The 115,343-nt window shown below is 70.6% G+C and carries 84 protein-coding genes and 2 pseudogenes (1 of these 86 running past the window's edge); 35 read left to right on the forward strand and 51 right to left on the reverse strand.

The features are described 5' to 3' along the window. The 3 genes and pseudogenes from ACIGXP_RS26165 to ACIGXP_RS26175 form a co-directional block, all read right to left on the reverse strand. Window positions 1-200 (reverse strand): annotated as a pseudogene (locus ACIGXP_RS26165) (poly-gamma-glutamate synthase PgsB); the annotation flags it as partial. Window positions 201-206: 6 nt separating this feature from the next. Next, complete coding sequence (locus tag ACIGXP_RS26170; RefSeq protein ID WP_399772134.1) at window positions 207-2,570, reverse strand: HAMP domain-containing protein; 2,364 nt, start codon at window positions 2,568-2,570, stop codon at window positions 207-209. Between the two features lie 263 nt (window positions 2,571-2,833). Then, a complete protein-coding gene (locus ACIGXP_RS26175) occupies window positions 2,834-4,051 on the reverse strand; it encodes a CapA family protein (RefSeq protein ID WP_399772136.1) in 1,218 nt (405 codons plus the stop codon). Window positions 4,052-4,071: 20 nt separating this feature from the next. Between ACIGXP_RS26175 and ACIGXP_RS26180 the strand changes: the two genes are divergently transcribed. Together ACIGXP_RS26180 and ACIGXP_RS26185 are read left to right on the forward strand one after the other, a co-directional pair. After that, on the forward strand, window positions 4,072-5,046 hold the full coding sequence (locus ACIGXP_RS26180; protein ID WP_399772139.1) for a hypothetical protein: 975 nt from the start codon (window positions 4,072-4,074) through the stop codon (window positions 5,044-5,046). Window positions 5,047-5,084: 38 nt separating this feature from the next. Further along, a complete protein-coding gene (locus ACIGXP_RS26185) occupies window positions 5,085-5,501 on the forward strand; it encodes an NTP pyrophosphohydrolase (protein WP_399772141.1) in 417 nt (138 codons plus the stop codon). Window positions 5,502-5,534: 33 nt separating this feature from the next. On the opposite strand, the gene ACIGXP_RS26190 is transcribed toward ACIGXP_RS26185, so the two are convergent. From ACIGXP_RS26190 to ngcE, 10 genes are all read right to left on the reverse strand, one after another. Continuing rightward, complete coding sequence (locus tag ACIGXP_RS26190) at window positions 5,535-6,995, reverse strand: glycosyltransferase family 39 protein (protein ID WP_399772143.1); 1,461 nt, start codon at window positions 6,993-6,995, stop codon at window positions 5,535-5,537. A 73-nt stretch (window positions 6,996-7,068) separates the two neighbouring features. Beyond that, window positions 7,069-8,577 carry an amino acid permease gene (locus ACIGXP_RS26195; RefSeq protein WP_363214673.1) on the reverse strand — a complete coding sequence of 503 codons (1,509 nt, stop codon included), beginning with the start codon at window positions 8,575-8,577 and terminating at the stop codon, window positions 7,069-7,071. A 155-nt stretch (window positions 8,578-8,732) separates the two neighbouring features. Continuing rightward, entirely contained in the window at window positions 8,733-10,661 is a 1,929-nt protein-coding gene (gene dxs / locus ACIGXP_RS26200; RefSeq protein ID WP_399772146.1) for a 1-deoxy-D-xylulose-5-phosphate synthase, read from the reverse strand. Between the two features lie 130 nt (window positions 10,662-10,791). Next, window positions 10,792-12,084, reverse strand: coding sequence for a sugar ABC transporter permease (locus tag ACIGXP_RS26205; protein WP_399772150.1), 1,293 nt, complete (start codon window positions 12,082-12,084; stop codon window positions 10,792-10,794). Continuing rightward, on the reverse strand, window positions 12,081-12,872 hold the full coding sequence (locus ACIGXP_RS26210; protein WP_363214676.1) for an ATP-binding cassette domain-containing protein: 792 nt from the start codon (window positions 12,870-12,872) through the stop codon (window positions 12,081-12,083). Before ACIGXP_RS26210 ends, ACIGXP_RS26205 begins: the two co-directional genes overlap by 4 nt. 182 nt (window positions 12,873-13,054) lie before the next feature. Then, window positions 13,055-14,155, reverse strand: coding sequence for a substrate-binding domain-containing protein (locus ACIGXP_RS26215; RefSeq protein ID WP_399772580.1), 1,101 nt, complete (start codon window positions 14,153-14,155; stop codon window positions 13,055-13,057). 133 nt (window positions 14,156-14,288) lie between these two features. Beyond that, window positions 14,289-15,500 (reverse strand): ROK family transcriptional regulator, encoded by a 1,212-nt coding sequence (locus tag ACIGXP_RS26220; protein WP_363214677.1) that lies wholly within the window; start codon window positions 15,498-15,500, stop codon window positions 14,289-14,291. 225 nt (window positions 15,501-15,725) lie between these two features. After that, window positions 15,726-16,649 carry a carbohydrate ABC transporter permease gene (locus ACIGXP_RS26225; RefSeq protein ID WP_399772154.1) on the reverse strand — a complete coding sequence of 308 codons (924 nt, stop codon included), beginning with the start codon at window positions 16,647-16,649 and terminating at the stop codon, window positions 15,726-15,728. A 5-nt stretch (window positions 16,650-16,654) separates the two neighbouring features. Continuing rightward, window positions 16,655-17,581 carry a sugar ABC transporter permease gene (locus tag ACIGXP_RS26230; RefSeq protein WP_363214679.1) on the reverse strand — a complete coding sequence of 309 codons (927 nt, stop codon included), beginning with the start codon at window positions 17,579-17,581 and terminating at the stop codon, window positions 16,655-16,657. 30 nt (window positions 17,582-17,611) lie between these two features. After that, window positions 17,612-19,057, reverse strand: coding sequence for an N-acetylglucosamine/diacetylchitobiose ABC transporter substrate-binding protein (gene ngcE, locus ACIGXP_RS26235; RefSeq protein ID WP_399772158.1), 1,446 nt, complete (start codon window positions 19,055-19,057; stop codon window positions 17,612-17,614). Between the two features lie 368 nt (window positions 19,058-19,425). Between ngcE and ACIGXP_RS26240 the strand changes: the two genes are divergently transcribed. After that, window positions 19,426-23,229, forward strand: coding sequence for a GH92 family glycosyl hydrolase (locus ACIGXP_RS26240; RefSeq protein ID WP_399772160.1), 3,804 nt, complete (start codon window positions 19,426-19,428; stop codon window positions 23,227-23,229). Between the two features lie 59 nt (window positions 23,230-23,288). Here the strand turns inward: ACIGXP_RS26240 and ACIGXP_RS26245 are convergent, their stop codons facing one another. Continuing rightward, on the reverse strand, window positions 23,289-26,579 hold the full coding sequence (locus tag ACIGXP_RS26245) for a GH92 family glycosyl hydrolase (protein WP_399772162.1): 3,291 nt from the start codon (window positions 26,577-26,579) through the stop codon (window positions 23,289-23,291). A 457-nt stretch (window positions 26,580-27,036) separates the two neighbouring features. Between ACIGXP_RS26245 and ACIGXP_RS26250 the strand changes: the two genes are divergently transcribed. Further along, a complete protein-coding gene (locus tag ACIGXP_RS26250; RefSeq protein WP_399772164.1) occupies window positions 27,037-29,757 on the forward strand; it encodes a SpoIIE family protein phosphatase in 2,721 nt (906 codons plus the stop codon). Window positions 29,758-29,958: 201 nt separating this feature from the next. On the opposite strand, the gene ACIGXP_RS26255 is transcribed toward ACIGXP_RS26250, so the two are convergent. Then, window positions 29,959-32,754, reverse strand: a complete 2,796-nt coding sequence (locus ACIGXP_RS26255; RefSeq protein WP_399772166.1) for an aconitate hydratase — start codon at window positions 32,752-32,754, stop codon at window positions 29,959-29,961. Between the two features lie 279 nt (window positions 32,755-33,033). On the opposite strand from ACIGXP_RS26255, the gene ACIGXP_RS26260 reads away from it, so the two are divergent. Further along, window positions 33,034-33,690, forward strand: a complete 657-nt coding sequence (locus tag ACIGXP_RS26260; protein WP_399772168.1) for a class I SAM-dependent methyltransferase — start codon at window positions 33,034-33,036, stop codon at window positions 33,688-33,690. Window positions 33,691-33,746: 56 nt separating this feature from the next. Here the strand turns inward: ACIGXP_RS26260 and ACIGXP_RS26265 are convergent, their stop codons facing one another. Further along, window positions 33,747-34,442 (reverse strand): hypothetical protein, encoded by a 696-nt coding sequence (locus ACIGXP_RS26265; RefSeq protein ID WP_399772170.1) that lies wholly within the window; start codon window positions 34,440-34,442, stop codon window positions 33,747-33,749. A gap of 206 nt (window positions 34,443-34,648) precedes the next feature. Between ACIGXP_RS26265 and ACIGXP_RS26270 the strand changes: the two genes are divergently transcribed. From ACIGXP_RS26270 to sbnA, 6 genes are all read left to right on the forward strand, one after another. After that, entirely contained in the window at window positions 34,649-36,178 is a 1,530-nt protein-coding gene (locus ACIGXP_RS26270) for a UDP-N-acetylglucosamine 1-carboxyvinyltransferase (RefSeq protein WP_363214688.1), read from the forward strand. 267 nt (window positions 36,179-36,445) lie between these two features. Continuing rightward, window positions 36,446-39,034 carry a Pls/PosA family non-ribosomal peptide synthetase gene (locus ACIGXP_RS26275; protein ID WP_399772173.1) on the forward strand — a complete coding sequence of 863 codons (2,589 nt, stop codon included), beginning with the start codon at window positions 36,446-36,448 and terminating at the stop codon, window positions 39,032-39,034. Window positions 39,035-39,047: 13 nt separating this feature from the next. Next, complete coding sequence (locus tag ACIGXP_RS26280) at window positions 39,048-42,311, forward strand: amino acid adenylation domain-containing protein (RefSeq protein ID WP_399772176.1); 3,264 nt, start codon at window positions 39,048-39,050, stop codon at window positions 42,309-42,311. A 113-nt stretch (window positions 42,312-42,424) separates the two neighbouring features. Continuing rightward, window positions 42,425-43,429, forward strand: a complete 1,005-nt coding sequence (locus ACIGXP_RS26285) for a TauD/TfdA family dioxygenase (RefSeq protein WP_399772179.1) — start codon at window positions 42,425-42,427, stop codon at window positions 43,427-43,429. Beyond that, window positions 43,426-44,496 (forward strand): 2,3-diaminopropionate biosynthesis protein SbnB, encoded by a 1,071-nt coding sequence (gene sbnB, locus ACIGXP_RS26290; RefSeq protein ID WP_399772182.1) that lies wholly within the window; start codon window positions 43,426-43,428, stop codon window positions 44,494-44,496. The genes ACIGXP_RS26285 and sbnB overlap by 4 nt, the downstream gene beginning before the upstream one ends. Before the next feature lie 35 nt (window positions 44,497-44,531). Beyond that, the gene (gene sbnA / locus ACIGXP_RS26295; RefSeq protein ID WP_363214694.1) at window positions 44,532-45,569 is read left to right on the forward strand and encodes a 2,3-diaminopropionate biosynthesis protein SbnA; all 1,038 of its coding nucleotides are present in this window, start codon (window positions 44,532-44,534) and stop codon (window positions 45,567-45,569) included. A gap of 34 nt (window positions 45,570-45,603) precedes the next feature. On the opposite strand, the gene ACIGXP_RS26300 is transcribed toward sbnA, so the two are convergent. From ACIGXP_RS26300 to ACIGXP_RS26315, 4 genes are all read right to left on the reverse strand, one after another. After that, window positions 45,604-47,115 carry a glycoside hydrolase family 3 protein gene (locus tag ACIGXP_RS26300; RefSeq protein ID WP_399772185.1) on the reverse strand — a complete coding sequence of 504 codons (1,512 nt, stop codon included), beginning with the start codon at window positions 47,113-47,115 and terminating at the stop codon, window positions 45,604-45,606. Between the two features lie 8 nt (window positions 47,116-47,123). Then, window positions 47,124-47,954 (reverse strand): carbohydrate ABC transporter permease, encoded by an 831-nt coding sequence (locus ACIGXP_RS26305; protein WP_399772189.1) that lies wholly within the window; start codon window positions 47,952-47,954, stop codon window positions 47,124-47,126. Continuing rightward, entirely contained in the window at window positions 47,951-48,949 is a 999-nt protein-coding gene (locus ACIGXP_RS26310; RefSeq protein ID WP_363214697.1) for a sugar ABC transporter permease, read from the reverse strand. Before ACIGXP_RS26310 ends, ACIGXP_RS26305 begins: the two co-directional genes overlap by 4 nt. A gap of 99 nt (window positions 48,950-49,048) precedes the next feature. Continuing rightward, the gene (locus ACIGXP_RS26315) at window positions 49,049-50,329 is read right to left on the reverse strand and encodes an extracellular solute-binding protein (protein ID WP_399772193.1); all 1,281 of its coding nucleotides are present in this window, start codon (window positions 50,327-50,329) and stop codon (window positions 49,049-49,051) included. Between the two features lie 263 nt (window positions 50,330-50,592). Here ACIGXP_RS26315 and ACIGXP_RS26320 point away from each other — a divergent pair, with 263 nt between their 5' ends. Next, the gene (locus ACIGXP_RS26320) at window positions 50,593-51,384 is read left to right on the forward strand and encodes a GntR family transcriptional regulator (protein ID WP_399772196.1); all 792 of its coding nucleotides are present in this window, start codon (window positions 50,593-50,595) and stop codon (window positions 51,382-51,384) included. 101 nt (window positions 51,385-51,485) lie between these two features. On the opposite strand, the gene ACIGXP_RS26325 is transcribed toward ACIGXP_RS26320, so the two are convergent. Continuing rightward, entirely contained in the window at window positions 51,486-51,920 is a 435-nt protein-coding gene (locus ACIGXP_RS26325; RefSeq protein ID WP_399772199.1) for a DUF6299 family protein, read from the reverse strand. Window positions 51,921-52,152: 232 nt separating this feature from the next. On the opposite strand from ACIGXP_RS26325, the gene ACIGXP_RS26330 reads away from it, so the two are divergent. Beyond that, window positions 52,153-52,353: a DUF5999 family protein gene (locus ACIGXP_RS26330; RefSeq protein ID WP_363214701.1), complete on the forward strand. Its 201-nt coding sequence runs from the start codon at window positions 52,153-52,155 to the stop codon at window positions 52,351-52,353. Between the two features lie 52 nt (window positions 52,354-52,405). Here ACIGXP_RS26330 and ACIGXP_RS26335 read toward each other — a convergent pair whose 3' ends face one another. Both ACIGXP_RS26335 and ACIGXP_RS26340 read right to left on the reverse strand, forming a co-directional pair. Then, on the reverse strand, window positions 52,406-52,804 hold the full coding sequence (locus ACIGXP_RS26335) for a RidA family protein (protein WP_363214702.1): 399 nt from the start codon (window positions 52,802-52,804) through the stop codon (window positions 52,406-52,408). Beyond that, window positions 52,801-53,994 (reverse strand): acyl-CoA dehydrogenase family protein, encoded by a 1,194-nt coding sequence (locus ACIGXP_RS26340; RefSeq protein WP_399772202.1) that lies wholly within the window; start codon window positions 53,992-53,994, stop codon window positions 52,801-52,803. Before ACIGXP_RS26340 ends, ACIGXP_RS26335 begins: the two co-directional genes overlap by 4 nt. A gap of 189 nt (window positions 53,995-54,183) precedes the next feature. Here ACIGXP_RS26340 and ACIGXP_RS26345 point away from each other — a divergent pair, with 189 nt between their 5' ends. Together ACIGXP_RS26345 and ACIGXP_RS26350 are read left to right on the forward strand one after the other, a co-directional pair. Next, window positions 54,184-55,776, forward strand: coding sequence for an AMP-binding protein (locus ACIGXP_RS26345; RefSeq protein WP_399772204.1), 1,593 nt, complete (start codon window positions 54,184-54,186; stop codon window positions 55,774-55,776). Window positions 55,777-55,791: 15 nt separating this feature from the next. Further along, window positions 55,792-56,604, forward strand: a complete 813-nt coding sequence (locus ACIGXP_RS26350) for a PaaX family transcriptional regulator C-terminal domain-containing protein (protein WP_399772206.1) — start codon at window positions 55,792-55,794, stop codon at window positions 56,602-56,604. Between the two features lie 13 nt (window positions 56,605-56,617). On the opposite strand, the gene ACIGXP_RS26355 is transcribed toward ACIGXP_RS26350, so the two are convergent. From ACIGXP_RS26355 to ACIGXP_RS26365, 3 genes are all read right to left on the reverse strand, one after another. After that, a complete protein-coding gene (locus ACIGXP_RS26355; RefSeq protein ID WP_399772209.1) occupies window positions 56,618-57,016 on the reverse strand; it encodes a hypothetical protein in 399 nt (132 codons plus the stop codon). 135 nt (window positions 57,017-57,151) lie between these two features. Beyond that, window positions 57,152-59,416 (reverse strand): bifunctional salicylyl-CoA 5-hydroxylase/oxidoreductase, encoded by a 2,265-nt coding sequence (locus ACIGXP_RS26360; RefSeq protein ID WP_399772211.1) that lies wholly within the window; start codon window positions 59,414-59,416, stop codon window positions 57,152-57,154. Between the two features lie 6 nt (window positions 59,417-59,422). After that, on the reverse strand, window positions 59,423-60,250 hold the full coding sequence (locus tag ACIGXP_RS26365) for an enoyl-CoA hydratase family protein (protein ID WP_363214708.1): 828 nt from the start codon (window positions 60,248-60,250) through the stop codon (window positions 59,423-59,425). A gap of 296 nt (window positions 60,251-60,546) precedes the next feature. Here ACIGXP_RS26365 and ACIGXP_RS26370 point away from each other — a divergent pair, with 296 nt between their 5' ends. Then, on the forward strand, window positions 60,547-61,002 hold the full coding sequence (locus tag ACIGXP_RS26370) for an ATP-binding protein (protein WP_363214709.1): 456 nt from the start codon (window positions 60,547-60,549) through the stop codon (window positions 61,000-61,002). Here the strand turns inward: ACIGXP_RS26370 and ACIGXP_RS26375 are convergent. The 7 genes from ACIGXP_RS26375 to ACIGXP_RS26405 all read right to left on the reverse strand — a co-directional run bounded on the left by ACIGXP_RS26375 (window position 60,959) and on the right by ACIGXP_RS26405 (window position 71,156). Further along, window positions 60,959-62,407, reverse strand: a complete 1,449-nt coding sequence (locus ACIGXP_RS26375) for an amino acid permease (RefSeq protein WP_363214710.1) — start codon at window positions 62,405-62,407, stop codon at window positions 60,959-60,961. The genes ACIGXP_RS26370 and ACIGXP_RS26375 overlap by 44 nt on opposite strands. A gap of 119 nt (window positions 62,408-62,526) precedes the next feature. Next, window positions 62,527-63,537: an ornithine carbamoyltransferase gene (gene argF, locus ACIGXP_RS26380; RefSeq protein ID WP_399772215.1), complete on the reverse strand. Its 1,011-nt coding sequence runs from the start codon at window positions 63,535-63,537 to the stop codon at window positions 62,527-62,529. 61 nt (window positions 63,538-63,598) lie between these two features. Further along, on the reverse strand, window positions 63,599-64,822 hold the full coding sequence (locus ACIGXP_RS26385; RefSeq protein ID WP_363214712.1) for an arginine deiminase: 1,224 nt from the start codon (window positions 64,820-64,822) through the stop codon (window positions 63,599-63,601). Window positions 64,823-64,955: 133 nt separating this feature from the next. After that, on the reverse strand, window positions 64,956-67,502 hold the full coding sequence (locus ACIGXP_RS26390; protein WP_399772218.1) for a polynucleotide kinase-phosphatase: 2,547 nt from the start codon (window positions 67,500-67,502) through the stop codon (window positions 64,956-64,958). Beyond that, window positions 67,499-68,962: a 3' terminal RNA ribose 2'-O-methyltransferase Hen1 gene (locus ACIGXP_RS26395; RefSeq protein ID WP_399772221.1), complete on the reverse strand. Its 1,464-nt coding sequence runs from the start codon at window positions 68,960-68,962 to the stop codon at window positions 67,499-67,501. The genes ACIGXP_RS26390 and ACIGXP_RS26395 overlap by 4 nt, the downstream gene beginning before the upstream one ends. A gap of 105 nt (window positions 68,963-69,067) precedes the next feature. Beyond that, a complete protein-coding gene (locus ACIGXP_RS26400) occupies window positions 69,068-70,075 on the reverse strand; it encodes a DUF6215 domain-containing protein (protein ID WP_399772224.1) in 1,008 nt (335 codons plus the stop codon). A gap of 85 nt (window positions 70,076-70,160) precedes the next feature. Then, on the reverse strand, window positions 70,161-71,156 hold the full coding sequence (locus ACIGXP_RS26405) for a hypothetical protein (RefSeq protein ID WP_399772226.1): 996 nt from the start codon (window positions 71,154-71,156) through the stop codon (window positions 70,161-70,163). Window positions 71,157-71,220: 64 nt separating this feature from the next. On the opposite strand from ACIGXP_RS26405, the gene ACIGXP_RS26410 reads away from it, so the two are divergent. Beyond that, the gene (locus tag ACIGXP_RS26410; RefSeq protein WP_399772229.1) at window positions 71,221-72,138 is read left to right on the forward strand and encodes a D-alanyl-D-alanine carboxypeptidase family protein; all 918 of its coding nucleotides are present in this window, start codon (window positions 71,221-71,223) and stop codon (window positions 72,136-72,138) included. Window positions 72,139-72,192: 54 nt separating this feature from the next. Here ACIGXP_RS26410 and ACIGXP_RS26415 read toward each other — a convergent pair whose 3' ends face one another. From ACIGXP_RS26415 to ACIGXP_RS26435, 5 genes are all read right to left on the reverse strand, one after another. Beyond that, window positions 72,193-73,116 (reverse strand): LLM class F420-dependent oxidoreductase, encoded by a 924-nt coding sequence (locus tag ACIGXP_RS26415; RefSeq protein WP_363214720.1) that lies wholly within the window; start codon window positions 73,114-73,116, stop codon window positions 72,193-72,195. Window positions 73,117-73,217: 101 nt separating this feature from the next. Then, window positions 73,218-73,706 (reverse strand): DUF6099 family protein, encoded by a 489-nt coding sequence (locus tag ACIGXP_RS26420; protein WP_363214721.1) that lies wholly within the window; start codon window positions 73,704-73,706, stop codon window positions 73,218-73,220. Between the two features lie 166 nt (window positions 73,707-73,872). Further along, a complete protein-coding gene (locus ACIGXP_RS26425; RefSeq protein ID WP_399772232.1) occupies window positions 73,873-74,241 on the reverse strand; it encodes a nucleotide pyrophosphohydrolase in 369 nt (122 codons plus the stop codon). Next, window positions 74,238-75,452, reverse strand: coding sequence for an ATP-binding protein (locus ACIGXP_RS26430; RefSeq protein WP_399772235.1), 1,215 nt, complete (start codon window positions 75,450-75,452; stop codon window positions 74,238-74,240). Before ACIGXP_RS26430 ends, ACIGXP_RS26425 begins: the two co-directional genes overlap by 4 nt. A 607-nt stretch (window positions 75,453-76,059) precedes the next feature. Beyond that, on the reverse strand, window positions 76,060-76,449 hold the full coding sequence (locus ACIGXP_RS26435) for a cell division protein SepF (protein WP_055706353.1): 390 nt from the start codon (window positions 76,447-76,449) through the stop codon (window positions 76,060-76,062). A gap of 224 nt (window positions 76,450-76,673) precedes the next feature. Between ACIGXP_RS26435 and ACIGXP_RS26440 the strand changes: the two genes are divergently transcribed. After that, on the forward strand, window positions 76,674-78,437 hold the full coding sequence (locus ACIGXP_RS26440) for a hypothetical protein (protein WP_399772237.1): 1,764 nt from the start codon (window positions 76,674-76,676) through the stop codon (window positions 78,435-78,437). Between the two features lie 2 nt (window positions 78,438-78,439). On the opposite strand, the gene ACIGXP_RS26445 is transcribed toward ACIGXP_RS26440, so the two are convergent. Further along, window positions 78,440-78,955 (reverse strand): YceI family protein, encoded by a 516-nt coding sequence (locus ACIGXP_RS26445; protein WP_399772240.1) that lies wholly within the window; start codon window positions 78,953-78,955, stop codon window positions 78,440-78,442. A 116-nt stretch (window positions 78,956-79,071) separates the two neighbouring features. On the opposite strand from ACIGXP_RS26445, the gene ACIGXP_RS26450 reads away from it, so the two are divergent. The 6 genes from ACIGXP_RS26450 (at window position 79,072) to ACIGXP_RS26475 (ending at window position 86,466) form a co-directional block, all read left to right on the forward strand. Further along, window positions 79,072-79,581: a MarR family winged helix-turn-helix transcriptional regulator gene (locus tag ACIGXP_RS26450; protein WP_399772243.1), complete on the forward strand. Its 510-nt coding sequence runs from the start codon at window positions 79,072-79,074 to the stop codon at window positions 79,579-79,581. Between the two features lie 85 nt (window positions 79,582-79,666). Next, the gene (locus ACIGXP_RS26455) at window positions 79,667-81,469 is read left to right on the forward strand and encodes a methylmalonyl-CoA mutase family protein (RefSeq protein WP_399772245.1); all 1,803 of its coding nucleotides are present in this window, start codon (window positions 79,667-79,669) and stop codon (window positions 81,467-81,469) included. Then, the gene (gene scpA / locus ACIGXP_RS26460; RefSeq protein ID WP_399772248.1) at window positions 81,469-83,631 is read left to right on the forward strand and encodes a methylmalonyl-CoA mutase; all 2,163 of its coding nucleotides are present in this window, start codon (window positions 81,469-81,471) and stop codon (window positions 83,629-83,631) included. Before ACIGXP_RS26455 ends, scpA begins: the two co-directional genes overlap by 1 nt. Before the next feature lie 7 nt (window positions 83,632-83,638). After that, window positions 83,639-84,643 carry a methylmalonyl Co-A mutase-associated GTPase MeaB gene (meaB, locus tag ACIGXP_RS26465; RefSeq protein WP_399772250.1) on the forward strand — a complete coding sequence of 335 codons (1,005 nt, stop codon included), beginning with the start codon at window positions 83,639-83,641 and terminating at the stop codon, window positions 84,641-84,643. A 148-nt stretch (window positions 84,644-84,791) separates the two neighbouring features. Continuing rightward, a complete protein-coding gene (locus ACIGXP_RS26470; protein ID WP_363214729.1) occupies window positions 84,792-85,319 on the forward strand; it encodes a regulator component in 528 nt (175 codons plus the stop codon). After that, window positions 85,306-86,466 (forward strand): MAB_1171c family putative transporter, encoded by a 1,161-nt coding sequence (locus tag ACIGXP_RS26475; RefSeq protein WP_399772254.1) that lies wholly within the window; start codon window positions 85,306-85,308, stop codon window positions 86,464-86,466. The genes ACIGXP_RS26470 and ACIGXP_RS26475 overlap by 14 nt, the downstream gene beginning before the upstream one ends. A 48-nt stretch (window positions 86,467-86,514) precedes the next feature. Here ACIGXP_RS26475 and ACIGXP_RS26480 read toward each other — a convergent pair whose 3' ends face one another. From ACIGXP_RS26480 to ACIGXP_RS26490, 3 genes are all read right to left on the reverse strand, one after another. After that, window positions 86,515-87,336 carry an SDR family NAD(P)-dependent oxidoreductase gene (locus tag ACIGXP_RS26480; protein ID WP_399772257.1) on the reverse strand — a complete coding sequence of 274 codons (822 nt, stop codon included), beginning with the start codon at window positions 87,334-87,336 and terminating at the stop codon, window positions 86,515-86,517. A gap of 111 nt (window positions 87,337-87,447) precedes the next feature. Beyond that, window positions 87,448-88,746, reverse strand: coding sequence for a phosphatase PAP2 family protein (locus ACIGXP_RS26485; protein ID WP_363214739.1), 1,299 nt, complete (start codon window positions 88,744-88,746; stop codon window positions 87,448-87,450). Between the two features lie 44 nt (window positions 88,747-88,790). Further along, the gene (locus ACIGXP_RS26490) at window positions 88,791-92,675 is read right to left on the reverse strand and encodes a hypothetical protein (protein ID WP_399772260.1); all 3,885 of its coding nucleotides are present in this window, start codon (window positions 92,673-92,675) and stop codon (window positions 88,791-88,793) included. Between the two features lie 152 nt (window positions 92,676-92,827). Here ACIGXP_RS26490 and ACIGXP_RS26495 point away from each other — a divergent pair, with 152 nt between their 5' ends. Beyond that, entirely contained in the window at window positions 92,828-93,295 is a 468-nt protein-coding gene (locus tag ACIGXP_RS26495; RefSeq protein WP_399772263.1) for an RICIN domain-containing protein, read from the forward strand. Between the two features lie 597 nt (window positions 93,296-93,892). Then, window positions 93,893-94,096: pseudogene (locus ACIGXP_RS26500) on the forward strand (SsgA family sporulation/cell division regulator); the annotation flags it as partial. A 361-nt stretch (window positions 94,097-94,457) separates the two neighbouring features. Here the strand turns inward: ACIGXP_RS26500 and ACIGXP_RS26505 are convergent. Then, the gene (locus ACIGXP_RS26505; protein ID WP_399772265.1) at window positions 94,458-95,069 is read right to left on the reverse strand and encodes a TetR/AcrR family transcriptional regulator; all 612 of its coding nucleotides are present in this window, start codon (window positions 95,067-95,069) and stop codon (window positions 94,458-94,460) included. A 252-nt stretch (window positions 95,070-95,321) separates the two neighbouring features. Here ACIGXP_RS26505 and ACIGXP_RS26510 point away from each other — a divergent pair, with 252 nt between their 5' ends. The 3 genes from ACIGXP_RS26510 (at window position 95,322) to ACIGXP_RS26520 (ending at window position 100,512) form a co-directional block, all read left to right on the forward strand. Beyond that, on the forward strand, window positions 95,322-98,543 hold the full coding sequence (locus ACIGXP_RS26510; protein ID WP_399772268.1) for a bifunctional cytochrome P450/NADPH--P450 reductase: 3,222 nt from the start codon (window positions 95,322-95,324) through the stop codon (window positions 98,541-98,543). A gap of 163 nt (window positions 98,544-98,706) precedes the next feature. After that, window positions 98,707-99,753 (forward strand): zinc-binding dehydrogenase, encoded by a 1,047-nt coding sequence (locus ACIGXP_RS26515; protein WP_399772271.1) that lies wholly within the window; start codon window positions 98,707-98,709, stop codon window positions 99,751-99,753. 108 nt (window positions 99,754-99,861) lie between these two features. Then, complete coding sequence (locus ACIGXP_RS26520; RefSeq protein ID WP_399772273.1) at window positions 99,862-100,512, forward strand: TetR/AcrR family transcriptional regulator; 651 nt, start codon at window positions 99,862-99,864, stop codon at window positions 100,510-100,512. Here ACIGXP_RS26520 and ACIGXP_RS26525 read toward each other — a convergent pair. Beyond that, a complete protein-coding gene (locus ACIGXP_RS26525; protein WP_399772276.1) occupies window positions 100,478-101,116 on the reverse strand; it encodes a TetR/AcrR family transcriptional regulator in 639 nt (212 codons plus the stop codon). The genes ACIGXP_RS26520 and ACIGXP_RS26525 overlap by 35 nt on opposite strands. Before the next feature lie 138 nt (window positions 101,117-101,254). On the opposite strand from ACIGXP_RS26525, the gene ACIGXP_RS26530 reads away from it, so the two are divergent. From ACIGXP_RS26530 to ACIGXP_RS26555, 6 genes are all read left to right on the forward strand, one after another. After that, window positions 101,255-102,400, forward strand: coding sequence for a VOC family protein (locus tag ACIGXP_RS26530; RefSeq protein ID WP_399772279.1), 1,146 nt, complete (start codon window positions 101,255-101,257; stop codon window positions 102,398-102,400). Next, window positions 102,397-103,335, forward strand: a complete 939-nt coding sequence (locus ACIGXP_RS26535; protein WP_399772282.1) for a fumarylacetoacetate hydrolase family protein — start codon at window positions 102,397-102,399, stop codon at window positions 103,333-103,335. Before ACIGXP_RS26530 ends, ACIGXP_RS26535 begins: the two co-directional genes overlap by 4 nt. Beyond that, complete coding sequence (locus ACIGXP_RS26540; protein ID WP_399772285.1) at window positions 103,332-104,957, forward strand: bifunctional 3-(3-hydroxy-phenyl)propionate/3-hydroxycinnamic acid hydroxylase; 1,626 nt, start codon at window positions 103,332-103,334, stop codon at window positions 104,955-104,957. Before ACIGXP_RS26535 ends, ACIGXP_RS26540 begins: the two co-directional genes overlap by 4 nt. Then, window positions 104,954-106,987 (forward strand): acetoacetate--CoA ligase, encoded by a 2,034-nt coding sequence (locus tag ACIGXP_RS26545; RefSeq protein ID WP_399772288.1) that lies wholly within the window; start codon window positions 104,954-104,956, stop codon window positions 106,985-106,987. Before ACIGXP_RS26540 ends, ACIGXP_RS26545 begins: the two co-directional genes overlap by 4 nt. After that, on the forward strand, window positions 106,984-107,331 hold the full coding sequence (locus tag ACIGXP_RS26550; protein WP_399772290.1) for a DoxX family protein: 348 nt from the start codon (window positions 106,984-106,986) through the stop codon (window positions 107,329-107,331). The genes ACIGXP_RS26545 and ACIGXP_RS26550 overlap by 4 nt, the downstream gene beginning before the upstream one ends. A gap of 72 nt (window positions 107,332-107,403) precedes the next feature. Then, complete coding sequence (locus tag ACIGXP_RS26555) at window positions 107,404-108,105, forward strand: hypothetical protein (RefSeq protein ID WP_399772292.1); 702 nt, start codon at window positions 107,404-107,406, stop codon at window positions 108,103-108,105. A 122-nt stretch (window positions 108,106-108,227) separates the two neighbouring features. Here the strand turns inward: ACIGXP_RS26555 and ACIGXP_RS26560 are convergent, their stop codons facing one another. The 7 genes from ACIGXP_RS26560 to ACIGXP_RS26590 all read right to left on the reverse strand — a co-directional run. Then, a complete protein-coding gene (locus tag ACIGXP_RS26560; protein WP_399772295.1) occupies window positions 108,228-108,788 on the reverse strand; it encodes a hypothetical protein in 561 nt (186 codons plus the stop codon). A 279-nt stretch (window positions 108,789-109,067) separates the two neighbouring features. Next, window positions 109,068-109,394, reverse strand: a complete 327-nt coding sequence (locus tag ACIGXP_RS26565) for an SCO5918 family protein (RefSeq protein ID WP_399772297.1) — start codon at window positions 109,392-109,394, stop codon at window positions 109,068-109,070. 50 nt (window positions 109,395-109,444) lie between these two features. Then, on the reverse strand, window positions 109,445-109,849 hold the full coding sequence (locus ACIGXP_RS26570; RefSeq protein ID WP_399772299.1) for a CBS domain-containing protein: 405 nt from the start codon (window positions 109,847-109,849) through the stop codon (window positions 109,445-109,447). 45 nt (window positions 109,850-109,894) lie between these two features. Beyond that, a complete protein-coding gene (locus ACIGXP_RS26575) occupies window positions 109,895-111,391 on the reverse strand; it encodes a DEAD/DEAH box helicase (RefSeq protein WP_399772301.1) in 1,497 nt (498 codons plus the stop codon). Window positions 111,392-111,739: 348 nt separating this feature from the next. Continuing rightward, complete coding sequence (locus ACIGXP_RS26580; protein WP_014145516.1) at window positions 111,740-111,943, reverse strand: cold-shock protein; 204 nt, start codon at window positions 111,941-111,943, stop codon at window positions 111,740-111,742. A 951-nt stretch (window positions 111,944-112,894) separates the two neighbouring features. Further along, entirely contained in the window at window positions 112,895-114,223 is a 1,329-nt protein-coding gene (locus ACIGXP_RS26585; RefSeq protein ID WP_399772305.1) for a class I SAM-dependent RNA methyltransferase, read from the reverse strand. A gap of 100 nt (window positions 114,224-114,323) precedes the next feature. After that, window positions 114,324-115,343, reverse strand: the 3' portion of a protein-coding gene (locus ACIGXP_RS26590; RefSeq protein WP_363215098.1) for an APC family permease. It continues 1,032 nt past the right edge of the window; only the last 1,020 of its 2,052 coding nucleotides appear in the window; the start codon falls outside the window, past its right edge; it ends in the stop codon at window positions 114,324-114,326.

A 115,343-nucleotide genomic window follows, 5' to 3' on the forward strand; every position in this document is an offset into this window, starting at 1 on the left:
GTCTTGGCGACGGTGACCAGGTCGCCGCCGCGCAGCGCGCCCGCACACAGCCGGGTGATGGAGGACTTGCCGCGGATGCCGTTGACCAGCACCCGGGTGGGGATGTTCTCCAGGTTGGCGAAATGCCGCCGCTGCTCCACGACGCCCGCGGCGAGCAGAATCGCGCAGCAGACCAGCAGCACGGTGTAGAGGAAGAGCACGGGTGATCAGTTCCTTGTGTACTGCTGGGGCGGGTACGGCTGCGGCGGGTACGGCTCGGGCGCGGGGTGCCGGGGCGGGTCCTGGCGCGGGCCGTGCTGCTCGGGCAGGTCCTGGCGCGGCGCGGACTGCTGCCGGGCGGACGGCGGGGGCGGGGTGCGGTGGGGCTGCTGCCGGCGCTGGTCCTGCAGTTGCTGCCGGATGAGCTCCAGGGAGCGGGTGACGGCGCCTACCTCGTCGTGGTGCTGCGGGAAGAGCACGGTCTTGCGGTCGCCCCCGGCCAGCGCCTCGGCCCGGTCGGCCAGGCTGCGCAGTGGACGGGCCACCACGATGTGCAGCCAGCCCAGGCAGGCGACGGCCGCGGCGGCACCGAGCAGGCCGGCGAGGACGGTGCGGTTCTGGGCGTCGTACTGCGGGATGGCGAGCCGGTCGACGGGCTGCCAGCTGACCACGCTCCAGTGCAGCGACTCGGCCGTGCCGCTGCCGGAGAACGGCGCGGCGGCCGCGATCCGCACCCCGTGCTCGCGGTAGAGCACGCCGTTCGGCTGGGGCTTCTTGCCCAGCCGCTGGGCGCTGGCCGCGACGAGGTCCTTCAGGTGGTCGTCGGGCAGCGACTGGAAGGCGAGGAAGCCGGTGTTACCGGCGATGATCTTGTGCTGGTCGTCCACGAGCCGGACCACGCCGAGGCCGGGCCGGGTCAGCAGGGCGTTGAAGAACTCCACCCGGAACTCGCCGATCAGCTGGGCTCCGCCCCGGCCGGGTATCTCGGCGGCGGCGACGACCACGGGCTCCTTGCCGCCGCGGCCCAGCAGCCGGACGGGCTTGCCGGAGACCCGGTCGGACTGGTCCACCTTGGGGGTCTTTCCCTCGCGGGCCTGGATGGCGCCGTGGGAGTCGACGACGTAGAGGGAGCGGTAGCGCCGGTTCTCGTTGTAGGTGTGCTCCAGCACCGTCTCCATGGCCTCGGGTGAGGTCTTGTCGCCGATCAGCGAGGCGACCGACTGCAGGTCGGCGTCGCCCTCGTTGACCGCGCGGCGCACCCGGTCACTGAGCGTGTCGGTGCGTTCGCGCTGGTCGTTGACGAGCTGCCGGGGGACGTCGGCCGTGTTGTCCGCGCGGTTGAACAGCAGCATCAGCGGTGCCGACCAGGCCAGCAGCAGCACCGCACAGACAGCGAGGAAGGCGCGGGTGTCCACCCGGCGCAGCCCGCGCTGGCTCTCGGCCGGGCCGGTGGCCTCGGCGCTCTCGCCGAGCAGCTGGCGGCGCAGCCGTTCCAGGGCGCCTCCGATGCGGTGCGCCTCGCCGTAGCCGGGGACCGTGACCGGCCGGGTCAGATCGCCGCGGGTGAGCCGGCGGGACTCCAGGAACAGCCGGATGAGCGGGCGCTGCACGGTGCCCAGCAGCACCGCCACGGCCAGGGCGCCGACGACGAGCAGCGCGCCGGCCGCCAGCACTCCGAACACCGGGGAGCCGGCCGGGGCGGACTCCTCGGTCACCTTGACCATGGCGACCACGGACAGGCCGAGCCCGCTGGCGGTGGTTCTCTCGCCGGGCTCGGCCGCGGCGAGGGTGGCGTATCCGGCGACGGACCGGTCGCCGAGCAGCTTGCCGCCGAGCAGGCTGCCGCTGACGCCCTGGTAGCCGCCGCTGCCGGGTTCCTTGCTGCTGCGCGGGTCCTGCTGTGCCCGTCGGGCCGCCGCCTGGGCGAAGTCCTTCAGCTGCTTGCGGGAGTCCGTGAGGTCCTTGCGGTCGATGCTGTTGCGGGCCGACTCGGGGTCGGCGATGCCGTCGCTGCTGAGGATCGCGCCGCCGGCGTCCACCACGGCGATGGAGCGGAACTGACCGAGGCTGATGCCGGGGAACTTCAGGTTCCTGGAGGCCACCAGCAGCAGCTGCGGCCTGCCCGGCCAGGTCAGCAGGCCGAAGGAGAGCAGGCGCACCTCGCCGTTCTTCAGCCGGACCATGCGCGGGGCCAGTCCGTCGTCGCCGCTGAGGCTGGAGAGGTCCACGTCGGTCAGCGGCACCGTCTCGCCGCGGGCCGCGACCAGCTTGCCGGTGCGGATCTCGACGACGGCGGTGCCCATCCACTTCTGGTAGGTGCTGCCGAGCTTGTCGAGGACGGCGTCGCCGGAGACCGGCTGCCCGGCGCTGAACAGCGCGGCGGAGCGGGTGACGTCGGTGACGGACTCGTCGATGGAGGCGCGCAGCGCGATGGCGCCGTCCTCGGCGAAGTGCTGCTGGGACGTCAGCACCGCCTTCGGCACTCCGGCGTCGTCGACGCGGCCCAGCACCAGTGCCGTGATCGCGGCGAGCGTCAGCAGGAGTGCCGAAAGGACCGCGATCGGCGGGCGGATGCCTCCGATCAGCGACATGTCGGCTCGGCGGCGGGCTCGGTGCTGCCGCGCCGGGGGCGATGACGCCACAGAACGTCCTCTCAGGAAATACGGTCCGGGCGCGTGGATGGTAAGACCGCGCCCGGAAAGCTCAGACATGTAAGTGGTGGGTTAAGTTGCAGTAAGTCGCACGTGATCTAGGCAACATCACGCAACCCACAACCAAGAACGGACAAGAAAGGACAAATGAGGCTCCCATGCGGTGGCGGTTCAGGCCGTGCGCACATCCCGTCCGGCCCCCGCTAGGGCAGCGGCGTCAGCGGCTTCAGGCCGTCCTTGGCGGCGCCGCGGTTGAGCAGGGTGCCCTCGGTGCGCTCGAACGCCAGCCGCAGCCGCGCCTTCTGGCTGTCCGTCAGGCCGTGGTCGTCGCGGAGCGCGGCCGGCACGTCCAGCAGGCGGTAGTCCCGCGCCTCGTCGTCGGAGTAGTCGGCGGTGCCGCCGTCCCGGACGTTCTCGGCGTCCGGCGGGATCGTCAGCAGCGTCGGCTCGAAGCGCGGCTGGACGTCCCAGTGACCCTTGTCCCGCTCGGTGAACGTGAACCAGGCGATCACGCCCTCCTCGGTCAGCCCCGTCGGCACCTCGTGCCGGGCGATCTGGTTGCCCAGGCCGTAGCTGATCCAGGTGCCGTCGACCTTCTCCATCGGCTCGACGACGTGCGCGTGGTGGCCGATGACCAGGTTGATGCCGGTGTGCCGGGCGATCTGCCGGGCGAAGGAGAGCTGCCCGGCGGACGGTTCCGGATGGTGCTCGTGGCCCCAGTGCAGGGACAGGATCACCACCTCGGCCCCGGCCTTGCGGGCGCGCCGCTCGGCGGCCTTGATCCGGCCCAGGTCCTGCTCGTTGGCCAGCCATGGCTTGCCCTTCGGCAGCGTGTGCGGCTCGTTGAAGCCGTAGGCGAAGGATATCTGCGCGACCTTGACGCCCTTGACGTCCATGATCAGCGGGGTGTTCGCCTCCTTCGCGGTGCGGGCGGAGCCGGTGTGCTTCAGACCGGCGGCGTCCAGCGCGTCCAGGGTGCGCTTCACGCCCTCGTAGCCGTGGTCGAGGGTGTGGTTGGAGGCGGTGGAGCAGGTGTCGTAACCGATGTCCTTGATCGTCTTCGCCTGCTGCGGCGGCACCTGGAAGTCCGGGAAGCCCTCGAAGGGGCCCTTCGCCGGGCCCATCACCGGCTCGAAGTGGCAGATCGCCAGGTCCGCCTTGCTGATCAGCGGCTTGATGCCGGCCATCATCGGCCCGAAGTCCAGGCCGTCCACCCCCTTGCCGGTGCGCTTGGCGTCCTTGCGTGCCTGGTCGACCAGCTCGGGGTGCATCAGGATGTCCCCGGCGGCGGCGACGGTGAAGGAGCGCCCGCCGCCCTGGGCACCGGCGTCGTCCGAGAGGAGACCGCAGCCGGAGGCGGCCGCGAGGAGGGAGAGCGGGGTCAGCAGGGACAGCAGGGTCCGGCTACGGCGTCTGTTCACCAAGATATCTTGATACAACCATGAGAGCCCATCGCTCACGCGTCATAACGATCGCAACACTTCTGCTCGTCATCGCCGGTCTCGCCGGCGGTCTCACCGCCCTGCTCCGCACCACGGGCGGCGGCGCCGGCCAGTCCGACCGGCCCGCCCCCAAGGGCGCCGAGCAGATCGACCTGGCGCGCGAGGTGGCGGACTACACCAGCCGCTTCGGCCCCGACCGGGGCTATCTGCATCCCGGCAAGGCCGACCGCGAGGACATCGCCGCGGCGCTCGGCCTGTTGCTCGACGGCCATCGCGACCAAGCGGAACAGCGTCTTTCGCAAAGGGACTTCACGGTGCGCACGGTCTTCGACCGGCCCTCCGGGCACCGGTACACCGAGGTGGCCGACCGCACCGACTCCGCCGTGACACCGCGCGGCTGGGGCAGGGTCTACCTCGATCTGGACCACCGCCCGAGCTGGTCGGCCCAGGTTCCGCACCCGGGCTTCGATCTGGGCACCGAGCAGCTGGGCGTCCGGGTGCTGCGCGGCTCACCCGGCGGGATCCTGGTCATCGCAGGTGCACATCGCAAAGCTGGAGTCGGTAATTCGGCGGACGTGGCGCACCGCCAGGACACCGTCTTCCACGCCATCTGCGCGGAGCTGGCCCGCCGCGGGATGCCCGGGATCCAGCTGCACGGCTTCGCCGCCTCCGCCGCGCCCGGCTACGACGTGATCGCCTCCACCGGCGCCGGGTCGGCGGGCCGACAGGAGGGCCGCGACCTGGCCGACGCCCTGCGCGGGCACGGCTTCCAGGTGTGCCGGGCCTGGGTGCGGTCCTGTCCGCTGGAGGGCCGCACGAACATGCAGGGCCGGGTGGCCGACGACGACCATGTGCCGTTCCTGCACGTCGAGTTCTCCCCCGAGATACGCGCGGGCGGACGGCCCGCCGAGCGGGCCGCCGCCGCGGTCGCCGAGATCACACGCCGGTGGGCCGGTAAACCCGTGACACACTGAGCCTCCCACGCATGCGACAGAGCAAGGCTGTTAGCGACATGGCAGACATCTCGGGCACGACGAACGAGACGGACGAGGCCGGCGGGCCCCTGCCCCTGCTCATCGTCGACGGTGCGAACGTCGTCGGATCGGTGCCCGACGGCTGGTGGCGCGACCGTCGCGGGGCCGCCGAGCGCCTGCGCGACCGTCTGGTGCCCTTCGCGCGGTCCGGCGTGGCCGGACTGCCCGGCCCGCTGGAGCTGGTCCTGGTGGTCGAGGGCGCGGCCCGGGGCGTGGCCCCGGTGCCCGGGGTGCGCATCGAGGAGGCGTCCGGCAGCGGGGACGACCGCATCGTGGACCTCGCGGCGGCGGCCGGCGACCGCCCGTGCCTGGTCGTCACGGCCGACCGCGAGCTGCGCCGCCGCGTCCGCGAACACGGCGCCGAGGTCACCGGCCCCCGCACACTCCTGAACTGAACCTGCCAGGGGCGGACCCCGGTCCGGCTCTTCTCACTGGCCCGGTACCCGGGCGTACAGCACCGCTCCGTCCACGGTGCCCGTCTTCTCGTAGCGGGCGGCCAGCAGGCGGCGTAGGGGTGGTACCCGGTCGGGGGCGTACGGCTTGCCGCGGGAGTCGTCGACGACCAGGGGTGGGGCGTAGGCGTCCAGCTCCCGACGGAAGACCGGCCAGGCACCCGCCACGGCGTACTTCTCGCCGACCTCGGACCCGTCCCGGCCGCCGCTGTAGTTGGTGAGCAGACCGGCGGTCAGATAGCGGGTGGCGGGAGTGCGGCCGGCCAGCCAGTACGTCTCCGGGTGCATGCCCCAGACCAGAACCCGGTCGGCGGGGGTGGTGCGCTGTTCGAGGGCGGCCGCGAGCCGCTGGGCGTGGGCGAGTTCCGGGCGCGGAGCGAGCAGGCCCCAGGCGAGGAAGAGGGCACAGGCACCGGCCCAGGTGCGGACGGCGGCCACGCCCCGTTCCGCGGGCAGGCCGTGCAGCGCCGCGGTGGCCAACAGGGCGATCGGCGGAGTGAGTTGCAGGTAGTAGTGGCCGAAGAAGTGGAAGCCGGCGGTCACCGCGACCGCCGAGCCGGCCAGCCACAGCCACAGGTCCACCGCTTCGGTACGGGCGCTGCGCAGGGCCCGTACGACCGGCGGGAGCAGCCCCGCCGAGGCCACGGCGAGGAGCGCGGTGTTGGCCAGGGCGCGCGCCAGGACATGGAGTTCGGAGCCGGTGAAGGAGACGTAGGCGGCGGAGCCGGTCACCGTCCAGAACAGGAACCGGGCCGGGTCCGTCAGCAGGGCCGCGCCCAGCACCGGCAGCGCGCAGCCGGCCGCGAGCCGCAGCACGCCCGCGCGCGGGGCGCCCCGGCGGTCGAGCAGCCAGGCCACCGGCAGCAGCACCGCGCCGCCGGTCTGCTTGGCGAGGAACGCGGCGGCGACGGCGGCCCCGGCCGCGCCCCAGCGCCCGCGGTCGGCGCACCACAGGGCGGCGGCCGTGCCGGGCAGTATGAACACCTCGAAGCCGGCGGCCTGCGCGTCCTCGGGGTTGAGCCCGACCGAGACCAGCAGATACAGCACCCCGGCGGTCCGGCCCGCGCGGTCGCCCCAGCGGCGCCGGGCGAGCGAGGCCAGGGCCGCGGCGGTGAGCAGCTGGGCGAGGACCGCCAGCACCCGCAGCGGAATCAGGGAGCCGGAGCCGCAGACCGCGAACGCCGCCTCGTACAGCCAGGGCAGCAGCGGCGGCTTGCGGTCCACGACGGTGTCGTACAGCTGCCCGCCCTGGGCCAGCAGCCGCGCCTGTACGGCGAGGTAGCCCTCGTCCGGGTTCCACAGCGGCCGGACGAAGGACGGCAGCCGGGTGACGCAGGCCAGCGTGGCGAGGAGGGGCAGCAGCCGCATCCAGTACGCCGCCCGGGTGACGGTCCTCGTGTCTGCGGTCCGTGCGCGGGCGAGCGGGGCGGCGAGCATGGGCAGCACGCTATCCGGCCCCGCCGTCCTGGCCGAAGCGGGACATACGGGGCCGGTGGGGCGAAGGAAACGGTTACGGAGTGCGGCCCGCGGCCTGCTGGGCACCCTTGTCCCGCAGGGCCAGCCGGCTGTGGGTGCGGCCGTAGAGGAAGTAGACGACGAAGCCGATCACCATCCAGATGGCGAACCGGATCCAGGTCTCGGCGGGCAGGTTGAGCATCAGCCACAGGGTGGCGCACACGGACAGGACGGGGACGAAGGGGACCCACGGGGTGCGGAAGGCGCGCGGCAGGTCGGGGCGGGTCCGGCGCAGGATGATCACGCTGATCGCGACGACGACGAACGCGAAGAGCGTGCCGATGTTCACCAGTTCGGCCAGCTCGCTCAGGCTGGTGAAGCCGGCGACGATCGCGATGACCACGCCGAGCAGGATGGTCGGCCGGTGCGGGGTCTTGAAGCGCGGGTGGACCCGCGAGAAGAAGCGCGGCAGCAGTCCGTCCCTGCTCATCGCGAAGAACACCCGGGTCTGGCCGAGGAGGAGGATCATGCAGACCGTGGTCAGGCCCACCGCCGCGCCGAAGCTGATCACGCCCGCGTACCAGGGGTGTCCGATGGCCTTGAAGGCGTCGGCGAGCGGGGCGTCCACGGACAGCTTGGTGTACTTCTGCATACCGGTGACGACGATGGAGACGGCGACGTAGAGCACGGTGCAGATGAACAGGGAGCCGAGGATGCCGCGCGGCATGTCCCGCTGCGGGTTGCGGGTCTCCTCGGCGGCCGTGGCCACGATGTCGAAGCCGATGAAGGCGAAGAACACGACCGAGGCGGCCGTGAAGATGCCCATCACGCCGAAGTTGGCGGGTGCCCAGCCGAACATCAGCTGGATGAGCGGTGCTTTGAGGTTGCCGCCGGCCGGCACCGGCTGGGCCGGCGGGATGAACGGCGTGTAGTTGGCGCCCTTGATGAAGAAGGCACCGGCGATGATCACGATGAGGACGACGGCCACCTTGATGGCGACGACGAGCGAGGTGATCCGGGCCGACAGCTTCATGCCGAGGACGAGGATGCCGGTGAGCACCAGCACCAGGGCGGCGGCGAGGATGTCGAAGCCGAAACCGGCGGCGTTGTCCCGGCCTGCGAGGTAGTCGGGCAGATGCCAGCCGGCGTTGTCCAGCAGCGAGCGGATGTAGCCCGACCAGCCGACCGCCACCACCGCCGTGCCGAGCGCGAACTCCAGAACCAGGTCCCAGCCGATGATCCAGGCGGGCAGCTCGCCCAGGGAGGAGTAGCTGAACGTGTACGCCGAGCCGGCCACGGGGACCGTGGAGGCGAACTCGGCGTAGCAGAGGGCGGCGAGCGCGCAGACCACGCCGGCTGCCACGAAGGCCAGGGACACCGCCGGACCGGCGTTGTTCTTGGCGACCTGTCCGGTGAGGACGAAGATGCCGGTGCCGATGATGACGCCGACGCCGAAGACGGTCAGATCGAGCGCGGAGAGGGACTTCTTGAGCGAATGCTCGGGTTCCTCGGTGTCCTGGATGGACTGCTCGACATTCTTCGTCCTGAACAGCGTGCTGCTCACGTAGTGCCTCCCACGCTCGGGGGCCGCCTCGCCATGGCCCGACATGATCGAGAGGGTCGGGGTGCGTATGCCCCGGCACAGGCAGGTTCACGCAAACGGGCCGGTTCCGCCACCGCAAGGAGTGGCGTCACCGGCCCGTGGGGGCGCGTCGCGGGTCAGTCGCGGGCGGGCTCCACCGAGTCCACCTCGGCGGCCGTACGGTCGAACCGGCCGTCCAGCTTGGCGACCAGTCCGGTGACCTGGCGGGCGATGTCCGGGGCGGTCAGGCCGATCTCGGCGAGGACCTCGCCGCGGGAGGCGTGGTCGAGGAAGCGCGGCGGGATGCCGAAGTCGCGCAGCGGCACGTCCACGCCGGCGTCGCGCAGGGCCTGGGCGACCGCGGAGCCGACACCGCCGACGCGGCTGTTGTCCTCGACGGTGACGACGACCCGGTGCCGCTCGGCCAGCGGGGCCATGGCCTCGTCGACGGGCTTGACCCAGCGCGGGTCGACGACGGTGGTGGAGATGCCCTGCTTGTCCAGCAGGGCGGCGACCTCCAGGCACATCGGCGCGAGCGCGCCCACGGAGACCAGCAGCACGTCCGGCCGGTCGGTGCCGGGCTCGCGCAGGACGTCCATCCCGCCGACGCGGCCCACGGCGGGTACGGCGGGGCCGACGGCGCCCTTGGAGAAGCGGACCACGGTCGGCGCGTCCGTCACCTCGACGGCCTCCCGCAGCTGCGCCCGCACCTGCTCGGCATCACGCGGCGCGGCGAGCCTCAGGCCCGGTACGACCTGGAGGATCGACATGTCCCACATGCCGTTGTGCGAGGCGCCGTCGGTGCCGGTGACGCCGGCCCGGTCCAGCACGAAGGTGACCCCGCACTTGTGCAGGGCCACGTCCATGAGGACCTGGTCGAAGGCGCGGTTGAGGAAGGTGGCGTACACGGCGAAGACGGGGTGCACCCCGGCGTACGCGAGTCCGGCGGCAGACACGGCGGCGTGCTGCTCGGCGATCCCGACATCGTACACCCGTTCGGGGAACTGCTTGGCGAACTTGTCCAGGCCGACGGGCTGGAGCATGGCCGCGGTGATGGCGACGATGTCCTCGCGCTCCTCACCCAGCCTGACCATCTCGTCGCCGAAGACGGAGGTCCAGTCGGCGCCGGAGGAGGCGATCGGCAGACCGGTGTCCGGATGGATCTTGCCGACGGCGTGGAAGCGGTCGGCCTCGTCCTGCAGGGCCGGCTGGTAGCCGCGCCCCTTCTCGGTGAGGCAGTGCACGATGACCGGGCCACCGAACCGCTTGGCCCGCGCCAGCGCGGACTCCAGCGCCTCGATGTCGTGCCCGTCGATCGGACCGACGTACTTCAGGCCCAGGTCCTCGAACATGCCCTGCGGGGCGATGAAGTCCTTCAGGCCCTTCTTGGCGCCGTGCAGCGTCTCGTAGAGCGGCCTGCCGACGACCGGGGTCTTCTCCAGCACCTCCTTGGTGCGGGCGAGGAACCGCTCGTACCCGTCGGTCGTGCGCAGGGTGGCCAGGTGGTTGGCGAGGCCGCCGATGGTCGGGGCGTACGACCGCTCGTTGTCGTTGACGACGATGACCAGGGGCCGGTCCTTGGCGTCGGCGATGTTGTTGAGGGCCTCCCAGGCCATGCCGCCCGTGAGGGCACCGTCACCGATCACGGCGACGACATGGCTGTCCCGCTTCTTCAGCTGGTTGGCCTTGGCGATGCCGTCGGCCCAGCCGAGCACCGTGGAGGCGTGGCTGTTCTCGATGACGTCGTGCTCGGACTCGGCCTGCGAGGGGTAGCCCGACAGGCCGCCCTTCATCTTCAGCTTCGAGAAGTCCTGCCGGCCGGTGAGCAGCTTGTGCACATAGGACTGGTGGCCGGTGTCCCACAGGACCTTGTCCTTCGGGGACTCGAAGACCCGGTGGAGGGCGATGGTCAGCTCCACCACACCGAGGTTGGGGCCCAGGTGCCCGCCGGTCTTGGAGACCTCCTGGACAAGGAAGGTCCGGATCTCCTCCGCCAGCTGGTCCAGCTCCTCCAGGCTGAGCCGGTCCAGATCGCGCGGTCCCCTGATGCGGGTCAGCAGCGGCACCCGTGCCTCCTTTGCAGTAGAGCTGATCGAGCTTTCGCCGGGCTCGCCCGAGTCTAATGTTCATGCTTTGCACGACACGACAGCGCCCGGCACCTTTCGGGTGCCGGGCGCTGTCGTCCGTCCGGGCGCGCTATGCGCGACCAGCGGTCTTCTGCGTCTTGCGGGTCACCGCGTCGATGACCACTGTGGCGAGCAGAACACCACCGGTGATCATGTACTGCACCGGGGAGGCGATGCCCTGGAGGGCGAGGCCGTACTGGATCGAGACGATGACCAGGACGCCGAGGAGCGCGTTCCACGTGCGGCCCCGGCCGCCGAAGAGGGACGTACCACCGATCACGGCCGCCGCGATCGCGTTCATCAGCAGGTCACCGCCGCCGGCGCCCTGGTTGGCGGACGCGATCTTGGAGGCGATGAACAGGCCGCCAATGGCCGCGAAGGTACCGGAGATGGCGAACACCGAGATCCGGACCATGTCCACGTTGATACCGGCACGGCGGGAGGCCTCGACGCTGCCGCCGAGCGCGAAGATCTTGCGGCCGTACCCGGTGCGGCGCAGCACGAAGTCCGTGAGGAACAGCACCGCGATGAAGATCACCACGGCCAGCGGCAGGCCCTTGTACTGGTTGTAGACGGCCGCGGCGGCGAAGGCGACGATCCCCAGCAGCACGGTGCGCAGGATGGTTTCGCTCAGCGGGCGGGACGGCACGCCGGCGGCCTCGCGCCGCTTGTTGCCGAAGAAGGAGCTGAGGAAGAACAGTACCGTCACCGCGATGGCGAGCCCGTAGGCGGCGGCCACGTCGGAGAAGTAGTAGCTGGTCAGCTTGGCGACGAGGCCGTTGTCGTTCAGGTTGATCGTGCCGTTGTCGCCCAGGATCTTGAGCATGAGGCCGTTCCAGAACAGCAGACCGGCCAGCGTGACCGCGAAGGCGGGGACGCCGATCTTCGCGAAGAAGAAGCCCTGCACCGCACCCGCGACCGTTCCGGTGAGGACGGACAGCACGAGGGCCAGGATCTCGTTCATACCGTGGGTGACGTTGAGCACCGCGAAGGTGGCACCCGCGACACCGGAGAGCGAACCGACCGACAGGTCGATCTCGCCGAGCAGCAGGACGAACACGATACCGACGGCGATCATGCCCGTGCCGACCATGGCGACGGAGATGTCGGAGAGGTTGCCGGCGGTGAGGAAGTTGGAGTTCAGGCTCTGGAAGATGATCCAGATGACCGCCAGACCGATGACGACCGGGAGGGAGCCGAGGTCACCGGCCTTCATCTTCCGCTTGAACTCGGTGATGTAGCCCGCGAAGCCCTGTTCGCGCACCAGCAGGCGGGGGTCGACCGCGACGTCGGAGCCGCGTGCCGCCTCGGGGTTCTCCACCACGTGGTCCTCGGGGGGCGTGGAGGTCTTGTCGATGCTCACTTCTTGATCTCCCCATTGGAGCGCGCCGCACGACGGGTCACGGCGTTGTCCGTGGCGCCGGTGATGGCGGAGATGATCTCTTCCTGCGAGGTCGACTTGACCTCGAAGACGCCGTTGTTGCGACCCAGACGCAGGACGGCCACCTTGTCGGCGACGGCCTTCACATCGGCCATGTTGTGGCTGATGAGGATCACGGCGTGACCACGCTCCCGCAGCCGTTCCACCAGGTCGAGGACCTGCGCGGTCTGCTCGACGCCGAGGGCGGCGGTGGGCTCGTCGAGGATGACCAGCTTGGGCTCGCCGAGCATGGAGCGCGCGATGGCCACGGTCTGGCGCTGGCCGCCGGAGAGCGAGGCGATCGGGATGCGGACGCTCGGGATGCGGATCGACAGCGTGGTGAGCAGCTCGCGGGAGCGGCGCTCCATCTCCACCTCGTCCAGGACACCGCGGCGGCGGATCTCCCGGCCCAGATAGAGGTTGCCGACCACGTCGATGTTGTCGCACAGCGCGAGGTCCTGGTAGACCGTCGCGATGCCGAGGCCCTGGGCGTCGTGCGGCTTGCTGATCTGAACGGCCTTGCCTTCCCATTCGATGACGCCCTCATCGATGGGGTGCACGCCGGCGATCGTCTTGACCAGCGTGGACTTTCCGGCACCGTTGTCGCCGACCAGGGCGACCACCTCACCGGCGTGGACCTCAAGCTCTACGTCGGTGAGCGCCTGAACGGCACCGAACCGCTTGGAGACCCCGCGCAACGCCAGCACGGGCGTAGCGGACACGTGAACCATCTCCTTCGCCGCCTGACCCGGCGGGAGGTTGTGCAGAAGTTTTTGGGGGGGTGTTCCGTCCGGCGCCCCGCAACGAGCTTGCGGGGCTGTCTGATGCGCGGGGCGCCGGCGGAGCTGTGGAGGCCTTTCCCGCTGAGGGAATTCAAGAAGGAATTCCCTCGGGTGGGAAGGCGTGCGGCTGATTACTTCAGGCCGAGCTTGTCGCAGGCCGCCTTGTACTGCCCGGTGCAGATGTCGGCGACCGTGTAGACGCCGTCCTTGACGACGGTGTCCTTGATGTTGTCCTTGGTCAGCGCGGTGACCGGCACCAGGACCGAGGGGACCTGCTTGGTGGTCGGGCTGTCGACCTTGTCCTTGGCGACCGAGCCGAGGGACTTGCCCTGGGCGAGGTCCACGGCCATCTCGGCGGCCGCGGCGGCCTCGGGAGCGTACGGCTTGTAGACGCTCATGTACTGCTCACCGGCGACGATGCGCTGGACACCCGCGAGCTCCGCGTCCTGGCCGGTGACCGGGATGTTGGAGATGCCGGCGGCCTTGAGGGCGGTGATGATACCGCCGGCCATGCCGTCGTTGGCGGAGTAGACGCCGATGATGTTCTTCTTGCCCAGAGCGGAGATGGCGCCCTCCATGTTGGAGTTGGCGTTCTCCGGCTTCCACTCCTTGGTGTCGTACTCCTTGCCGACGTTCACCTTGCCGTCGAGCACCTCGTGCGCGCCCTTCTTGAACTGCGCGGCGTTCGGGTCGGTGGAGGAACCGTTCATCATGACGATCTTGCCGGACTTGGCCTTGGAGCCGAGGGCCTTGAGGAGGGCCTCGCCCTGGGTCTTGCCGACCGTCTCGTTGTCGAACGAGGTGTACGCGTCGATCGGACCCTGCGCCAGGCGGTCGTAGGCGACGACCGGGATGCCGGCGTCCTTGGCCTTCTGCACCGAGTTCTTGATGGCCGCAGCGTCCACCGCGTCGACGATCAGCACGTCCACCTTGTTGGTGACCATGGAGTCGACCTGCTGGTTCTGCGTGGTGGCGTCCTGCTTGGCGTTGGCGTAGATGACCTCGCCCTTGCCGTTGGTCAGCTCCTTGACCTTCTTCTCGATCAAGGGCCGGTCGAACTTCTCGTAACGGGCGGTCTGGTTCTCCGGCAGGAGCAGGCCGACCTTGATGGAGTCGCCCTTCTTGGGGCCGGAGGACTTGCCGGAGCCGCCACCGGACTCCTTGGCGCTGCCACAGGCGGCGAGAGAGACGGCCATGGCACCAGCAGCAACGGCGAAGGCCGCACGACGCATACGCGTGTTCACTTCAGAAACCTCCCTGACGAGGCCGCGTCGTTGCGGCCGAGGTGGCTGGAAGTCAACTCGGCCACACGTGCGACGTCAAGAAGTAAATCCTTAACGAGATGGCAACGGTGCCATCCGTTCTCTAAGTGAAGGCGGGGGCGGCGGTGGGCAGCCCACCGGCGACAGACCCGTCCAAGAGCGTCGAATCGCCCATCTCGCTGAGGGCGAGGGCGAGCGCTCCGAGCACCTCGGCGCGACCGCCAAGTGCCCCTGGGAGAACGGACAGTTGACGCGCCGCGCTGGGGATGGCGTAGCGGCCGACGGACTCCCTGATCGGCCCGAGCACGAGCTCGCCGGCCTCGGCGAGATCACCGCCGAGGACCACCCGGCTCGGGTTCAGAAGGTTGCAGAGATTGGCCACTCCACTGCCGATGTGGCGGCCGACGTCGGCGATCACCCGACGACAGCCCGGGTCACCGTCCCTGGCCAGCCGTACGACGCCTTCCATGGTCAGGTCGGGACCGTGACTGGGCTGGAGCAGCGGCAGCACATAGCGTGCGGCCGCGAAGGTCTCCAGGCAGCCGCGGTTTCCGCAACGGCAGACCGGGCCGGATTCGTCGAGTGTAATATGTCCGATTTCTCCGGCTGTTCCGCCCGGGCCGCGGTAGATCTTCCCGTCGATCACCAGACCGGCGCCGACACCGCTCGCGACCTTGATGTACGCAAGGTCGCGGACGCCCTTCCCGCTGCCCCAGACCAGCTCGCCGAGGGCGCCGAGGTTGGCGTCGTTGTCCACGTGCACGGGCACGCCGAGCCGCTCGCGCAGCTCCTCGGCGGGTTTGGTGCCGCCCCAGCCCGGCAGGATGGCGGTGGACCCCAGCGTGCCCGACTCCACGTCGATCGGACCCGGCACGCCGAGCCCCACGCCGGCCACCTTGGACCGGTTCACGCCCGTCGCCGCGATCAGGCGGCTGACCAGCTCCTCCGCCCGGTCGAAGCCCTGCGCGGCGGAGGCGTCGACGTCCAGCGGCTCGGCCTCCTCGGCCAGCACCTGATGGGCGAGGTTGCCGATCGCCACGCGCAGATGAGTGTGCCCGAAATCGACACCGATCACGATCCCCGCGTCCCCGCTCAGACTGACGCTGCGCGCCCTGCGCCCGCCCGCAGAGGTGGGCGTGACCTCGACGGTTCCGCCGTCCTTCAGCTCCCGCACGATGTTGGAGACGGTCGCGGCGGACAGGCCGGTCGTCCGCGCGATCTCCGCCTGCGTGAGGGACCCGGCCAAGCGCACGGCCCGTACGACCCGCTCCAGGTTGGCTCGGTGCAGCGACGACTGCGACCCTGGAGTCTCCACGACGACCTCCTGAGCGCGGGGCCGCTTCGGCGAGGCCCCGCGTATGTCCAACTAGTGAACTCTAAGCTGAGCCGTTCGGGGTTGCTTACGTCAAGAGGTTGAACCGTTTCCGGGTACCCGAAATCGGCACGTACCCCGCCGAAAAGGACGCGCACGCCGCTCCCGGCGAGGGGAACGGCGTGCGTACGGGCGGACGCGGGGCGTCACCCCGCCGGGGTCTGGGCGCTACTTCAGCGCCCCCGCGGTCAGGCCCTGGACGACCTGGCGCTGGAAGACGATGTACGCCCCGAGCACCGGCAGCATGGCCATCACCAGGCCGGCGAAGAGACCCGACCAGTCACCCTTGTAGCCCTGGCTGACGGCCAGCTGGACCAGGCCCTGGGTGAGGACCCGTTTGTCGGGGTCGGTGTTGAGGACCGTGGGCAGCATGTACTGGTTCCACTGGCCCAGGAAGTTGAAGATCCCCACGCTGATCAGGCCCGGCTTGGCCATGGGCAGCATGATCTGGAAGAACGTACGCGTGTGCGAAGCGCCGTCCACGAAGGCCGCCTCCGCCACCGAGGTGGGCAGGGTGCGGAAGAAGGCCGTGAGGAAGAAGACCGTGAACGGCAGCGAGTACGCGATGTACACCAGGATCAGGCCGTGGATCGTGTTCAGCAGCCCCATGTTGTTCACGACGTAGAACAGCGGGACCAGCGCGAGCATGATCGGGAAGCTCATGCCGCCGACGAACAGGTAGTAGATGAAGCGGTTGCCCGGGAAGTCGAAGCGGGCGAGCACATAGGCCGCCATGGAGCCGAGCACCAGGGTGCCGACGAGCGAGCCGCCGACCACCAGGACGGTATTGAGGAAGTAGTCGCTCATGTTGGCCTGGGTCCAGGCCCGCGACCAGTTGTCGAAGTGCAGCTTGTCCGGCAGCGACCAGGGCGAGCCGAAGATCGAGTTGTCGTCCTTGAAGGACGTCATCACCGCCCACAGCAGCGGCATGACCACCATGATCGCCCAGATGACCAGCACGCCGTGGGAGAAGACATTGAGGACACCGCCTTCCTTCCGGCGCCGCGCGGGCTTCGGGGCCGGTGCGTCGACCTTGGAGACGGTGGCGCCGGACTCGGCCGGCAGCGGGGCGGGGGTCTCGGTCGTCTTCATCGCTTCTAGAACTCCAGCCGCTCGCGACGGCCCAGCCGCATCACGATCGCCGCGAAGGCGAGCGTGACGACGAGCAGGGCGACGCCGATGGTGGTGGCGTAGGCGGCCTGACCGTCCCGGAACGCCTTCTGGTACACGTACAGGACCATCACCGTGGTCGAGTAGTCGGGCCCGCCCGGTCCGGTCGTCATGATCTGTACGACCGCGAACGACTCGGCGCCGAGCGCGAGGATGCCCATGTAGACCCAGCCGGACTGCACGGTGTCCCACAGCAGCGGCAGGGTGATGCGGAAGAAGGTGGTGAAGCGGCTCGCGCCGTCCAGCAGGGCCGCCTCGTACAGCTCGGCCGGGATGGAGGCCATGCCCGCCGAGAACAGGACCACGAAGAAGCCGACCGTGGACCACACCAGCACCGCCATCACGCACCACAGCGCGAGGCCCGGGTCGCCCAGCCACAGGGGCTGGACGTGATCGAGGCCGAGGCCGCGCAGGAGTGAGTTGATCGCGCCGCTGTCCGGGTTGTACGCGAACTGGAACAGCAGTGCGACGATCGCGATGGAGAGCACCTGCGGGAAGAAGTACACGATCTTGTAGAAGGAGGAGCCCCGGACCCCCGAGATCACGGGGCCGCCCCTTCTGCGGCGTCCGCCCACATTGATCATGAAGGCGAAGAACAGCGCCAGACCGATCGTCACCAGCGGAAGCACCAGGGCGAACAGCAGACTGTGCTGCAGCGACTTCCAGAAGATGTCGTCGTCGAGCATCCTCTTGTAGTTGTCGAAGCCGACCATCTTGAATTCGGGGCTCAGGCCGGTCCAGTCCGTGAACGAGTAATAGATGGACTGGATGAACGGCCACACCACGAAGAGCGCGTACAGTCCCAGGGGCAGAACCAGAAAGCCCACGATGAACCGGTACTTGCCGTGCTGCATCGCCACTCCGGTGCGTTGAGAGGGTGCTGGTTACTGGTGCTTGTAGTGCTTGATGGAGGTGTCCTTGGCCGCCTCGTCGGCGAATCCCTGGATCTTCTTGATGGCCTCGGCCGGACTGAGCCGGCCGGCCATCATCTCGCCGAGACCGGCGACACCGATCTTCTCCTTCTGCAGCTGCACGTACCAGTCCTGCAGCCGCGGATTCACCACGTTGGATCCGGCCAGCTTCAGCGCCGCCACGCCCGACTTCAGTCCGGGGGTGAGGGTGATGCCGGTGGTGCCGCCGTTGTACGCGGTCAGCGACTTCACCTTGGCGGTGAAGTTCTTCGAGGACGCCTCGGAGAGCATGATGCGCAGCTGCTCCATGCCGCCCTCGGCGTTCGCGGCCTTGTCCGGCACGATGAAGGGCTCGCCACCGGAGGCCCAGATGGTGCCGAACGGCATCTTGTCGGAGCTGTCGATGCCGGAGGGAGCCGAGACCGCGAGGTCGAAGTCGGCCGGGATGACGCTGGCCGACTCGTTCTCCACCCAGGAGCCGTTCGGGATGAACAGCGCCTTGCCCTTGGCCCAGGCCGTCTGCGACTGGATGTGGTCGAGGCCCGGTGTGCCCCGGAGGATGTAACCCTTCTTGAACAGCTCGTAGTACGCCTCGAAGCAGGCCTTGACGGCCGGGTGCTTCCAGGCGTTCGGCTCCAGGTTGTCGATGGCGTCGAGCACCTCGCGCCCGCCGACCTTGCCGATCATCGGGTAGAGCGAGAAGGGGAGGTAGTACGGGTACTTGCCCGCGTACGTCCAGCCCGCCATGCCCTTCTTCTTGGCCTTCTCGCAGACCTTGAGCATCTCGTCCCAGGTCTGCGGGTACTTCTCATCGAGCGAGTCCAGGGCCTTCTGCGAGTACCAGACGCCGTACACCGTGTAGGCGTAGTAGAGGATCCACACCGGCTTGCCGTCGAACTGGCCCATCTCCACGATGCCGGGGCGCAGTGTGTCGCGGACCTTCTTGTTCGGGTCGTCGTACGACGGCGCGTCCAGCAGCGGGGTGAGGTCGGCCAGCTGGTTCTTGCCGACGAGCACGCCCATGTCCATCTGCTCGGCGCCGGAGTTGTCGATGAGGTCCGGCGGGTTGCCCTGGTTGAAGCGGGGCTGCAGGGTGGACTGGATCTTCTGGGTGGCGGAGAACTTCACCGTGGCCTTGGGGAAGTCCTTCTCATAGATCTTCACCGCGTCCTCGGCGTACTCCTTGCCGAAGCCGCCGTCGAAGAGGACGAATTCCATCTTGGCGGTCTCGTTGACCCCGAGCGGGTTCTTGGCGGTCTTCTTGCCCGCCTTGTCCTTCTTCTGCCCGCCCCCGCCGCTGCTCGCACAGGCCGACAGCAGGCCCATGCCCGGGGCCGCTACCAGGCCGAGCGCCGCGGACCGCTTGATCAGATCACGCCGGCCGACACCTTCGGCACCGTGGTTCGAGGTGGATCCCATGCTCAAGTCCTCGCCTTCTCCAGGACTCAGGCGGTGAACCGGATCCTCCCCGGCACCGCGGTCGGGTAGTGCTGGGTCGTGCGTAGTGCTGGGTCGTGCAGGGTCGTGCGGGAAACGCCGACAGGTATAGTCCACTTTCGGTCGGCTGAGCAAGATCGAATGCAGGGTTCGCGATCGGTCTTTTCCGAGTTGAGACCTCGCGGAAATATGAGCGACCTGTGCGCGACCCGGCGAAAAAGTCGCGACATAAGTCCCTGAATGCCACACCCAACGCCCTTGACATCACGGGCCACTTGACGCCCTACTGGTTCCTGCGCCCGGCAGTTGACAACGTTGTCCAGAGGGGGGCGCAGGAGGGGAATCCGTAGATGCAGCGGAGAACTCGGCACAGATGGGGTCCGGCGGTCGTCCTCACGGCCGCCTTTGTCATGGCCGTCGGCGCACAGGGCGCGGCGGTCGCCCTCCCTGCGCAGGGGGCCGCGGCCGGCCAGGAGTTCGCATCCTCGTTCGAGACGGGCGATCCGGCCCCGGACTGGCTGAACACCGTGGACACCGGGCCGGACGGCGCCCGGCGCGCCTCGGGCGTCGACGGCGGCTACAGCACCGGAATTCCCGGCAATGTCACCGACCATGTCACCGATGTCCGGGCGAGCGGCGAGAACACGGGCGCCGGCGAGGTGAAGGAGAACCTGGTCGACAGCGAGCCCGGCACCAAGTGGCTGACCTTCGAGCCCACCGGCTGGGTCGAGTTCGACCTGGACAAGCCCATCAAGCTGGTGACCTACGCGCTGACCTCGGCCAACGACTACGCCGAGCGCGACCCCAAGGACTGGGCGCTGCTCGGCTCCACCGACGGCAAGGACTGGAAGACCCTCGACACCCGCTCGGGCGAGAGCTTCTCCGAGCGCTTCCAGACCAAGTCCTACGACCTGGCCGAACCCGCCGAGTACCAGCACTTCCGCCTGGAGGTCACCCAGAACGACGGTGCCCCGGACATCCTGCAGCTCGCCGACGTCCAGTTCTCCACCGGCGGCGGGGGCGACCCGGTGCCGCAGGACATGCTGACCCTGGTCGACAAGGGCCCGACCGGCTCGCCGACGGCCAAGGCGCGGGCCGGCTTCACCGGAAGGAGGGCGCTGCGCTACGCCGGGCGGCACACCGCGGAAGGCCGGGCGTACTCGTACAACAAGGTCTTCGACGTGAACGTGAAGGTCGCCGGCGACACCCAGCTGTCGTACCGCATCTTCCCGTCGATGGCCGACGGCGACCGGGACTACGACGCCACGAACGTCTCCCTCGACCTGGCCTTCACGGACGGCAGCCATCTGAGCGACCTCGGCGCGCTGGACCAGCACGGGTTCCCGCTGTCCCCGCGCGGGCAGGGCACGTCGAAGGTGCTGTACGTCAACCAGTGGAACAACGTGGTCTCCCGGATCGGCTCCGTGGCGGCCGGCAGGACGGTCGACCGGATCCTGGTCGGGTACGACTCCCCCGCCGGGCCGGCGAAGTTCCGCGGCTGGATCGACGACGTGGCGCTGAAGCCCGTACCGCCCGACAAGCCGAAGGCCCATCTGTCGGACTACGCGCTCACCACGCGCGGCACCAACTCCAGCGGCAGCTTCTCGCGCGGCAACGACTTCCCCGCCACCGCGCTGCCGCACGGCTTCAACTTCTGGACGCCGGTGACCAACGCGTCCTCGCTGAGCTGGCTGTACGAATACGCACGTGCGAACAACGACGACAATCTGCCGACGATCCAGGCGTTCAGCGCGAGCCATGAGCCGAGCCCGTGGATGGGCGACCGGCAGACCTTCCAGGTGATGCCGTCGGCCGCCGCCGGCACCCCCGACACCGGCCGGACGGCACGCGAGCTGCCGTTCCGCCACGAGAACGAGACCGCGCGGCCCTACTACTACGGAGTGCGTTTCGAAAACGGTCTCAGGGCCGAGATGACCCCGACCGACCATGCGGCGGTGCTGCGCTTCACCTACCCCGGCGACGACGCGAGCGTGCTGTTCGACAACGTCACCGAGCAGGCGGGTCTCACCCTCGACAAGGAGCACGGGACCGTCACCGGTTACTCCGACGTGAAGTCGGGACTGTCGACCGGCGCCACCCGGCTGTTCGTGTACGGCACGTTCGACAAGCCGGTGACCGACGGCGGATCGAGCGGGGTGAAGGGCTACCTGCGGTTCGACGCCGGCGCCGACCGCACCGTCACGCTGCGCCTGGCGACCTCGCTGATCGGCGTCGACCAGGCGAAGGACAATCTGCGCCAGGAGGTCCCGGACGGCACCTCCTTCGACACGGTCAGGGCGCGGGCGCAGCGCACCTGGGACAAGCTGCTCGGCAAGGTCGAGGTGGAGGGCGCGACCCCGGACCAGCTGACCACGCTGTACTCCAGCATGTACCGGCTGTACCTGTACCCGAACTCCGGCTTCGAGAAGACCGGGGACACCTACCGGTACGCCTCCCCCTTCTCCCCGATGCAGAGCCAGGACACCCCGGCCCACACCGGCGCGAAGATCGTCGACGGGAAGGTGTACGTCAACAACGGTTTCTGGGACACCTACCGCACCACATGGCCGGCGTACTCCCTGCTGACCCCCTCCCGGGCGGGCGAGATGGCCGACGGGTTCGTGCAGCAGTACAAGGACGGCGGATGGACGTCGCGTTGGTCCTCCCCCGGCTACGCCGACCTGATGACCGGCACCTCCTCCGACGTGGCGTTCGCGGACGCCTATGTGAAAGGCGTGAAGTTCGACGCGAAGGCGGCCTACGACGCGGCCCTGAAGAACGCGACCGTCGTCCCGCCGATGTCGGGCGTGGGCCGCAAGGGCATGAGCACCTCACCGTTCCTCGGATACACCAGCACCGCCACCACCGAGGGCCTGTCCTGGGCGATGGAGGGCTATGTCAACGACTTCGGCATCGCGAAGATGGGCGAGGCCCTGTACCGGAAGACCGGCGAGAAGCACTACAAGGAGGAGTCCGCGTACTTCCTCAACCGCGCCCGGGACTATGTGAACCTGTTCGACACCAAGGCGGGCTTCTTCCAGGGCCGCGACACGAAGGGCGACTGGCGGCTGGACTCCTCGAAGTACGACCCGCGTGTGTGGGGCTACGACTACACGGAGACCAACGGCTGGGGCTATGCCTTCACCGCCCCGCAGGACAGCCGCGGCCTGGCCAACCTGTACGGCGGCCGGCAGGGCCTCGCGGAGAAGCTGGACGAGTACTTCACCACCCCGGAGACGGCCTCCCCGAACTTCGTCGGCTCCTACGGCGGGGTGATCCACGAGATGACCGAGGCACGGGACGTGCGGATGGGCATGCTCGGACAGTCCAACCAGGTCGCACACCATGTGCCCTACATGTACGACGCGGCCGGCGAGCCCTGGAAGACACAGGCGGCGGTCCGCGAGATCCTCTCCCGGCTCTACTCCGGCAGCGAGATCGGGCAGGGTTACCACGGCGACGAGGACAACGGCGAGCAGTCCGGCTGGTATCTGTTCTCGGCGCTCGGCTTCTACCCCCTGGTGATGGGCAGCGGCGAGTACTCCATCGGCTCCCCGCTGTTCACGAAGGTCACCGTGCACCTCGAAAACGGCCGTGACCTGGTCGTCAAAGCACCACGGAACAGCCTGAGGAACGTCTACATCCAGGGTGTGACGTTCAACGGCCGCCCCTGGACGTCCACCTCGCTCCCCCACTCGCTGCTGTCCCAGGGCGGGGAGCTGGAGTTCTCCATGGGCGCGAGGCCGTCGACGTGGGGCACGGGCAAGAACGCCGCCCCGGTCTCCGTCACCCAGGACGACCAGGTGCCGGTGCCCCGGGCGGACGTCCTCAAGGGGGACGGAGCGCTCTTCGACAACACGTCGGCGACGGACGCGACGGTCACCTCGGTGGACCTGCCGGTCGACGAAGCCGTGCGGCCCGTCCAGTACACGCTGACCTCGTCGGCCGACCACACCAGGGCGCCGACGGGCTGGACCCTCCAGGGTTCCTCGGACGGCGCCACCTGGCGGACCCTGGACCACCGGTCCGGCGAGAGCTTCACCTGGGACCACCAGACCCGGGCGTTCACCATCGCCGCGCCGGACACGTACACCAGGTACCGGCTCGTCCTGGACGGCGCCTCGACACTGGCGGAGGTGGAGCTGCTGGCCTGACGGACACGGCGCAGCGGCCGTCCCTCCGGCGAGGGGCGGCCGCTCTCTCCTTCCGTGGTCTAGTGCGTGGCCAGGGTGAACACGTGCAGGTCACCGTTGTGCGGGAGCCGGACGCTCCGGACGGCCTTGCCTTCGGGGGCCGTGAACGGCTTGGTGGCGAAGACGTAGGTGGTCACCGGGTCCTTCCCGGCGCCCGCGACATTGCGGTACGCGGTCTTGGCGACGACCCGGTTGTCGTACTGGACCGTGCCGCCTCCGCCGCCGACGGTCCAGTCGGTGAAGGACAGGTCGACGGTGTCGGTGGTGCCGTCGGTGTAGGTGACGGTCGCCCTGGCCTGCTGGTTGCCGTTGACCGCGCTGCCGATGAAGGACAACTGCGCGGCCGGAGCGGGCAGTTCGACCGTCCGGCCGGCTCCGGTGGCGTTGTCCGGGCGGCCGTCGGGCGAGGCGGGCCAGCTGAAGGTGAGACCCTCGACGGTGCCCTGCCCGCCCGGGGTCAGGCCGGCCGCCGCGAGGGCCTGGCGGGAGTAGCTCCACCCGCCGCCGTCGTAGTCGGCCTCGTCGTGGTCACCCGTGTCGTCGGAGACACCGGTGCTGTCGTAGGCGGCGAGCAGGGTGCCGGGGGCGGCCACGGTGAGCGAGACCGGCTGCTCGTACGAGGTGCCGCCCGAGGTCACCGTGACCTTGACGTCGGCGAAGCCCTGGGCGGTGTCCCTGGCCGCACTGAGGGTGATCTCCCGGGCGCCGTCGGAGACCGTGCCCTCGGCGGGCGTGGCGGTGACGCCGGCCGGGGTGTCCACCCGGAAGCGCACCTCGGGGCCGGTGCCGCCGTTCAGCGACAGCGCCCGGATGCCGATCTTCGTGCTGTCACCGGGTGCGAGCGTGGCGGCGGTGGGGCCGACGCCGATCTGGTACGGCTGCTCGCCCTCGCGGAAGGACGGGGGCGGGCTGTCCGCGCCCCAGGTGCGGTCGGGGGCGGCGGACAGGGTGTAGTCGAGCCGGCCGCCGTCGCGGACGAAGGACGCCGGCAGCCAAGGGCGGTCGCTGGTACGGCCGTTGACCTTGAGGGAGTGGATGTACGGTGCGCCGGCCGCCGCGCCGGTCGCATGGAGGGAGATGTCGTTGCCCCGGGGCCGGCTGATCTCCACGCGCTCGAACAGCGGTGAGGCGAGGACCAGTTCGGCGCGGGAGGGCACCTGCGGGTACATGCCGAGGGCCGAGAAGACGTACCAGGACGACATCGCGCCGAGGTCGTCGTTGCCGGGGATGCCGCCGGGCCCGGTCGACCACAGCTGCCGCATCGCGGCGCGTACGGTCTCCTGCGTCTTGTAGGGGGCGCCCGCGTAGTCGTAGAGGTAGGGGACGTTGATCGACGGCTCGTTGTCCAGCTCGGACCTGGTGCCGCCGTGGCCGGTGAAGGCCCAGCCGCCGTTTTCGTCGTGGAAGAAGTCGTCGAGCCGGGCGAGCGCCTTGTCCCGGCCGCCCAGCGCGGCGAACAGGCCTGCCGGATCGTGCGGGACCATCCAGGTGTACTGGGCTGCCGTGCCCTCCACGAAGCCGTTGCCGGTGTCCGGGGTGAAACCGGTGACCCAGCTGCCGTCGGCCCTGCGGTTGGCGATGTAGCCGCCGCTCGGGTCGGCGGCGACATTGAAGTTGTTCTGCCACCACTGGGCGCGGCGGGCGAAGGCGGCGGCTGTGCCCTTCTCCCCCGCGGCGGCCGCGAGTTGGGAGACCGAGAAGTCGGCCGTGGACATCTCCAGGGTCTCGGCGGCGCCGCCCCAGGCGTTGGAGACGCTCGGCATGTAGTGCAGCTTCAGATACTTGTCCAGTGAGGGCCGCTGGCCGGCGGACAGCACCGGCTTGCCCGCCGGGGACAGGTCCTGTTCGGTCGGCACGGTGGCCGCCTCGACCAGCGAGTCCAGCGCGCCGTGCAGATCGAAGTCCGTGCCGCCGAAGGCACGGATGCCGGCCAGTGCGGTCGGCGAGGGGTCGCCGTTCATGACATGGGTGCCGCTCGCGCCGTGCAGCCAGCGGTCCCAGGTGCCGCCGTTCTGCCGGGCCAGCTCGTACAGCGACTGGGCGATGTCGGAGCCGGTGCGCGGGTCGAGCAGGGTGAGCAGCTGCAGCTGGTCGCGGTAGACGTCCCAGCCGGAGAAGGTGCCGTACTGGGCATGCTGCCGGCTGCCGGCGCCCTCCTGCCCACCGCTGACCGTATGCACGCGCCCGTCGGCCCCCCGGTACCTGCCGTCGGCGTCGCTGATGACGTTCGGGTGGAGCAGCGCGTGGTACAGCGCGGTGTAGAAGGTGGTGCGGTCGGCGTCCGTGCCGCCGCCGACGCGGACGGCGCCGAGCCGCTCGCGCCAGGTCCGGCGGGCGGCGCTCTCGACCGCTTCGAAGGAGCGGCCCGGCGGGTTCTCGGCGGCGAGGTTGGCCTCGGCGGCCGCCTTGCTGACGTAGGAGATGCCGACCTTGACGTGCACAGGACCGGTGCCGGGCGCGAACTCGACGTAGCCGCCGGTGCCCTTGCCGGCGACGGGCCGCCCGCCGTGCGAGAAGCCGCCGGTGCCGCCGGACGCCTCCAGCGAGCCGGGGTTCAGCCTGTCGTCCTGCCAGGTGCCGGCGCTTTTGAAGGCGCGGTCGAAGCGGGCGGTGAAGTAGAGGGTGTAGTAGGCGCGTTGGCCTTCGGGGTCGAGGTAACCGCAGAAGTTTCCGGAGGTGACGGACCCGGAGACGGTGCGGTGCTCCGGGTCGATCGCGACGGACGAATCCTGCGATCCCACTTCGGAGTTGGCGGTGCGCACCAGCAGTGAGGCGGGTGTGCCGGTCGGGAAGGTGAAGCGGGCGGAGCCGGTGCGGGCGGTGGCGGTGAGGTCGGCGGTGACGCCGGAGGCCAGGCCCACCCTGTAGTGACCGGGTTCGGCGGTCTCGTCCGCGTGGGTGAAGTCGGAGGCGTAGACGGCGTCCTTGGTGTCGCTCGCCGGGGATGAGGTGACCTCGCCGGCGTAGGGGAAGAAGGGGATGTCGCCGCTGCCTCCCGCACAGCCGGTGCCGGACATGTGGGTGAGGCTGAAGCCCCGGATGCGGGTGGTGTCGTACTGGTAGCCGCCGGGAGCGGCCGTCCTCGTGGCGTCGCCCCTGGTGTTCTCGGGGCTCCAGGAGAGCATGCCGAAGGGCACGACGGCGCCCGGGAAGACGTCGCCGCCGTTGCTGGTGCCGATCAGCGGATCGACGTACCGGGTGGGGTCCTTGACGAGCTCGGGGTGTGCGGCGGGTTCCGCAAGCGCGGGGGTGGCGGCGGCGCCGGTCGCGAGCAGGGCGGCCAGCAGCAGGGACAGGGGTCTGAAACGCACGCGGCCCTTCCTCCTTCATGGACGGGTCGCGCACCACAGGTCGCACAAGCCGCAGGGACAGTAACGTGCGCCACCGCTACCACGGAAGACCGCGTGCGCGCCGGACGGCGCGCGCCGGGATCACCCGATCGGCCCATCCCAAGTGGGTTGACATCGTTGTCGGTTCAGGCGGTAGAGTCATGTGCAGACCATCCGACAACGTTGTCGCGCGCCCAGCCGACACCACAAGCCAGCACCACCCGGGCGGGCACCAACCCCCCTCACCCGCCCGGCTCGCGGACCCGGTGCGCACGGCCACCGGGTCCGCCCGAGTCACCCCCGCCCGGCAGACGTGGCGCGGTACCCCCGGGATTTCTGCGACGTGAGCGCACCTCTGTGACCTGCGAGGCGACGAAATGTGGCGTCCATCTCATGGACCGGCGTAGTCAACGGGTGCGACCGGTGCTAGAAATGCCACATGTCGGACCCTTTCGACCGATTCGGGCGTATGGCATGGCGCTCCAAGGTCCGCCGGAGCCCGCGCAGCGTTGCCGGACAGGTCTTCCTTCTCCAGATCGCGCTGGTGGTACTGCTCGTGGTCTGCGGCGTCCTCGCTCTCGTCATGCAGTCCACGCGCGACACCAGCACGGAGGCCAGGCGCCGTTCCATAGCCGTGGCGCAGACCTTCGCGCACTCTCCCGGGATCCTCCAGGCGCTGCGTGCCCCGGATCCCTCGAAGGTGCTCCAGCCGCTCACGGAGGCGGGGCGCAAGTCGGCGGGCGTCGACTTCATCGTGGTGATGAACACCAAGGGCATCCGCTACACCCATCCCCTGCCGAGCAAGATCGGTCACCGGTTCGTGGGCCGGATCGGTCCCTCGCTGGCCGGGAAGGTCTACACGGAGAGCGTCCACGGCCCGCTGGGCCATGAGGTGCAGGCCACCGTTCCCATCGACGACGCCCATGGCAGGGTCACGGCCCTGGTCTCCGCCGGGCTGAAGGTGAAGCGCGTGACCAGCGCGGTGGACCGGCAGCTGCCGATCATCCTGGCCGCCGGGGCCGGCGCGCTCGTGGTCACCACCGGTGGCACGGCGCTGGTGGGCAGGCGGCTGCGGCGGCAGACGCACAGCCTGGCACCGGACGAGATGACCCGTATGTACGAGCACCACGACACGGTGCTGCACTCGGTGCGGGAGGGTGTGCTCATCGTCGATGCCGACCGGCGGATCCTGCTCGCCAACGACGAGGCGCGGCGGCTGCTGGAGCTGCCCGCCGACGTCGAGGGGCGTACGGTGCGGGAGCTGCCGGGGCTCGACCCCGCGATGACGGAGCTGCTGGTCTCCGGGCGGGAGGCCGGCGACGAGGTGCACTTCGCCGGAGGCCGGCTGCTGGCGGTCAACCAGCGGCCCACCGACCGCGCGGGGTGCCCCGAGGGCACCGTGGTGACGCTGCGCGACTCCACGGAGCTGCAGGCGGTGTCGGGCCGGGCGGAGGTCGCCCGGGAGCGCCTGGAGCTGCTGTACGACGCGGGACTGGGCATCGGGACCACCCTTGACGTGGTCCGCACGGCCGACGAGCTGGCGCGGGTCGCCGTCCCCCGCTTCGCCGACTTCGTCACCGTGGACGTGGCCGACGCCGTGCTGCACGGCGAGGAGCCGGGCCGGACGGCGACGGACATGCGACGGGTGGCTGTGAGCGGCATCCGGGACGACCATCCGCTCTACGAGAAGGGCCGGCTGATCGACTTTCTGCCCTCCACCCCGCAGGCGCGCGGCTACGACGCGGGCCGCTCGGAGCTGGTGACCGACCTGTCGGCCGCGCAGGACTGGCAGGCCCAGGATCCGGAGCGCGCCCGGCAGATCGTGGAATTCGGCATCCACTCGCTGGTCACCGCCCCGATCCAGGCCCGCGGTGTCGTGCTGGGCATGGTGAACTTCTGGCGGTCCAAGCGGGAGCCCTTCGACGAGGAGGAGCTGTCGCTGGCGGAGGAGCTGGTGGCCCGCGCTGCGGTGAGCATCGACAACGCCCGCCGGTACAGCCGTGAGCATGCCCTCGCGGTCACCCTGCAGCGCAGTCTGCTGCCGCGCACGCTGCCCGAGCAGAGCGCCTTGGAGGTGGGCTACCGCTATCTGCCCGCCCAGTCGGGTGTGAGCGGTGACTGGTTCGACGTGATCCCGCTGCCGGGCAGCCGGGTGGCGCTGGCGGTGGGCGATGTGGTCGGGCATGGGCTGCACGCGGCCGCCACGATGGGGCGGCTGCGGACCGCGGTGCACAACTTCTCCACGCTCGACCTGCCGCCCGACGAGCTGCTCAGCCATCTGGACGACCTGGTCGGCCGCATCGACCAGCACGAGGCCTGCCCGGAGACGTCCGGGGAGATCGTGGGCGCCACCTGCCTGTATGCGATCTACGACCCGGTGACGCGCCGCTGTGTCATGGCTCGTGCGGGGCATCTGGCGCCGGCGCTGGTCCACCCCGACGGCAGCGTCACCTTCCCGGAGGTGCCGGCCGGGCCGCCGCTGGGGCTGGGCGGCATGCCGTTCCAGACGGCCGAGCTGGACCTTCCCGAGGGCAGCCAGCTGGTGCTGTACACCGACGGCCTCATCGAGGACCGTACACGGGATCTGGACGTGGGCATGGAGCTGCTGCGCCGGGCGCTGGCGGGCCATCCGGACCGGACGCCGGAGGAGAGCTGTCAGGCGGTGCTGGAAGCGCTGCTGCCCGAGCGGCCGGTGGACGACGTGGCTCTGCTGATCGCGCGCACCCGGGCGCTGCCGGCCAGTCAGGTCGCCGACTGGGATGTGCCGCGCGACCCGGCGGCCGTGTCGGGTATGCGCGCCGCGGTCTCCGCGCAGCTCGATGGGTGGGGCCTGTCCGAGCTGGGCTTCGGTATGGAACTGGTGCTGAGCGAGCTGATCACCAACGCCATCCGGTACGGCTCCGATCCGATCCATGTGCGGCTGATCCATGACCGCCGCCTGATCTGCGAGGTGGCCGACGGCAGCAGTACCTCGCCGCACCTGCGGTACGCGGCGACGACCGACGAGGGCGGCCGGGGTCTGTTCCTGGTCTCGCAGCTGGCCGAGCGCTGGGGCACCCGCTACACGGACCAGGGCAAGGTGATCTGGGCGGAGCTGGCCGTGCCGGACGCGGGGACCCTGCCGGACCTGGGCGGGCTTCTCGTCGACGACATCGACTAGGGGGCGTGCGGACGGTCTCGGCATGGGCTCGCCGGCGGCGGCTCCTCTGCCGTCCTCGGCCCACCGGATGAGGTGCCCGAGGACGCGGGCCGGCCTTGCGGCGGGGCGGGCCCCGGGGGTGCCGGCCCCTGGGACGGGCAACGGCGGAGGGCCGCACCCCCGGCAACCGGGGATGCGGCCCTCACTGTCCTGCGCTGCCGCTTACTTGCGGATCAGGTTGCGCAGCACGTACTGCATGATGCCGCCGTTGCGGTAGTAGTCGGCCTCACCGGGGGTGTCGATGCGGACGACCGCGTCGAACTCCACACCGGTGTCGGTGGTGACCTTGACCGTGCGCGGCGTGGTGCCGTCGTTCAGCTCGGTGACGCCGGAGATGGAGAAGGTCTCCTCGCCGGTCAGACCGAGGGACTCGGCCGACTGGCCCTCCGGGAACTGGAGCGGGAGCACGCCCATGCCGATGAGGTTCGAGCGGTGGATGCGCTCGTACGACTCGGCGATGACGGCCTTGACGCCGAGGAGCGCGGTGCCCTTGGCGGCCCAGTCGCGGGACGAGCCGGAGCCGTACTCCTTGCCGGCCAGGACGACCAGCGGGATGCCGGCGGCCTGGTAGTTCTGGGAGGCGTCGTAGATGAAGGAGACCGGGCCGCCGTCCTGCGTGAAGTCGCGGGTGTAGCCGCCCTCGGTGCCCGGCGCGATCTGGTTGCGCAGGCGGATGTTGGCGAACGTACCGCGGATCATGACCTCGTGGTTGCCGCGGCGCGAGCCGTAGCTGTTGAAGTCGCGGCGCTCGACGCCGTGCTCCGTGAGGTACTGGCCGGCGGGGGTGTCGGCCTTGATGGCGCCGGCCGGGGAGATGTGGTCGGTGGTGACCGAGTCGCCGAGCTTGGCGAGGACGCGGGCGCCGGCGATGTCCTCGACCGGGGCCGGCTCCATGCCCATGCCCTCGAAGTACGGGGGCTTGCGGACGTAGGTGGACTGCGGGTCCCACTCGAAGGTGTTGCCGGTCGGGACCGGGAGGGACTGCCACTGGGCGTCGCCCGCGAAGACGTCCTGGTACGACTTCGAGAACATGTCCTCGCCGATGGCGCTGGCGACGACCTCGTTGACCTCGGCCTCGGAGGGCCAGATGTCCTTCAGGTAGACCGGGTTGCCGTCCTGGTCGGTGCCCAGGGCGTCACGGGTGATGTCCACCTTCATGGAGCCCGCGATGGCGTACGCGACGACCAGCGGCGGGGACGCCAGGTAGTTCATCTTGACGTCGGGGTTGATACGGCCCTCGAAGTTCCGGTTGCCGGAGAGGACCGAGGTGACGGCGAGGTCGTGGTCGTTGACGGCCTTGGAGACCTCCTCCGGCAGCGGGCCGGAGTTGCCGATGCAGGTGGTGCAGCCGTAGCCGACGAGGTTGAATCCCAGCTTGTCCAGGTACGGGGTGAGGCCGGCCTTCTCGAAGTAGTCGGTGACGACCTTCGAACCCGGGGCGAGGGTGGACTTGACCCACGGCTTGCGCGTCAGGCCCTTCTCGACCGCCTTCTTGGCGACGAGGGCGGCGCCGATCATGACGTACGGGTTGGAGGTGTTGGTGCAGGAGGTGATGGCCGCGACCGTCACCGCACCGTGGTCCAGCTCGTAGGTCGTGCCGTCGGGGGCGGTGACCTGGACCGGGTTGGACGGTACGGCGCCGGTGCCCTGGCCGTGCTGCGGGGCGCCCGCACCGTTCTCCTCGTGACCGTAGGCCGGGGCGTCGGAGGCCGGGAAGGACTCGGCGCTCGCCTCGTCGACCACGGAGTCGGCGGCGGCCGGCGTCTGCGCGACGGGAGCCTCGACGTAGTTGAGGACGTCCTTGGCGAACTGCTGGGCGGCCTCGGCCAGGACGATGCGGTCCTGCGGGCGCTTGGGGCCGGCGATGGAGGGGACGACCGTGGAGAGGTCCAGCTCCAGCTTCTCGGAGAAGTCCGGCTCGGCCTTCGGGTCCAGCCACAGGCCCTGCTGCTTGGCGTAGGCCTCGACGAGCGCGACCTGCTGGTCGGAGCGGCCGGTCAGGCGCAGGTAGTTCAGGGTCTCGTCGTCGATCGGGAAGATCGCGGCGGTGGAGCCGAACTCCGGGGACATGTTGCCGATGGTGGCGCGGTTGGCGAGCGAGGTGGCGGCGACGCCCTCGCCGTAGAACTCCACGAACTTGCCGACGACGCCGTGCTTGCGCAGCATCTCGGTGATGGTGAGCACAAGGTCGGTGGCGGTGGTGCCGGGCTGCAGCTCACCGGTGAGCTTGAAGCCGACGACGCGCGGGATGAGCATGGAGACCGGCTGGCCGAGCATGGCGGCCTCGGCCTCGATGCCGCCGACGCCCCAGCCGAGGACGCCGAGGCCGTTGACCATGGTGGTGTGCGAGTCGGTGCCGACCAGGGTGTCCGGGTAGGCCTTGCCGTCGCGGACCATCACGACACGGGCCAGGTGCTCGATGTTCACCTGGTGGACGATGCCGGTGCCGGGCGGGACGACCTTGAACTCGTCGAAGGCGGTCTGACCCCAGCGCAGGAACTGGTAGCGCTCCTTGTTGCGGCCGTACTCCAGCTCGACGTTCTGCTTGAAGGCGTCGTTGGTGCCGAACTTGTCGGCGATGACGGAGTGGTCGATGACCAGCTCGGCCGGCGCCAGCGGGTTGATCTTGGCGGGGTCGCCGCCGAGCTCCTTCACGGCCTCACGCATGGTCGCGAGGTCCACGACGCAGGGCACGCCGGTGAAGTCCTGCATGATCACGCGGGCCGGCGTGAACTGGATCTCCTGGCTGGGCTGGGCCTGGGAGTCCCAGTTGCCGAGGGCGCGGATGTGGTCGGCGGTGATGTTCGCGCCGTCCTCCGTGCGGAGCAGGTTCTCCAGCAGGACCTTGAGGCTGTACGGCAGGCGGGCCGAGCCCTCCACCTTGTCCAGCCGGAAGATCTCGTACGACTCGTCGCCCACCTGCAGCGTGCTGCGGGCGTCGAAGCTGTTCGCCGACACGACAGTCTCCTTCATTGATGTGCGCGTACCACCGTCAATCCTGCCGCCACGCCGGCTTGGCCGATCCGATAAGGTCAGGCTAAGTTAGGCAAGCCTTACTGGAGTGGCGGCTACGGTGCGCCTCGGCAGATATCTCGATGTCGAGATAACTCTAGTACATGGGCGCCGACTGGTCATGCCCAGCCCGGCCGTCCTGTCTCCGCGGAGGTGGCGAGGTCTCACTCGGCCTGGCCACGTTCGTGAGCGGGGCCGGTCCGTTCGGCGTGATGAACTCACGCCATGACGACACTGGCACCCCGGGTCCTCCGCGCACTTGAACAGTTCCATGCCGACCACCCCTGGGACCACAACGCCCACTACCACCAGTGGCTCCTGCGGCAGCTCCCCAGGCGCTTCGACAGCGCCCTGGACGTCGGATCCGGCAGCGGCGACCTGGCCAGGCTCTTGGCCACACGTGCCAGAACAGTGCAAGGAATCGACGCCGACCCGGCCATCGTCGCTCGCGCGCGGGAGCTCACCGCTCCGGATGCCCCCGTGACCTTCACCGTCGGCGATGCGCTCAGCGACATACCGGCCGGCTCCTACGACGTCATCACCTGCGTCGCCACCATCCACCATCTGCCGTTCAGTGACGCTCTCGCCCGCTTCCGTCAGCATCTGGCGCCCGGCGGAACCCTGGTCGTCGTCGGCCTCGCCCACGCACGGTCTCTCGGCGATCATCTACTCGGGGCCGCCGCCATTCCGTCGAACGTCGCCATGGCCTGGATCAAGAACAAGGGCCGCACGGCCCCGCGGCCGGCCTCCATGACCGCACCGACCCGGCCGGCGACCATGGGCTTCCCCGACATCGTTCGGGATGCCCGCCGCGTACTGCCCGGCGCACGGCTGCGCCGCCGGCTGTTCTGGCGCTACACCCTGGTCTGGCACCAGCGCTGACCGGCCGCTCGTCCAACCCCGGGTCAGCGCCCGACGACCGGCCGGCCGGGCGGCGGCTACCAGCTGCGCTCGGCGGTCATCTTGGCGGGGGCCAAGACGGACACGCGGCCGTGATCGCCGTAGACGGACTGCCGCCAGCGGGCGAAGACCCTGGCGGTGCGCTCCAGCTCGTCGTCCTCCCACACGCCGTAGTCGACCCACACGTCGGAGACCGTACGGCCGTCACTGCCGGCCGCGCGGACGCAGACCTTCTCCACATGGGCGGCGACGGCCGCGTCCGCCTTCGAGGCGCTCGCCTTCAGGTAGGCACGGAAGTCGCGGGTCATCGAGTACCACGGGTACCCGTCCGACGGCACCTGCCCGCCGTCCACCGTTTCGTCCTCCGTTTCGTCCGTGTCCTCCGTGCCGCCCTCGGACGGGCTCTGCGTCTCGCTGGTGAGGTCGGGCAGCTCCCGGTAGTCGTCGGATGTCTCGTCCGGCACCTCCTGGTCGTCGTCGGACGTCAGATCGGGCAGCCCCTGGTCGTCGCTCGTGGTGTCCGAAGGCTCCTGGCCGTCGGACGGGGCGTCCGTGATGTCGTCGCCCGTGTAGTCCGAAGGCTGCTCGGCGTCGCACAGCTCCCCGGCCACGGACGGCTGCGATGCCGGTCCGCCGCCGCCCGCCGCACCCGCGTGCTTGGCGCCGCAGGAGACGAGCGTGCAGCAGCCGACGAGCAACGCGGCGAGAACGTACCGATATGTCCTGGTCTTCATGTGCATCCCCCTTCGGGCTCTCAGAGGGACACGGGCGGGCCTGGGTTGCCTGGACGGTCGAACACCTGGGACATCGGCTGATTTGCCCGGATCTTTCCGGGTACCCACACGTCGTTGGGCGCCGCGCTATTGACAGACCGTCACCGGCATCACCCGAATGGACCCCCCAACGGGCGCCATCTCATATCTGAGATAACCTCAACCCCATGGCAGACGACTACCTCGTACGCATCGGCAAGCTCATCCGTGACGCCCGGCAACACCGAGGCTGGACACAGACGCAGCTGGCGGAGGCGCTCGGCACCAGTCAGAGCGCGGTCAACCGCATCGAGCGCGGGAACCAGAACATCAGCCTTGAGATGATCGCCCGAATCGGTGAAGCCCTGGACAGCGAGATCGTGTCGCTGGGATACGCGGGTCCGATGCATCTGCGCGTCGTCGGCGGCCGCCGGCTGTCCGGTGCCATCGACGTCAAGACCAGTAAGAACGCCTGTGTGGCACTGCTGTGCGCCTCGCTGCTCAACAAGGGGCGCACGGTGCTGCGCCGGGTCGCGCGGATCGAGGAGGTGTACCGCCTTCTGGAGGTGCTGAACTCCATTGGTGTGCGCACCCGCTGGATCAACGACGGCGTCGACCTGGAGCTGGTGCCGCCGGCCGAGCTGGAGATGGCGGCGATCGACGCGGACGCCGCCGTGCGCACCCGCTCCATCATCATGTTCCTCGGCCCGCTGCTGCACCGCATGGACCACTTCAAACTGCCGTACGCCGGCGGCTGCGACCTGGGCACGCGCACCATCGAGCCGCACATGATCGCGCTGCGCCGGTTCGGCCTCGACATCGCGGCCACCGAAGGGCAGTACCACGCGCGGGTCGACCGCACGGTCCGCCCCGACCGCCCGATCGTGCTGACCGAGCGCGGCGACACCGTGACCGAGAACGCGCTGCTGGCCGCCGCCCGGCACGACGGCGTGACGGTCATCCGCAACGCCTCCTCCAACTACATGGTCCAGGACCTGTGCTTCTTCCTGGAGGCCCTCGGCGTCAAGGTCGAGGGCATCGGCACCACCACGCTCACCGTGCACGGCGTGCCGAACATCGACGTCGACGTCGACTACTCCCCCTCCGAGGACCCGGTCGAGGCGATGAGCCTGCTGGCCGCCGCCGTGGTGACCGAGTCGGAGCTGACCGTGCGCCGGGTGCCGATCGAGTTCCTGGAGATCGAGCTGGCGGTGCTGGAGGAGATGGGTCTCGACCACGACCGCAGCCCCGAGTACTTCGCGGACAACGGCCGTACCCGCCTGGTGGACCTGACCGTCCGGCCCTCCAAGCTGGAGGCACCGATCGACAAGATCCACCCGATGCCGTTCCCGGGCCTGAACATCGACAACGTCCCGTTCTTCGCGGCCATCGCGGCGGTCGCGCAGGGCCAGACGCTCATCCACGACTGGGTCTACGACAACCGCGCGATCTACCTCACGGACCTCAACCGCCTCGGCGGCCGGCTGCAACTCCTCGACCCGCACCGGGTGCTGGTCGAGGGGCCGACCCGCTGGCGCGCGGCCGAGATGATGTGCCCGCCCGCCCTGCGCCCCGCCGTGGTCGTCCTGCTGGCGATGATGGCGGCCGAGGGCACCTCGGTCCTGCGCAATGTGTACGTCATCAACCGGGGTTACGAGGACCTCGCCGAGCGGCTGAACTCGATCGGCGCGCAGATCGAGATCTTCCGGGACATCTGAGCCCGCTCCCGGAATCGTTCACCGCACCCCTCGGTCCGCACACCCGGACCGAGGGGTGCACGGCTTCGGGGACCGCCGTTCGGGTGATTCCCGGTGTGCCCCATTCGTGCGTGCCACCAAGGAATATGCGCCCCCCGAGCGTTCTCCGTGCGCGGGGCGATCGACCAGAAGTGGCAGCCTCCCGTCTGCCTGGCCACACTGAATCTGCCGGTTCGTGATCAGAAAAGAACCAGTCACTGGCGTTTCACACGTTCTCCGGGAGATGGCATGGTGGAGCAGTCCTCCGAGGTCCACATAGCGGAGACCGAGCGCAGATTCGCGGAGGCACTGGCCGACGTCACGGGCGCCGAGCGAGTTCCGGTCGACAGCCATTTCTTCACCGACCTCGGCGCCAATTCCCTGGTCATGGCCCAGTTCTGCGCACGTCTGCGGAAGACAGCGGATCTGCCGTCCCCGTCCATGAAGGACATCTACCGGTATCCGACCATCCGCAGCCTGACGGCGGCCCTCGAACAGGCCGCTCCCGCGGCGCCCGCCGGAGCGGCGAGCACCGGAGCGGTGAACGCCGAAGTGGCGACCGCCCCGGCCGCCCCGGCAACCAGGACCCACTCGGCGCGCAAGGCGCCGCTGGTTTTGACGGAGCGCGGAAAGCGGCTGTGCCATCTTCTCTGCGGCACCATTCAGTTGGTGGTCTTCCTCGGATACTCCCTCGTCTCCGGGTTCGCCACCGCCGCGGGATACGAATGGATCGCCGCCGGTTCGGACCTGGCCGACGTCTATCTGCGGTCACTTGTCTTCGGAGGCATCGGGTTCCTCGTCCTGTGCGCGTTCCCGGTCGCCGCGAAATGGCTTCTCGTCGGCCGCTGGAAACCGGGTGAGTTTCCCGTCTGGGGCCTGACGTATCTGCGTTTCTGGCTCGTCAAGGTACTGCTCCACGCGAACCCGATGATTTTCCTCGTCGGAACCCCGCCGTACGTGCTGTATCTCCGGGCGCTCGGCGCACGGATCGGCAAGGGCGTCACGATCCTGTCCCATTCCGTCCCGGTCTGCACCGACCTGCTGACCATCGGTGCGGGCACCGTGATCCGCAAGGACTCGTTCCTCCTCGGTTACCGGGCCCACGCGGGACGCATCCAGACCGGCCGGATCACGCTCGGCCGGGACGTGTACATCGGCGAGAAGACCGTCCTGGACATCGACACCGCGATGGGCGACGGCGCACAGCTCGGTCATGCCTCCGCCCTGCACCGCGGTCAGGTGGTCCCGGACGGTGAGCACTGGCACGGCTCGCCGGCGGAGCCCACGCAGACCGACTACCTGCGGGTCGCGCCGGCCAGGTGCGGGACCGCCCGCCGGGCCTGGTTCGGCCTCGGGACGCTGCTGCAGCTGTTCCTCGTCGCCATACCGCTGACCGTCGGCGGGGTGTACATGCTGTTCACCGAGGTACCGGCGATCGGCAGCCGTCTCGATCCGCAGCTGGCCCCGCTGAAACGGTCGGAGCTGGTCCCGGACGCGCTGGAACTCTCGCTCGTGCTGTTCTTCGGCTTCGTGGTGCTGGGCCTGGTCGCCCTGTGCACCGTGCCGCGGCTGCTGGCTCTGGCCGTCAAGCCGGGCCGGGTCTATCCGCTGTACGGATTCCACTACGCGGTGCACCGGGCGACGGCTCGCATGACGAACATCAAGTTCTTCGCCTGGCTGTTCGGCGACAGCTCCTACATCGTCCACTATCTCCGGGGAATCGGGTACGACCTGTCGCGGGTCGAGCAGACCGGGTCGAACTTCGGCACCGAAGTGCAGCACGAGACCCCGTTCCTCGTCTCGGTGGGCAGCGGAACGATGGTGGCCGACGGACTGTCCGTCCTCAACGCCGACTACTCCAGTACGTCCTTCCGGCTGGCCCCCGCGTCGATCGGGCCCCGTAACTTCCTCGGCAACAACATCGCCTATCCCGCGGGCGGCAGAACGGGCGCCAACTGTCTGCTGGCGACGAAGGTGATGGTGCCCCTCGACGGCGAGATCCGGGAGAACGTGGGGCTCCTCGGCTCGCCCTGCTTCGAGATACCCCGGTCGGTGGAACGTGACGCGCGGTTCGACGACCTTCGCACCGGCGACGCACTGCACCGCAGTCTCGCCGGGAAGAACCGCTACAACCTCCGCTCGATGGCCGTCATGCTGGGCGCGCGGTGGCTGCACACCTTCGCCCTGACGCTGTTCGGGCTCGCGTCCGTGGATCTGTACGGAGTGCTCGGACATGTGGTGATCGCCGGGTATCTGGCCCTCACGCTCGCGTTCAGCACCCTCTACTTCGTCCTGGTGGAGCGGTGCATCCCGAGGTTCCGTGCGCTGCGGCCCCGGTTGTGCTCCATCTACGACCCGTACTTCTGGTGGCACGAGCGCCTGTGGAAGGTGCCGGACCACTACCTCAACCTCTTCAACGGCACGCCCTTCAAGGCCCTGGTCTGGCGGCTGCTGGGCGTCCGCATCGGCCGCAGGGTGTTCGACGACGGCTGCTACCTGACCGAACGCACCCTCACCACCATCGGCGACGAGTGCACCCTCAACGCCGGCAGCAAGATCCAGTGCCACTCGCAGGAGGACGGCACCTTCAAGTCCGACCGCTCCACGCTCGGCGCCGGCTGCACGCTGGGCGTCGGCGCCCATGTGCACTACGGCGTGACCATGGGCGACGGTGCGGTGCTGGCACCCGATTCCTTCCTCATGAAGGGCGAGGAAGTCCCGCCGGACGCCCGGTGGGGTGGCAATCCGGCCGTGGACATGCCGGAGGCCGGCAGCCGGCCGCACGGCACCGGCCGGGCCACGTCGACAGCCAACGCCCCTGCGGCGACCGCGAGTTGAGGAAGGACGTGCGATGGGAACGCGCGTGCAGACGGACCGGTCGGACCGGGAGTTCTGGAGTCGTGTACTGACCGCAGGCGGTGCCACCGCCGTGCCCCGCTGGGCACGGGAGCGGGTTGCCGGAACGGCCGAGCAGGAGGCGGCCGTCCCGGACGACCTGGCGGACGCGGTGCGCGCCCTGGTACGGCGGTCGGGCGTGCCGATCAGCGCGCTGCTGCTGGCGGCGCACGCCAAGGTGCTGGCCGCGCTGTCCGGCGAGCAGGAGGTGGTGACGGGGTACACCGCCGGAGTGCACGGCGAGCCGCTGCCGTGTCGTCTGACCGTCTCCCCCGGGTCCTGGCGGGACCTGGTGACGGCCACCGAGCACACCGAGGCGGAGCTCCTGGCGGCCCGTGAGTTCCCGGTGGCCCAGCTGCGCCGGGAACTGGGGCTGACGGAGCCCTCGTACGAGGTCGTGTTCGGGCCGATGGGCGACGACGAGGCGCACGGCGACGACGGTGTGCTGCACGTGCGCTGGTCCGACCGGGGCGGACGGCTGATGCTGCGCCTGAGGTACCGCACGGACGTGTTGGACGCCACGGCCGCGGCGCGGATCGGCGGCTACCATCTCACGGCGCTGCGGTCGATGGCGGCGGACGTGCACGCCGACCACACACGGCAGAGCCTGCTGTCGGCGGACGAGGTGCACGAGCAGCTGGAAGGCCTGGCCGGTCCCCGCCGGCCGCTGCCGGACGCGCGCGCACACGAACTCTTCGAGGAACGGGTACGGGCCCATCCGCAGGCGGTGGCGGCCGTGCACGGCGGGCGGGAGTGGACGTACGGCGAACTCAACCGGCGCGCCAACAGGCTGGCACGCGCGCTCAGGGCGAGGGGGCTCGGCGCGGAGGACGTGGTCGCCGTCGTCACCGAACGCAACCTCGACTGGCTGGCGGCGACGCTGGCGGTGTTCAAGGCGGGCGGCACCTACCTGCCGGTCGAACCGCACTTCCCGGCCGGCCGGATCACGGCAACGTTGTCGCGGGCGGGGTGCCGGCTGGTCCTGACCGAACCGGGCAGCACCCACACCCTCGACCAGGCGCTGGCCGCCCTGCCCGGATGCGAGAAGCTGCTGATCGACGCGGCGTACGCGGAACCGCACGAGGACGGCGATCTCGGCCTCCCGATCGACGCCGGCCGGCTGGCGTACATCTACTTCACCTCCGGCTCCACCGGCGAGCCGAAGGGGGCGATGTGCGAGCACGCCGGCATGCTCAACCATCTCCACGCCAAGATCGACGACCTGGGCATCGGTGAGGGAAGCGTCGTGGCGCAGACGGCGCCGCAGTGCTTCGACATCTCCCTGTGGCAGCTGATCTCGGCGCTGCTGGTCGGCGGCCGGACGCTGCTGGTCGAGCAGGACGTGATCACGGACGTGGAGCGGTTCGTCGACACCCTGGAGCGCGGCCGGGTCGGCGTGGTGCAGGTGGTGCCCTCCTACCTGGAGGCCGTGGTCTCGTACCTGGAGCGGCACCCCCGCACGCTGCCGGACCTGCGGTGTGTGTCGGTGACCGGAGAGGCGCTGAAACGGGAGCTGGTGCAGCGCTGGTTCGCGGTCCAGCCGGGGATCAGGCTGCTCAACGCCTACGGTCTGACGGAGACGTCGGACGACACCAACCACGAGGTCCTGGACGCCGTACCGGAACGGGTGCTGCTGGGGCGTGCGGTGGGCAATGTGCGCGTCTACGTCGTGGACGAGCATCTGTCACTGGTGCCGCTGGGCGCCCCGGGCCTGATCGCGTTCTCCGGTGTCTGCGTGGGCCGGGGGTACGTCAACGATCCCGAGCGGACCCGTGAGGCGTACCGGGCGGACCCGTACCGGCCCGGTGAGCGGCTCTACCTGGGCGGTGACTGGGGGCGCTGGCACCCCGGCGGCAAGCTGGAGTTCCTCGGCCGGCGGGACAACCAGGTCAAGATCCGGGGTTTCCGCATCGAGATCGGCGAGATCGAGAACTGTCTGCTGCGGGTGGACGGTGTACGGGACGGCGCGGTGGTCGTCGCCGAGCGGGCCGGCGGGAGCAAGCAGCTGATCGCCTTCTACACCGGCGCGCAGCAGCAGCCGGAGGTGCTGCGCGAGGCACTCGGCGCGGCGCTGCCCGCCTATATGGTCCCCTCGGCCTTCCACTGGCGGGACAGCCTTCCGCTGACCGCCAACGGCAAGACCGACCGCAAGGCCCTGACCGAGCTTGCAGAACGGGCGGCGCCGGCCCCCGAAGCGGACGCAGGGGGGCAGGATGTACTCAGCCCGGCCGAGCGGAGACTGGCGGCGGTCTGGGCCGAGCTGCTGGGGGTGCCCGAGCGGCAGATCGGCCGGACGGACCACTTCTTCGACTCCGGGGGCACCTCCCTGACCGCGGTCAAGCTCAGCATCGCGCTCGACCGCGCGGTGTCCCTGAAGGACATCACCCGGCACCCCGTGCTCGCCGACCTGGCCGCTCTCCTGGACGGCACGGCCCGGCAGCGCCCGGAGCTGCTGCAGCCGCTGACGACAGCGCGCGGTACGCCGGAATGCGCCCTGGTGTGCTTCCCCTACGCGGGCGGCAACGCGGTCAACTACCAGCCGATGGCGAGCGCGTTGGCGGGCAGCGGCATCGCGGTCCTCGCGGTCGAGCTGCCCGGTCACCACCTGGCCGCGCACCCCGAGCCGTTCGCGTCGATCGAGCAGGTGGCCGAGCAGGTCGCCGCCGAGATCACGGCGCGCGGCCTGACCCGGGTCATGCTGTGGGGCCACTCCTCCGGCACCGCGCCGGCCGTCGAGACGGCCAGGAGGCTGCAGGAGCGCGGTGTCCGGGTGACGCGGGTGTTCCTCGGTGCGCACCTGCTCGGCACCGCCGCCGACCGGAACGCCGCCATCGCCGAACTGGCGGGCCGCAGCGACGCCGAGGTCGCGGCGCAGCTGACCGCGGACGGCGGCTACGCCGAACTCGCGGAACTGAACGAGCAGCACGCCCGGCACATCGGTGCCGCCTACCGGCACGACTGTGTGTCCGCGCACACGTATTTCCGCGCCGTCCTGGAAAGCCCGCCGCCGGTGCGGCTGACCGCTCCCGTCCTGGCGGTGGTCGCCGCCGACGACCCGTACACGAAGGGTTACGCCCAGCACCACCGCGACTGGCTGCTCCTGGCCGAACACGTCGATCTGTACGAACTGGCCGACGGCGGCCACTACTTCCTCCGTACCCGTCCGGCCGAGGCGGCGCAGGCCGTCCTGAGTGCCGTCGTCCCCCTCGCCTCCTCCTGAACCCGCGGGGCCGAACCCCGTCGGACCCGAACCCGCCGGACTGATCCCGCCGGACCGATCCCGCCGGACCGATCCGGTCGGACCTCCAGGCGGTCGACCGAAAGGAAACCGAGATGCCGTCCTCATCCCTGGCATCCGCCCTCGATGCGGAGCTGCGGCCGGACCGGCCCGCGCTGCTGCGCGTCGACGTCCCGGGCGATGCCCCGAGCTGGGCAGCCGAGCACCGCGAGGCGCTGCGCGCGCAGGTCACCGAGCACGGGGCGCTGGTCGTCCGCGGCCTCGGGCTGCGGGACACGGACACCGTCGGCGCCGTCTTCGCGTCCCTGGCCGGTGACCTCATCACGGAGCGGGAGGCGTTCGCCCCCCGTGACGCCCACGGTCCGGGGCTGTACTCCTCGACCCCCTGGCCGGACAACCAGCCGATGTGCATGCACCACGAGCTCAGTTACCGGCTTCAGGTGCCCGGCCTGCTGCTGTTCGCGTGCCTGACCGCCCCCGAGCAGGGCGGGGCGACCGCGGTGGCCGACGCCGAACAGGTCCTCGCGGCGCTGCCCACCGGGCTGACCGAACGGTTCGAGCGTGCGGGCTGGCTGCTGACCCGCTCCTACAACGAGGAGATCGGGGCGTCGCTCGCGGAGTCGTTCGGCACCACCGACCGCGCCGAGATCGAACGCTACTGCCGGGCCAACGCCATCGACTTCACCTGGCTGGCCGACGGGTCGCTGCACACCGAGCAGCGCCGCCCCGCCGTCGTACGGCACCCGGTCACGGGCCGGCGCTGCTGGTTCAACCAGATCGCCTTCCTCAACGAGTGGACGCTGGCCCCCGAGGTGCGCGAGTACCTGGTGGACGTGTACGGCCCGGACGGCCTGCCGTTCAACACCCGCTACGGCGACGGCAGTCCGATCGGCGAGGACGTCGTCCAGCTGCTCAACAGCACCTACGAGGCGCACACCCGGCGCGAGCCCTGGCAGGCCGGTGATCTGCTGCTCGTGGACAACATCCGCACCGCGCACAGCCGAGAGCCCTTCGCCGGAGAGCGGCAGATCCTGGTCGGCATGGGCGAGCCCCTTCACCTGGCCGACCGCGGGCCGGGCCGGGAGGCGAGCGAGCGATGACCGACGTACTGTCGAGCACTGCCCAGCGGCCCTCTCCCGGCCGGCCTTCGGTGCCGTCCTTCGCGGTGATCTCCGGTGAGCAGGTGCAGGACGCGCTGAGCGGGCGCGAGAAACAGCTCGTGGAGCTGGTGGAGACCGCCTACCGGCTGCACGGTGCCGGGGACTCGGTGAACCCGCCGTCGTACTTCCTGCGGTTCCCCGACCGGCCCACCGCGCGGATCATCGCGCTGCCGGCCTCCATCGGCGGGCCGGTCCGGGTGGACGGCCTGAAGTGGATCTCCAGCTTTCCGGAGAACGTGAGCGCCGGGCTGCCACGGGCCTCGGCGGTGCTCATCCTCAACGACCACGACACGGGTTACCCGTTCGCCTGTCTGGAGAGCTCGATCATCAGCGCCACCCGGACGGCGGCGTCCGCGGCGCTGGCGGCCGACTGGCTCAGCCGCGGCCGGCCCCGCCCCACCCGGGTCGGCTTCTTCGGCACCGGTCTGATCGCCCGCTACATCCACACCTTCCTGGACGGCACCGGCTGGGAGTTCGAGACGGTGGGCGTGCACGACGTGTCCCGCGGCAGCGCCGACGGCTTCCGCGGCTACCTGCAGCGGGCCGGCACCGGGGCGCGGATCACCGTCCACGACCGCGCCGAGGACCTCGTCCGCGGCAGCGACCTTCTGGTCTTCGCCACCATCGCGGGCGAGCCGCATGTCACCGACCCGGCCTGGTTCACCCACAACCCGCTGGTCCTGCACGTGTCCCTGCGTGACCTCGCCCCCGAGGTCCTGCTCGGCTCGGCCAACTTCGTGGACGACGTCGAGCACTGCCTGAAGGCCGACACGTCCCCCCACCTGGTCGAACAGCGGACCGGTAACCGGGACTTCCTGAACGGAACCCTCAACGACGTGATGCTCGGACGGGCCGCACCGCCGACCGACCGGCCGGTGGTCTTCTCGCCCTTCGGGCTCGGCGTCCTCGACCTCGTCGTCGGCAAGTACGTCTACGACGAGGTGGCCCGGGCGGGACAGCTCCGCCTCATCGACGACTTCTTCCACGACCTGCGCCGATACGGCTGAGGCCGCTGTTTCGGCCTGGCACCAGGAGGCCCGCCGTGCCTGTCATATCCGCTCCCTACGCCTTCAACGAGGGTCATCTCTTCGTCGACCTGAAGTCGATCTGCGGATACCCCCTCTATCTGAAGTGCGAGGGTTTCAACTTCGCCGGCTCCATCAAACTGAAGGCCGCGAACGAGATGGTGGAGAGCGCCGAGCGTGACGGACTCCTGAGGCCGGATTCCATCCTCGTCGAGTCCTCGTCCGGGAACCTCGGCGTCGCGCTCAGCATGATCGCCGCCAGCAAGGGCTACCGGTTTCTGTGTGTGACGGACTCCCGGTGCAACCTGTCGACCAGACTGCTGATGGAGGCGCTCGGCAGCGACGTGCACATCGTGTCCGACAAGGACGCCAACGGGGGCTTCCTGGGCATGCGCATCGAGTACGTCCGTGCGCTGTGCGCGTCCGACGACCGGTATGTCTGGCTCAGCCAGTACACCAACGCGGGCAACTGGCTGGCGCACTACCGCACCACCGCGCCGGAGATCGCCTCCCAGTTCCCGGAACTGGACGTCCTCTTCCTCGGGGCGGGCACCACCGGAACCCTGATGGGCTGCGCCCGCTGGTTCAGGCAGTGGCACCGGCCGGTGCGGATCGTCGCCGTGGACGCCGTGGGCTCGGTGGCGTTCGGCGGCGAACCCGGCCGCCGGATGATCCCGGGCCTCGGGATGAGCATGCGCCCGCCGCTGCTCGACGAGTCCTTCGTGGACGAGGTGCTCCGCGTCGAGGAGACCGACACCATCCGTATGTGTCACCGCATGGCCAGACGCGGCTTCCTGTTCGGCGGCTCCACCGGGACGGTGGTCAGCGGCGCGACGGACTGGCTGGCCCGGCACGACACCCGCGGCCTCACCGCGGTGGCCGTCGCGCCGGACCTCGGCGAGCGCTACCTCGACACCGTCTACCAGAGCAACTGGCTGCAGGACCTGTACGGCGACCAGGTCCTCGACGGCGAACTGGGCACCGACGAGGTGCGCAGCGCGCCCCGGGAGCCCAAGTCCGCGTCCCGGGCGACGGGCCGCCGGCGCAGACCCTAGGCGCTGTCCGGCGGAGCCCGTCAAAGACGCGGGGTCAGCCCGCGACGACGGCCTCCGCCGCCGCGACTCCGCACACCCGGGCGGCGCCGTGGGTGGCGATGTGCAGGGCGCCGCGCGGGGCGGCCTGCGGCAGGCCCATCTCCACGACGACGGTGTCGGGGCGGGCGGCGAGCAGGGTGTCGAGGGCGGAGCGCATCCAGCCGTGCCGGTGTTCGTCGCGGACCACGGCGACGATCCGCCGGCCGTCGGCGGCGGCGGCGACCTGCGAGGCGGCACCGTCACCGGTGAAGGATCCGGAGGCGGTGCCGGGCAGCAGCCGTGCCAGCTCGGCGGCCACGCCCCACGGGGTCTGGTCGCCGACGGCGATGTTGGGTATGGGGTCGAACCGGGCGACGTACACGGGCTCGGTGACCGGTGCGGGGGCACCGCTCCGGGTCACGGTCAGGGCGCGGCGGGCGGCGACCAGGCCGATCCCGGGGTCGGGTGCGGCCTCGGCCGCGGCGCCGCGGGCCGTGACGGTCCATGCGGCGAGGTCACGCACCCGGGCGGCCGCGTCCGCGAGCCGTTCCTCGGCCAGTTCGCCGGAGCGTACGGCGGCCACGAGCGCGTCCCGCAGCTTCAGCACGGTGCCCTCGTCGCACAGCCCGCCGCCGACACAGATGGCGTCGGCACCGGCCGCGATCGCGAGGACCACCCCCCGTTCCAGGCCGTAGGCGCCGGAAATCGCCCGCATCTCCATGCCGTCGGTGACGATCAGACCCCGGTAGCCGAGTTCCTCGCGCAGCAGCTCGGTGAGGACGCGGCGGGAGAGGGTGCCGGGGCGGTCGGGGTCGAGGGCGGGCACCAGGATGTGGGCGCTCATGACGGCGCGGGTGCCGGCGGCGATGGCCGCGCGGAACGGGGGCAGTTCGCGGGCGTAGAGGGTGTCGGTGTCGACGTCGATGCGCGGTAGGGCGTGGTGGGAGTCGACGTTGGTGTCACCGTGGCCCGGGAAGTGCTTGGTGCAGGCGGCGACGCCGGTGGACTGCAGGCCCTCGACCCAGGCGGCGGTGTGCCGGGCGACGAGGTCGGTGCTCGTGCCGAAGGAGCGCACCCCGATGACGGGGTTGTCGGGGTTGGCGTTGACGTCGGCGGAGGGCGCCCAGTCGAAGGTGACACCGCAGCCGGCCAGCCGCCGGCCCAGCTCGCGGGCGACGGACCGGGTGAGGGCGGGATCGTCGACGGCGCCGAGGGCGTGGTTGCCGGGAAAGGCGGAGCCGGTGCGTACGTCGAGACGGGTGACGTCGCCGCTCTCCTCGTCGATGGCGACCAGCAGGTCGTCGCGTTCGGCCCGCAACTGGGCGGTGAGCGCGGTGACCTGGTCCTCGCTGACGATGTTGCGGCCGAACAGGGCGACGGAGGCGAGGCCCTCACCGAGGCGGCGGCGCACCCAGTCCGGCGCGGTGGTGCCGTCGAACCCCGGCTGCAGCACGGCGAGGGCGTCGCGGGTGAGGGTGTCACCCGCGGCGGAGCCGCTGTCGGATGCAGTGGTGGCGAGTGTGGTCATCGGCCGGGTCATCCCTTCACGGCGCCGTCGGTGAGACCGCTGACAGCCTTGCGTTGCAGGAAGATGAAGAGGATCAGGATGGGCAGCGCGAACAGGGACGAGGCGGCCATCGTGGCCCCCCAGTCGTCGCCGAAGGCGGTCTGGAACTGTGACAGCCACAGCGGCAGCGTCTGCTTCTCGATGTCCTTGTTGAGGATCAGGACGAGCGGGAACTCGTTCCAGGCGGTGATGAACCCGAACAGCGAGGTCGCCATCAGACCGGGGGCCAGCAGCGGGAAGATGACCCGGATGAACGCCTGGGTGCGGGTGCAGCCGTCGACCATGGCCGCCTCCTCCAGGTCCTTGGGCACGGCGGCGACATAGCCGCGCAGCGTCAGGACGGTCAGCGGGAGCACCATCATCGTGTAGAAGACGGTGAGCGGGACCAGGCTGTCCAGCATGTCGTCGTCACGGACGATCATGTAGATGGCGATGATCATGACCTCCCAGGGGGCCATCTGCGCGAGCATGAACGTCACGATGAGCCCGCGCCGGCCCCTGAACCGCATCCGGGCGAGCGCGAAGGCCGCGACCAGGGCGATGACGAGCGAGAAGACGACCGACAGGACCGTGACGGTGACGGAGTTGGCGACCAGGGTCCAGAAGTGGTCGGCGTCGATCGCCTTCTTGAAGTGGCCGAGGGTGACGTGCGTCGGGAACCACACCGGGTCGTCGGCGATGATGTCGCCGGTCGGTTTGAAGGCCGTCGCGAACATCCAGTAGACGGGGAACACGAAGCCGGCGAAGAGGACGACGGCGGTCGCGTTGGGCCAGATACGGCCGAAGAGCGAGCGCTTCACAGCTCGTCCTCCTCTTGCTTGAGCACCATGCGCAGGTAGTACGAGGTGATGACGAGCAGGGCCAGGATGGTCAGGAAGGAGATCGCCGCGCCGACCCCGAAGTGCTGGTTGCCGACGCCTTCGACGTAGGCGTAGATCGGCAGGGTCTCGGTGAGGTGGTCGGGTCCGCCCGCGTTCATCGCGAAGAGCTGCGTGAACGACTTGAAGACCCAGATGACCTCCAGGAAGGTCGTGGCGTACAGGAACGGCCGCAGGAAGGGCAGGGTCACCGAGGTGAAGCTCTGCCAGGCGCCGGCGCCGTCCAGGGACGCGGCCTCGTACAGCTCCTTGGGGATCGTGGTGGTGGCGGCGTACAGGTTGATCGCCACGAACGGCACCGACTGCCACACGATCAGCAGGATGACCACGAAGAATGTGGAGAACTGGCTGCCCATCCAGTTGTGGTCGGCCATGGAGTGCCAGCCGAGCTTGTCCAGGACCCAGTTGACGACGCCGAAGCGCTGGGCGAACAGCCACTGGTAGACGGTGGTGGCGGCGACGTAGGGCATGGCCCAGGCGAGGACGAGGCCGATCATGAGCAGCAGCCGCATCTTCTTGCCGAGCCGGGCCAGCAGCAGGCCAATCAGGGTGCCGAGCCCCATGATGAGGACGACGTTGGCGGCGGTGAAGAAGACGGAGCGCTCGGCGACGTGCCAGAACTCCGGCTCGGACAGCACCTGCCGGTAGTTCTCGACGCCGTTCCACTCGGTGAGGTGCTGGATGAGCTGCCGCGGGTTGAGGTTCTGGAACGACAGCATGCCGTTCTTGACCAGGGGCCAGCCGAGCAGGACCACTGTGGCCAGCAGCGCGGGCAGCAGCAGGAGATAGGGGGCGGCGGCGCCGCGGCGGGCCGGGGACCGGGAGCCGCGGTCCTCACCTCTCGGCGGCCCGGCTGTCCGGGCCTTGCGGACAGCGGGCTGACCGGCCGTGTCCGTGCCTTCGGTCTGCACTGACATGAATTGCCATCTCTTCCGTGGCCGTACGAACTCCATGGCCGCGTGTGCGCACGGCACATGGAGCCGGGGGCGCCTGTCGCGGCGCCCCCGGCGGGGTCATCAGTTCTGCTGGGCCAGGCGCTTGTTGATCTCGGCCTCGACCTGCTTCGCGGCGTCCGCCGGGGACTTACCGGTCAGCACGGAGGTCATGTAGGACTTGATGGGGTTCGGGGTGTTCTCCACCGCGGCCCACTCCGGGATCAGCGGGGTGGTGCCGCCGCCCGCCGCGGCGGGCGCGGCGGCCTCGGCGGCGGCGTTGCCCTTGACGTTGGACTGCAGTGACGTCTTGTTCGGGACGATGCCGCTGAGCTTGGCCAGTTCGCCCTCGTACTGGTCGGACAGGGCGATCTTCAGGAACTCCTTGGCCAGCGACTGCTTCTTGCTGCCCTGGGCGACCGCGAAGTTGGAGCCGCCGAGGAAGACGCCCTCCGGCTTGTCGGCCGTGGCGCCGGGGATCGTGAAGTAGCCGAGGTCCTTCTCGATGGCCTTGTTGGCCTGGACGGCGGTGGCGGCTTCCCAGCCCATGCCGATGAACGCGCCGGACTTGCCCTTGGCGAAGACCTGGGCCTGCTGCGGAGTGGCCTCGTCCTTGTCCTTGGGAGCCTTGGAGTAGGAGGCGTACTTCTTGTAGATCTCCATGGCCGCGGCGACCTTCGGGTCGGCGAGGTTGGAGACGTACTTCTCGCCCTGCTTCTTCACCAGGTCGCCGCCCTGGCCGATGATCAGACCGTCGAGGAAGTACCAGTTCTGGCCCGGCAGGTAGAGCGGCTCGGCGTCGGTCTTCCTGCCGATGGCGTCCAGGTCCTTGAAGAACTCGTCGCGGGTCTTCGGGGTGTCCTTGATGCCGGCCTTGGCCCAGATCCTCTTGTTGTAGATGACGACGCGGTTGGCGAAGTACCAGGGGGCGGCGTACTGCTTGCCCTGGTAGACGGAGGACTGGGAGACCGACGGCGTCCAGTCGGCGCCGATCTCCTTCTTGAGGTCGCCGAGGTCGGCGAGACCGCCGGTGGCCGCGTAGGCGGGGGTCTGGGTGTTGCCGACCTCCAGGACGTCCGGCGGGTTGTCCTCGGAGAGGGCGGTGGTGATCTTCTGCTGGATCCCGTCCCACTTCTGGATCTCGAACTTCAGCTTCGCGCCGGTCTTCTTCTCGAACGCGGCCTGGACGTCCTGGCTCCACTGCGGCGGAGCGGAGCCGTCCATGGTCCAGACCGTCAGCGTCTGGCCCTTCCAGCTGTCCGGTCCCGCGTCCTTGCCGCTGTCCTTGCCGTCGTTTCCGCCACACGCCGCAACGGAGACCATCATGCCCGCGATCACGATCGCGGCAGCGAGCTTGCGCTTCACGCCACCCTCCTCAGGGATGCCACTAACCCCCCACGCCCTCGGCGGTGACCTGCGTACGACGCTGTTGCACGTAGGGCTCGGGACCTGGCCACTAATGGTGTAGACCAGTACGGTGGAGCTTGGCCTAGACCTTTCGGGGTGTCAAGGGTGGTCCGAGAAGCCGATTCGGCCGTTATGAGAACGTCACCCCGGGCGATTGGCCTAGACCATCAGGCAGTTGGTCGTTATAACGAGAGCCCACCCACACAGCCGGGAAGGCAGGCATGGCCACCGACGTAAGCGGCCGCACCGCGCGCGTACCGAAGTACTACCGGATCAAACAGCGGCTGCTCGCCATGGCCGAGGAACTCCAGCCCGGCTCCGCCATGTCGGCCGAGCGGCTGCTCGCCGTGCGGTTCGACACCTCACGGACCACCGTCCGGCAGGCGCTCACCGAACTCGTGGGCGAGGGCCGTCTGGACCGGATCCAGGGCAAGGGCACCTTCGTCGCCCAGCCCAAGCTGTACCGCACGCTCCAGCTCACCTCGCACACCGAGGACATGCGCGCGCAGGGGCTGACGCCCGCCTCGCAGGTGCTGGACATCGGGGAGATGCCGGCCGACGAGAGGCTCTCGGGCCTGCTCGGCATCGGGATCGGCGAACGGGTGCTGCGCATCGAGCGGCTGCGGCTGGCCGGCGGCGACCCCATGGCGATCGAGACGACTCACCTGTCGGCACGCCGCTTCCCCGGCCTGCGCGGATCCCTCGCCACGTACCCGTCCCTGTACACGGCGCTCGCGGAGGTGTACGGCGTCCGTCTCGCGGAGGCCGACGAGACCATCGAGACCTCGCTGTCGACCCCGCGCGAGGCGCTGTTGCTCGCCACCGACGTGGGCCTGCCGATGCTGTTGCTGTCCCGCCACTCACGGGACGCGGAGGGCAGACCGGTGGAATGGGTGCGCTCGGTGTACCGGGGCTCGCGCTACAAGTTCGTGGCCGCCCTCCACAGACCCGATCCCCCGACGGCCCCCCGCACACCGGCCCCATCGTCCGTGGAGGCCGGCAACCGCGCATGACACAGCCGGTGTCCGGGGCGGGGGTGCACGGGGGCAAGCAAGGGTGCTGGGGCACCCGGGAATCGGCTGCCGGGTGCCGGGCGGTGGCGTGCGGGCCTCGGTCAGGACCGGGTCAGTTTGATGTCCTTCTCCTGGACGGCGTGGAAGGACGGCAGCAACAGCAGGAGGCCTTCGGAGCGCAGTTCCGTCACCGTGACCTGCACATGGGCCTTGCCCGCCTTGAGAGCGTCCGGCGCGACCCTGCCGGTGTTCTCCCACCGGTGCTCGGCGCCGTCGCACTGGGCGGCGCTGCCACCGATGCCGTACACGACCTTGCGCTTCTTGTCGCCCTGACTGATCGCGGAGCTCACGAAGGCGACGCCCTTGGCCCCGGTGCACCGGTAGGTGCCGGACAGGGTGACGGTGCCGTCCTCGGTGATGTGGCCGGTCTTGTCGACGGTCACGGTCTCGGACGTGTCGGCGGCGGCCGGGGCGACGGCGGCGCACAGCAGGGCCGCTGCGCCGAGTGCCGCGGCGAGGGCGGGGCGTGCCGGCATGGGATACCTCCCGGTGTTCGTGGACTCAGGGCTCCACTGGTACCGGGCGGCCGGGCCGCGAGGCGTGACCGTCACTCCTTCGGTGGCGCGTCATGGAACCGTCCGGGAGTTGTCCGCATGTTGTCACGCTTCACGGCGGCCGGTTCCGGTGCGTTCACAACGGGAGGATCGTCTGTGTATGCGGGCGGTGGCCGCACCTGCCGCCACCTCCCCGCCGATGTGGAGGTGCCCCATGTGCTCCTGTCCGTCCGCCCTCTCCGAGTGCCCCGCGTCCCGCACCGACACGCACCCGGTGGCCGCCCACCCCGAACAGGGCTGGACCCTGCTGTGCGACGGCTCCATCGTCTTCGACGACGGCGGAGAGCTGCACCCGGACGGCAGCGTGGTCGCGCCCCGCCGGTTCCCGGCCGCACGGCTCGCGGTGGCCGCCTGAACGGCCGGCGGGGCCTCCTGCCCGGTCCGGCAGAGGCCTCCGGCACCGGCTCCTACGGCAGTACGGCGAACCCGTCCAGCTCCACCAACGCCTGCTCGTCCCACAGCCGTACGACCTCCACGACGGCCATCGCGGGGTAGTCCCGGCCCGCCGCCTCCCGCCAGATGCGGCCCAGTTGCTGGGCCTGGGCGCGGTAGGCGGCCACATCCGTGGCGTAGACGGTGACGCGGGCGAGGTCGGCGGGGGTGCCGCCGGCGGCACGCAGGGCGGTGAGCAGGTTGGCGAGGGCGTGCTCGAACTGCTCGGGGAGCGTAGCGCCGGTGATCCTGCCGTCGGAGTCGAGGGCGGTCTGGCCGGCGAGGAACACCACGCGGGAGCCTGCCGCGACGACGGCGTGCGAGAAGCCCGTGGGCGGGGACAGCTCGGGCGGGTTGACGCGCTCGGTCGTCACCGGGCCTCCTCCTGCTCCTCGGCACACAGCTCCCCGAGATGGAGCTCCCCGACCCGGAGCTCCCCGGCATACAACTCCTTGGCGTACAACTCCTTGGCGATGATGCCCCGTTGGACCTCGCTCGCCCCCTCGTAGATGCGCGGGGCGCGCACCTCGCGGTAGAGGTGTTCGAGGAGGTGACCGCGGCGCAGGGCGCGGGCGCCGTGCAGCTGGACGGCGGTGTCGACCACGAACTGCGCGGTCTCGGTGGCGAGCAGCTTGGCCATCGCGGCGCGGCCGGGGACGTCGGCGGCGCCCTCGTCGTACGCGCTCGCCGCCGCGTACACCATCAGCCGGGCCGCCTCCGTGCGCAGCGCCATCTCGGCGACCTGGTGGGACACGGCCTGCAGGTCCATCAGCCTCCCGCCGAACGCCTCGCGTCGCCGGGTGTGCGCGAGGGTCGCGTCCAGTGCCGCCTGGGCCATGCCGACCGCGAACGCGCCGACACTCGGCCGGAAGAGATTGAGGGTGCCCATGGCGACGGCGAAGCCGCGGTCGGCCTCGCCGAGCACGTCGTCGGCGCCGACGGGCACGGCGTCGAAGTCCAGCGCGCCGATGGGGTGCGGCGAGAGCATCTCCAGCGCGCTGCCGGTGAGCCCGGGCCGGTCGGCCGGGACGAGGAACGCGGTGACACCGCGGGCTCCGGCGCCGGGTGTGGTACGGGCGAAGACGGTGTAGAAGTCGGCTTCGGGGGCGTTGGAGATCCAGCACTTGGCACCGGTGAGCCGCCAGCCGGCGCCGCCGTCGGGCTCGGCCGCGAGGGACAGCGCGGCGGCGTCCGAACCGGCCCCCGGCTCGCTCAGCGCGAACGCGGCGACCGCGCTGCCGTCGGCGACCTTCGGCAGCCAGCGCTCGCGCTGGGCGGTGCTGCCGTGGGCGTGCACCGGATGGGCGCCCAGGCCTTGCAGGGCGAGGGCGGTCTCGGCTTCGGTGCAGGCCTGGGCGAGGGACTCGCGCATCAGGCACAGGTCGAGCGCGCCGGAGGTGAACAGCCGTGCGAGCAGCCCGAGCCGGCCGAGTTCCGCGAGGAGCGGCCGGTTGACGTGTCCCGGTTCGCCCTGGCCGGCGAGCGGGCGCAGCCGTTCGCCGGCCAGGGCGCGCAGCTCGGTACACCAGGCGAGCTGCTCCGGTTCGAGCGAGAATGCGGGCACTTGGGGTCCTCCCTCCGGGGGCGGGCCGCCAGGACCGTACCCCGTCTCCCTTCCTCTCACTCCGGACGTTATCGCGGAAGGTTGACTGCCGTCACCGACACGATACGCTCGAATCGCGAGCCCACCAGGACGCCGGTGCCCACCACGACGCCCGTCTCGACGCCAGCCACGGCAAGGGGGCGAACCGCCATGCATCGCTCGGCCCACGTCGACACCTTCGCGCGCGACCACCTGCCGCCGCCGGACGAGTGGCCCGAGCTGCGGTTCGACCTGCCGGAGCTGCACTACCCCGACCGGCTGAACTGCGCCGCCGAACTCCTGGACCACGCCGCCACGGCCCGCCCGGTCTTCCACACCGCGGACGGTGCCAGCTGGACCTACGGCGACCTGCGCGGGCACGTCGACCGGATCGCGCACGTGCTCACCGGCGACCTGGGTGTCGTTCCCGGCAACCGGGTGCTGCTGCGCGGCCCCACCACGCCCTGGCTGGCCGCCTGCTGGCTCGCCGTGCTGAAGGCGGGCGCCGTAGCGGTCACCGTGCTGGACCGGCAGCGCCCGCACGAGCTGGCCACCCTGTGCGACATCGCCCTGGTGCGGCACGCGCTGTGCGACATCCGGTCGGTCGACGACCTGGCGAAGGCCGACATACCCGGGCTGCGGATCACGACGTACGGCGGTGACGGCCCCGACGACCTGCTCAACCGCCACGGGCCCGGCACGCCGTACCCGGCGGTCGACACCGCGGCCGACGACGTGGCGCTGATCGCGTTCACCTCGGGCACCACCGGTCGCCCGAAAGGGTGCATGCACTTCCACCGGGATGTGCTGGCGATCGCGGACACCTTCTCCAAGCATGTGCTGCGCCCCCGGGCGGACGACGTCTTCACCGGTTCTCCCCCGCTCGGTTTCACGTTCGGCCTGGGCGGGCTGGTGATCTTCCCGATGCGGGCCGGTGCCAGCTCCCTGCTCCTGGAGGAGGCGGGCCCGCGCCGGCTGCTGCCCGCGATCGCCGAGCACGGCGTCTCGGTCCTCTTCACCGCCCCGACCGCCTACCGCGCCATGCTGGAGCTGCTGGACGGGTACGACGTCACGTCGCTGCGGCGCTGTGTGTCGGCCGGCGAGAACCTGCCCGCGGCCACCTGGCGGGCCTGGCACGAGCGCACCGGCCTGCGGGTCATCAACGGCATCGGCGCGACCGAGCTGCTGCACATCTTCGTCTCCGCGGCGGACGAACACGTCCGGCCGGGCACCACGGGCGTTGCGGTGCCGGGCTGGCAGGCGCGGGTGCAGGACGCGCAGGGCACACCGGTGCCCGACGGCGAGCCCGGCCTGCTCGCCGTGCGCGGCCCGGTCGGCTGCCGCTATCTCGCCGACCCTCGGCAACGGGAGTACGTGCGCGGCGGCTGGAACCTCACCGGCGACACCTACGTCCGCGAGCCCGACGGCTACTTCCGCTATGTGGCCCGTGCCGACGACATGATCATCTCCGCCGGGTACAACATCGCCGGACCGGAGGTGGAGGACGCGCTGCTGCGGCACCCGGACGTGGTGGAGACCGCGGTCGTGGGCCGTCCGGACGAGGCCCGCGGGCAGGTGGTGGTGGCGTACACGGTGCTGCGCGAGGGGGCCGCGCGCGACCCGGAGGCCCTGCGCGCCTTCCTCAAGTCCGAGCTGGCCCCGTACAAGTGCCCACGCCGGTTCGTCTTCCTCGACGCCCTGCCCCGCACGGCCACCGGAAAGCTGCAGCGGTTCCGGCTGCGCACCGAAGGGGACCGGCAGTGATGCCGACGACCTAAAATGATCAACGTGTCCGACCAGCACGCCCCCCGGTCCCTCATCGTCACGCTCTACGGCGCGTACGGCCGCTTCATGCCCGGTCCGGTGCCCGTCGCCGAGCTGATCCGGCTGCTGGCCGCCGTCGGCGTGGACGCGCCCTCCGTCCGCTCCTCGGTGTCCCGGCTCAAACGGCGCGGCCTGCTGGTGCCGGCCCGTACACCGGCGGGCGCGGCCGGCTACGAACTCTCCCCGGCGGCCCGCCAGTTGCTGGAGGACGGCGACCGGCGCATCTACGCGACCACACCGGTGGCGGACGCCGGCTGGGTGCTCGCGGTGTTCTCCGTGCCCGAGTCGGAGCGCCAGAAGCGGCATGTGCTGCGCTCCCGGCTGGCGGGCCTGGGCTTCGGTACGGCGGCGCCCGGAGTGTGGATCGCCCCGGCCCGGCTCTACGAGGAGACCCGGCACACCCTGCGCCGGCTGCAGCTGGATCCGTACGTGGACTTCTTCCGCGGCGAGCACCTGGGGTTCGCGCCCACGGCCGAGGCGGTGGCCCGCTGGTGGGATCTCGCCGCGATCGCCAAGGAGCACGAACGCTTCCTGGACGCGCACGCCCCGGTCCTGCACGCCTGGGAGCGCCGTTCGGACACCCCGCCCGAGGAGGCCTACCGCGACTACCTCCTCGCCCTCGACTCTTGGCGCCACCTGCCCTACACCGACCCCGGCCTGCCCACCGGGCTGCTGCCCACGGGCTGGCCGGGCGTGCGCTCGGCGGAGGTCTTCCGGGGACTGCACACCCGGCTGCGGGACGCGGGGGCCGTGTTCGCGGGGCTGTGAGCGGCCGGGTGCCTCAGAAGCGGCGCAGCCGTATCGCGACGCCGTGTCCGACCGCGAGGTAGAGCACGGCGGGCAGACCGTAGTCGAGCAGGACGCGGAGGTTCTCCGTGTCCGTCGTGAAGATGTCCTGCGACCACCAGGCGAGCGAGTCGGCCACGTCCGCCACGAATCCCACGAAGACGTTCGCGTGGTTGGCCTGCAGCAGGTGGAGCAGGATCCACAGCCCCAGGAAGGCCGCCGCGACGTCGGCGATCGTGTGGATGACCAGCGCGGCGCGCCGGGTGCCCGAGCCGTCCCGGCTGCGCTGCCGGGCGGGGGCGGCGGGCGGCGCCACGGGGGCCGCGTACCGGGGGTCCGGAGCCTGGCCGTATCCATGTCCGGGCTGCTCGGGCAGCGGCCTGGTGTCAGTCATCGCAGTCTCGATCCCTGTGGGTCCGTCGAATGGCTCGAAAGAACCTAGACAGGTGTCGATAACAGGTCGGTTCAGGAACGGTGCGGATGACGTGGAAGGCGTGTGACCGACCCCGCACGCCCCTCCCCCGGATCTTCAGGTGAGCGACAACCGGGGCTTCGGGGCGTCCGTGCGGCCGGTCTGCGGGCGTCTGCTGCCCGCCCGGTAGGGCGCGGGCCAGACGGCTCCGGGACCGTCGTAGCCCTGCTCGGCCGCCGCGTGCAGGGTCCAGTGCGGGTCGTACAGGTGCGGACGGCCCAGTGCGCACAGGTCCGTACGCCCGGCCAGGATGAGCGAGTTGACGTCGTCCCAGGACGAGATCGCGCCGACCGCGATCACCGGGACACCCGCCGAGTTCCGGATCCGGTCGGCGAACGGCGTCTGGTACGACCGCCCGAACTCCGGCCGCTCCTCGGCCACCACCTGCCCGGTGGACACGTCGATCGCGTCGGCGCCGTGCGCGGCGAAGGCGCGGGCGATCTCCACGGCGTCCTCGGCCGTCGTGCCGCCCTCGGCCCAGTCGGTGGCCGAGATACGGACCGTCATGGGCCGCTCCGCCGGCCACACCGCGCGTACGGCGTCGAAGACCTCCAGCGGGAACCTCAGCCGCCGCTGGGGCGAGCCGCCGTAGGCGTCGGTGCGGTGGTTGGTGAGCGGTGAGAGGAAGCCGGAGAGCAGATAGCCGTGGGCGCAGTGCAGTTCCAGCAGGTCGAAGCCGGCGCGGGCGGCCCGCCAGGCGGCGGCGGTGAACTGCTCGCGGAGGTCGGTCAGCTGGGCCCGGGTGAGCTGCCGGGGGGTCTGGCTGTCCGGCTTGTACGGCAGCGGGGAGGCGGCGACGAGCGGCCAGTTGCCGCGCGGCAGCGGCTCGTCCATGCCCTCCCACATCAGCTTCGTGGAGCCCTTGCGGCCCGAGTGGCCGAGCTGGACGCCGATCGCGGTGCCGGGAGCCCGGGTGTGGACGAAGTCGGTGACGCGCCGCCACGCCTCGGCCTGCCGGCCGGTGTACAGCCCGGCACAGCCCGGCGTGATCCGCCCCTCCTCGCTGACGCACACCATCTCGGTCATGACGAGCCCGGCCCCGCCCAGGGCGCGGGCGCCGAGGTGGACGAGGTGGAAGTCGCCCGGGACGCCGTCGGAGGCGGAGTACATGTCCATCGGCGACACCACGACCCGGTTGCGCAGGGTCAGGCCCCGCAGCCGGAACGGGGTGAACATCGGGGGCGTTCCGTCCGGGCAGCCGAACTCGCGCTCCACGGCCTCGGTGAAGCGGGCGTCGCGCAGCCGGAGGTTGTCGTGGGTGACGCGGCGGCTGCGGGTGAGCAGGTTGAAGGCGAACTGGCGGGGCGGCTGGCCGAGGTACAGGCCCAGGTTCTCGAACCACTCCAGGCTCGCCCGGGCGGCCCGCTGGGTGGAGGCGACGACGGGTTTGCGCTCCTGCTCGTACGCCGCCAACGCGCTGTGCACATCGTGCTGTTCCTCCAGGCACGCGGCCAGGGCCAGCGCGTCCTCCACGGCCAGCTTGGTGCCGGAGCCGATCGAGAAGTGCGCGGTGTGCGCGGCGTCGCCGAGCAGGACGACGTTGCCGTGCGACCAGTGGTCGTTGACGACCGTGCGGAAGCTGGTCCAGGCCGAGTTGCCGCAGCGCAGGGGGCGGCCGCGGAGGGCGTCCGTGAAGATCTTGGCGCAGCGCTCGACGGATTCGGGTTCACCGAGTTCGTCGAACCCGGCCGCTCGCCAGACCTCCTCACGCATCTCGATGATGACGGTGGAGGCGTCGGCCGCGTACGGGTAGCCGTGCAGCTGCATCACGCCGTGCTCCGTTTCGGCGATCTCGAAGCGGAAGGCGTCGAAGGGGAAGTCGGCGGCGAGCCAGATGTAGCGGCAGCGGTGTTCGGTCACCTGGGGACGGAACACCCGGGCGTAGGTCTCACGGGTGCTGCTGCGCACCCCGTCGGCGGCGATGACGAGGTCGTATGCGGCGCACAGGGTGTCCGGGTGGGGGGCCTCGGTGCGGAACCTCAGGTCCACGCCGAGGGACCGGCAGCGCTCGTGCAGGATCTCCAGGAGACGGCGCCGGCCGAGCGCGGCGAATCCGTGGCCGCCCGAGCGGTGGGTGACGCCCCGGTGCACGATGTCGATGTCGTCCCAGCGGACGAAGTGGCGTTGCAGGGCCTCGTGGACCACCGGGTCGGCGTGTTCTATACCGCCCAGCGTCTCGTCGGAGAGGACGACACCGAAGCCGAAGGTGACGTCCGGGGCGTTGCGCTCCCATACCGTGATGTCACGGGTGGGATCGAGTCGCTTCAGGAGCGCTGCGGCGTACAGGCCGCCGGGGCCGCCGCCGACAATCGCCACGCTCATGAGGGATCACCTTCCCTGCCACTTCGGCGGGCGCTTCTCCGTGAAGGCCGCGTGGAACTCCGCGTAGTCCTCGCCGTTCATCAGCAGGGCCTGGGTCGAGGCGTCCAGCTCGATGGACGCCGCCAGGGGCATGTCCAGCTCGGCCGTCAGCAACGCCTTCGTCTGGGCGTACGCCAATGCCGGGCCGTCGGCCAGGCGGCGGGCCAGCGCGAGGGCTGCCTCGTCCGCGCCGCCCTCCTCCGTCAGCTCGCTGATCAGGCCGATGCGCTCGGCCTCGGGTGCCCGGACGGGGTCGCCCAGCATGAGCAGGCGGGTGGCGTGGCCGAGGCCGACGACCCGGGGCAGCAGATAGGCCGCGCCCATGTCGCCGCCGGACAGGCCGACGCGGGTGAACAGGAAGGCGAAGCGGGCGGACGGATCGGCCACCCGGAAGTCGGCCGCCAGGGCAAGGACCGCTCCCGCGCCGGCCGCCACGCCGTGCACCGCGGCGATCACCGGGAACGGGCACTCGCGGATCGCCCGCACCACCTGGCCGGTCATCCGGTTGAAGTCGAGCAGCTGGGCGGTGTCCATGGCGAGGGTGGCGCCGATGATCTCGTCGACGTCGCCGCCGGAGCAGAAGCCCCGTCCCTCTCCGGCCAGCACCAGGGCACGTACGGCGCGCTCCCGGGACAGCTCGGCCAGCAGGTCGCGCAGGTCGGCGTAGGCGCCGAAGGTGAGCGCGTTGAGTTTGGCGGGGCGGCTGAGGGTGACGGTGGCGACCCCGTCGGCGAGCTGGAGCCGCAGGTGCTCCCAGTCGGAGGTGCGGACGGCGGAGCCGGTGAAGGGACTCATGACGTGCGGCCTCCTAGGGGGGCGGTGCCGTACGTTGCGCTGTCCCATGAAGTTATCACTTGTTTGTGACTGTCGTCACGAGGGCACGACATACCTGCCACCGATCGGCAGCGTCCGGTCACGTACGTCACCGGTCCTCGACAGCGCCGTAACAGTGGGCACCGGCGTGCGAGGCGGGACGCTCACCGGGGTAGGCCGCCGCTACCGGGGCCGAAGGTCCCGGGCGAGACCCGGCGACGGTCTGCGGTGGCCGGGCTCGTACCATTCCTACGGTTGAAAGCAGGACAGCCTGCTCCATGAACGGACTCGCCTTGCACGAACGCCCCACCGAACCGGCCTCCTGGCGCATCGCGCTGCCGCACACCACCGCGGCGGTGCCCGTCGCGCGTGCCCTGGTGCGCACGGCCCTCACCGAGGTGGAGCACCCGGCCGACTGCGACACCGCGGAACTGCTCACGGCGGAGCTGGTGGCCAACGCGGTGGAGCACACCGCCGGGCGCGGCCCGATCGAGCTGGTGGTGGAGCTGTTGCCGACCGGCTGCCAGGTCGAGGTGCACGACCCCGACCCGGCGCCGCCCGGCCATCTGACCCGGCCGGTGATCGAGGAGCCCGACGTCTGGCAGGAGGGCGGGCGCGGGCTGCTGCTGATCCGCGCCCTCAGCTCGTCCTGCGGTCACCGCCCCACCCCGTCGGGCAAGGCGGTGTGGTTCAGACTGCCTGCGGTTCCCGCTCAGCGGCGGCGCTCGGCGTGACCTCGGTTGCGGCCGTGGCCAGCGTGGAGTGCCGGCGGCCGTAGACGGCGTAGATCGCCAGGCCCACCGCGAGGAACACGGCGAACTGGATCCAGGTCTGCCAGCCGGTCTCGTACATCAGGTACAGGCAGAAGGCGACGCCGAGCAGCGGGCCCACGGGGTAGAGCGGGACGCGGAAGCTGCGGCTGAGGCCCGGTTCGCGGCGGCGCAGGGCGATCACCGCGATGTTGACGACGGCCATGATGGCGAGCGTGCCGATGGTGCACAGGTTCATCACGGCGTCGAGGGAGGCGAAGGCCGCCGGGACCGCGAAGACGACCGCGACGATCAGCGTGCCCGCGACCGGGGTGGAGGTCTTCGGGTTCACCTTCTCGAAGACGCGCGGGATCAGGCCGTCGCGGGACATCGACATCAGGATGCGGGTCTGGCCGTACATCACCGCGAGGACGACGGAGGCGATGGCGACGACCGCGCCGAAGGCGATCACGCCGCCGCCGATGGCCGAGCCGGTGACCTCGTTGACGACGTACGACAGCGCGGCGGGGCGCCCGGCGACCTGCTTGCCGCCGATGGCGCCGATCGCGGCGAGCGCGACCGCGCAGTACAGCAGGGTGACGATGCCCATGCAGACCATGATCGCGACCGGGATGTCCCGGCGCGGGTTCTTGGCCTCCTCACCGGCGGTGGTGATGGCGTCGAAGCCGATGTAGGAGAAGAACGCGGCCGTGGTGCCCGCGCCGATGCCGCCGAGTCCGGCCGGGGAGAACGGGGTGAGGTTGCCGTCCTTGAAGGCGCTGTAACCGATCACGCAGAAGGCCAGCAGGATGACGAGCTTCACGGCGGCCATGGCGGCCGTCGCGCGGGCGCTCTCGCGCACCCCGCGCACCAGCAGTACGGAGGCCATGGCGATGACGATCACGGCCGGGAGGTTGATGATCCCGCCATCGCCGGGCCCGGCGGACAGGGCGGCCGGAAGCTGCACACCGGTGAGGCTGTGCAGCAGTTCGTTGACGTACTGGCTCCAGCCGACGGCGACGGCCGAGATCGAGACGCCGTACTCCAGCAGCAGGCACCAGCCGACCAGGAACGCGGTGGACTCGCCCAGACCGGCGTAGGCGAAGGAGTACGAGGAGCCGGAGACCGGGATCGCGCCGCCCAGCTCCGCGAAGGAGAAGGCGGTGAAGACACAGGTGATCGCGGCGAGGACGAAGGAGACGACGACGGCCGGGCCGGCCTGGGCCACGGAGTCGGAGAGACCGACGAAGATGCCGGTGCCGACGATGGCGCCGACGCCGAAGCAGATGAGCTGGAAGAGGCCCATCGTGCGCTTCAGGCCGTGTCCCTCGCGGTCGGCGCCGGACTCGGCGACCAGCAGGTGCGGGGACTTGATGCGGGGAGCGGGCATGCGGGTGGTGCTCGTTTCTGGTGGTGCGGGCGACCGGGATGAGGTCGCGGCGACGGCCGGAATGGGTGGTTCCGGGCCGTCGGCCAGGATAGGCGCTGGTCGGCGGGGTGGACCAGGGTTTATCGGGCGAGTGTGGCGACCAGCACCGCCTTGATGGTGTGCAGACGGTTCTCGGCCTCGTCGAAGACGATCGAGTGCGCGGACTCGAAGACCTCGTCGGTGACCTCCAGCGCGTCCAGACCGTAGATCTCGTGGATCTCGCGGCCGACGCGGGTGCCGAGGTCGTGGAAGGCCGGCAGGCAGTGCAGGAACTTCACGTCCGGGTTGCCGGTGGCGCGCAGGACGTCCATGGTCACGGCGTACGGCGCGAGGGCCTTGATCCGCTCGGCCCAGACCTCCTTGGGCTCGCCCATGGAGACCCAGACGTCGGTGACGACGAAGTCGACGCCCGCGACACCCTCCGTGACGTCCTCGGTGAGGGTGATCCGGGCGCCGCTGGAGGCGGCCAGCTGCTGGGCGCGGTCGACGACGTCCTGGGCGGGCCAGTAGCTCCGGGGCGCGACGATCCGCACGTCCATGCCGAGCAGCGCACCGGTGACCAGGTAGGAGTTGCCCATGTTGAAACGGGCGTCGCCGAGGTAGGCGTAGGTGATCTGCCGGAGCGGCTTGGGGCTGTGCTCGGTCATGGTGAGCACGTCGGCGAGCATCTGGGTGGGGTGCCAGTCGTCGGTGAGGCCGTTGTAGACGGGTACGCCGGCGTGCGCGGCCAGCTCCTCGACCTTGGCCTGGCTGTCCCCGCGGTACTCGATGGCGTCGAACATCCGGCCGAGCACCCGGGCGGTGTCCTTCACGGACTCCTTGTGCCCGATCTGCGAGCCGGACGGGTCGAGGTAGGTGGTACGGGCGCCCTGGTCGGCGGCGGCGACCTCGAACGCGCAGCGGGTGCGCGTCGACGTCTTCTCGAAGATCAGGGCGATGTTCCGGCCGCGCAGATACGGCGTCTCGGTCCCGGCCTTCTTGGCGGCCTTCAGCTCGGCCGCCAGCTCGACCAGCCCGCGGAACTCGTCTTCGGTGAAGTCGAGCTCCTTGAGGAAGTGGCGGCCGCCGAGGACGGTCGGGACTGTCGCCATGGGGGCGCTCCAGGGGTACGACTGCAGGGGACTCTGGAAGTCTATACGACGCTCCACATTTCTATACAGCGTCCCGCTCCACGGGACAGCTCATGCACCGGGGGCCGCCCCGGCCCCGGCCCAGCTCGCTGCCCGGGATCTCGATCACCTCGATGCCCTGCTTGCGCAGATGGGTGTTGGTGGTCGAGTTGCGCTCGTAGGCGACGACGACCCCCGGTTCGACGGCGAGGACGTTGCAGCCGTCGTCCCACTGCTCGCGTTCGGCGGCGTGCACGTCCTGGGTGGCGGTCAGCACCCGGATCTCGCCGAGGCCGAGGGCGGCGGCGATCGCCCGGTGCATGTGCTCCGGCGGATGGTCGGTGACCTTCAGCTCCTTCTCGCCGACCCCCGGCTCGATGGTGTACGAGCGCAGCATGCCGAGCCCGGCGTACTGAGTGAAGGTGTCAGCGTCGACCATGGTCATCACGGTGTCGAGGTGCATGAAGGCGCGCCGCTTGGGCATGTCGAGCGCGACGATCGTGCGTGCCGAGCCGGCCGCGAACAGCTTGTGCGCCAGCATCTCCACGGCCTGCGGGGTGGTGCGCTCGCTCATGCCGACCAGGACGGCGCCGTTGCCGATCACCAGGACGTCGCCGCCCTCGATGGTGGAGGGGTAGTCCGCCTGCCCCTCGGACCAGATATGGAACGCCGTGTCACGGAAGAGCGGATGGTGGCGGTAGATCGCCTCGAAGTGGACGGTCTCCCGCTGCCGCGCGGGCAGCCGCATGGCGTTGATGGCGACCCCGTCGTAGATCCAGGCGGAGGTGTCGCGGGTGAAGAGGTGGTTGGGCAGGGGGTCCAGGAGGAAGTCGTCGAGGTCCATCACGTGGAAGCGGACGGAGGTCGGCTCCGCGTGCGCGTGCAGGAACTCCCGCTTGGTCATGCCGCCCACGAGCGCCTCGGCCAGCTCACGTGCGGGCAGGGCCGCGAAGGCGGCGCGCAGATGGTCGGTGGCGAGGGGGCCGTACTCCTTCTCGTGGAAGACCCGGTCGAGGACGAGCGTGCGGGCCTCGGGGATCTCCAGGGTTTCGGTGAGCAGGTCGCCGAAGAGGTGGACGGCGACCCCGCGGTCGCGCAGGACGTCGGCGAACCCGTCGTGCTCGGCGCGCGCCCGGCGCACCCACAGCACGTCGTCGAAGAGGAGGGCGTCCTTGTTGCTGGGGGTGAGCCTTTTGAGCTCCAGATCGGGCCGGTGCAGGATCACGCGGCGCAGCCGCCCGGCCTCGGAGTCGACGTGGTAGGTCATGCCTCCATCCTGGCCGCCACCGACCGCCTTCACGCCCTTCTCGACCGTTTCCGCCGCTTCCTGTTTTCGTCGGATCGAGGAGAAGCGGTCCGGGGGACACCGGAGTGTCCCCCGACCCGCGGCCGGATCGCGCCTACAGGCGGGGATCCACCGGCTCCGACTCCAACGCCAGCACCCCGAACACCGCCTCGTGCACCCGCCACAGCGGCTCTCCGTCGGCGAGCCGGTCCAGGGCCTCCAGGCCGAGGGCGTACTCGCGCAGGGCGAGGGACCGCTTGTGGTTCAGGAACCGCTGCCGGAGCCGCGCGAGGTTGTCCGGCCGGGTGTACTCGGGACCGTAGATGATCCGCAGGTACTCGCGGCCACGGCACTTGATGCCGGGCTGCACCAGCCGCCCGTCCTGGTTCCGGACCAGCGCGCCGACCGGCTTGACGACCATGCCCTCGCCGCCGCGGCCGGTCATCTCCAGCCACCAGTCGACGCCGGCGCGCACCGACTCCGGATCACCGGTGTCGACGTACAGCCGCCGGGTGGTCTGCAGCAGTCCGGTGCCGTCGTGCTCCACCAGCCGGTCGAGCAGCGCCAGTTGCTCGTCGTGCGGCAGCGCGGCGAGGCTGCGGCCCTGGACGGCCAGCAGCTGGAAGGGCGCGAGGCGTACGCCGTCCAGGCCGTCCGTGGGCCAGCAGTAGCGGCGGTAGGCGGCGGTGAACGCGGCGGCGTCCGCGGCGCGCTCCCGCTGCCGGTCCAGCAGGCCGCTCACGTCCGTGCCGCGTGCGGCGGCGGTCTCCAGGGCGGCCAGCGCCGCCGGGAACGCCGCGCCGGACGCGGCACCCACGGCCGCGTACTGGCTGCGCAGCAGACCCGACGCCTTCAGCGACCACGGCATCAGCTCGGCGTCCAGCAGCAGCCAGTCGGAGGCCAGTTCGTCCCAGAGACCGGCGTCCGTGATCGCCGAGCGCAGCCGGCCGAGGATCTCCTCGGTCACCTTCTCGTCGTCGAAGAACGGGCGGCCGGTACGGGTGTAGAGGGACCCGGTGGGACCCTCCACGCCGAAGCGCTTCCGTGCCGCCTGCGCGTCCCGGCACACCAGGGCCACGGCCCGTGAGCCCATGTGCTTCTCCTCGCACACGACCCGCTCGACCCCGTCTGCCGCGTACTGCGCGAAGGCCTCCTGCGGGTGCTCCAGGTAGCCGTCGATCCGGGAAGTCGCCGTCGGCGCCATGGTCGGCGGCAGATACGGCAGCAGGCGCGGGTCCGTCGCGAAGCGGCTCATGACCTCCAGGGCCGCCGCCGCGTTCTCCTCACGGACCGCCACCATGCCCGCGTGCCGGGTCTCCACGGCCCTGCGGCCGTGCACGTCCGCCAGGCTCAGCGGCCGGCCGTCCTGTCCGCCGGGCGCCTCGGTGCGCAGCGGACGCGTCGGCTCGTACCACACCCGCTCGGCCGGTACGTCGGCCAGCTCGCGCTCCGGCCAGCGCAGCGCGGTCAGTTTGCCGCCGAAGACCGCGCCGGTGTCCAGGCAGATGGTGTTGTTGAGCCAGGTCGCCTCGGGGACCGGGGTGTGGCCGTAGACCACGGCCGCGCGGCCCCGGTAGTCCTCCGCCCACGGGTAGCGCACCGGCAGCCCGAACTCGTCGGTCTCGCCGGTCGTGTCGCCGTACAGGGCGTGCGAACGGACCCGGGCCGAGGTACGGCCGTGGTACTTCTCGGGCAGGCCGGCGTGGCAGACGACCAGCTTGCCGCCGTCGAGGACGTAGTGGCTGACCAGGCCCGCCAGGAACCGTCGTACCCGCTCCTTGAACTCCTCGCTCTCGCCCTCCATCTGCGCGATGGTCTCGGCGAGCCCGTGGGTGTGCTGGACGTTGCGGCCCTTCAGGTAGCGGCCGTACTTGTTCTCGTGGTTGCCGGGCACGCACAGCGCGTTGCCCGTCTCGACCATCGACATCACCCGGCGCAGCACGCCCGGGGTGTCCGGGCCGCGGTCGACCAGGTCGCCGACGAAGACGGCGGTACGGCCCTCGGGGTGCACGCCGTCGGTGTAGCCCAGCTTGGCGAGCAGCGCCTCCAGTTCGGCGGAGCAGCCGTGGATGTCGCCGATGATGTCGAAGGGCCCGGTGAGGTGGGTGAGGTCGTTGAACCGCTTCTCGGTGACGACGGTGGCGTGCTCGGCCTCCTCGGGGCCGCGCAGGACGTGCACCTTGCGGAAGCCCTCGCGCTCCAGGTGCCGCAGGGAGCGGCGCAGTTCGCGGATGTGCCGCTGGATGACCCGGCGGGGCATGTCGGCACGGTCGGTGCGGGCCGCGTTGCGCTCGGCGCACACCTCCTCGGGCATGTCCAGCACGATGGCGATGGGCAGTACGTCGTACTTCTTGGCCAGCTCGATCAGCTGACGGCGGGCGTCCTGCTGCACGCTGGTGGCGTCCACGACGGTGCGGCGGCCGGCGGCCAGCCGCTTGCCGGCGATGTAGTGCAGGACGTCGAAGGCGTCCCGGGTCGCGCTCTGGTCGTTCTCGTCGTCGGAGACGAGACCGCGGCAGAAGTCCGAGGAGATCACCTCGGTCGGCTTGAAGTGCCGGCGCGCGAACGTGGACTTGCCGGAGCCGGAGGCGCCGACGAGGACCACGAGGGAGAGGTCGGTGACGGGCAGGATCCGCCCCTGGTGCTGTGTTGCCCCGGTCATGCCGCCTTCACCTCCTTCTCGGTCTCGATCATGAACACTGCCATCTGGGTGGGCGGGCCCACCTCGGGGTCGTCCGGTCCGACGGGCGCGAACTCCACGTCGTAGCCGTGCCGTCCGGCCACCGTCCGCGCCCAGGTGCGGAACTCGTCGCGGGTCCACTCGAAGCGGTGGTCGCCGTGCCGTGCATGCCCGGCGGGCAGGGTCTCCCAGCGGACGTTGTACTCGACGTTCGGGGTGGTCACGAGGACCGTGCGGGGGCGGGCATGCCCGAACACGGCGTACTCCAGGGCAGGCAGCCGGGGCAGGTCGAGGTGTTCGATCACCTCGCTGAGCACGGCGGCGTCATAGCCCCTCAGCCGGTTGTCGGTGTAGGCGAGCGAGCCCTGCACCAGCTTGACGCGGGCCGCCTGTCGCTCCCCCATGCGGTCCAGCTTCAGCCGCCGGGAGGCGATGGTGAGCGCCCGCACGGACACGTCGACTCCGACGATCTCGGTGAACCGCACGTCCTTCAGCAGCTCCCGCACCAGCTCGCCCTGTCCGCAGCCGAGGTCGAGGACGCGGGCGGCACCGCGCTCGCGCAGGGCGGCGAGGATCGCCTCCCTGCGCTGAACGGCGAGCGGGGCCGGCTTCTCCTCCGTCTCCGTCTCCTCGGCGACCGCGTTGTCGATCTCCTCGACCTCGCTGTCGTCGGCCTCGGCCAGCCGCACCAGCTCCAGCCGCTCCATCGCCTGCCGGGTCAGCGACCAGCGGCGGGACAGGTACCGGCTGGTGATCAGCTTCTGCTCCGGGTGGGCGGGCAGCCAGCCCTCACCGGCCCGCAGCAGCTTGTCGACCTCGTCGGCGGAGACCCAGTAGTGCTTGGCGTCGTCGAGGACCGGCAGCAGGACGTACAGGTGACGCAGGGTCTCGGCGAGGGTCAGCGTCTCCGACTCCAGGACGAGGCGGACGTACCGCGAGTCGCCCCACTCGGGGAACTCGGTGTCGAGCGGGACCGGGTCGGCGGTCACGCTCCAGCCGAGCGGCTCGAACAGCCGTCGTACCAGCTCGGGGCCGCCGCGGGCGGGCAGGGCCGGGACCTCGACGCGCAGCGGCAGCGGCGTGGCCGCCCGCTCGGGGCGGGCGGTGCACACCCCGCGCAGGGCGCTGGAGAAGACGCCGCTCAGTGCGACCGCGAGCAGCGAGGAGGCCGCGTACGGGCGGTCGTTGACGTACTGCGCGAGCGCCGCGTCGGGCGCACCCCCGCGGCCCTTGCCCTTGCCCCGGCGGACCAGCGCGAGCGTGTCGATCTCCAGCAGCAGTGCGGCCGTGCAGCGCCGGTCGTCCGCCTCGGGGTAGAAGACGTGCGCCGTGCCGTGGGACGTGGAGAACCGCTGCGCCTTCTCGGGATGCTTGTGCAGGAGGAACCCCAGGTCAGTAGCCGGATTCCCGGCCGAGCCCGTGGTGGAGATCGTCAAGAACATGCCCCGAGTCTCCCGTCCCCACAGCCCGGTGACCACCGGATTTCGCACACCCCCACTCCCCCGGCTCCCCACGCCGGCCTCTTGGCAGCACCCCTCCCAGGGCTCCTACGGGTGGATCGCGGGCAGGACCTTCTCCGCGATGGCGAGGAGTGCGCTGTCGTCGGGGAGGGCTCCGGACGTGCTCCACACGGTCAGGTCGTAGTAGCCGCCGCGGTCCTTTTGGTCGAGGGCCACGGTCAGGGTCCGGGCCGGCGGGCCTTGTTCCACGGGTCCGCCGCTGGTTCCGCCGTCCCCGAGTCTGATCCTCAGCTTCATGGTGTGATCCGAGGAGAAGACCGCGGGCCGGCCGAGAACGGTACGCGTCTCGACTTTCTGCTCGCCCCCGATCCTCTTCAGCTTCACGTACTGGGCCATCGACAGCTCGTTGTAGGTGGCCGACAGATTCACGGTGTAGGTGTCGAACGCGATCTCGGCCTCCGGCTCGGCGACCCTCCCATCGGTCAGGGCAGCGGTGTTGTTGCTGCCGGAGGCCGTGGTCGCGGTCTCTGCGGGCGTACCGAGGAGCCGGGCGAGATCGGGCCGGTTGAGTGCCTTGCACAGCGCCTCGCCGGTCAGGGGACGGGGATCCTTCTTGTACACGTTCGGCAGTTTCTCGTGTTCCTCGCCCGCACAGGTGGCGGGCTGCGCCGTGTTGTCCTGGGACGGCAGCACGTGCGGAGCCAGCCACAGCGCGGCCCCGAACGCCCCGAACAAGGCCACGGCCGCAACGGCCTGCCCCCACGCGTTGGGCGCCTTCTCCACAGCGACCGGGGCCGGCTGCGGCACGGCCGCTGCCTGGAGCCGGGCCGAAGGCTGGGGCTGGGGCGCTGTGCCGGCCGCCGGCCCGGCTGCGGGAACCGGTGTGTTCGGGTTCCGGCGCGCGCGCAGCGCCCGGACCACCGTGTGGACGCGTATCGCGGTGAACACGAGGAACACCACACCGAGACCGGCCAGCATCCGGTCGTGGTCGCGGACCGCGAGGTACACGATGCGTACACCGAGAACGGATCCGACCACGATGAGCAGAGGCTCACGGACCCAGAACGGCAGCAGCCGCAGGAGGAAACCGAGCATCCGGTGATCTCAGCAGGGCCGGCCCCATCACGCTGTGGTGGAAGCCATAGTTCCGCGGTGACCACCGGTTTTCGTGAAGTACCCGTTATTTCGCGTGGCCGGTGATCGTCCGGGCCTTGCGTACCGCCCGTTCGTCGGTCGACCGCAGAGTGTCCAGCTTCTCCTTGTTCTTGCCGATGAGGGATTTCTGGATGTGCACTTCGAGGGCGTGCACGGCAGGCACGTAACCGGTGTCGAGCTTGCAACGGGCGTCGGCGGTCGCCGTCTCCTTCTCCTTGTCCGACGGCTTGCGGTGCCCGAACCAGTGGGAGTCGATGGAGGCCTTGTCCGGGTCGGAGTAGGAGAAACCCTTCTTCTTCATGCAGGCCGACCACGCACGGTCGGCCTTCTTCCAGGCCGGGTCCTTGGTCGCCTTCTTGTGGGACTCGTACCACAGCTCGAAGGCCAGGGAGTAATAGCCGGTGAGCTTGATGCCGTTGACCTTCGTCACCTTGGGCGGCGGGCCGTAGATCTTCCGCATCGCCTCCCCCAGGCACCCGCCCTCGGGAATGCGGTGGCCGTGGGCGAAGCGGCTGTCGCCGGATTCGAAGCTGCCGGTCAGCGCGGCGTACTGGTCGGCGGGCCACTCCTGGGGCTGGGCGGAGGCGTCCGGTTTCCGGTTGTGATAGCCGTGCTCGGACGCCAGATCGGGGTCGACGACTCCGTAGGGGCTGTCGTCACCGAACGTTCCCTCGTGCGGGAGCATTCCTTGCCGGACCGGGTAGGTCGACTCGACGGCCTTGGTGTCGAGGACCGCGAAGCCGGCGAAGCCGAGCCGGACCATGCACTGCTTGCCGAGGATCCACTGAGCGCTGCTGACGGCATTCGCGCCGTCCGAGGCGGGGTCCGGGACGTAGGCGTGCAGCGGGAACGCCGCCATGGTGTTGAGGCGGCCGGCCTCGTCTGCGGGGTCGTCGTGTTCGGCGAGCCGGCAGGCCGACAGGGCGAACAGGCCGGTGAGGACGAGAGGGAGGACTTTGCGCACCCGGCCATCCGACCAGTCCTGGATCACCGGCGCCGTGATGGAGCCCACAGTTCCCACACAGAACATCCACCGTTACGGCATAGTGATCAGCCGTCAACTGACCACTGACTCAAGGGGAATCATGACCTACGGCCACGGAGTCCGCGCCCGCAGACGAACCGTCGTCCTGGCGCTGGCGGGTGCGGTCCTGAGCACTGGGGTCCTCGCGGCCGCTCCCGCCCAGGCGGCCCCTGCACCGCAGGTGTCGGCCCAGGGCGCGTACGCGATGAATCCGGCCACGGGCACGACGCTGTTCGGCAAGGCACCGGACGCACAGCTGCGGACCGGGTCCACCACCAAGATCATGACGGCGCTGGTGGTGCTGTCGCAGCCGCACCTGGACCTCGGCCGCAAGGTGAAGATCAAGAAGGAGTACACCGACTACGTCATCGACCCGGCCACGCAGCAGCTGCGCTACTCCACCGCCCATCTGATCCTCGGCGACTCGATGAGCGTCCAGGACCTGCTGTACGGGCTGCTGCTGCCCTCGGGCTGCGACGCGGCCTACGCGCTCGCCGACACCTACGGCACGGGGTCGACGACGGCCCAGCGGACCAAGTCGTTCATCGCCAAGATGAACAGCAAGGCCCGGGAACTGGGCCTGACCAACACCTACTTCGACTCCTTCGACGGGGTGTCCAACGGCAACAACCACGCCTCGCCGCGCGACCTGACCAAGCTGGCCGCGACCGCGCTGAAGAACAAGACGTTCAAGAAGGTCGTCGGCACCCCGCTGTACAAGGACATGAAGTCCTACCGGCCGGGCGGCGGGACACACGCGATGGACCCGTGGAAGAACAGCAACACGCTGCTCAGCACCTACCGGGGCGCGATCGGTGTGAAGACCGGCTCCGGCCCGGAGGCGCAGTTCTGCCTGGTGTTCGCGGCGACCCGCGGGGGCCGGACGGTCGTGGGCACGATCCTCGCCGACACCTCGGCGGACCAGCGCTTCACGGACGCCGCGAAGATCCTCGACTACGGCTTCGCACAGCGCGGCTGACCCGGGTGGTGGCCGCCGCCGGGCACGGCGACGGCCTCCCCCGCCCGGGCAGGGTCAGGACAGCTGGGACTGCACCTGCGCCGAGATCAGCTCCAGGTGGTCCAGGTCGTCGAGGTCCAGCATCTGCAGATAGATCCGCCGGGAGCCGATCGCGGCGTACCGGCCGATCTTGTCGACGACCTCGGCCGGCGAGCCGGCCAGGCCGTTGGCCTTCAGCTCGTCCACCTCACGGCCGATCGCGGCGGCGCGCCGGGCGACCTCCCGGTCGTCCCGGCCGACGCACACCACGAGCGCGTTCGAGTACGTCAGCGCGTCCGCGCCGCGGCCCGCCTCCTGGGCGGCGGCCCGCACCCGGCCGAACTGCCGCTCGCTGTCCTCGACGGAGGCGAACGGGATGTTGAACTCGTCGGCGTACCGGGCGGCCAGCCGCGGCGTGCGGGTCGCGCCGTGGCCCCCGATGAGCACCGGGACCTTCTGCTGGGCGGGCTTGGGCAGCGCGGGCGAGTCGGTCAGGTCGTAGTACGCGCCGTGGAAGTCGAAGGTCTTGCCGACCTCGGTGGCCCACAGCCCGGTGACGATCGCGAGCTGCTCCTCCAGTCGCGCGAACTTCTCCTTCGGGAACGGGATGCCGTACGCCTTGTGCTCCTCCTCGAACCAGCCCGCGCCGAGGCCCAGCTCCACCCGGCCGCCGGACATCTGGTCGACCTGGGCGACCTGGATGGCGAGCACGCCGGGCAGCCGGAAGGTTCCTGCAGTCATCAGGGTGCCGAGGCGGATGCGCTTGGTCTCGCGGGCCAGGCCGGCCAGCGTGATCCAGGCGTCCGTGGGACCGGGCAGGCCGTCGGAGCTGCCCATGCGCAGATAGTGGTCGGAGCGGAAGAAGGCGTCGAAGCCCAGGTCCTCAGTGGCCTTCGCCACGGTGAGCAAGGTGTCGTAGGTGGCCCCCTGCTGGGGCTCGGTGAAGATTCGAAGGTCCATACATCCATCCTGCACGCCGCACACCGTGTCCACCTCGCCGGTACCGCCGGGCACGGCCGTCCCCGGTCGGGTGAAAACCACCCGCCCACAGGGCCCCGTCCTCAAACGCCCGACGGACTGTTCCGGTTGCCGTCCTCCTGTAACGCCTCCTCCCGTGCCGCCAGCTTGCGCAGCATCTCCAGGACGCGGTCACGGGACTCGTCGGCCGCGTCGATGGCCTCCATGCACTGCCAGTACGTCGTCTCGTCGGCCGCGGCGCTGGCCACGCCGACCAGGGCCATGCCGACCTCGCCGAGCAGACCCCCGAGGCACAGCAGCGTCTCGCGGGCGTCGTCCAACTCGGTGAGCTGGGCGGCGCGCAGATCGCCCAGGTCCAGTTCGGGCGGATCCAGGACTCCGCAGCCCCGGCCCGCCAGCTCGGTCAGGCCGAGCGCCTCGCCGCGCAGCTCCGGCGGCCCGGAGACCGCGAGCCGGCTGCCGATCGCCTGGGCCACGGCCTGGGCCTGCCACACCTCCGCCATGATCTCGCCCGCGTCGGCGCCGCCCGCCAGGGCACGCCGGCTCGTGAGGATCAGCCGTATCGCATCCATGCGTCGCCCCCGTCCTTCCGCGTGCGTCCTCGCACGCCCACTGGAACTCCCTTGTCCACTACCCAGAGTGAGGGTGCATGGGACGAAAAACCAGAGGTAGACGGAAATCTGTGGACAACAATTCGGATTCGACCGGCGATTTGACTGCGGAGAGTAATAACGGAGTTCAGCCCTCCGGCAGTTCGCGCCCCTCGGAGCCGCCCTCCGCGCCCGACACCGGAAAGCGCTGTTCATTGCGGTCGATCTTGGCGGACAGGGCGGCCAGCGGATCGATGCCGAGCACGTCGCAGAACTGCAGGAGATAGGCAAGGACATCGGCGACCTCGTCCGTCACGCGGTGTGCGGTGCCCGGGTCGGCCATCACCCGGGCCGACTCCTCCGGGGTCAACCACTGGAAGATCTCGACCAGTTCGGAGGCCTCCACCGAGAGCGCGGCGGCCAGGTTCTTGGGGGTGTGGTAGGGCTGCCAGTTCCGCGCGGCCGCGAACTCGGCGAGCCTGCGCTGGAGTCGGGCCAGGTCGAGAGGTTCGGTCACGCGTCCAGGTGTACCACTGTGACGCCCTCGGCCCCGGCCGCCCAAGAGGCGTCGCTCACCGCGCCCACGCACCGGATGTGCCCCCGCTCGCCCATCCGGACGGCCGTCCGCAGCAGTTCCCGGCGCTGGGCCGGGTCGAGGCAGCGGTCGAAGCCGTCGGTGAGGACGGTGAGGGTGCGCAGCGCGTCGGGCACCTCGCCGGGCGCGTCCAGGTCCAGGACACCGGGCCCGGTCAGCAGGACCAGCGTCAACGCGAGATAGCGCAGCTCGCCGTCGCCGAGCCGGGCGAGTTCGGTGCGGGGGCCCGCGCCGCGGTCGAGCAGCGCCCGTACCGTGCCGTCCGGCAACGGTTCGGCGACCACGTCGGTCACCGGGCCGGTGCAGCCCGCGCCCAGCGCCTCGACCAGCAGACCGTGCCGGCGGGCGCACTCCGCGCGGGTGCGCCACAGCACGTCGGCGAGGTTGTCGCAGCCGGGCAGCAGCCGGCCGGAGCCGGTGCGGACGGGGGTGCGCATGCCCTCGGGGCGGGGATCGCAGGGGAAGACGGAGCGCAGGGCGACCACCATCTGCTCGGCGGCGGCGAGCACCTGGCGCTGTCCGTCCGTCTTGCCGGCTACGCGCAGCGGCAACAGGGCGGTGCCGAGGCGGTCGTCGGGCAGCGGGGCGCGGGTCACCGGGGCGGCACCCGCGGTGTGCCAGGCGGCCTGGACGGTACCGCGCCCGGGGTCGCGCAGCGCGGTCTCCAGCAGGACGACGCCGCCCGCGGTCAGCCGCTCCCCCACGATCCTGAGGTCCGGTTCGGCCTGTACGGCGACATCGAGCCGGACCGGCCCCTCGGCGCCGTCGGCCGTACACCCGATCCGGAAGCCCCTTCGCCCTCCGGCGTCGGGGCGCGCCCCCTGCGGCACACAGGCCACCGGGTCCGGGAACACCTCGTAGAGCGAGGCTCCGCCGCCGAGCCGGGCGAGCGCCCCGTACGCCGCGAGCGCGGTCGTCTTCCCCGCGCCGCTGGGTCCCGCGAACAGGGTGACGGACCCCAGCGGGAACCCGGCCCGCCGGTGCCCGGCGAAGGCCGACAGCCGCAACTCGGTGATCCGGGCACGCACATCGGGGGGCTCGCGGGTCTCGCGGCTCTGCGCGGGGACGGTCGCGACGGACGCGTCGGCCGCCGGCGGTTCGGCGGACACGGAGGGCACGGAGGGCACGGCCATGCCCGGACCGTAGTCCCGGCCCATCCGCCGAACCGTTTCCTGTCCGGCACCTTCCTACGATCGGGCGATCGGACAGGCACAAACGGCACCGGGGCCACTCGGTCGAGTGACAGCGGCCAAGGGCCGTTCGATCCCACCGGACACACCGCCCCTGCACATCCGCAGTCGCCGCCACGCCGCGACCGCGCTGCCGCACCACAGCCGCCACCTGGCTGCCACCGTGCCGCCCCATCACAGCCGCCACCGCGCCACAACTGCCACCAGGCCGCCGAGGGGAAGGCGACCGTGGTCGACGGCGCGGAGGCGTTCGACCCGGCCTCCTCGTCAGCCGGCACGGCGGCGCTCATCCGGCCGCGCGACCGGCAAGGCCCGTGCCCCACAGGTCACTGCGAAGAGCGCGGGCTCAGCCGCCAGAGGTGCCGCGCCCGACAACCGGAGGCACCCGTGTTCAGCCGCCGAAGGCACACGCGCCCAATGGCCGAAGACAGCCCCGCTCAACCGCCGCAGACGCCGTCGCCCCAACCGCCGGAGGCACACGTGCTCGACCGCCGAAGACGCCCTCGCCCACACCCCGAAGACACCCTCACCCGTACCGCCGGAGGCGTTCTCAGCCGCCCGACACCCCGACGCCCTCCATCAGCCCGCTGACCTCCGTGCCCGGTGGGGTGAGGAGGAACACATTGCGGTCGACGCGGTGCATTCCGCTGCCCAGGCCGAAGACCACGCCCGTGCTGAAGTCGAGGACGCGCTTGGCGACCTCGGTCTCCGCGCCGGTCAGGTCGAGCAGGACCGGCGCGCCGGCCATCAGGGTCTCGGCGACCTCCCGGGCGTCCGCGAACACATTGACCCGCAGGACCACGAACCTTCGCCGGGTCTCGGTCTCGGCGTCCGGCAGCGAGCGGTGGTTCACCGCGGACGGCCAGGCGTCGCGGCCCCGCAGCGGCACGACCTGGGCGAGCCCTTCCCACTGTTCATCGGTGACGTCGTAGCGGCTCACCGGCTCCCCCCGACCTGACTCGCACTCATTGCCTGCACCAGCCAATTCTTACGCCAAGTCACCCGTTCGGCCCAACAACGACACACTGCGCGACAGCTCCGGCGCCCCGCGCCGCAAGCGAACCGCGACACATGTACGCTTACGCCCGCTTCTTACCGCGCTCATACCGTTCCCTTTACGCCCGGCCATGTGTCGGTCATCCACCCCCGCTAGCGTCCACTCCCGTGCACTTGGCAGAAACGCAGCAGGTGACACCCGGCCGGCGGACGCAGTCGGCGGTGTCCGCCCTCCCGGTTGCCCGCGCGGAGGTCCAAGGACCCCCCGCGCAGTGGCATCGCGTGCTCACCCTGCTCGCCGACGTCAGCCTGTTCATCGGGACGCGTACGGTGTGGACACAGGCGGCCACGCACCATCTGGTCCTCGCGGCCGCGATCTCGCTCTGTTACGCCTCGATCCTGGTGACCGGCGTGCTCGCCCTCACGGTCCGCCGTACGCGTTCGCTGGCCCGCCTGGACCTCGTGGTGCTGGGGACGGCGATCGTCCTCACGCTGTGCACCTGGGCGCTGAACCACGCCGGCGGCGACGAGGCGGTCCTCACGACACAGGCCGCGCACGAAATGGTGGGCGGGCACCAGCTGTACGACCACCCGTGGCCGTGGCTCTTCCGCCTCAAGGGCGTCGCCCTGACGGCGACGACGACCGGCGGTTACGACTTCACCTACGGCTATCCCCCGCTGACCCCGCTGATCACCGCTCCCTTCCTGTGGCTGGGCCACAACGGGGCACCGGCGACGGCGGCGGTGACGGTGGTGCTGATCGCGGGCACGGTCGTGCTGTGGCGGCTGCTGCCGACGCCCTGGCGCTCCGCGGCCACGATGCTCTGTCTGGGTTTCGGTTTCCTGCCGATGTACGCCCGTCAGGGCTATCCGGCGATCGTCGGTCTGGTCCTGCTGGTGCCGGTGGTGGTGCGCTGGCCGCAACTCGGCGCCGGGGGCCGGCTGGGCCCGGCCGGGATCGCGCGGGCCGCGTGCCTCGGCGCCGCGTGCGCGGCACAGCAACTGCCGTGGTTCGTCACGCCGTTCCTGCTGACCGGGATCTATGCCGTGCGCCGCGGTGAACTCGGCGGGCGTCAGGCCGCACGGGTGGTGCTGAGGATCCTCGGGATCGCGGTCCTCACCTGGCTGCTGATCAACGCGTATTTCATCGTGACCGAGCCGGGTCCGTGGCTGGGCGGCATCGCGCTGCCGCTGACCCAGGGCGCGGTGCTGCACGGCCAGGGCCTGGTGAGCATCTCGCTGTACTTCACCCACGGCAGCGACCGGCTCGACTGGTACGGCCACGCGAGCATGCTGCTGGCCGCGGCCCTGCTGGCCCTGTTCGCGCTGTTCGTCCGGCGGCTGGGTCCGGCCGCGACCGTACTGCCCTGGTGCGCCTTCTATGTGGCGACCCGCTCCCAGGACGGCTACTACCTGCTGATGACGCCGCTGTGGCTGGCGGCGGCGATCACGGCGCCGCTGTCGCACTTCTCGCGGGCCTGGCAGCCGCGGCCCCGGTGGCTGACCGGCACGCGCCGTCGGCCCGCCCTGGCCGCGGCCGTGGTGCTGCTGGTGGCACCGGCCCTGGTGAGCGCGACCCTCGCCGTGACGGGCAGGCCGCCGCTGCGGATGGACATCTCGGCGGTCCGGCGCCCGTCCGCGCACACGGTCTCCGCGATGTCCGTGAAGGTGACCAACACCGGCGACGACCCGCTCACCCCGCACTACATGATCACCACGGGCCAGGGCATGAACCGGTACTGGACGCAGGTGCGCGGACCGGCCACGATTCCCGCCCACACGACGGCGACCGTCGAACTCCGGGCACCGTCCGGGAGGTTCCAGGTGCCGGCGAAGAAGAGCACCCGGCTGCGGCTGCGCGCGTTCACGGCGACCCCGCAGACGCTGTCCACGCGGGACGTGAAGCGGGCCGAACTCGACCCCGAGGGCTGACCTCAGGAGGCCGTGCGGGTGAAGCGGAGCCCGGCCGTCACCGTGGTCAGGCCGCGCATCATGCCCAACTGGTTCCAGCCCATGCCGAACTGCTCGCGGTCCACGGTGAACTCCGCCTCCAGGGTGACCGCGTCCGCGCTCGCGCCGGTCAGGTGCGCGGTGAGGCTCACGGGCCTGCTGACGCCCCGCACGGTCAGCTGACCGGTGATCCGCACGCCGTCGCCGTCGAGGCGGTCGGCGCCGCGGACGGCGAAGGTGATCTCCGGGTGGGTGCCGGCGTCGAGGAAGTCGGCCGAACGCAGATGGGTGTCGCGCTTGGCGTGCCGGGTGTCCAGGGAGGCGGCGTCCACGGTCACGGTGCCGGTGGCCGAGCCGTCGGGCCGTACCTCGCCCGCGCCTGTGACGGCGGTGAAGGCACCCTTCACGGTGACCAGGCCCCACAGGGTCTTGTGCCGCAGCGCCACGGTGGATGCGGCCGAATCGAGCTGCCAGGTGCCTGTCTGCACGGCGACGGTCATGGTCGTACTCCCGAGTCGAGTGGTTCAAATTTGGATGAGCAAGCGCCACGCTAGACGCTCATCCAAAATTGAACAACCTACTCGTCCAAATTTGGACCACAGGTAGACTCGCCTTCATGCACGACTCCGACGCGCCCCCTGCCGACCGGCCGCAATGCCCCGCCGCCGGCGCCGGCCTGCTCCCCGCCGAGCTGCGCGCTTGGATGATCCTGCTGGCCGCGACGGGCACCGTGGAACAGCGGCTGCGGTCGGTCGTGAAGGAGACCCTCGACGTCTCCCACGACGAGTTCCTGATCCTGTGTCTGCTGGCGGAACAGCCCCGCACGGGACTGCGCATGACGCAGGTCGCCGACCTCCTCGGCCGCCCCAAGACCCGGCTCACCTACCAGATCGCCTGCCTCCAGCGGGCGGGGCTCGTCACCCGCACGTCGGTGTGCGGCGACAGGCGCGGTGTGCAGGTCGCCCTCACCGACAAGGCCCGTGACCTGCTGAGCGAGAGCTCCGCCCTGCTCGCCGGGACCGTCCGGCAGGCCCTCGCCGACTCCATGGGCCCCGACCAGCGCGCGGCCATGTGCGCGCTCGTACCGGAGCTGCCGGACCCGGACGAGGAGCCCTCCGGCGACTGAGCGGCACAGGTCACAACCGCAAGGAGGGAAACCTCACAGCCCCTGCCCTGCACTCACTTGAGCATGCTGCCCTAGCATCCGAGCCATGACGGTCCTGCCTGACGACGGGCTCTCACTGGCCGCCGAGTTCCCTGACGCGACACACGAGCAGTGGCAACGCCTGGTCGAGGGTGTGCTGCGCAAGTCGGGCAAGGAAGTCTCGGGTGAGGCAGCTGAGGACGCTCTGTCCACGACGCTTGAGGACGGGCTGCGCACCCGGCCCCTCTACACCGCGCGCGACGCCGCGCCCGACCCCGGCCTGCCCGGCTTCGCCCCCTATGTACGCGGCACCCGCCCCGAGGGCAACACCGCGGGCGGCTGGGACGTACGGCAGCGGCACACCGCCCTCACTGAGGACGCCGTCCTGGCCGACCTGGAGAACGGCGGCACCTCGCTGTGGCTCGTGCTGGGCGAGGGCGGCATCCCGGTCGACGCGCTGGGCCGGGCGCTGGAGGGCGTGTACCTCGACCTGGCGCCGGTCGTCCTGGACGCGGGACGGGACACCGAGCAGGCGGCCGGGACCTTGCTGCGGCTGTACGCGGACAAGGGCGTCGACGCCAAGGCCGTACGCGGCAATCTGGGCGGCGACCCGCTGGGGTACGAGGCCCGCACCGGCACCCCGCTGGACTTCGCGCCGTACGCGGCCCTCGCCGCGCGCTGCGCCGAGCAGTACCCCGGGCTGCGCGCCCTCACCGTGGACGCGCTGCCGTACCACGAGGCGGGCGGCTCGGCCGCGCAGGAGCTCGGTGCCTCGCTCGCCACCGGCGTGGCGTATCTGCGGGAGCTCACCGAGGCGGGGCTGAGCGCCGCACAGGCCGCGGGACAGCTGGAGTTCCGTTACGCGGCCACCGCCGACCAGTTCCTCACCATCGCCAAGCTGCGTGCCGCGCGCCGGCTGTGGGCCCGGGTCGCCGAGGTCTGCGCGGTTCCGGGCGCGCAGGTGCAGCACGCGGTGACCTCGCCGGTGATGATGGCCCGCCGCGACCCGTGGGTGAACATGCTCCGCACGACGGTCGCGACGCTCGCCGCCGGGGTCGGCGGCGCCGACTCCGTGACCGTGCTGCCGTTCGACCACGCGCTCGGCCTGCCCGACGCGTTCTCCCGGCGGATCGCGCGCAACACCTCCACGATCCTCATCGAGGAGTCCCACCTGGCCCGGGTCATCGATCCGGCGGGCGGCTCCTGGTACGTGGAGCGGCTGACCGACGAACTCGCGCAGGCGGCCTGGCAGTACTTCCGGACGATCGAGCGCGACGGCGGTCAGGCGGCCGTACTGCGCTCCGGCCGGCTGCGCACCGACCTCGCGACGACCTGGGCGGAGCGCTCCAAGAAGCTCGCCAAGCGGCGCGAACCCATCACCGGCGTCAGCGAGTTCCCGCTTCTCGCCGAGAAGCCGGTGGAGCGCGAGCCCGCGCCCGAGCCGCCGTCCGGCGGTCTGCCGCGGGTGCGCCGCGACGAGGCGTACGAGGAGCTGCGCGCCCGTTCCGACGCCCACCTGGCGAAGACCGGCGCCCGCCCGCGCGTCTTCCTCGCGACGATGGGCTCGGCCGCCGCGTACACCGCGCGCGCGACGTTCGCCTCGAACCTCTTCCAGGCGGGTGGCATCGAGCCGGTCACCGAGGGCCGCTTCGAGGACAGCGGCGCCACCGAAGCCGTGCTGTGCTCCAGCGACGCCCTGTACGCCGAACAGGCCGAGCAGACCGCCGAGTCGCTGCGTGCGGCGGGCGCCCGGCACGTGTTCCTCGCCGGCCGCCCGGCCGAGTACTCCGGCATCGACTCGTACGTCTTCGCGGGCTGCGACGCCGTGGCCGTGCTGTCCGCGACCCTCGACCGCATGGGAGTGTCCTGATGGGAATCCCCGACTTCGCCGGCATCGAGCTGGGGACGCCGGTCGCCGACGGCAGTGCCGACGAGTGGCATGCGGCGACCGGCGGCGAGAAGCAGGTGTGGGAGACCCCGGAGGGCATCGGGGTCAAGCCGCTGTACACCGGCCGTGACCTGGAGGGCCTGGACTTCCTGGGGACGTACCCCGGTGTCGCGCCGTATCTGCGCGGCCCGTACCCGACGATGTACGTCAACCAGCCCTGGACGATCCGCCAGTACGCGGGCTTCTCCACCGCCGAGGAGTCCAACGCCTTCTACCGGCGCAACCTGGCGGCCGGTCAGAAGGGCCTGTCGGTCGCCTTCGACCTGCCCACGCACCGGGGCTACGACAGTGACCACCCGCGTGTGACCGGCGACGTCGGCATGGCGGGCGTGGCCATCGACTCCATCTACGACATGCGGCAGCTGTTCGACGGGATCCCGCTGGACAGGATGACCGTGTCGATGACGATGAACGGCGCCGTGCTGCCGGTGCTCGCGCTGTACATCGTGGCGGCGGAGGAGCAGGGCGTACCGCCCGAGAAGCTGGCCGGGACCATCCAGAACGACATCCTCAAGGAGTTCATGGTCCGCAACACCTACATCTATCCGCCGAAGCCGTCGATGCGGATCATCTCCGACATCTTCGCGTACACCTCGCAGCGGATGCCCCGCTACAACTCCATCTCCATCTCCGGCTACCACATCCAGGAGGCCGGCGCGACGGCGGACCTGGAGCTGGCGTACACGCTCGCGGACGGTGTGGAGTACCTCCGGGCGGGCCGGGAAGCGGGCCTGGACGTGGACGCGTTCGCGCCGCGCCTGTCCTTCTTCTGGGCGATCGGCATGAACTTCTTCATGGAGGTCGCGAAGCTCAGGGCGGCCCGGCTGCTGTGGGCCAAGCTGGTCTCCCAGTTCGAGCCGAAGAACACCAAGTCCCTGTCGCTGCGTACCCATTCGCAGACGTCGGGCTGGTCGCTGACCGCGCAGGACGTGTTCAACAACGTCACGCGTACGGCCGTGGAGGCGATGGCGGCGACCCAGGGCCACACCCAGTCGCTGCACACCAACGCCCTCGACGAGGCCCTCGCCCTGCCGACCGACTTCTCGGCGCGCATCGCCCGCAACACCCAGCTGCTCCTCCAGCAGGAGTCGGGCACCACCCGGGTCATCGACCCGTGGGGCGGCAGCGCCTATGTGGAGCGACTGACGTACGACCTCGCGCGCAAGGCCTGGGCGCACATCCAGGAGGTCGAGCAGGCGGGCGGCATGGCACAGGCCATCGACGCCGGCATCCCGAAGCTGCGCGTGGAGGAGGCCGCGGCCCGCACGCAGGCGCGGATCGACTCGGGCCGTCAGCCGGTGATCGGCGTGAACAAGTACCGCGTGGAGAACGACGAGGCGATCGAGGTCCTCAAGGTCGACAACTCCTCCGTGCGCGCCCAGCAGATCGAGAAGCTGCGGCGGCTGCGCGCGGAGCGGGACGAGCAGGCCTGTCAGGACGCCCTGGACGCGCTCACGCGGGCGGCCGACGGCAAGGAGAACCTGCTGGAGCTGGCGGTGCGCGCGGCCCGCGCCAAGGCGACGGTCGGTGAGATCTCCGACGCCCTGGAGAAGGTGTACGGCCGGCACGCGAGCCAGATCCGTACGATTTCCGGTGTGTACCGCAACGAAGCAGGCCAGTCCCCGTCCGTGGACCGCACCCGTGCCCTGGTGGACGCCTTCGAGGAGGCCGAGGGGCGCCGGCCGCGCATCCTGGTCGCCAAGATGGGCCAGGACGGCCACGACCGCGGCCAGAAGGTGATCGCCACCGGCTTCGCCGACCTCGGCTTCGACGTCGACGTCGGCCCGCTGTTCCAGACGCCCGAGGAGGTCGCCCGGCAGGCGGTCGAGGCGGATGTGCACGTGGTCGGGGTGTCGTCACTGGCCGCCGGTCACCTCACGCTCGTACCGGCGCTGCGCGAGAAGCTCGCCGAGGAGGGCCGCGAGGACATCATGATCGTGGTCGGCGGGGTGATTCCGCCGCAGGACGTGCCGACGCTGTTGGAGATGGGCGCCGCGGACGTGTTCGGGCCCGGGACGGTGATCCCGGACGCGGCCTACGACCTGGTGCAGCGCCTGTCGGCCGACCTCGGCCACGACCTGTAGCCCCCGCATGGCTGCGATCGATCTCGACACGTATGTGAAGGGCGTGCTCGACGGCAGGCGGGCCCTGGTGGCCCGCGCCATCACGCTCGTCGAGTCCACCCGGCCGCAGCACCGGGCGCTGGCGCAGGAGTTGCTCACCGAGTTGCTCCCGCACAGCGGCCGGGCGCGGCGGATCGGTGTGAGCGGGGTGCCGGGTGTCGGCAAGTCGACGTTCATCGACGCGTTCGGCACGCTGCTGACCTCGCTCGGCCATCGCGTCGCCGTCCTCGCGGTCGACCCTTCCTCGACCCGCACCGGCGGCTCGATCCTCGGCGACAAGACGCGCATGGAACGCCTGGCGGTCGACCCGGCGGCCTTCGTCCGGCCCTCCCCCAGCGCGGGCACGCTGGGGGGCGTCGCGAAGGCCACCCGGGAGTCGATGGTGGTGATGGAGGCGGCGGGCTACGACGTGATCCTCGTCGAGACCGTCGGCGTGGGCCAGTCGGAGACCGCGGTCGCCGACATGGTCGACTCCTTCCTGCTGTTGACGCTGGCCCGCACCGGGGACCAGCTGCAGGGCATCAAGAAGGGCGTTCTGGAGCTGGCCGACGTGATCGCCGTCAACAAGGCCGACGGTCCGCACGAGCACGACGCGCGGGCTGCGGCACGGGAGTTGGCGGGTGCGCTGCGGCTGATGCACGGCAAGGAGGCGTTCTGGACTCCGCCGGTGCTGCACTGCAGCGCCCGCGAGTCGACGGGCCTGGAGACGGTGTGGGAGCGCCTGGAGCAGCATCGCACCCTGCTCGACTCCACCGGGCGGCTGGCCGCCAAGCGACGCGATCAGCAGGTCGGCTGGACCTGGGCGATGGTCCGCGACGAACTGCTCGGCCGGCTGCACGCCGACCCGGCGGTGCGCGACGCCGCGCCCGGACTCGAACGGCAGGTGCGGGAGGGCCGGTTGACCGCGACCCTGGCGGCGGAACGCATCCTGGCGGCGTTCGAGGGCCGTACGACTCCCCCGGCCGGGGCCTGAGCGCCGGGTTTGAGCCAAAGGCCGGGCACATGGCGGTCCGGGCTTGGTCCCAGCGGCGGACGGTTGGTTAGCTTGGGTCGGGTTCGGGCCGCGAGCACAACGTGACGTGCCACGAGCTGTCTTCATCGGAAGGGGGTCAAGACAGTAAGTGAGGACAACCGGTGAATACGTCGCGTTGCAGCGCAGATGCCTGGCCATCCTGCGTGATCTCGGCGTACAGCGTTCCCTTCCCTTCGAAGCGATACGTGAGCGGGTGGAGGAGCTGAGGGGCCGCCCTCTCGTGCTCCGGGAACTGCCCGAGGAGGTCGCGGCGACCGGGGTCTGCGGGCTGTGGATGGGCACCGACAAGGCCGACTACGTCTTCTACGAGGCCCGGACCGCGCCTTTGCACCGGGAGCACATCATCCTCCACGAGATCGGCCATGTGCTCTGCGATCACCACCGGGGCATCACCAACAGAGCCGAGGACCTGGCCGGTCCGCTGGTCGGCGATCTCCAGCTCCAGCCGCACGTCGTCAACCGGATCATGGCCCGGACCAGCTACACGACCAGCGAGGAACAAGAAGCCGAGATGATCGCCAGTCTGATACAGAGCGCCGGGAAGCCCGGTCGCCCGGCCGGCCCCCTGGGGCGACTCGGTGCCTTCCTGGGAGTGACGGCCGTTGACAGCGACTGAGCTCGCGGACCACGTCGGAGTCTGCAGCGTCGTCGTCCTGTGGATCGCCCTGGTCTGGCGGGCGGGTCCCGCGCTGCGCCTGCCGAACCAGCGGGGACTGTGGCTCACGGTCTTCGCCGCGACCATCGCCATCACGCTCTTCCAGCCGAAGGTCGTGGCCCGCTGCGCGGCCCTCGGCATCGGCGCCCACACGGTCTCGCTGACCCGTAACCTGATCGGCGTGCTGAGCGCGGGCCTGGTGCTCCTCTTCATCGTCGACTCCACCCGGGCCCGGCACCAGCGTGTCACCGTGATCCTGGGCCTGGTGACGGCGCTGGGTTCGCTGCTCGCGCTGGACCTGCTCGGGGTCACTCGGACGACTGCCCCGGCGTCGGCCCAGGGTCCGGCCACCGCCTCGTCCCTGTACTGGTTGATCCTCGCCGTCTCCCATCTGGCCGGGGACGCCGCCGCCGTCGTCGTCTGCTGGCCGTACAGTCTGCGGACGGCCGACCGTGACCTCGTGTGGTCACTGCGGATGTTCGCGATGGGCAGCGTCCTGGCCCTGGTCTTCTGGTGCGGCTACCTCTACCACCTCTACGTGCCCGACCAGGACCTGCTGCCCTACCTGTCCGTGATCATCAGCGTGCACGGCTTCTTCCGCGCGGCCTCGCTGCTGGTGCCGACCGCGACCGCCCTCGCCCGGTCCATGGCGGCGCTGCGGACGGTCTGGCGGCTGTGGCCACTGTGGCGTGATCTGGTGGTCGCGGTCCCCCAGGTGGCCCTCGCCGGCCCGCAGCGCAGCCGGCTGCAGGCCGTGCTGCGTCCCCGCTCCTCGTGGTCGCTGCAGGCGCACCGGCAGATCATCGAGACGTACGACGCGCTCCTGGAACTGCAGCAGTACGTCCCGCCCCAGGCGTACGACACGGCGCACCGGCAGGCCGGCCGTGCGGGGATGCGGGGCGACCGCCTGGCCGCGGCGGCACTCGCCGGCGCGCTGGACGAGGCCCGGCGGGCCAAGCTCAGCGGCGCGCCGCCGTCCGACCCGCGCCCCCTGCCCGGCGTCGAACGCGGCAGCCCGGCGACACTTCTGGCGATCGCCAGGATGTGGCCGTCCCGCACCGGCCCGCTCCCCGCGGTGCCCGGCCCGCTGCGCGCCCAACGCCGCTGACCGGCAGCGGCGTCGGGCAGCACAGAGGGGGCACTGCCGCGGCAGGTGTCAGAGTCCGCTGCCGCCGCGCGGTGCGATGTGGTGGTCGAACGCGACGGTGCCGAGGTCGACGGCGGTGGCCCCGCCGTCGACGGTGAGCACCGCGCCGCTGACGAAGGACGCAGCGGGAGAGAGCAGCCAGCTGATCGCCTCGGCGACCTCACGCGGATCGCCCGGCCGGCCCATGGGCAGCAGCCTGGTCGCCTGCTCGTAGGCGGCCTCCATGCCGCCGTCCCCCAGGTCCGCCTCCTGTGCGAAACGCGCCATGCGCCGGTCGGCCATCTCGGTCCTGATCCAGCTGGGGCACACCACGTTGGCGCGCACCCCCTGCCGCCCGTAGTCGACGGCGACGGAACGGCACAGCTGCAGCAGGGCGGCCTTCGACGTGGCGTACGGGGCGTTGCTCGGGCCGTTGCGCAAGGCGGAGACCGACGCGACGCCGACCACCGCTCCCCGCGTCTGTACCAGGTGCGGCATCGCCGCGCGCAGGAGGAACATCGGACCGGTGACGTTCGTCCGCATGACGTTGTCCCAGTCCTCCAGCGACAGGTCCCCGGCGGTTCCGCCGCGCCCGATGCCCGCGTTGAGCACCAGCCCGTCGAGACGTCCATAGGTGTCCAGGGCCGCACGCACGAGACCGTCGACGGCGGCGGGGTCGCCCGCGTCGGACGGACACGCCAGTGCCCCGGTCTCCTTTTCGAGCCGCTGCAGCGGTTCGACCCGCCGTCCGGAGGCGACCACGTGGTGACCGCCCTCGCGCAGCAGCCGCGCGGTGGCTTCGCCAATGCCCGAGCCCGCGCCGGTCACGATGACAACTCGCTTGTCCGTCACTGTTCTTCGACCCTCTGTCCGAGATCACAAAACGGCTTCGATCGTAGACGGGGGCACAGATCGCGGGGTTCGCCACCGGCGATGTTCGGACAAGCGCGAGCGCGCGTCAGGTCAGCAAGCCGGCTCGGGTTGCGGTTCCGGTTGCCGCATCGGTGCGGCCGTCGGTTCCCAGAGTCTGGTGGTCCGCAGGTAGCCGTAGACCACCGAGGCCATTGCCAGGAGGAGAAGCGGCCCGGACACCCACGGATGTTCGGCCATCTCCACCGGCAGACAGCGGTACGACACCAGGAGCGCGGCGAACACCGTCGCTCCGTGGAGGACCAGCTGGATTCCCGACCGGTCCCAGCCGCGGCCGAGCGAGCGCAGTGCCGCCTCGATGGTGAGCGCGAACACCACGCCGGCGACGAGATCCACGCCGTAGTGGTAGCCGAATCCCAGGGTCGCGGTGAGCGTGGCGATCAGCCAGAACGTGCCCGCGCAGCGTAGCGTCCGTGGGCCCTTGCGGGAGTGGATGAAGATCGTGGTGGCCCACGCCGTGTGCAGGCTGGGCATGCAGTTGCGGGGGGTGAGCCCGTCGTACGGCACCGGGTGCGGGGGGCTGATCGGCGGTGGCGTGTGGGGCCACAGGTCGGCCACCGCCCAGTGCACGCCGCCGGTGCCGGAGGCGCCGGGGCCGTAGGCGAAGACCGGTCCGACCACCGGGAAGATCATGTAGATGGCCGGCCCGAGGAGGCCGATGACCAGGAAGGTGCGGACCAGATGATGGCTGGGGAAGCGGCGCTCGACCGCCACGTTCCGCAGCTGGTACAGCGCGACGACGACCGCGGCCACCGCGAGCTGCCCGTAGACCACGTGGAGAAGACCGGGGCCGATCGGGTCGGTGGCGTCGACGATCCGGCCCACCAGCCATGACGGGTTGCCCAGCGCGTGATCGGCGGTGGCCACATACGGGTCGAGCACCGAGGGGCGGGCCTTCGCGGTGATGAACAGCCAGGTGTCGCCGGCCTTGCGGCCGGCCACCAGCAGCAGGCCCAGCCCGACGCCCTTGAGCAGCAGGACGCGTTCGGCGCCGGTGCGGCGTGTGACAGCGACGACGGCACAGCCCAGCATCACCCACAACGCGCCGTTGCCGACGGAATGGCCGTCGTCGGCCTTGGCGTCCACCGCCCACCGCACCAGCACGAAGACGATGTCGATGCCGATCGCGGCACCGGCCGCGATGAACCGTTGCCGCCAGGTGAGCACCACCATCATCAACGCGAGACCGCCGTACAGCGGCCCCGGTTTCGGGGCGAAGATCATCCCCTTCGCCTGGTCGGTGAGGGGCCCCGGCTGACCGTAGCGGCGTGCGGCGATCTCCAGCGCGATGAGGAATCCGAGAGCCGCCACACCCGCTGCGGCCCACAGCACAGTTCTGCCGTTTATTCGCGTAAACACCCGCGACGCTCTAGATATCAATCGTCCGGCCGATTTGTTCGATATGGGCTGAATAAAGGAAAAGCGATGAGGGTCGTCATCGCGAGGTCGAACATGCTATCGGAGCGGTGCGCGCGGCGGTCACGTGCCGACGGGCAAGGTGGGGCGAAGGCGACCGACGGGAAGTACCGTGCCCATTCGGCCGGGGTGATCCGCGGGTACGCGCTGTCACAGATGCGGGCGGCGATCCGGTCCGGGCCGGTGTCCCAGAGCCGGACCGTGAAGTCGTTGCCGCCGGTGGCCAGGGTGTCGCCGTGCGGGCCGAACGCCACGGCCGGTACCGGATTGGAGTGGCCGCTGAGGACGGCGGGAGTGGCCGCACCGTCCACGTCCCACAACAGGGTCTTGCCGTCCGCGGCGCCGGCTGCCAGCCGTCGGCCGTCCGGGGAGAAGGCCGGTCCGTAGAGCCAGGAGCCGGACGCCTGAAGCTGCCTCGTCTTCGCCGGGCGGCCGATGTCGCTGACATCGATCAGCCAGACCGTCCTGTCCGTCCGGTGGACGGCGGCCAGGCTCCGGCCGTCGGGGCTGAACACCCCACCGGTCAGCGGGTCGGACCGGAACGGTGACGGCAGTTCCCGGGGGCTGCGCGGATCGCCGATGTCCCAGAACCGCAGCGAGCCGGACTCGCCCGTGCTCGTCACCAGCGTGCGGCCGTCGGGCCGGAACGACGCCGTCGTGACGTTCGGCCCGCCCCGGGCGATCCGGCTCAGCGGCCGGGGACGGGCGGGATCGCTCAGGTCCCACAGTCCGTTCGCATCGTGTGCCCACACGGCCAGCAGGTGGCCGTCCGGGCCGAAGCCGGCCCCGCCGACTTCGCCGGCGTGAGGGGTGAGGATCGACGTGAGCCGCGGTCTGCGTGGATCGGCCAGGTCCCAGATGCGGACGGTGGTGTCCTCGCTGGCGGTGACAAGGGTGCGCCCGTCCGGGCTGAACGCCACGGACCGGACGAACCTGGTGTGCCCGTGCAGGACGGCCAGCGGCCACAGGGCCCGGCCGCCGGTGACCTGCCACAGCCGTGCGGTGCCGTCCCAGCCGGCGCTGGCGAGCAGGTGGCCGCCAGGGGCGAAGGCCACGGACGTGACCACGTCGTCGTGGGTGCCGAGCGACAGGTCCCGCAGGTCCAGCAGCCGGTCGGAGTCGGCGAGCATGCGGCTGTCCGGGCTGAAGGCCGCTTGGTAGACCCCGCCGGGAATCGCGCTGACGCGCTGCGGGTGTCCCGGGTCGGTGACGTCCCACAACAGCATGGACCCGCCGACCGAGACGAGTGTGCGGCCGTCGGGGCTGAACGCCACCGACCAGACGATCGTGGAATGGCCGAGCAGAACGGCCGGTGGCTGCGTCCGCGGGCTGCTGCGGAGGTCCCAGATCCGTGCGGTGTGGTCCCAGCTGCCGGTCGCCACGGTCCGGCCGTCGGGGCTGAACGCCACCGAGGTCACCGTGTCGGTGTGGCCGCGCAGCACGTCGCGGTGGCGGGGATGCGCGGGGTCGGTGACGTCCCACAGCCTGGCGGTGGTGTCGCCGGTGGTCGCCAGTGTGCGGCCGTCCGGGGCGAACGCCGCCGAGGTGACCACGCCGGTGTGGCCGGGAAGGGTGGCCAGCCGCCGCGGATGCCGGGGATCGTCCACGTTCCACAGCCGCGTCGCGCCATCGGTGTGGCCGGTGGCGATGACGTCGCCATCGGGCCGGAACGCCACCCACGTCGGCGCGCCCGGCTGATCCGGCAGAGTGCTCAGCTCGATGGGCGCTCGCCGGTTCGACACGTCCCACAGCCGCACCGATCGTTCGCTCGCCGCCGCCAGGATGCGGCCGCCCTGCCCGAACGCGACCGCGAGCAGCCGCCAGGGCTCGTGCAGGACCGCCAGCCGGACGGGGTGGCGGGCGTTCCCGACGTCCCACAGCCGGACCGTGCGGTCCCAGCTCGCGGTGGCCAGGACCGTGCTCTGCGGGACGAAGGAGATCGAGACCACGTCGGAGGTGTGGCCGGTGAGCCGGCTCGTGTACGGCGTCGGGAAGGTGCTCATCAGCTGATCACGGACGTCGTCGGTGGCTGCCAGCCGGTACGCGGCCAGGTTCAGCTGTGCGGCGAGAGCGGGGTTCTGCTGCCGCAGCTCGGCCGCGTCCTCGGCGGCCTTCCGCGCGATGGCCACGTTGCGCTGCCGGATGGCCGAGCTGCGCGAGCCGACGGCCAGCACGCCCGCGGTGGCCGCGATGACCACCAGTACGGTGAGCAGCGTGATCAGCTGCCGCAGCCGGACCGCCCGCCGTCTGACCGCCGCCATCTCGCCGGCCTGCGCCTCCCTGCTCGCGTCGAGGAAGCACCGTTCCCTGGACGTCAGCCGGCTGCCGTGCGCAGCGGCCAGGTCCAGTGCCGCGGCGAGGCGGGCACCCCGGTACAGGGCGTGCGGGTCGCGGTCCTGCGCCTCCCAGGCGGCGGTCGCGTCCGTGAGCTGACGGTGCAGAAGCAGCCGGTCCCGGTCTTCGGTCAGCCAGCCGCGCAGCCTCGGCCAGCACCGGATGATCGCCTCGTGAGTGATCTCGACGCACTCCTCGTCCAGCGTCACCAGCCGTTGCCGGGCAAGGGATTCGAGCACGAAGACGGTGTCGGGACCGGGGTCCAGCTCACTCCTGGTGATCCGGCGCCTGGTGTCCTCGGTACCGGCGCCCAGCGCGGTCAGCCGGAGGAACAGCGTTCTGGCGAGGTCCTGTTGCCCCGGCGTCAGCGCCCGGTAGGCGACCTCGGCGGTCTGCGCGAGGGCGTGCTGGATTCCGCCGGCCGCCAGGTACCCGTCCAGGGTCAGGCGGTTGCCGCTGCGGCGGCGCCAGGTCTCGGCCATCGCGTGGGAGACCAGTGGCAACGCACCCGGCTGACCGGTCGCGTCCGCGATCACGGCCGCCAGCAGCGGGCCGGTCACCGTGCAGCCGGCGATGCCGGCCGGCCGGGTGATGGCCTCGCGCAGCTCCTGGCTGTTCATCGGACCGACCGCGAGCTGCGCGTCGCGCATCGCCTCGACCAGCAGGGGGTCCCGGACGCAGTGGCCGTAGAAATCGGCACGCACGCCGAGTACCACCCGGGTCCGGCTGGTCGTCGCCGTCGTGGCCGCGATCAGCAGGGAGATGAACGCGTCCCGTTCGTCGCGGTCCCGGCAGAGGGTGAAGACCTCCTCGAACTGGTCGGCCACGATCAGCGTGTCGATGTCCGGCGGGCGGTCGGCCGTGGCCTGCCGGATCCGCAGGTGCAGCGTCGCGGGATCGTCACGCAGCTCGGTCAGCAGCGCGCCGGGCGCCTCACCCGTCGCCGCGGCCAGGCGGATGGCGCACTCCTCCACGGGGCGGGGCCCCGGTGTGAAGAGCAGCACCGGCCACCCCGATGCCCGCACACGGGCGATGAGCCCCGCCCGTAACAGCGAGGACTTCCCCGATCCGGACGGCCCGAAGACCGCGAGGAACCGGCGGTCACGCACCTTCGCCAGCACCTCGTCGGTCAGCCGCTCGCGCCCGAAGAAACGGTCGGCGTCTTCCGGCTGGAACGCCGACAGCCCGGCGTACGGTGCGCCCTGCAGGCCGGTTTCCCCGGGCTCCTCGCCGGGTGCGCCGACGGCGAGCTCGGCGGCGACCGCGTGCCATCGGGCTTCCCATGCGCGCCGGTCGCCCCGACACGCCTCCACGTACGCCAGCGTGACGCTCAGGCTCGGGAACGTGCGCCCGCCCGCAGCGTCCGACAACGTCGTGGACGAATAGTGCGCCCGTTTGGCCAGCAGCCGATACGGCGGCCGTCCCGCCGTCTCGCGCAGCTTCCGCAGTTCGGCCGCGAACCGTGTGAGCGGACCGGTGTCGGGGTCGAGCGGGCGTTCGGCGCGTGGCATGGCCTTCCTCTCCCGAGCCTTTTCCTTTCCCGAGCCTTCCGCAGCCGCGTTGTCCAGCTGTTGATGTCCGGCGTGCACGTCCCGGCGCCGGACAAACCCCGGCAGCTAGACAAGGGCCAGCGCAACCGCGCACTGGCTGTACGGAGGGAAGCATGAAAACTGCGCAACGACTGGTGCCGCTGCTGGCGGCCATCGGGCTCGCGGTCGGCGGTACCTTGGCGGCTCCGCCGGCATCCGCCGCGGCGCCGCTGCTCAAGTCCAACATGAACGGACGGTGTGCCGACATCTTCGCGTTCCATCAGGAGAACGGCGCCTCCACCGTGACGTGGGACTGCACCGGCAACACCAACCAGCAGTGGTTCTGGGACGGTGAGCAGATCCGTTCCAGCATGAACGGGAAGTGTCTGGAGATCTACGCCTTCGCTCCGGGCGACCTGGGCTCGGTGAGCATGTGGGACTGCGACGGCGGCATCAACCAGAGGTGGTTCCGCAACAACAACGAGATCCGTAGCCGGATGAACGGGAAGTGCCTCGACATCCTGGGCGGGCGTCCCGAGGCCGGCCAGCTCCTGGTGAGCTGGAGCTGCAACGGAGCGCCGAGCCAGAGCTGGGACTTCTGAACGGCGGCCCGGCCCGGCACATGATGTGCCGGGCCGGGCCACGGTCACCTGGCGGCGCGACACCCCGTGCCCGGCGTCGCGAAGCACCTTGCCGATCACAGGGACGAGACTTGCGCACCCCGCACGACACCGGGCCGGAACGGCCCGCAGTCACTCTCACGAGGTAACGGGGCCAGGCCCACGCCCATGTCAGGAACAGGGCGTCGCTCGCGAGCACACCCTTGGACATCCGTCCCTCCTGGCCGTCCTCGTTCACCAGCGCCGAGAGCATGCCCGGGCCGGGCTGCCGGGTGTAGCGGTCGAGCAGCTCGCCGGCGAACTGCCCAAACTCCTGCACGGCCCGGCGCCCCCGGTCTGCCACCTCGCTGCGCCGCTTCCTTCACAGTGGCGCTTGTCGGCTGTGAGCGTGGGCGTAACCAGAAGAGGGCGCTGCATCGACGGTGTCGGCAGCAGGGTGTGCCCCGGTCGCCACGCCCTAAAACTCGTCCCGCCGGGGTGAGGCGATCTCCGGGCCGCTGAAGCCACCGATCACCAGGCCCCGCTCCGGCCGCCGTCCCGCCGTCCGGCCAACCCCGCGCTTGTGCCAGCCGGTCAACGGTTCACATATGGCCCACCGGCGAGGAGGGCTGCCGCGACTTGTACGTCCTTCTCAACCCGCCGTCCGGTACGGCCCTGCTCAAGGCCCCAGCGCAGGAATTCAAGGCGTTCCTGCAGGAAACGGAGGCAGTGGTGCCGCGGGGGGCCGAGGTCGGCCACAGCGACTTCGACCGTTTGCTGGCGCACTTCCTCGCCGAAGGGTGAGTCCTTGCAGGGTGCGACCGGTCGAGAGCAGGTACGGCTCGTCCGGCACGGGGCGCCACCTCGCGCTCACGGCGGTAGTACTGGGCGGTATGGCCGCCTCGGTCAACGGATGGGTGATGCAGCTCGACGAGGCCGGCGATCTCCCGCTTCGGGAAGGAGATCGGCAACAAGCCGACGACCGTGGCCATTTCACGGGTCGGCGTCACACGGCTGCCGTGCAGAGGCTGCGGAGCCACCCCGCCGGGCGGTGTTCCCCGATGTGACGGGGGTGGCTCCCGCATGTTGCAGCCCGAGATCGCCCGACTGCGGGCAAGCGGCTCAGAGGCCGGTGCCTGGGGCGCAGCGCCTCAGAAGGTGTGACTCAAAGGCCGGCGTCCCGGCCGTCACGATCGCCGGTGAGCCGGCTTTCCAAACCCGTGATCAGGGTGTCCATCACGAGGCGGAACATGTGGTCCTGGTCAGGGCCTTCAGGAGCTACGTCCGCAGAACCGGGGGGCTTGAGGGTCGACCACTTGTGGAGCGAGCCGTTGAGTTCGGCGGCGAGGACACCGATGACGACGGCGACCATCAGCGCCGCGATCTCCGAGACCTCTGACTGCGGAACCCCGGCAGCCTGCACGATCGCGGTGAGCGCGGTCCAGAACGGGTCATCGGGCTGGATGAAGTCGGGCTGGTGGCTGAACGAGTAGGCCATCAGTTCGGGGTGACGGTGCGCCAGGGTCCGGAAGTCCGTTGCGAGCAGGCGGATGCGCTCTTGCCAGGGAGCGTCCTCCAGCGTCACGGTGCGGAACTGGGCGCCGACCATTCTCGTCACGCCGCGCAGCACCGCTTCCTTGTTCGGCACGTGGTGGTACAGCGACATCGGGTTCGCGTCGAGCACGGTCGCGAGCTTGCGCATGGTGAGCGCCTCGACCCCGTCCTCGTCGATGAGCCGCAGGGCGGCGGCGTAGATCCCGGCCTCGGTCAGAGGCACGTCCCTCTTCCTCGTTCCCCGTGGGGGACGCCTCACCTTCTTTTCCATACCTCGTACGGTATCAGTTTCATACGTCGTATGGAAATGACCTGAATCATAGCGCTCACCAGGTCGTCCAGGCTTGCTTCACGTTTCCATACGTCGTACGGTACCAATTCCATACGACGTATGTTTCTGTACGGCGCCACGGCATCGACCTACGCAGCGCGCCCTTGCCCATCCCCCTCCACCGCCTCCGCAGAGGAGCAAGACATGACCACGCACTCCGCGAACGACCTTCGCCCCATCCGGTCCCCGCGCGGGATCCCCCTCCTCGGCAACACGCCGCAGATCCCCGACACCAATCCGGTGGAGTACTTCGGTGAGCTGTCCAAGCAGTTCCCCGAGGGCATCTACGGCATGGACATCGCCGGCATCGAGCAGGTCTTCGTCTACGACCCGGACCTGGTGGCCGAGGTCTGCGACGAGACGCGGTTCTTCAAGCAGATCGACAAGACGCCGCTGCAGCACGTCCGGGACTTCGCGGGAGCGGGCCTGTTCACGGCCCACCAGTACGAAGAGGAATGGGGCATGGCACACCGTGTCCTGCTGCCGGCGTTCAGCCAGCGGGCCATGAAGGCGTACTTCGGGCAGATGCTGGAGATCGCCCAGAACCTGGCGGGCAAGTGGGAGCGCCGGGAGGGGCAGCCGGTCAACATCACCGACGACTACACCCGCCTGACGCTGGACACCATCGCCCTGTCGGGGTTCGGCTACCGGTTCAAGTCCTTCGACAAGGAGGAGCTGCACCCCTTCCTCAACGCGCTGCTGGAGGCACTGATCGAGTCGCTGCGGCGCTCGCAGGAGCTGCCGATGATGACCAAGCTGCGCAAGGCGGACGACCGGAAGTACCGCGACAACATCCGGCTGATGCAGGACCTGGTCGAGAGCGTGATCAAGGAGCGCCGTGAGGGGAAGGGCACCGGTGAGGAGGACCTGCTGGGTCTGATGCTGGAGGCCACCGACCCGGACACCGGCAAGCTGCTGGCCGACGACAACGTCCGCGACCAGGTGCTGACGTTCCTGATCGCCGGTCACGAGACCACCAGTGGTCTGCTGTCGTTCGCCACGTACTCGCTGATGCGCAACCCGCACGTCCTGGCCCAGGCGTATGCCGAGGTGGACCGGTTGATGCCCGGCGACACCGTCCCGGACTACGACACGATCATGCAGCTGGACGTCATCCCGAGGATCCTGGACGAGACCCTGCGCCTGTGGGCTCCGATCCCGGCGTTCGGCAAGGCCCCGCTGGAGGACACCGTCATCGGCGGCCGCTACCTCCTCAAGAAGGGCACGCGGGTCAACATCCTCGAGGGTCCCCTGCACACCCACCCCAAGGCGTGGGACCGTCCCGACGAGTTCGACATCGACCGGTGGCTGCCGGAGAACCGCGCCCAGCAGCACCCGCACGCCTACAAGCCGTTCGGCAACGGCGTACGCGCCTGCATCGGCCGGCAGTTCGCGCTCACCGAGGCCCGCCTTGCCCTGGCGCTGGTGCTGCAGAAGTTCAAGCTCTCGGACACCAGCGACTACAAGATGGACGTACGGGAGGCGCTGACGCGCAAGCCCGGCAACTTCGAGCTGATCGTCCGTCGCCGTCAGGAGCACGAGCGGACCGTTTTCGGCGCCGCGGACCTGCAGACCGGCGACACGCAGGCGCAGGCAGCGGTCAGCGGTGTCGGTGTGAACCTGACCGTCGCCTACGGCTCCAGCCTCGGCTCGTGCGAGGACCTGGCCCGCACCATCGCCGACCGCGGCGAGCGCTCCGGCTTCGGCACCACGCTGGTGAGCCTGGACGAGCTGGGTGACAGCCTGCCCTCCGAGGGCCTGCTCGCCGTCGTCGCCGCCAGCTACAACGGCAAGGCTCCCGACAACGCCCAGCGCTTCGACGACCTGCTCGCCGCCGGGCTGCCCGAGGGTTCATTGTCGAACGTGCGGTTCGCGCTGCTGGGCGCCGGCAACACCCAGTGGGTGGCCACCTACCAGGCATTCCCCAAGCGGATCGAGGAAGGTCTGCTGGCCGCCGGCGCCACCCCCGTCGTCGAGCGCGGCATCGCGGACGCCGCCGGGGACTTCGACGGCATGGCCACGCGGTGGATGGACAACCTGTGGGCCACCCTGGCCGAGGAGTACGCCGCCGACACCTCCCAGGCGAGCGGCCCCCGCTACGAGGTCCAGCTGCTCACCGAGTCCGACGTGCGCCCCGCCATCGTCTCCGAGCAGGCGTACCCGCTCACCGTGGTGACCAACGACGAACTCGTGGCCGACGCGACCGGCCTGTGGGACTTCAGCATCGAGCCGCCGCGCCCGTCCGCGAAGTCCATCACCTTCGAGCTGCCCGAGGGCGTCACCTACGACACCGGCAACCACCTGGCCGTCTTCGCCAAGAACGAACTCGCCCTGGTGGAGCGCGCGCTGAGGCGGCTCGGCGTCGACTACGACCAGGTGCTCCGGCTCGACCAGCCGGCCGGTGGCCGCACCCACCTGCCGGTCGGCACCCCGGTCACCGCCGGCATCCTGCTCACCGAGTTCCTGGAGCTGCAGGACGTGGCCACCCGGTCCCAGATCCAGACGCTCGCCGAGCACACCGCGTGCCCGTGGACCCGGCCGCAGCTCCAGGCGTACACCGCCGACACCGAGGAGGCCGAGGAGCGCTACCAGAAGGAGATCCTCGGCAAGCGCATCTCGGTGCTGGGCCTGCTGGAGCGCTTCCCGGCCGTCGAGCTGCCGCTGGCGGTCTTCCTGGAGATGATGGGCCCCATCCGTCCGCGCTTCTACTCCATCTCCTCCGCCCCGTCCGCCAACCCGCGCCATGTGCGCCTGACCGTCGGCCTGCTGGAGGGCCCGGCCCTGTCCGGCGACGGCCAGTACCGCGGCACCTGCTCCTCCTACATCGCGGGCCTCGAACCCGGTGACGTCGTGTACGGCTACGTCCGCGTGCCCTCCCCGACGTTCGCCCCGCCCGCCGACCCCGCCACGCCACTGATCCTCATCGGCCCCGGCACCGGCATCGCGCCGCTGCGCGGCTTCCTGGAGGAGCGGGCGACACAGCACGCGAACGGCACCCAGGTGGGCGTGTCGCAGGTGTTCGTCGGCTGCCGCCACCCGGAGCACGACTACTTCTACCGCCAGGAGATGCAGGACTGGGAGCAGGCCGGCATCGCCCAGGTGCACACCGCCTTCTCCGCGGTGACCGGCCACCCGGCCCGGTTCGTGCAGAACGCCATCGCCCATGCCGCCGACACGGTGTGGCAGGCCATCGAGGACGGCGCGTACATCTACGTCTGCGGTGACGGCCGCCGCATGGCCCCCGCCGTCCGCGAGGCACTCGCCGCCATCCACCGCCAGAAGACCGGCAGCGACGACGAGACCGCCCAGCAGTGGCTCGCCCAGCTCGAAGCGGACGAGCGCTACCAGCAGGACGTCTTCGCCTGACCGTCGCACGCCGTCAAGGCGCGCCGGCCCCCAGCCGCCGGGAGGCGTGCGGACGTCCTGCCTCCCCCGCACGCCTCCCGGCTCCACCAGCCATTCAGACACCACATGGCACGGCCCATGGCCCGAACCACCGGGCCGTGCCGCTCACAGAAAGCAGATCACCATGGACACCATGCTCGCCGGACGCTTCCACCTGGACAGCAAGAAGTTCGCCGTGGAAGAGGTCCCGATCCCCGTGCCGGGTCCGGGCGAGGTCCTCATCGAGGTCAAGGCCGCCGGCGTCTGCCTCTCCGACGTCCACCTCCTCGACGGCTCCCTCGTCCCGCTGTTCGCCACCTCCGACACCATCACCGTCGGCCACGAGGTCTCCGGTGTGATCCACACGCTCGGCCCCGGCCTCAAGCGCGGCCTGGCCGTCGGCACCCGCGTCACCCTGGAGGCCGGCAAGACCTGCGGCACGTGCGCCGGATGCGTGCGCCACCGCCCCTGCACCCAGATGCTCACCGCCGGCATCGACTACGACGGCGGCTGGGCCGAGTACGTGATCGCCCGCGAGGACACCCTCATCCCCATCCCCGACAGCCTCCCCTTCGACCAGGCCGCGATCATCCCCGACGCGGTCTCCACCCCCTACGCCGCCGTCGTCGCCACGGCGGGCGTCCGAGCCGCCCAGTCCGTCGGCGTCTGGGGCGTGGGCGGAGTCGGCGCGCACAACGTACGCCTCGCCCGCCTGGTCGGCGCCGCCCCGATCATCGCCGTCGACCCGCTGCCCAGCGCCCGCGAGCGCGCCCTGGCCTTCGGCGCGGACCTCGCGCTCGACCCGGCAGCCCCCGACTTCGCCGACCAGGTCCGCGCAGCCACCGGCGGACGCGGCCTCGACTTCGCCTTCGACTGCGCCGGCGTACCCGCCGTCCGCGACCAGGCCGCCTCCGTGCTCGGCCCGGGCGGCTCCCTGATCCTGGTGGGCATCACACCCCGGCCACTGACCATCACCGAGGGCCTGACCTTCAACTACCTGCAGAAGCAGGTACGCGGCCACTACGGCGGCTTCCCCGAGTCCGTCTCCGAGCTGGTGCAGCTGACCGCGGCCGGCCGCCTCGACCTGGCCCCCTCCATCACCGACCACATCCCGCTCATCGAAGCCGCCGACGCCGTCCACCGACTGGAGCACAAGATCGGCGACCCGATCCGCCTCATCCTCGTCCCCTGACGCCCGTCAGCAGGACGACAAGCCACCCTGGGCAGGGGTGAGTGGGCGCCGGTGCGTGAGGGAGCACCGGCGCCCACGGCTTTCCGGCAACCGCGGAGAGGAAGAACCATGCAGACGACCGACGCCCCGGGCCGTACTTCGCGGCGCAGGGATGCTCACTCCAACCGCCGACGCATCCTCGCGGCCGCCCGGCGGAAACTGCGGGAGGACCCGGACGCGAGTCTCGACAGCATCGCTCAGGCGGCCGGCGTCGCCCGGCGCACCCTCTACGCACACTTCCCCAGCCGGCATGCGCTGATCGCCGACCTGACACAGGAAGCAGGCCATGAACTCCGGCAGGCGTTCGCCAGAGCCCGTACCGCGGATGCCGACCCGGTCGAGGCGATGACGCGGATGGTGCTGGCGGCATGGACGGTGGGCGACCACTACCGCATGCTCATCACCTTGGGACGGCGCCACCTGGGAGAGGACGCGATCCGTACCACTCTGGCACCGGCCCGCGCAGAAGCCGTCGCAACCCTACGGCGCGGTCAGCGCGAAGGCGTCTTCGCGGACCACCTTCCAGCACCCGTCCTCGCCCGAGCGCTGGAGGCACTCATGCTGGCCCTCGCCGAGGAGAACGCCGCATGCCCGTGGGCGGACCCCACTGGTGAGGCTGCGGCAACCGCGTTCCTCGTCGCCGTCGGCGTAGCACCACAGAGGGCCGCGCTTCAGGTGCAGGAGGTCATCGGGCGAGATCGGGCAGCGGCCGACGGGTGACCTCGTGGGCGTCGTCCGCAGCGAGGCCGAGCATGCGCAGGACCATCTCGGCCAGGTCGGAGGCGGCCTCGTCGCCGTCGAGGTCCGGGCGGTCCAGCCGCAGAGCCACCAGGGACAGCAGGGTGCCGCCCAGGGCGGACAGGGCGGTGGTGGCGTTGCCGCAGGTGAAGCGGCCTGAGGCGACGCCGATCTCCAGGTCGCGCAGGGCCCGTGGGGCGAGGCCGCGGTCGGAGTGGATGTGGGACAGGCCGCGGTCACGCAGGATTCGCATGAGTTCCGGGTGGGAGTCGGCCATCCGGGCGGTGAGCCGGAAGCCGGCCGCGACCAGCTCGGCCGGGTCGTCGATGTCTTCCACGCGCTCGTCTATGACCTGCCCGAACTCCTCCAGGGCGTCCGTCACCGCCGCGTCGAACAGCTCCGTCTTCGACTCGAAGTGGTTGTAGAAGGACCCGAAGCCGACATCGGCGCGCTCGGCGATGGCCTGGATGCTCGCGCTCGTGTCCCCGGTTTCCGCGAGGATCTGCCGGGCCGCGCGGACGAGCGCCTGGCGGGTCTCGGCACGGCGTCGCTCGAAGCGGTTCTTGGGCGGGGCTGACGTCGGCATGCGGCCCAGTGTAACCGTCGCCACGATGACTCTGCCATTACTGATGAGATCCTCAATTATTTGGGCTGCACCTATTGACGATGAGAAACAGCAGAGTTGATGATTTCCTCATTACGGCAGTGTTGCTTGGAGGACACCATGCCCCACATCCCCGTCCACAAGGGCGGTCCTCTGACGCCCCACCAAGACCTCCACAGTGAGCAGGGCGCCCTACGCGGTGAACACCCAGGACGAGCCCGGAATCCGGTGATCAAAGTGGCGGACCTGGCCTGGCTGGAGTTCGAGAAGCCGGACCTGGACCGGGCCGAGGTGTTCGCCCGTGACTTCGGCTTCGCGATCGCCGCCCGCACCGATCACGAGCTGTGGCTGCGCGGCACGTTCGCGGGCTCCCCCTGCATGGTCATCCGGCGCGGCCGCGCCTCCCGCTTCCTCGGGCCGGCGTTCCGCGCGGCCGAGCGGACCGATGTGGACCGGCTCGCCGCCGCCGTCGGCCACACCGTCCGGGACATCGACGTCCCCGGCGGCGGCCGGTCGGTCGCCCTGTTGGATCCCTCGGGACTCCCGGTCCGGGTGGTGCACTGCGCCGAACCGCTTCCCGCGCTGCCCGGGCAGCAGCCGCTGATCCTCAACACCGGCATCGAAGGCCGTCGTACGAACACCACCCAGCGCCCGCCCCGTGAGCCGTCCCGCATCCAGCGCCTCGGCCATGTGGTGCTGGAGACACGGACGTTCACCCGCACGCTGGACTGGTACCTGGACACCCTTGGCATGATCGTGTCCGACTTCCTGTTCCTGGACGGGCAGCGCGAGCGCGGGCCGACCATGGCGTTCATCCGCTGCGACCAGGGCAGCACGCCCGTGGACCACCACACCCTCGCCCTGCACCTCGGGCCGGGCACCGGCTACGTCCACTCCGCCTACCAGGTCACCGACCTCGACGCGATCGCCGCCGGCGGGGAGTACCTGGCCGAGTGCGGCTACCGGCGCAGCTGGGGCATCGGCCGGCACATCCAGGGCAGCCAGCTCTTCGACTACTGGCGCGACCCCGACCGCTTCATGCTGGAGCACTTCGCCGACGGCGACCTGTTCTCCTGCGACCTCGAACCCGGCTGGGCACCGATGTCGGCGAGCGGCCTCGCGCAGTGGGGGCCGCCCGTCACCCGCGACTTCCTGGGCGCCAGCCCCTCCCCCGCCAAGCTCCGCGAGGTCATGACGGCCCTGCGCGACGACAACGAACTCGACCCCGCACGCCTGCTGGGCCTGATGAAAGCGATGAGCTCATGAGCACCAACGTGCTGCGCACCCCCGACGGCTGGTGGGCCGTCCGAAACGAGCGCGCCGTCCGCATCGAGACCAAGGCGGTCACCACCGCCGAACTGCTCGCCGACCGGGCCGCCGTCCGAGAGGCCGCCGCCTCCGGCGAGCGCGGCACGCCCGTCGCCGACCTGGTGGCGCTGCCCCCGGTCACCACCCCCTGCCGGGTGGTCGCCCAGATGGTCAACTACCGCAGCCACGCCAAGGACTCGGGCTTCACGGGCGACATACCGCCCACCTTCTTCCGCAAGGCGTCCGGCTCGGTCAGCGGCCCGCACGACACGATCGTCCGCCCCACGCACGTGAACTTCCTCGACTACGAAGTCGAACTCGGCCTCGTGATGGGCGCGACGCTCCCGGTGGGCACAGTTGTGGAGGAGCAGGACCTTCCTTCGTACGTCGCCGGGCTCGTCCTCACCAACGACGTCAGCGCCCGCGACGTCCAGCTGACCAAGACCCAGTTCTACGAGAGCAAGTCCTACCCGACCTTCACGCCGACGGGTCCGTACCTGGCTCTGCTGGAGCCGGAGGACTTCGACCGTCTGATCGACCTGCGCCTGCGGCTGTCGGTGAACGGCGTAACGCGTCAGGACCGCACCCTGGCCGACATGATCGTGCGGCCCGCGCAGGCGCTCACCGTGCTCGCCCGTTTCCAGACCCTCGACCCGGGCGACCTGCTGCTGACCGGTACGCCCGGCGGCACCGCCCTGAAGGCCCCGCCCAAGCCGGTCGAGAAGATCGCCGCGCTGCTGCCGCCCGCGCTGAAGTGGAAGGCGTTCTTCAACGGCCAGGCCAAGAACCCCCTGTACCTGCGCGACGGCGACCTCGTCACCGCCACGATCGCCACCCCGGACGGGCGGATCGACCTCGGCGCGCAGCGGACCCCTGTGGCGGACGCGAGGTGAGCGCCGCAGCAGCACGCAGACCCGTGGTGATCATCGGCGCCGGACCCGTCGGGGTCACCGCCGCGCTCCTGCTCGCCCAGCACGGAGTGCCCAGCCTGCTCCTCGAACGCCACCGGGACATCTACCCCCTGCCACGCGCCGTCGTCGCGGACGACGAGATCTGCCGGATCCTGCAGAGCGTCGGGATCCAAGAGGAGTTCGCAGCCGTCTCGCGCCCCGCACCGGGCCTGCGGCTGCTGGATCCCCGGCGCCGCGTGATCACCGAGTTCCCGCGCTCCCCGCACGGCCACCACGGCTTCGCACAGACCAACATGTTCGACCAGCCGGAACTGGAACGCCTGCTGCGCGGCGCCTTGGCGCGCCACCCGGAGTGCGAGCTGTGGAGCGGCGTGGAAGCGGTGTCCGTCACGCAGCCCGCCGACGGCACGGCTCCGGTACAGGTGACCTTCCGCCGCGACGGCAGTGACGGGGAAGAGTACCTGTGGGCCGATGCCGTCCTCGGCTGCGACGGTGCGGGAAGCATCACCCGCGGAGCCATCGGCGCCGTATGGGAAGACCTGCGTTTCGAGGAGAGCTGGCGGGTCATCGACGTGCGCACCAGCCGCCGGGTGCACAGCTGGGACGGCGCCGAGCAGATCTGCTGCGCCACCCGTCCGGCCACCTACATGCGGGTCGGCGAGGACCGCTACCGCTGGGAGTTCCGGCTGTCCGAGGACGAGCGCCTGGACGGTCCCCAGGGGCGGGAGCGTCTGCGGGAGCTGGTCTCCCCCTGGGTGGATCTGCCGTCCGACGGGTCGGAGGACGACGACTTCGAGGTGATCCGACAGGCGCAGTACACCTTCCGGGCCCGCCTCGCCGACCGCTGGCGCCGGGGACGTGTCTTCCTGCTGGGCGACGCCGCCCACCTCACCCCACCCTTCGTCGGGCAGGGGCTGTGCGCCGGCCTGCGCGACGCGTACAACCTCACCTGGAAACTGGCCCGCGTCCTCCGACACGGCGCAGGCGACGAGCTGTTGGACACCTATGAGTGCGAACGCAAGCCGCACGCCCGTCACATGATCCGTCTCGCGGTCGCCGTCGGCTGGGCCATGACCGGCGGACAGGATCGTGGTGCGGCATTCCGCCGGGCCGTCGTGGGCGCGGCCTGCCGCCTCCCCGGTGTGACCGCGGCGGTGAGCCGCGACCTCAGCCCCGCCCTGACCGCCGGCCCACTCGTACGGCGCCGCCCCCGGCCGACGGGCCGCGTGCTGGCCGGCACCTTCTCCCCCCAGCCCTGGGTACGACACGACGGCAGGCGAATGCGCCTCGACGACGTCCTCGGGGACTCTTTCGCCGTCCTGACCGCCGTACCGCCGACAGCGCGGATGACGGCAGTGGCCACGGCACTGGACGCACTCACGATCCACGTCGACGACCTGGGCGACGACGGCACCTTGGCCGCCTGGCTGGCCCGCGGGCGCGCCGACGCCGTCCTGCTGCGCCCCGACCACGTCGTGATGGACACCGCCCCAACCGGCACAGGCGACTTCACGGGCACCACCGTCTGGGCCCCGCTGCTGCACACGACCCGCCGCCCCGCCGAAGCCCGGCACGACCCCCTGCCGAGGAGCACCGCATCATGACCACCCCGCGCCTCGCACCGTACCCGGAACCCTTCTTCACGCCCGATCCGGACACGGCCGCCCGCAGCCGCATCGCGGACTTCGCCCAGAGGGCAGCCCAGCACCGGGACACGCCGGCCGGCGAAGCCCCGACGGACTACCAAGCCTTGTACCGCTGGTCCGTCACCGACCTGGAAGGATTCTGGGCGGCGGTGTGGGAGTACTTCGGCATCGACGCCGCCACGCCGTACGAGCGGGTGCTGGCCGAGGAGACCATACCCGGCGCCCGCTGGTTTCCGGGCGCCACCCTCAACTACGCCCACCACGCGCTGCGCAACCTGAACCCGGACGCCCCCGCGATCACCGCACTGGACGAGACCGGAGCCGCCTACGAGATCACGGGCCGGCAGCTCCGCGCCCAGGTCGCCTCCGTCGCGGCCACCCTGCGCGACCTGGGCGTCGGACACGGCGACCGGGTGGTCGGCTACCTGCCCAACACCCCCCACGCCGTCATCGCCTTCCTCGCCACCGCCAGCCTGGGCGCGGTGTGGTCCGTGTGCGGCCAGGACTACGCCCCCAAGGCCGCAGCCGACCGCTTCGCCCAGCTCGAACCCACGGTGCTCATCACGGCGGACGGCTACCTCTTCAACAGCACGGCGCACGACCGCCGCGCAGCCTCCCTCGACCTGGCCGCCGCCCTTCCCACGCTCAAGGCCACGGTCCTCGTGGATCACCTGGGCCTCGCGTGGCCCGCGCCCCCGGCCGCGAGGCTGACGGTTCCCTGGGAGGACGCGGCCGGCCGCACCGAGTACCTCACCATCACCCCGGTTCCGTTCGACCACCCGCTGTGGATCGTCTTCTCCTCCGGCACCACCGGGCTGCCCAAAGGCATCGTCCACGGCCACGGAGGCGTCCTGCTGGAACACCTCAAGATCCTCGGCCTGCACTGCGACCTGGGCGTCGGAGACCGCTTGCTGTGGTACACCACCACCCACTGGATGATGTGGAACCTGGTCGTCTCCACCCTGCTGACCGGCGCCGCCACCTGCACCTACGACGGCAGCCCCGCGCCGGTGGCGCGCCCGGAGGTCCTGTGGGAGCTGGCGGCCCGCCACAAGGTCACCGTCTTCGGCACCAGTCCCCAGTACCTGCTGGCCATGGCCAAGCTCGGCGTCGACCCCGCCGTGCACGACCTGTCGGCGATCCGCGTCATCGGCAGCACCGGCTCCGCCCTGCCGGCCTCCGCCTACCCCTGGGTCCGCGACCACGTCGGCGCAGGCGTCCAGCTGGCCTCCACCAGCGGCGGCACGGACGTCGTCTCCGGCTTCGCCGGCAGCGCCCCCACCACCCCGGTGTGGGCGGGTGAACTGTCGGCTCCCAACCTCGGCGTGGCGCTCGCGGCGTACGACGGCACGGGACGGCCGGTCGTCGACCAGGTCGGCGAACTGGTCGTCACCCGCCCCATGCCGTCGATGCCGCTGTACTTCTGGAACGACCCCGACGGCAGCCGCTACCGCGACGCCTACTTCAGCGCCTATCCGGGCGTGTGGCGGCACGGGGACTGGATCACTCTCACCTCCCACGGCTCGGTGATCGTGCACGGCCGCTCCGACGCCACCCTCAACCGCAACGGCGTACGGCTGGGCAGCGCCGACATCCACGACATCGTCGAACGCCTCCCCGAGATCGCCGAGGCCCTCGTCATCGGTGCGGAGGAACCCGACGGCGGCTACTGGATGCCGCTCTTCGTGGTCCTCGCCGACGGGGTCGGTCTGGACGAGTCCCTGTGCGAGAAGATCCGCGCCGCGATCCGCACCGGCGCCTCCCCCCGCCATGTCCCCGACGAGATCCTCGCCGTGCCGGCCATCCCGCACACGAAGACCGGCAAGAAACTCGAGGTCCCGGTCAAGCGCCTCCTCCAGGGCGCACCCGCCGAGGAGGTCCTCAACCCCTCCGCGGTCGACAACCCCGACCTGATCGCCCACTTCGCCGGCCTGGGAACCGAACGCCGCCAGGCCCGCCACCCGCACACCCCCGAAGGCGACTCATGATCCTCTCCGCCTCGCTGACCTGTCTCATCGCGTTGATCTTCGCCCTGCTGGGCGTGGCCAAGATCCTCGCCCTGGGTCCGATGCCCGACCTGGCCGCCCATGCCGGCTTCACCACCGCGGCCTACCGGGTCATCGGCGGGCTGGAGCTGGCGGGCGCCGTCGGCGTGGCCCTCGGCCCGGCCGTACCGCTGTGCGGCGGCCTGGCCGGTATCGGGCTGCTGATGCTGCTCGCCGGTGCCGTGACCACGCACGCACGCAAGGGCGACGGGCTGACCAAGCTCCTCCCCGCGGTGACATGCGCGGCCCTGGTCGCCTGGTATCTCGTACCCCTCGCCGGCCTCTGACCCGTTGCGGGAGACTGTCGGCGGCCACTCGTCCTGTTAGCGAGCCCACGGCGGGGCTGGCAGACTGACTCTGTGGTTCCGCTGACGGTCGCGGCGGATCAGATCGCGTCCTCATCGCTTACCGGCGCCAGTGTGGTATCAGTCTGCGCACTGCTCTTCACCGTCGCGTCGTTCTGGTGGCTCAATGCCCGACAGGGACGCCTGCAGGCGTGGGAACCTCATTCCTTCGCGGCGATCGTCCACGGTTCCACGGCACGCCTACGACTGCCGCTCGTCCTGCACAACACCGGTCCCAAGCCGATCGTCGTGCAGGACCTCATCCTGACCTTCCCCGATGAGCCCGCCTCTCATCTGCCACTCCTGTGGGTGTCCTCCCCGTCCCGGCTCCAACCGGGGCCGGACGAGGAGGCGAGGCTGCCCGCCGGATTCGTCGTGCCCGGCAGAGAAGCGCAACAGCTCTTCCTCGAGTTCGAGGCACCCTTTTCCGGATTCCTGCCGGAGGCCCGTGACTACAAGGCCCAGATACAGGTGCGGGTCGGCCACCGCAAGGGGTGGCGGCCCCTGCTGACGTTCAGTTTGAGGGCCGCCAACATCATCGATCCAGGTCGCTACACCGTTTACAACAACGCACCGGTCGAGCTGACGAAGGAAGACCGGAAAAGAGCGGATGCCGCGCTCCTCGAACTGCTGGAAGAGCACGGGGACGGCTCCCCTCCGGGCGGCAGGAGACAGGGGGGTCCGCCTGATGACGGCGACGCCGACACGAGCGGCTGATGCGGAGTCCCGCATCGACCGAGAACGTTCCCGAAGCTGGGCCTGGCGTGAAGTGACGGGTGCCTGCTGTCCGGAACGTCCCGAATGAATTCGGATGCTTGCGTGTGCCGGCTCGGTCGGAGTCAGACACTCGTCCATGCTTCGAGGAAGGCGTTACGTCCGGCCGCATCGGGCGACTTGTGTCCCGCGTGAAGAACGCGCCAGGCGGTGAGTTCCAGGTCCCGGAGCCACAGTTCGCCGATGACCTGTGTTTTGAGATCAGGGAGGTGCTCGGACTCGGCGAGCGCCTGGCCGATCACCTCTGCGGCCGCAACGCGCTGGGGAGGCGTCATCTCGTCTACGGCCGAGAGGATCTGTCCGGCCAGACCGGTTCCCTCTCCGGCCAGCGAACGCAGCACCAGGTCCTTGATGTTGGTCGGCAGCAGGTAGGCGGTGCCCGAGGTTCTCCACAGGTTCGACCAAAAGGATTCTCCTGCGTCGGTGGGGGCGGGGAGCGCGGCCAGCAGTCCGAGGAGATGCGCGGTGGCCGCGTAGCCATCGGAGTGGGCCGCCGCGAGGACCGCTATGCCGGCGACACGCTCCACGTCGAAACGGCCGGTTTCGAATGGTGAGGGCAGCCCCAATCCTTGTTCCAGCTGATCTGCGAGGGGGGCGGATGCGTGGGAGGGGAACTCGGGAAGCATCGGCGGTCCTTGGGCGTAGGTGGGCGGAGATACGCGCTCGGAAACCTTGGTCCTTCCCGTGGCCAGGCGGCTTACACGGCTTCCGCGGGCCGAGTTGGTGGCGAGACCGGCCTTGAGGGACGCTGTCACGGGTGTGCGGCCGTGGTCACCCTGGACAGTGACCGGCGGTCTCCTCTACAGCGCGGTCGCGGTGGTCTACGCCGTCCAACGCACCAGGACACGGCACACAGTGAGGGCCCGCCCGGCACACGCCGGTCGGGCCTCACTGCTCCGTTCGGCTCACACCTGTCCGTATGTCAGGCGGACAGGGGGAGCACCGAGTGTTGCGGACGCCCGCTGGTACGGGCCGGCCATGGGCGCGGTTGCGGCGGCGGGGCGGGTGCGGCAGGTGAAGCCGAGTTGGGTCATGGCCCTGAGGACTTCGCCGGTGCTGAAATCACGGCGGTCCTGGCGGGTGATGACCTGGCCGACCTGCTTGGCGGGGTAGTGGCGTCGTCCGATGATGACAAACTCACCGGTGACCGGCTCAGGTCTGACGCCCATCATCGATTCCACCACACCGCTCTTGGTCAGGTCGAACGGGAAGCGGGCGATGACACAGCGCATGATGCCTCCAGGGAGACGAGAAGACGGGGCCGGGTGGGGTGGGGGCCGGTTCAGCGGGAAAGGGCGAGGGCGCTCAGCGCATTGCCGTGTTCGTCGGCCACGGGCGCGGCCCCGAGCCAGCGGCAGCGCATCGCACGTTCGGCTTCGGCCCCAGTGGTCAGCGGTGGGGCGAAGGGCACGATGACGTCGGCAAGGTCCCGCAGGCGGATCCGGTCCGTGTATCCGGAGCCGTCACGAACGGCCGTGAGCCCGGCTCGGGTGACCAGGCCGGTGCGCAGACCGTCCTCGTCGCAGACCGCCAGATGACCTGTACGGGCGGCGGTCATCACGGACAGTGCCACCTCCACGGTCATGTCCTCCCAGACCTGCGGTCCGGCCGTGTCCATGGTGTCGGCCACCGTGCCGTGCTCGGGTTGGGCGCTCGCCGGGCGGAACTGCGTCTGGTCCAGCGTCAAAGGGTGCCTCCTGTGGAGTTTGCCGGCTTCCTGATCACGAAGGTTCTATGCAGCCGCACCCGCGGTGGACTGCCGTACGGGCGCACGGCGGGCCGCCGAGACGGGGCGGCGTCGCCCGCGTGAGGTGGCGCCGCGCTTCTTGGGGCGTTCGACCACCGGTGCGGTGATGACGACCGGGATGCCAGAGGGTGCCTGGGCGCCGGTGATGCGGTGCAGGGCCTCCTCACCGGCGCGGACCCGGGTGGTCTGCGGGACGATGCCGGCCGCTGCCATGAGGCGAGTCAGGGCGCGGCGCTGGTTGGGGGTGACCAGGGTGACGACACTGCCGGACTCTCCTGCGCGAGCGGTACGGCCGCCGCGGTGGAGGTAGTCCTTGTGGTCGGTCGGCGGGTCGACGTTGACGACGAGGTCGAGGTTGTCGACGTGGATGCCGCGCGCCGCAACATTGGTCGCTACCAGTACGTTGACGTGCCCGCTCTTGAACTGTGCCAGCGTGCGGGTGCGGTGCGGCTGCGACTTCCCGCCGTGCAGGGCGGCGGCCCGTACCCCGCTGTTCAGGAGGTGCTCGGTGAGGCCGTCGACGGCGTGCTTGGTGTCGAGGAACATGATCACGCGGCCGTCGCGTGCGGCAATCTGGGTGGTGGCCGTGTGCTTGTCGGCGCCGTGAACGTGGAGCACGTGGTGCTCCATCGTCGTGACCGCGCCGGCCGAGGGGTCGACGGAGTGCACGACGGGGTCGCTGAGGTAGCGGCGCACGAGCAGGTCGACGTTGCGGTCGAGAGTGGCGGAGAACAGCATGCGCTGCCCTTCGGGGCGGACCTGGTCGAGGAGGGCGGTGACCTGCGGCATGAAGCCCATGTCGGCCATCTGGTCGGCCTCGTCGAGGACGGTGATGGAAACCTGGTTCAGCCGGCACTCGCCACGATCGATGAGGTCTTTGAGGCGTCCCGGCGTGGCGACGACGACCTCGGCGCCACCGCGCAGCGCGCTCGTCTGCCTGCCGATCGGCATTCCGCCCACCACCGTGGCCAGCCGCAGCCTCACGGAGCGGGCGTACGGGGCGAGCGCGTCGGTGACCTGCTGCGCCAGTTCACGCGTGGGTACGAGGATCAGCCCCAGCGGCTGCCTGGCCTCGGCGCGCTGCCCGGCCGTACGGGCCAGCAGCGCCAGCCCGAAAGCGAGGGTCTTGCCGCTGCCGGTGCGGCCACGGCCCAGTACGTCCCGGCCGGCGAGGGAATTCGGCAGGGTCGCGGCCTGGATCGGGAAGGGCACGGTCACGCCTTGTGAGCGGAGCGCAGCCAGCAGTGCCCCGGGCATGTCGAGATCGACGAAGCCCTCTGCGGCGGGAAGCGCGGGTGTGATCGTCCTGGGCAGCGCGAACTCCCCCTGGACCGCGGCGGGCCCGCGGCCGTAACCACCGGAGCGGCTCGGCCCGCCGGAGCGGCTCCTGGCCGACGAGCCGAATCGGCTGCCACCCCTGCCGGAGTCGGCACTGCCATTACGGGTGCGGGCGAAGCGGTCGTTCGTGCGTGTGCGGTTCATGCGGAACCTTCCTCGATACGGCACATATCAAGGAATTCCCGCAGCAATGAGCAGCAGAGAGAATTGCGAGAATGGACCGGTGGAATGCGAGAGCGAATCTGACCGACGGAAAATCCGTGCGGGCACAGGCGCTGGAATGAGTGGCGCGAAGCGGACGCAATGTCCGGGCGTCCGCTGCTATGAAGTCCATGCAGGGATGGTGCACCCCTGAAGGATGCTCCGTATGCGGTGAGCCTACGGGTTTCCTGTTTGTCGCCCGCAGGCCAGACCACTGCGGGAAAATGCGAGCAGCTGGGGCCCGCACCCCGAAGGACGCGGGCCCCAGCTACAAGTACGCGACAGTCGGCGTCAGGCGAGAACGATGTTCTCGGCCGTCGGGCCCTTCTGGCCCTGAGCGATGTCGAAGGTCACCTTCTGGCCCTCCAGCAGCTCGCGGAAGCCCTGGGCGGCGATGTTCGAGTAGTGGGCGAACACATCAGCGCCGCCACCGTCCTGCTCGATGAAGCCGAAGCCCTTTTCCGCGTTGAACCACTTCACGGTACCAGCAGCCATGTCATTTCTCCTTTGGGGCAGTGCATCGGGATCCGCACTGCGCGGACCCCGTGTCGCCGCGATGATCAGCCCGTCCGGAAAAAGACCGGATAACAAAAGCGCTTCCAACGGCACAGGCGCCGCCGGGAGGACACTTGGAGTTTTGGGAACCACAACTGCAACTGAGAACGACAGTAGCACGCTGCAGCGGCCTGTGTGGGGCGAAGAATCCCACTTCACTCAAAGCGGTGGAGAATCTGTCTGCCTGTTCCGTTGAAATCTCAGCTCGCGGGCACAGATATTGACCCAGCCGGAGCGTAACGTTTCAGGGAGCATTGGGGGCGCGCCCGGCGTAGCGGCTGCTGCCAAAAGGAATTGGTGCGGGCACGCACCGGAGCGGCCAGATCGAAGACCATCAAGGACCAGACTCAGCTCGGGGAAGCAGCAGCCTCCTGGTGCGGTGGCAGCTCTCCTCGCGACGCGGAAAGTGATCGCGGCCTGGCCGGGATGCTCGCTACCGCTTTCGTGTCCGTCGTGGCACAGCGCCCCAGCCATCGCCATCGCGCAGGTTCCGTCAGTACGCCTGGGCAGCGCGGCCAGCGGTGAAAAGGGCCTCGTCAGCGCTCTGATCGGAGAGCACCGCCGCGGCGATGCAGCACTCGGAGGCCGGGAGTCTGTCATCAGCGTGGCCGGCCCTGGGCCGGTCGCCGCCCGATTCGACGCACGAACCGCACCAGTCCGGCCCTTCACTCACCACCTCACGCATCATCAGGGCGAGCGTCACATGGGCGTCAGAACTGCCTGTCGCGGGCCCTGCGAAGACCGGGAGCACCACGCGCCCGCCTTTCCCGTCACTGATCAAAGCCGCAGGTCAGGGGCGTACGTCCGGCACGCGACCCGGTCCACGTCATGCGCCCGCCAAAACATGTCGACGCGGCCGGCCCGGATCCTGGGAGTCAGGAAATCAGCAGGTCAGAGCCCCTTCGCGGCAGGCTCCAGAATCGCCACGCACTCCACGTGATGCGTCATCGGGAACAGATCGAACGCCCGAAGCGTCCGCACCCGGTAGCCGCCCTCGCGGAAGTACGCCAGGTCGCGGGCCAGCGCAGCGGGATCGCAGGCGACGTAGGCGATGCGGCGGGCGCCCAGGGAGGCGAGGTGGGCGACCGTCGTGCGGCCGGCGCCGGCCCTCGGGGGGTCCAGGACGATCAGGTCGACCTCGGTGATGCCCGTGCGCGGCAGGACCGACTCGACCTTGCCCTGCTCGATGCGGACCCGCGGGAAGTCGGCGAGGTTGTGCCGCGCGTCCTCCACCGCCCGCTTGCCGGACTCGATGCCGAGGACCGCGCCCTTCTCGCCGAGCCGGTCGGCCAACGCCCCCGCGAACAGCCCCACCCCGCAGTAGAGGTCGAGCGCCGTCTCGCCCTTGCGGGGCAGCAGGCCCTGCATCACCGCCGTCACCAGGGTGTCGGCCGCCTTCGGGTGAACCTGCCAGAAGCCGCCGCCCGCGACGCGGTGGGTGCGGCCGTCCGCGCGTTCGCGGACGAAGGGGCGGCCGTGGACGCGGTGGACGCCGCCGGTCTTCTCGTCGACGCGGAGGACGGAGACCGGCTTGTCCAGTTCGACCAGGGGCAGGCGGGCGCCCGGGCGCGGGGTCAGGATCACCTGGCGGTCCTGCGAGCCCGTCGCCGCGATCGCCTCGACCGACTCCATGCCGGTCCAGTCCCGCCGCTCGATGCCCAGCTCGCTGACGCCCTCCGCCGCGATCATGCAGTGGTCGATGCGCTCGATCTCGTGCGAGCGGTGGCGGCGCAGGCCCGCGTGGCCCTCGGCGTCGACGGCGTACTGGACACGCGTGCGCCACTGCGGGACCTGACCCGCGGGCAGCTTGTCGCCCTCGGCCGGCATCACCGTGCCGTCCCAGCCGGCCTCCTCGGGCGTGAGACCGGCGAGCCGCTTGAGCTGTTCGGCGATCACCTCGCCCTTGAGGCGGCGCTGGGCGCCGGGCTTGGCGTGCTGCCAGTCGCAGCCGCCGCAGCGGCCGGGGCCGGCGAACGGGCAGGGGGCCTCGATGCGGTCCTTGGACGCCTCCAGGATCTCCACCGCGTCCGCACGGAGGAACCGGGCTCCCTCCTCGCCCTCGGTCACCCGGGCCACCACCCGCTCGCCCGGCAGCGCGTGCCGGACGAAGAGCACCTGGCCCTCGGCGGTACGGGCGATGCAGTGGCCGCCATGGGCGACGGGGCCGATCTCGACCTCGTACTCCTCCCCGGCCAGCGACTTCTTCGGTTCTGTCTGCATGGCGGGGTGACTCCAGATCGGGAACGGGAAACGGCCGGACAACAGCCCACCAGTTTACGTGGCTGTCGTCCGGCCGTTCACCACGGGCCGAACCCCGGGATCAGTCCTTGGCCGACGACGGCTCCTTGGGCCGCTCCGCCGCCGGACCCCGTCGTACGGCACCCGGTGCGCTCCACTCCTGCCGCTTGCGGGCCCGCATCTTGGCCGCCTCGGAGGACGCCAGCTGATAGGGCACGGAGGTGACCATCACGCCGGGCGTGAAGAGCAGGCGGCCCTTCAGGCGCAGGGCGCTCTGGTTGTGCAGCAGGTGCTCGTACCAGTGGCCGACCACGTACTCGGGGATGATCACGGAGACCGCGTCGCGCGGGGACTCCTTGCGCAGGCTCTTGACGTACTCGATGACCGGCCGGGTGACCTCGCGGTACGGCGAGTCCAGGACCTTCAGCGGTACGTCGATGCCGCGCCGCTCCCACTCCTCGCGCAGCGCCCTGGTCTCGGCCGGGTCGACGTTGACCGTCAGCGCCTCCAGGGTGTCCGAGCGCATCAGCTTGGCGTAGGCCAGGGCGCGCAGGGTGGGGCGGTGGATCTTGGAGATCAGCACGACCGAGTGCACCCGGGACGGGCGGATCAGGTCGTCGTCCGGCTCCTCGGGTGCCGTGAGCTCCTCGGCGACACCGTCGTAGTGCTTACGGATCGCGGTCATCGTCGCGTAGAAGATGCACATGCCCAGGAGCGCCACCCAGGCGCCGTGCGTGAACTTCGTGACCAGGACGACGACCAGCACCAGGCCGGTGAAGAAGGCGCCGAACGCGTTGATCGCGCGGGAGCGCACCATGTGGCGGCGCTTGGCCGGGTCCTTCTCGACCGCCAGGTGGCGGTTCCAGTGCCGGACCATGCCGGTCTGGCTGAGCGTGAAGGACACGAACACGCCGACGATGTACAGCTGGATCAGCCGGGTGGAGTCGGCGCCGTAGATGACGGTCAGCAGGGTCGCGGCACCCGCGAGCAGCACGATGCCGTTGGAGAAGGCGAGGCGGTCGCCACGGGTGTGCAGCTGGCGCGGGAGGTAGCGGTCCTGGGCGAGGATCGAGCCGAGCAGCGGGAAGCCGTTGTAGGCCGT

The organism is Streptomyces sp. NPDC053069 (assembly GCF_044546895.1).
Classification (GTDB): domain Bacteria; phylum Actinomycetota; class Actinomycetes; order Streptomycetales; family Streptomycetaceae; genus Streptomyces.

Coding starts and splice junctions, on each gene's coding strand:
- ACIGXP_RS26170 (WP_399772134.1), bottom strand. CDS start 2,570: ATGTCGCTGATCGGAGGCATCCGCCCGCCGATCGCGGTCCTTTCGGCA.
- ACIGXP_RS26180 (WP_399772139.1), top strand. CDS start 4,072: ATGAGAGCCCATCGCTCACGCGTCATAACGATCGCAACACTTCTGCTC.
- ACIGXP_RS26185 (WP_399772141.1), top strand. CDS start 5,085: ATGGCAGACATCTCGGGCACGACGAACGAGACGGACGAGGCCGGCGGG.
- ACIGXP_RS26190 (WP_399772143.1), bottom strand. CDS start 6,995: ATGCTCGCCGCCCCGCTCGCCCGCGCACGGACCGCAGACACGAGGACC.
- ACIGXP_RS26210 (WP_363214676.1), bottom strand. CDS start 12,872: ATGGTTCACGTGTCCGCTACGCCCGTGCTGGCGTTGCGCGGGGTCTCC.
- ACIGXP_RS26215 (WP_399772580.1), bottom strand. CDS start 14,155: ATGCGTCGTGCGGCCTTCGCCGTTGCTGCTGGTGCCATGGCCGTCTCT.
- ACIGXP_RS26225 (WP_399772154.1), bottom strand. CDS start 16,649: ATGAAGACGACCGAGACCCCCGCCCCGCTGCCGGCCGAGTCCGGCGCC.
- ACIGXP_RS26230 (WP_363214679.1), bottom strand. CDS start 17,581: ATGCAGCACGGCAAGTACCGGTTCATCGTGGGCTTTCTGGTTCTGCCC.
- ngcE (WP_399772158.1), bottom strand. CDS start 19,057: ATGGGATCCACCTCGAACCACGGTGCCGAAGGTGTCGGCCGGCGTGAT.
- ACIGXP_RS26240 (WP_399772160.1), top strand. CDS start 19,426: ATGCAGCGGAGAACTCGGCACAGATGGGGTCCGGCGGTCGTCCTCACG.
- ACIGXP_RS26250 (WP_399772164.1), top strand. CDS start 27,037: ATGTCGGACCCTTTCGACCGATTCGGGCGTATGGCATGGCGCTCCAAG.
- ACIGXP_RS26260 (WP_399772168.1), top strand. CDS start 33,034: ATGACGACACTGGCACCCCGGGTCCTCCGCGCACTTGAACAGTTCCAT.
- ACIGXP_RS26265 (WP_399772170.1), bottom strand. CDS start 34,442: ATGAAGACCAGGACATATCGGTACGTTCTCGCCGCGTTGCTCGTCGGC.
- ACIGXP_RS26270 (WP_363214688.1), top strand. CDS start 34,649: ATGGCAGACGACTACCTCGTACGCATCGGCAAGCTCATCCGTGACGCC.
- ACIGXP_RS26275 (WP_399772173.1), top strand. CDS start 36,446: ATGGTGGAGCAGTCCTCCGAGGTCCACATAGCGGAGACCGAGCGCAGA.
- ACIGXP_RS26280 (WP_399772176.1), top strand. CDS start 39,048: ATGGGAACGCGCGTGCAGACGGACCGGTCGGACCGGGAGTTCTGGAGT.
- ACIGXP_RS26285 (WP_399772179.1), top strand. CDS start 42,425: ATGCCGTCCTCATCCCTGGCATCCGCCCTCGATGCGGAGCTGCGGCCG.
- sbnB (WP_399772182.1), top strand. CDS start 43,426: ATGACCGACGTACTGTCGAGCACTGCCCAGCGGCCCTCTCCCGGCCGG.
- ACIGXP_RS26300 (WP_399772185.1), bottom strand. CDS start 47,115: ATGACCACACTCGCCACCACTGCATCCGACAGCGGCTCCGCCGCGGGT.
- ACIGXP_RS26310 (WP_363214697.1), bottom strand. CDS start 48,949: ATGTCAGTGCAGACCGAAGGCACGGACACGGCCGGTCAGCCCGCTGTC.
- ACIGXP_RS26320 (WP_399772196.1), top strand. CDS start 50,593: ATGGCCACCGACGTAAGCGGCCGCACCGCGCGCGTACCGAAGTACTAC.
- ACIGXP_RS26325 (WP_399772199.1), bottom strand. CDS start 51,920: ATGCCGGCACGCCCCGCCCTCGCCGCGGCACTCGGCGCAGCGGCCCTG.
- ACIGXP_RS26330 (WP_363214701.1), top strand. CDS start 52,153: ATGTGCTCCTGTCCGTCCGCCCTCTCCGAGTGCCCCGCGTCCCGCACC.
- ACIGXP_RS26345 (WP_399772204.1), top strand. CDS start 54,184: ATGCATCGCTCGGCCCACGTCGACACCTTCGCGCGCGACCACCTGCCG.
- ACIGXP_RS26350 (WP_399772206.1), top strand. CDS start 55,792: ATGATCAACGTGTCCGACCAGCACGCCCCCCGGTCCCTCATCGTCACG.
- ACIGXP_RS26355 (WP_399772209.1), bottom strand. CDS start 57,016: ATGACTGACACCAGGCCGCTGCCCGAGCAGCCCGGACATGGATACGGC.
- ACIGXP_RS26360 (WP_399772211.1), bottom strand. CDS start 59,416: ATGAGCGTGGCGATTGTCGGCGGCGGCCCCGGCGGCCTGTACGCCGCA.
- ACIGXP_RS26365 (WP_363214708.1), bottom strand. CDS start 60,250: ATGAGTCCCTTCACCGGCTCCGCCGTCCGCACCTCCGACTGGGAGCAC.
- ACIGXP_RS26370 (WP_363214709.1), top strand. CDS start 60,547: ATGAACGGACTCGCCTTGCACGAACGCCCCACCGAACCGGCCTCCTGG.
- ACIGXP_RS26375 (WP_363214710.1), bottom strand. CDS start 62,407: ATGCCCGCTCCCCGCATCAAGTCCCCGCACCTGCTGGTCGCCGAGTCC.
- argF (WP_399772215.1), bottom strand. CDS start 63,537: ATGGCGACAGTCCCGACCGTCCTCGGCGGCCGCCACTTCCTCAAGGAG.
- ACIGXP_RS26385 (WP_363214712.1), bottom strand. CDS start 64,822: ATGACCTACCACGTCGACTCCGAGGCCGGGCGGCTGCGCCGCGTGATC.
- ACIGXP_RS26390 (WP_399772218.1), bottom strand. CDS start 67,502: ATGACCGGGGCAACACAGCACCAGGGGCGGATCCTGCCCGTCACCGAC.
- ACIGXP_RS26395 (WP_399772221.1), bottom strand. CDS start 68,962: ATGTTCTTGACGATCTCCACCACGGGCTCGGCCGGGAATCCGGCTACT.
- ACIGXP_RS26400 (WP_399772224.1), bottom strand. CDS start 70,075: ATGCTCGGTTTCCTCCTGCGGCTGCTGCCGTTCTGGGTCCGTGAGCCT.
- ACIGXP_RS26410 (WP_399772229.1), top strand. CDS start 71,221: ATGACCTACGGCCACGGAGTCCGCGCCCGCAGACGAACCGTCGTCCTG.
- ACIGXP_RS26415 (WP_363214720.1), bottom strand. CDS start 73,116: ATGGACCTTCGAATCTTCACCGAGCCCCAGCAGGGGGCCACCTACGAC.
- ACIGXP_RS26420 (WP_363214721.1), bottom strand. CDS start 73,706: ATGGATGCGATACGGCTGATCCTCACGAGCCGGCGTGCCCTGGCGGGC.
- ACIGXP_RS26430 (WP_399772235.1), bottom strand. CDS start 75,452: ATGGCCGTGCCCTCCGTGCCCTCCGTGTCCGCCGAACCGCCGGCGGCC.
- ACIGXP_RS26445 (WP_399772240.1), bottom strand. CDS start 78,955: ATGACCGTCGCCGTGCAGACAGGCACCTGGCAGCTCGATTCGGCCGCA.
- ACIGXP_RS26450 (WP_399772243.1), top strand. CDS start 79,072: ATGCACGACTCCGACGCGCCCCCTGCCGACCGGCCGCAATGCCCCGCC.
- ACIGXP_RS26455 (WP_399772245.1), top strand. CDS start 79,667: ATGACGGTCCTGCCTGACGACGGGCTCTCACTGGCCGCCGAGTTCCCT.
- scpA (WP_399772248.1), top strand. CDS start 81,469: ATGGGAATCCCCGACTTCGCCGGCATCGAGCTGGGGACGCCGGTCGCC.
- meaB (WP_399772250.1), top strand. CDS start 83,639: ATGGCTGCGATCGATCTCGACACGTATGTGAAGGGCGTGCTCGACGGC.
- ACIGXP_RS26490 (WP_399772260.1), bottom strand. CDS start 92,675: ATGCCACGCGCCGAACGCCCGCTCGACCCCGACACCGGTCCGCTCACA.
- ACIGXP_RS26495 (WP_399772263.1), top strand. CDS start 92,828: ATGAAAACTGCGCAACGACTGGTGCCGCTGCTGGCGGCCATCGGGCTC.
- ACIGXP_RS26510 (WP_399772268.1), top strand. CDS start 95,322: ATGACCACGCACTCCGCGAACGACCTTCGCCCCATCCGGTCCCCGCGC.
- ACIGXP_RS26515 (WP_399772271.1), top strand. CDS start 98,707: ATGGACACCATGCTCGCCGGACGCTTCCACCTGGACAGCAAGAAGTTC.
- ACIGXP_RS26520 (WP_399772273.1), top strand. CDS start 99,862: ATGCAGACGACCGACGCCCCGGGCCGTACTTCGCGGCGCAGGGATGCT.
- ACIGXP_RS26525 (WP_399772276.1), bottom strand. CDS start 101,116: ATGCCGACGTCAGCCCCGCCCAAGAACCGCTTCGAGCGACGCCGTGCC.
- ACIGXP_RS26530 (WP_399772279.1), top strand. CDS start 101,255: ATGCCCCACATCCCCGTCCACAAGGGCGGTCCTCTGACGCCCCACCAA.
- ACIGXP_RS26535 (WP_399772282.1), top strand. CDS start 102,397: ATGAGCACCAACGTGCTGCGCACCCCCGACGGCTGGTGGGCCGTCCGA.
- ACIGXP_RS26545 (WP_399772288.1), top strand. CDS start 104,954: ATGACCACCCCGCGCCTCGCACCGTACCCGGAACCCTTCTTCACGCCC.
- ACIGXP_RS26550 (WP_399772290.1), top strand. CDS start 106,984: ATGATCCTCTCCGCCTCGCTGACCTGTCTCATCGCGTTGATCTTCGCC.
- ACIGXP_RS26560 (WP_399772295.1), bottom strand. CDS start 108,788: ATGCTTCCCGAGTTCCCCTCCCACGCATCCGCCCCCCTCGCAGATCAG.
- ACIGXP_RS26565 (WP_399772297.1), bottom strand. CDS start 109,394: ATGCGCTGTGTCATCGCCCGCTTCCCGTTCGACCTGACCAAGAGCGGT.
- ACIGXP_RS26575 (WP_399772301.1), bottom strand. CDS start 111,391: ATGAACCGCACACGCACGAACGACCGCTTCGCCCGCACCCGTAATGGC.
- ACIGXP_RS26580 (WP_014145516.1), bottom strand. CDS start 111,943: ATGGCTGCTGGTACCGTGAAGTGGTTCAACGCGGAAAAGGGCTTCGGC.
- ACIGXP_RS26585 (WP_399772305.1), bottom strand. CDS start 114,223: ATGCAGACAGAACCGAAGAAGTCGCTGGCCGGGGAGGAGTACGAGGTC.